Origin of the sequence: Paenalicyclobacillus macrosporangiidus (assembly GCF_900116805.1) — a bacterium.
In the GTDB taxonomy this organism is placed as follows: Bacteria; Bacillota; Bacilli; order Alicyclobacillales; family Alicyclobacillaceae; genus Alicyclobacillus_H; species Alicyclobacillus_H macrosporangiidus.
Window position 1 is genome coordinate 1 of record NZ_FPBV01000013.1, and the last position, 111,270, is coordinate 111,270.

Annotated in this window: 88 protein-coding genes, 1 rRNA gene, 2 pseudogenes, 2 CRISPR repeat arrays and 1 other annotated feature; of the genes and pseudogenes, 77 read left to right on the plus strand and 14 right to left on the minus strand. The window is 64.7% G+C overall.

Features of this window, described 5'->3' with window-relative positions; all coding sequences use genetic code 11:
• The 24 genes from rrf to BM357_RS11565 all read left to right on the plus strand — a co-directional run.
• A 5S ribosomal RNA gene (gene rrf, locus BM357_RS11450) occupies window positions 1–94 on the plus strand; the annotation flags it as partial.
• 973 nt (window positions 95–1,067) lie between these two features.
• Window positions 1,068–1,835, plus strand: coding sequence for a DeoR/GlpR family DNA-binding transcription regulator (locus BM357_RS19885; protein ID WP_074953278.1), 768 nt, complete (start codon window positions 1,068–1,070; stop codon window positions 1,833–1,835).
• Between the two features lie 14 nt (window positions 1,836–1,849).
• Window positions 1,850–3,268 carry a four-carbon acid sugar kinase family protein gene (locus BM357_RS11460; protein ID WP_139234687.1) on the plus strand — a complete coding sequence of 473 codons (1,419 nt, stop codon included), beginning with the start codon at window positions 1,850–1,852 and terminating at the stop codon, window positions 3,266–3,268.
• An 18-nt stretch (window positions 3,269–3,286) separates the two neighbouring features.
• Complete coding sequence (gene pdxA, locus BM357_RS11465) at window positions 3,287–4,333, plus strand: 4-hydroxythreonine-4-phosphate dehydrogenase PdxA (protein WP_245783966.1); 1,047 nt, start codon at window positions 3,287–3,289, stop codon at window positions 4,331–4,333.
• The gene (locus BM357_RS11470; RefSeq protein ID WP_074953283.1) at window positions 4,330–5,301 is read left to right on the plus strand and encodes a 2-keto-3-deoxygluconate permease; all 972 of its coding nucleotides are present in this window, start codon (window positions 4,330–4,332) and stop codon (window positions 5,299–5,301) included. Before pdxA ends, BM357_RS11470 begins: the two co-directional genes overlap by 4 nt.
• A 394-nt stretch (window positions 5,302–5,695) precedes the next feature.
• Window positions 5,696–6,823 (plus strand): glutamate 5-kinase, encoded by a 1,128-nt coding sequence (proB, locus tag BM357_RS11475; protein WP_074953498.1) that lies wholly within the window; start codon window positions 5,696–5,698, stop codon window positions 6,821–6,823.
• An 18-nt stretch (window positions 6,824–6,841) separates the two neighbouring features.
• Window positions 6,842–8,131, plus strand: a complete 1,290-nt coding sequence (locus tag BM357_RS11480; protein ID WP_074953286.1) for a glutamate-5-semialdehyde dehydrogenase — start codon at window positions 6,842–6,844, stop codon at window positions 8,129–8,131.
• Window positions 8,132–8,144: 13 nt separating this feature from the next.
• A complete protein-coding gene (gene menC, locus BM357_RS11485) occupies window positions 8,145–9,269 on the plus strand; it encodes an o-succinylbenzoate synthase (RefSeq protein ID WP_074953289.1) in 1,125 nt (374 codons plus the stop codon).
• Between the two features lie 340 nt (window positions 9,270–9,609).
• On the plus strand, window positions 9,610–10,035 hold the full coding sequence (locus BM357_RS11490) for an NfeD family protein (RefSeq protein WP_074953292.1): 426 nt from the start codon (window positions 9,610–9,612) through the stop codon (window positions 10,033–10,035).
• A 2-nt stretch (window positions 10,036–10,037) separates the two neighbouring features.
• Window positions 10,038–11,081, plus strand: coding sequence for an SPFH domain-containing protein (locus tag BM357_RS11495; RefSeq protein WP_074953295.1), 1,044 nt, complete (start codon window positions 10,038–10,040; stop codon window positions 11,079–11,081).
• A 391-nt stretch (window positions 11,082–11,472) separates the two neighbouring features.
• On the plus strand, window positions 11,473–12,141 hold the full coding sequence (locus BM357_RS11500) for a LuxR C-terminal-related transcriptional regulator (RefSeq protein ID WP_139234688.1): 669 nt from the start codon (window positions 11,473–11,475) through the stop codon (window positions 12,139–12,141).
• A gap of 277 nt (window positions 12,142–12,418) precedes the next feature.
• The gene (locus BM357_RS11505) at window positions 12,419–12,850 is read left to right on the plus strand and encodes a response regulator (protein ID WP_074953301.1); all 432 of its coding nucleotides are present in this window, start codon (window positions 12,419–12,421) and stop codon (window positions 12,848–12,850) included.
• 122 nt (window positions 12,851–12,972) lie between these two features.
• Window positions 12,973–13,659 carry a cell division ATP-binding protein FtsE gene (gene ftsE / locus BM357_RS11510; RefSeq protein ID WP_074953304.1) on the plus strand — a complete coding sequence of 229 codons (687 nt, stop codon included), beginning with the start codon at window positions 12,973–12,975 and terminating at the stop codon, window positions 13,657–13,659.
• Window positions 13,649–14,545, plus strand: a complete 897-nt coding sequence (ftsX, locus tag BM357_RS11515; protein WP_074953307.1) for a permease-like cell division protein FtsX — start codon at window positions 13,649–13,651, stop codon at window positions 14,543–14,545. The genes ftsE and ftsX overlap by 11 nt, the downstream gene beginning before the upstream one ends.
• 69 nt (window positions 14,546–14,614) lie before the next feature.
• Entirely contained in the window at window positions 14,615–15,784 is a 1,170-nt protein-coding gene (locus BM357_RS11520; protein ID WP_083430443.1) for a S41 family peptidase, read from the plus strand.
• A 6-nt stretch (window positions 15,785–15,790) separates the two neighbouring features.
• A complete protein-coding gene (locus BM357_RS11525) occupies window positions 15,791–17,137 on the plus strand; it encodes a PDZ domain-containing protein (protein ID WP_139234689.1) in 1,347 nt (448 codons plus the stop codon).
• A 47-nt stretch (window positions 17,138–17,184) separates the two neighbouring features.
• Window positions 17,185–17,988: a flagellar motor protein gene (locus tag BM357_RS11530; protein ID WP_074953316.1), complete on the plus strand. Its 804-nt coding sequence runs from the start codon at window positions 17,185–17,187 to the stop codon at window positions 17,986–17,988.
• A complete protein-coding gene (locus tag BM357_RS11535; protein WP_074953319.1) occupies window positions 17,957–18,844 on the plus strand; it encodes a flagellar motor protein MotB in 888 nt (295 codons plus the stop codon). Before BM357_RS11530 ends, BM357_RS11535 begins: the two co-directional genes overlap by 32 nt.
• A gap of 211 nt (window positions 18,845–19,055) precedes the next feature.
• A complete protein-coding gene (gene uvrB, locus BM357_RS11540; protein ID WP_074953322.1) occupies window positions 19,056–21,050 on the plus strand; it encodes an excinuclease ABC subunit UvrB in 1,995 nt (664 codons plus the stop codon).
• A 103-nt stretch (window positions 21,051–21,153) separates the two neighbouring features.
• Entirely contained in the window at window positions 21,154–24,030 is a 2,877-nt protein-coding gene (uvrA, locus tag BM357_RS11545) for an excinuclease ABC subunit UvrA (protein WP_074953325.1), read from the plus strand.
• Window positions 24,027–25,205, plus strand: coding sequence for a PucR family transcriptional regulator (locus tag BM357_RS19375; RefSeq protein WP_074953329.1), 1,179 nt, complete (start codon window positions 24,027–24,029; stop codon window positions 25,203–25,205). The genes uvrA and BM357_RS19375 overlap by 4 nt, the downstream gene beginning before the upstream one ends.
• A gap of 206 nt (window positions 25,206–25,411) precedes the next feature.
• Complete coding sequence (locus BM357_RS11555; protein ID WP_074953501.1) at window positions 25,412–26,548, plus strand: ABC transporter ATP-binding protein; 1,137 nt, start codon at window positions 25,412–25,414, stop codon at window positions 26,546–26,548.
• On the plus strand, window positions 26,545–27,489 hold the full coding sequence (gene hprK / locus BM357_RS11560) for an HPr(Ser) kinase/phosphatase (protein ID WP_074953333.1): 945 nt from the start codon (window positions 26,545–26,547) through the stop codon (window positions 27,487–27,489). The genes BM357_RS11555 and hprK overlap by 4 nt, the downstream gene beginning before the upstream one ends.
• A 123-nt stretch (window positions 27,490–27,612) precedes the next feature.
• Window positions 27,613–28,986, plus strand: coding sequence for a peptidoglycan DD-metalloendopeptidase family protein (locus BM357_RS11565; RefSeq protein WP_074953336.1), 1,374 nt, complete (start codon window positions 27,613–27,615; stop codon window positions 28,984–28,986).
• Window positions 28,987–29,152: 166 nt separating this feature from the next.
• On the opposite strand, the gene argS is transcribed toward BM357_RS11565, so the two are convergent.
• Entirely contained in the window at window positions 29,153–30,862 is a 1,710-nt protein-coding gene (argS, locus tag BM357_RS11570; RefSeq protein WP_074953338.1) for an arginine--tRNA ligase, read from the minus strand.
• A gap of 212 nt (window positions 30,863–31,074) precedes the next feature.
• Between argS and BM357_RS11575 the strand changes: the two genes are divergently transcribed.
• The 13 genes from BM357_RS11575 (at window position 31,075) to BM357_RS11635 (ending at window position 44,621) form a co-directional block, all read left to right on the plus strand.
• Window positions 31,075–32,802 carry a tetratricopeptide repeat protein gene (locus tag BM357_RS11575; protein WP_074953341.1) on the plus strand — a complete coding sequence of 576 codons (1,728 nt, stop codon included), beginning with the start codon at window positions 31,075–31,077 and terminating at the stop codon, window positions 32,800–32,802.
• Window positions 32,803–33,148: 346 nt separating this feature from the next.
• Window positions 33,149–33,676, plus strand: coding sequence for an NUDIX domain-containing protein (locus tag BM357_RS11580; RefSeq protein WP_074953344.1), 528 nt, complete (start codon window positions 33,149–33,151; stop codon window positions 33,674–33,676).
• Window positions 33,660–34,589 (plus strand): ROK family protein, encoded by a 930-nt coding sequence (locus BM357_RS11585; RefSeq protein ID WP_245783967.1) that lies wholly within the window; start codon window positions 33,660–33,662, stop codon window positions 34,587–34,589. Before BM357_RS11580 ends, BM357_RS11585 begins: the two co-directional genes overlap by 17 nt.
• A 68-nt stretch (window positions 34,590–34,657) precedes the next feature.
• Window positions 34,658–35,524, plus strand: a complete 867-nt coding sequence (rapZ, locus tag BM357_RS11590) for an RNase adapter RapZ (protein WP_139234690.1) — start codon at window positions 34,658–34,660, stop codon at window positions 35,522–35,524.
• Between the two features lie 3 nt (window positions 35,525–35,527).
• Complete coding sequence (locus tag BM357_RS11595) at window positions 35,528–36,694, plus strand: gluconeogenesis factor YvcK family protein (RefSeq protein ID WP_083430446.1); 1,167 nt, start codon at window positions 35,528–35,530, stop codon at window positions 36,692–36,694.
• Window positions 36,695–36,699: 5 nt separating this feature from the next.
• Window positions 36,700–37,629, plus strand: a complete 930-nt coding sequence (whiA, locus tag BM357_RS11600; protein ID WP_074953350.1) for a DNA-binding protein WhiA — start codon at window positions 36,700–36,702, stop codon at window positions 37,627–37,629.
• Between the two features lie 201 nt (window positions 37,630–37,830).
• Window positions 37,831–38,088, plus strand: coding sequence for an HPr family phosphocarrier protein (locus tag BM357_RS11605; RefSeq protein ID WP_074953353.1), 258 nt, complete (start codon window positions 37,831–37,833; stop codon window positions 38,086–38,088).
• A 187-nt stretch (window positions 38,089–38,275) separates the two neighbouring features.
• Entirely contained in the window at window positions 38,276–38,776 is a 501-nt protein-coding gene (locus BM357_RS11610; RefSeq protein ID WP_074953356.1) for a hypothetical protein, read from the plus strand.
• Between the two features lie 72 nt (window positions 38,777–38,848).
• Complete coding sequence (locus BM357_RS11615) at window positions 38,849–39,676, plus strand: formate/nitrite transporter family protein (protein ID WP_083430447.1); 828 nt, start codon at window positions 38,849–38,851, stop codon at window positions 39,674–39,676.
• Between the two features lie 30 nt (window positions 39,677–39,706).
• On the plus strand, window positions 39,707–42,652 hold the full coding sequence (gene fdhF / locus BM357_RS11620) for a formate dehydrogenase subunit alpha (RefSeq protein ID WP_074953358.1): 2,946 nt from the start codon (window positions 39,707–39,709) through the stop codon (window positions 42,650–42,652).
• A gap of 16 nt (window positions 42,653–42,668) precedes the next feature.
• A complete protein-coding gene (locus tag BM357_RS11625; protein WP_074953362.1) occupies window positions 42,669–43,175 on the plus strand; it encodes a helical membrane plugin domain-containing protein in 507 nt (168 codons plus the stop codon).
• A complete protein-coding gene (gene fdhD / locus BM357_RS11630; RefSeq protein ID WP_074953365.1) occupies window positions 43,172–44,002 on the plus strand; it encodes a formate dehydrogenase accessory sulfurtransferase FdhD in 831 nt (276 codons plus the stop codon). Before BM357_RS11625 ends, fdhD begins: the two co-directional genes overlap by 4 nt.
• Before the next feature lie 103 nt (window positions 44,003–44,105).
• Window positions 44,106–44,621: a ribonuclease FAU-1 family protein gene (locus tag BM357_RS11635; protein ID WP_029422642.1), complete on the plus strand. Its 516-nt coding sequence runs from the start codon at window positions 44,106–44,108 to the stop codon at window positions 44,619–44,621.
• Between the two features lie 67 nt (window positions 44,622–44,688).
• Here the strand turns inward: BM357_RS11635 and BM357_RS11640 are convergent, their stop codons facing one another.
• Window positions 44,689–44,907 carry a hypothetical protein gene (locus tag BM357_RS11640; protein ID WP_074953368.1) on the minus strand — a complete coding sequence of 73 codons (219 nt, stop codon included), beginning with the start codon at window positions 44,905–44,907 and terminating at the stop codon, window positions 44,689–44,691.
• A 105-nt stretch (window positions 44,908–45,012) separates the two neighbouring features.
• Here BM357_RS11640 and mutY point away from each other — a divergent pair, with 105 nt between their 5' ends.
• From mutY to BM357_RS11680, 8 genes are all read left to right on the plus strand, one after another.
• The gene (gene mutY / locus BM357_RS11645) at window positions 45,013–46,149 is read left to right on the plus strand and encodes an A/G-specific adenine glycosylase (RefSeq protein WP_083430448.1); all 1,137 of its coding nucleotides are present in this window, start codon (window positions 45,013–45,015) and stop codon (window positions 46,147–46,149) included.
• Window positions 46,150–46,164: 15 nt separating this feature from the next.
• On the plus strand, window positions 46,165–46,809 hold the full coding sequence (locus BM357_RS11650; RefSeq protein ID WP_074953371.1) for a Bax inhibitor-1/YccA family protein: 645 nt from the start codon (window positions 46,165–46,167) through the stop codon (window positions 46,807–46,809).
• A 121-nt stretch (window positions 46,810–46,930) separates the two neighbouring features.
• Window positions 46,931–47,147, plus strand: a binding site (T-box leader).
• Window positions 47,148–47,231: 84 nt separating this feature from the next.
• Window positions 47,232–49,721 (plus strand): leucine--tRNA ligase, encoded by a 2,490-nt coding sequence (gene leuS / locus BM357_RS11655; RefSeq protein ID WP_245783972.1) that lies wholly within the window; start codon window positions 47,232–47,234, stop codon window positions 49,719–49,721.
• Window positions 49,722–49,912: 191 nt separating this feature from the next.
• Complete coding sequence (locus BM357_RS11660) at window positions 49,913–50,641, plus strand: FadR/GntR family transcriptional regulator (protein ID WP_245783968.1); 729 nt, start codon at window positions 49,913–49,915, stop codon at window positions 50,639–50,641.
• A 108-nt stretch (window positions 50,642–50,749) separates the two neighbouring features.
• The gene (locus BM357_RS11665) at window positions 50,750–51,175 is read left to right on the plus strand and encodes a hypothetical protein (RefSeq protein ID WP_074953374.1); all 426 of its coding nucleotides are present in this window, start codon (window positions 50,750–50,752) and stop codon (window positions 51,173–51,175) included.
• Between the two features lie 216 nt (window positions 51,176–51,391).
• Window positions 51,392–51,577, plus strand: coding sequence for a hypothetical protein (locus BM357_RS11670; protein ID WP_139234691.1), 186 nt, complete (start codon window positions 51,392–51,394; stop codon window positions 51,575–51,577).
• Window positions 51,578–51,663: 86 nt separating this feature from the next.
• Window positions 51,664–52,815, plus strand: a complete 1,152-nt coding sequence (gene ytvI / locus BM357_RS11675) for a sporulation integral membrane protein YtvI (protein ID WP_245783969.1) — start codon at window positions 51,664–51,666, stop codon at window positions 52,813–52,815.
• Window positions 52,812–53,330, plus strand: a complete 519-nt coding sequence (locus tag BM357_RS11680) for a DUF402 domain-containing protein (RefSeq protein WP_074953381.1) — start codon at window positions 52,812–52,814, stop codon at window positions 53,328–53,330. The genes ytvI and BM357_RS11680 overlap by 4 nt, the downstream gene beginning before the upstream one ends.
• Here BM357_RS11680 and BM357_RS11685 read toward each other — a convergent pair.
• A complete protein-coding gene (locus BM357_RS11685) occupies window positions 53,275–53,853 on the minus strand; it encodes an RsfA family transcriptional regulator (protein ID WP_083430451.1) in 579 nt (192 codons plus the stop codon). The two genes, BM357_RS11680 and BM357_RS11685, sit on opposite strands and share 56 nt — an antisense overlap.
• Before the next feature lie 252 nt (window positions 53,854–54,105).
• On the opposite strand from BM357_RS11685, the gene BM357_RS11690 reads away from it, so the two are divergent.
• Entirely contained in the window at window positions 54,106–56,376 is a 2,271-nt protein-coding gene (locus BM357_RS11690; RefSeq protein WP_074953384.1) for a DEAD/DEAH box helicase, read from the plus strand.
• Window positions 56,377–56,391: 15 nt separating this feature from the next.
• Entirely contained in the window at window positions 56,392–57,870 is a 1,479-nt protein-coding gene (locus tag BM357_RS11695; RefSeq protein ID WP_074953387.1) for a ribonuclease H-like domain-containing protein, read from the plus strand.
• Here the strand turns inward: BM357_RS11695 and BM357_RS11700 are convergent.
• A complete protein-coding gene (locus tag BM357_RS11700; RefSeq protein ID WP_074953390.1) occupies window positions 57,779–61,372 on the minus strand; it encodes an efflux RND transporter permease subunit in 3,594 nt (1,197 codons plus the stop codon). The two genes, BM357_RS11695 and BM357_RS11700, sit on opposite strands and share 92 nt — an antisense overlap.
• Window positions 61,373–61,656: 284 nt before the next feature.
• On the opposite strand from BM357_RS11700, the gene BM357_RS11705 reads away from it, so the two are divergent.
• The 4 genes from BM357_RS11705 to nth are packed head-to-tail and all read left to right on the plus strand — an operon-like array spanning window position 61,657 to window position 65,087.
• Window positions 61,657–62,295 carry a DUF1054 domain-containing protein gene (locus tag BM357_RS11705; protein ID WP_074953393.1) on the plus strand — a complete coding sequence of 213 codons (639 nt, stop codon included), beginning with the start codon at window positions 61,657–61,659 and terminating at the stop codon, window positions 62,293–62,295.
• On the plus strand, window positions 62,292–62,867 hold the full coding sequence (locus BM357_RS11710) for an HDIG domain-containing metalloprotein (protein WP_074953396.1): 576 nt from the start codon (window positions 62,292–62,294) through the stop codon (window positions 62,865–62,867). The genes BM357_RS11705 and BM357_RS11710 overlap by 4 nt, the downstream gene beginning before the upstream one ends.
• A gap of 25 nt (window positions 62,868–62,892) precedes the next feature.
• Window positions 62,893–64,383 carry a bifunctional metallophosphatase/5'-nucleotidase gene (locus BM357_RS11715; RefSeq protein WP_245783973.1) on the plus strand — a complete coding sequence of 497 codons (1,491 nt, stop codon included), beginning with the start codon at window positions 62,893–62,895 and terminating at the stop codon, window positions 64,381–64,383.
• Complete coding sequence (gene nth / locus BM357_RS11720) at window positions 64,380–65,087, plus strand: endonuclease III (protein WP_074953399.1); 708 nt, start codon at window positions 64,380–64,382, stop codon at window positions 65,085–65,087. The genes BM357_RS11715 and nth overlap by 4 nt, the downstream gene beginning before the upstream one ends.
• A 7-nt stretch (window positions 65,088–65,094) precedes the next feature.
• Here nth and BM357_RS11725 read toward each other — a convergent pair whose 3' ends face one another.
• On the minus strand, window positions 65,095–65,397 hold the full coding sequence (locus BM357_RS11725) for a DUF2614 family zinc ribbon-containing protein (protein ID WP_074953402.1): 303 nt from the start codon (window positions 65,395–65,397) through the stop codon (window positions 65,095–65,097).
• 128 nt (window positions 65,398–65,525) lie between these two features.
• Here BM357_RS11725 and BM357_RS11730 point away from each other — a divergent pair, with 128 nt between their 5' ends.
• On the plus strand, window positions 65,526–66,134 hold the full coding sequence (locus tag BM357_RS11730) for a DUF2140 family protein (protein WP_074953405.1): 609 nt from the start codon (window positions 65,526–65,528) through the stop codon (window positions 66,132–66,134).
• Between the two features lie 43 nt (window positions 66,135–66,177).
• Here the strand turns inward: BM357_RS11730 and BM357_RS11735 are convergent, their stop codons facing one another.
• The gene (locus BM357_RS11735; protein WP_074953409.1) at window positions 66,178–67,014 is read right to left on the minus strand and encodes a hypothetical protein; all 837 of its coding nucleotides are present in this window, start codon (window positions 67,012–67,014) and stop codon (window positions 66,178–66,180) included.
• Window positions 67,015–67,149: 135 nt separating this feature from the next.
• Between BM357_RS11735 and BM357_RS11740 the strand changes: the two genes are divergently transcribed.
• From BM357_RS11740 to queG, 5 genes are read left to right on the plus strand one after another with little or no spacing between them, the layout of a single operon-like run.
• The gene (locus BM357_RS11740) at window positions 67,150–69,225 is read left to right on the plus strand and encodes a spore germination protein (RefSeq protein WP_074953411.1); all 2,076 of its coding nucleotides are present in this window, start codon (window positions 67,150–67,152) and stop codon (window positions 69,223–69,225) included.
• Complete coding sequence (locus BM357_RS11745; RefSeq protein WP_083430453.1) at window positions 69,225–70,337, plus strand: GerAB/ArcD/ProY family transporter; 1,113 nt, start codon at window positions 69,225–69,227, stop codon at window positions 70,335–70,337. Before BM357_RS11740 ends, BM357_RS11745 begins: the two co-directional genes overlap by 1 nt.
• Window positions 70,330–70,509 carry a hypothetical protein gene (locus BM357_RS11750; RefSeq protein WP_074953414.1) on the plus strand — a complete coding sequence of 60 codons (180 nt, stop codon included), beginning with the start codon at window positions 70,330–70,332 and terminating at the stop codon, window positions 70,507–70,509. Before BM357_RS11745 ends, BM357_RS11750 begins: the two co-directional genes overlap by 8 nt.
• A gap of 45 nt (window positions 70,510–70,554) precedes the next feature.
• Window positions 70,555–71,007 (plus strand): ribonuclease HI, encoded by a 453-nt coding sequence (gene rnhA, locus BM357_RS11755; protein ID WP_074953417.1) that lies wholly within the window; start codon window positions 70,555–70,557, stop codon window positions 71,005–71,007.
• Complete coding sequence (gene queG / locus BM357_RS11760; protein ID WP_074953420.1) at window positions 71,004–72,140, plus strand: tRNA epoxyqueuosine(34) reductase QueG; 1,137 nt, start codon at window positions 71,004–71,006, stop codon at window positions 72,138–72,140. Before rnhA ends, queG begins: the two co-directional genes overlap by 4 nt.
• On the opposite strand, the gene BM357_RS11765 is transcribed toward queG, so the two are convergent.
• Together BM357_RS11765 and BM357_RS11770 are read right to left on the minus strand one after the other, a co-directional pair.
• Window positions 72,126–73,541, minus strand: a complete 1,416-nt coding sequence (locus BM357_RS11765) for a phosphotransferase (RefSeq protein ID WP_074953423.1) — start codon at window positions 73,539–73,541, stop codon at window positions 72,126–72,128. The genes queG and BM357_RS11765 overlap by 15 nt on opposite strands.
• A 252-nt stretch (window positions 73,542–73,793) precedes the next feature.
• Window positions 73,794–74,885: an isocitrate/isopropylmalate family dehydrogenase gene (locus tag BM357_RS11770; protein ID WP_074953426.1), complete on the minus strand. Its 1,092-nt coding sequence runs from the start codon at window positions 74,883–74,885 to the stop codon at window positions 73,794–73,796.
• 275 nt (window positions 74,886–75,160) lie between these two features.
• Here BM357_RS11770 and BM357_RS11775 point away from each other — a divergent pair, with 275 nt between their 5' ends.
• The 3 genes from BM357_RS11775 to BM357_RS11785 are packed head-to-tail and all read left to right on the plus strand — an operon-like array spanning window position 75,161 to window position 77,458.
• Complete coding sequence (locus BM357_RS11775) at window positions 75,161–76,183, plus strand: amidase domain-containing protein (RefSeq protein ID WP_074953429.1); 1,023 nt, start codon at window positions 75,161–75,163, stop codon at window positions 76,181–76,183.
• 35 nt (window positions 76,184–76,218) lie between these two features.
• Window positions 76,219–76,683: a tRNA (uridine(34)/cytosine(34)/5-carboxymethylaminomethyluridine(34)-2'-O)-methyltransferase TrmL gene (trmL, locus tag BM357_RS11780; RefSeq protein ID WP_074953432.1), complete on the plus strand. Its 465-nt coding sequence runs from the start codon at window positions 76,219–76,221 to the stop codon at window positions 76,681–76,683.
• A 16-nt stretch (window positions 76,684–76,699) separates the two neighbouring features.
• On the plus strand, window positions 76,700–77,458 hold the full coding sequence (locus tag BM357_RS11785; protein ID WP_245783970.1) for an HAD family hydrolase: 759 nt from the start codon (window positions 76,700–76,702) through the stop codon (window positions 77,456–77,458).
• A 199-nt stretch (window positions 77,459–77,657) separates the two neighbouring features.
• Here the strand turns inward: BM357_RS11785 and lpdA are convergent, their stop codons facing one another.
• Genes lpdA through pdhA form a run of 4 tightly spaced genes read right to left on the minus strand, consistent with a single transcriptional unit; the run spans window position 77,658 to window position 82,559 of the window.
• A complete protein-coding gene (gene lpdA / locus BM357_RS11790) occupies window positions 77,658–79,064 on the minus strand; it encodes a dihydrolipoyl dehydrogenase (RefSeq protein ID WP_074953438.1) in 1,407 nt (468 codons plus the stop codon).
• Between the two features lie 4 nt (window positions 79,065–79,068).
• Window positions 79,069–80,478, minus strand: a complete 1,410-nt coding sequence (locus tag BM357_RS11795; RefSeq protein ID WP_074953442.1) for a dihydrolipoamide acetyltransferase family protein — start codon at window positions 80,476–80,478, stop codon at window positions 79,069–79,071.
• Between the two features lie 18 nt (window positions 80,479–80,496).
• On the minus strand, window positions 80,497–81,477 hold the full coding sequence (locus BM357_RS11800; RefSeq protein WP_074953445.1) for an alpha-ketoacid dehydrogenase subunit beta: 981 nt from the start codon (window positions 81,475–81,477) through the stop codon (window positions 80,497–80,499).
• 2 nt (window positions 81,478–81,479) lie between these two features.
• On the minus strand, window positions 81,480–82,559 hold the full coding sequence (gene pdhA, locus BM357_RS11805) for a pyruvate dehydrogenase (acetyl-transferring) E1 component subunit alpha (RefSeq protein ID WP_074953448.1): 1,080 nt from the start codon (window positions 82,557–82,559) through the stop codon (window positions 81,480–81,482).
• A 231-nt stretch (window positions 82,560–82,790) separates the two neighbouring features.
• Between pdhA and BM357_RS11810 the strand changes: the two genes are divergently transcribed.
• From BM357_RS11810 to BM357_RS11820, 3 genes and pseudogenes are all read left to right on the plus strand, one after another.
• On the plus strand, window positions 82,791–83,534 hold the full coding sequence (locus BM357_RS11810) for an alpha/beta hydrolase (RefSeq protein WP_074953451.1): 744 nt from the start codon (window positions 82,791–82,793) through the stop codon (window positions 83,532–83,534).
• Between the two features lie 289 nt (window positions 83,535–83,823).
• Window positions 83,824–85,722, plus strand: coding sequence for a PrkA family serine protein kinase (locus BM357_RS11815; protein WP_074953454.1), 1,899 nt, complete (start codon window positions 83,824–83,826; stop codon window positions 85,720–85,722).
• Between the two features lie 80 nt (window positions 85,723–85,802).
• A pseudogene (locus BM357_RS11820) lies at window positions 85,803–86,468 on the plus strand (DUF444 family protein); the annotation flags it as partial.
• A gap of 122 nt (window positions 86,469–86,590) precedes the next feature.
• Here the strand turns inward: BM357_RS11820 and BM357_RS11825 are convergent.
• Window positions 86,591–87,901: an MFS transporter gene (locus tag BM357_RS11825; RefSeq protein WP_074953461.1), complete on the minus strand. Its 1,311-nt coding sequence runs from the start codon at window positions 87,899–87,901 to the stop codon at window positions 86,591–86,593.
• A gap of 159 nt (window positions 87,902–88,060) precedes the next feature.
• Here BM357_RS11825 and BM357_RS11830 point away from each other — a divergent pair, with 159 nt between their 5' ends.
• From BM357_RS11830 to cas2, 14 genes and pseudogenes are all read left to right on the plus strand, one after another.
• Window positions 88,061–88,423 (plus strand): hypothetical protein, encoded by a 363-nt coding sequence (locus BM357_RS11830; protein ID WP_074953464.1) that lies wholly within the window; start codon window positions 88,061–88,063, stop codon window positions 88,421–88,423.
• Window positions 88,420–90,090, plus strand: coding sequence for a recombinase family protein (locus BM357_RS11835; RefSeq protein ID WP_074953467.1), 1,671 nt, complete (start codon window positions 88,420–88,422; stop codon window positions 90,088–90,090). Before BM357_RS11830 ends, BM357_RS11835 begins: the two co-directional genes overlap by 4 nt.
• A gap of 54 nt (window positions 90,091–90,144) precedes the next feature.
• A pseudogene (locus BM357_RS11840) lies at window positions 90,145–90,660 on the plus strand (DUF444 family protein); the annotation flags it as partial.
• A complete protein-coding gene (locus BM357_RS11845) occupies window positions 90,657–92,207 on the plus strand; it encodes a SpoVR family protein (protein WP_083430456.1) in 1,551 nt (516 codons plus the stop codon). The pseudogene BM357_RS11840 and the gene BM357_RS11845, both read left to right, overlap by 4 nt.
• 53 nt (window positions 92,208–92,260) lie before the next feature.
• On the plus strand, window positions 92,261–92,554 hold the full coding sequence (locus BM357_RS19380; protein WP_139234693.1) for a hypothetical protein: 294 nt from the start codon (window positions 92,261–92,263) through the stop codon (window positions 92,552–92,554).
• Window positions 92,555–92,667: 113 nt separating this feature from the next.
• Window positions 92,668–92,901 carry an AbrB/MazE/SpoVT family DNA-binding domain-containing protein gene (locus tag BM357_RS11850; protein WP_342741625.1) on the plus strand — a complete coding sequence of 78 codons (234 nt, stop codon included), beginning with the start codon at window positions 92,668–92,670 and terminating at the stop codon, window positions 92,899–92,901.
• Window positions 92,902–93,186: 285 nt separating this feature from the next.
• Window positions 93,187–97,987: a CRISPR direct-repeat array (repeat unit 30 nt; unit sequence GTTTGTAGGGTACCTATGAGGATTGGAAAC).
• A 619-nt stretch (window positions 97,988–98,606) separates the two neighbouring features.
• On the plus strand, window positions 98,607–99,431 hold the full coding sequence (gene cas6 / locus BM357_RS11855) for a CRISPR-associated endoribonuclease Cas6 (protein WP_139234694.1): 825 nt from the start codon (window positions 98,607–98,609) through the stop codon (window positions 99,429–99,431).
• On the plus strand, window positions 99,400–101,520 hold the full coding sequence (locus BM357_RS11860; protein ID WP_074953474.1) for a TM1802 family CRISPR-associated protein: 2,121 nt from the start codon (window positions 99,400–99,402) through the stop codon (window positions 101,518–101,520). Before cas6 ends, BM357_RS11860 begins: the two co-directional genes overlap by 32 nt.
• 106 nt (window positions 101,521–101,626) lie before the next feature.
• The gene (locus BM357_RS11865) at window positions 101,627–102,586 is read left to right on the plus strand and encodes a CRISPR-associated protein (protein ID WP_074953536.1); all 960 of its coding nucleotides are present in this window, start codon (window positions 101,627–101,629) and stop codon (window positions 102,584–102,586) included.
• Between the two features lie 11 nt (window positions 102,587–102,597).
• Window positions 102,598–103,326 carry a CRISPR-associated protein Cas5 gene (gene cas5, locus BM357_RS11870; RefSeq protein ID WP_074953477.1) on the plus strand — a complete coding sequence of 243 codons (729 nt, stop codon included), beginning with the start codon at window positions 102,598–102,600 and terminating at the stop codon, window positions 103,324–103,326.
• Window positions 103,323–105,836, plus strand: coding sequence for a CRISPR-associated endonuclease Cas3'' (locus tag BM357_RS11875; protein WP_281245592.1), 2,514 nt, complete (start codon window positions 103,323–103,325; stop codon window positions 105,834–105,836). Before cas5 ends, BM357_RS11875 begins: the two co-directional genes overlap by 4 nt.
• A 53-nt stretch (window positions 105,837–105,889) precedes the next feature.
• A complete protein-coding gene (cas4, locus tag BM357_RS11880) occupies window positions 105,890–106,393 on the plus strand; it encodes a CRISPR-associated protein Cas4 (protein WP_074953483.1) in 504 nt (167 codons plus the stop codon).
• A 57-nt stretch (window positions 106,394–106,450) separates the two neighbouring features.
• The gene (gene cas1b, locus BM357_RS11885; protein ID WP_074953486.1) at window positions 106,451–107,446 is read left to right on the plus strand and encodes a type I-B CRISPR-associated endonuclease Cas1b; all 996 of its coding nucleotides are present in this window, start codon (window positions 106,451–106,453) and stop codon (window positions 107,444–107,446) included.
• 68 nt (window positions 107,447–107,514) lie between these two features.
• Window positions 107,515–107,778 (plus strand): CRISPR-associated endonuclease Cas2, encoded by a 264-nt coding sequence (gene cas2 / locus BM357_RS11890; RefSeq protein WP_074953489.1) that lies wholly within the window; start codon window positions 107,515–107,517, stop codon window positions 107,776–107,778.
• 257 nt (window positions 107,779–108,035) lie between these two features.
• A CRISPR array of direct repeats spans window positions 108,036–110,153; the repeat unit is 30 nt; unit sequence GTTTGTAGGGTACCTATGAGGATTGGAAAC.
• 211 nt (window positions 110,154–110,364) lie between these two features.
• On the opposite strand, the gene BM357_RS11895 is transcribed toward cas2, so the two are convergent.
• A partial coding sequence (locus BM357_RS11895; protein WP_083430461.1) for an IS256 family transposase occupies window positions 110,365–111,270 on the minus strand: 906 nt, incomplete at its 5' end.

A 111,270-nucleotide genomic window follows, 5' to 3' on the forward strand; every position in this document is an offset into this window, starting at 1 on the left:
AACACGCGTACCCATCCCGAACACGACCGTTAAGCCCTCCAGCGCCGATGATACTAGGGGCGGGAGCCCCTGGGAAAGCAGGACGCCGCCAGGCGGGAGAGAGAAGGCCCGGAATGCACGGTAAGGTGCAGACCGGGCCTTTTGCTGTTGTGTGGAGTGGAGCTGCGTGTGCCGTAGGAGGCTGGCTTGTCAGCGGCATGGCCCCGTGCGCGGAGTCGGAAATGGGGTGTGAATGGGTGGTCAATGGGGGCGAATGGGTTGTGAATGGGTGATGAATGGGGGAATGGGGTGAGGAGACTGCCTGTCCGTCGAGGTGTAACAGCAGGAATGCACTTATAGTCCCGGGGTTGGAATGGATAGCGACGGCATTGCATTTATCGTGGAGGCCTGGGGCGGAGTTCGTGACGGAATGGCATGTAAGCGGGCGGATGGGCAGCCAAGACGGGGTGGACATGGAGCGATTAAAGTAACGAAACAGCATTATGGCATCTGCGGGGTGTGAGTTAAGACCGAAACGTACACTACGGTGCCGGCACCCGAGCGAGATAAGGCGGAAAATGATTTTAGAGGTCGACACTGGGCAGCGCACCCCCCTGGAACCGGCGGGTACCGGCCAGACACCGGCCAGCACCGTCCGGCGAGCCTGGCGAACCAGGCGTGGTCGTAGCCTCGTACAGTACCTTGGAGTCAGCGCCTGCCCATCCGTTGCTCGTGAAGTGGAGCCGCCATCGTGGCCCGATCACGCGTCTACCTAATTCCACCCAGACCGTCGTTCATCTGTCCATGTCGCCCGTCCCCTCGTCTCCTGTCCGGTCATCCCCGCGCCTCATCCCGTCCTCTGAAGCCGATCGCCATTCCGCCTTCGCATGCCCGCAACGCCCGCACACAACACCCGCATACAGCGCCCGCTCCCAACACCCGCCCGCACCGTCCTCCTCACGCCGCCTTCATCCCGCCCACCACATGCCGGCTCATCATACGGATTGACAAAGCGGTTACATTATAGTATTCCTAACTCAGAATACGTTTTCCGAAAACGAATTCTGTCTGTATGGGAGGTGATGAGCATGGTTACGATAAAGGACGTTGCGGCAAGGGCGGGCGTCTCCCCGGCGACCGTATCGCGGGTGTTGAACGGGGTGCCGACGGTGGACATGGAGATCGCGGCCCGCGTGCGCCAGGCGGCCAGTGAGCTGGACTATCACCCCAATGAGGCGGGGCGGAATCTGCGAATGCGGATTGACAGCACATTCGGCCCCGAATTCGCGGTGCGCTCCCGAGAGCACCTCGCGGCAAAGCGGAAGATCGCGGAGCGGGCGGCGTTGTTGGTCTCCAGCAACGACACCATTGGACTCGATTCCGGATCCACAGTCTCGATGATGTGCCCGTATCTGCCTTCCGGCGTATTGATTTACACCAATTCGCTGGCGGTCTTGCAACCGGCGGCGCGCCGGGGGATCGCCGTGAACCTCGCACCGGGGCGCTACGTGCCCGAGATGGCCGCGGTGTTCGGAAGCGACACGGACGCGTATTTTCGCGAGCGGCGGCTGCAGCGATACTTCCTGTCGTCCGCGAAAGTGGACGTGCGCCGCGGGTTGTACAACTTCAATCCGCTCACCACGACCGTGAAATTGGCCGCGATGGAGCGGGCTGACATGTCCATTCTCTTGGTCCACCACGAGAAATTCTGCGACGCCGGCTTGGATGCGTATGCCCCATTGACGCGCGTGGACCTGCTCATCACCGACTATATCCCGGCGCCGTACCGGGATGTGGTGCTCGCCAGCGGGGTTCCCGTCATCGAGGTGCAGCCACAGGCCGGAGACGGCGCGTGAAAGGCGGCTTTTTGATGCATTCCTGTCATCCCACGGACAGCGGGACGGCGGAACGTCCGCGTCCGCTGGACACAGACCGACACCTTCTCCCTGGCGTCTGCATTCTGGCGGACGATCTCACTGGCGCCGCAGACGCCGCAAATTATTTCCGGACTGGATTGTACCGGGTGCGGGTGAGCCTGAACCCGGACGCCCCTTGGGATCCCGCGCTGGGTCCTCACGTCGTCCAGGTGGCCGATACCGAATCGCGCGCCGCAGAGCCCGAAGAGGCATGGCGGCGGGTGGCGCGGGCGGCAGGCGGACTGAAAGACCTCGGCAGTCGTCTCGGCACCGCGGCCGGAGCCCTGCACGTGTACAAAAAGGTGGACTCCACACTGCGGGGACATCTGGGGATTGAGTTGGAGGCGGCTCTGGAGGCGCTCGGCCGCCGCATCGCCGTGTTTGCTCCATCGTTTCCCGCCAATGGCCGGCAGGTGGTGGGCGGCCGCCTGTCCGTGCACGGGACACCCGTGCACCAGACCGCATTCGCGCAGGATCCCCGGAATCCCATTGAGTCGGACCGGGTGGCCGACGTGATTGCCCAAGGGACTCAGCTTCCTGTCGACGAACTTCCGCTGTCCGTCCTCCGGTCGGGGCCGGCGGCCGCCGCCTCCTGGTTGGACGCGCTCGGCCCCGGCACGCGCGTGGTCGTGGCCGACGCCGAAACGGAGGACGATCTCGCGGTCATCGCGGACGCGTTTGCGGCGCGGGAGGACGTGCTCCTGTGCGGATCCGCTGGCTTGGCGAAGCAGCTGCCGCGGCACTGGCTCGCGAAGCCCGACGCGGAAACCGACGCCAGCGCGGATCGGAGCAGGCAGGACGACGCGGCCGGTACGGCACAGGCGCACGACCCGTGCGACCGGGTGCTGGTGCTGGTGGGCAGCGCCAATCCGGCGGCGCACCGGCAGCTCGAGGTCCTGGCCCAGCAGGCTGGCATCCGAGTGACGGAGCTCGACCCGGTTCAACTCGCCCATCCGCAGACGACCGCAGAAGAACTCGCCCGGGCGACGCAGGACCTCGTCCAATCCACCGCAGCGCGCGAACGGGAGGGCTCGGCGGGGCCCGTGTTGGCCGCGGCGGCATTGGGCACGCGCCGTCCCGCCGGTGCGAGCGGCCGCCGGTTCGAGGACGATCTCGCCGCCGCCGCGAAGATTTGGTTTGAGCGCGCGGCTGGACAGGCCATCGGCTTCGTCGCCACCGGCGGCGACACCGCCCTCGCCCTGTGCCGCGCCATCGGCGTGCATGCCATCTGGCCCGAGGGGGAGGTGGCTCCCGGGATCCCGTGGAACACCATCGAGACGCCCCGAGGGCGCGCCCTGTTGGTCACCAAGGCTGGCGGATTTGGGACTGAGGACGCGTTGTGGCGAGCGGTGCAATTCTTGACATCATACTGATTGTGGAGTTGACGGACTGTGAGCAAACCGATTGTGGCTGTGACCATGGGCGATCCCGCAGGCATCGGGCCCGAGATCACGCTGCTGGCGGTCCAGGCGCCGGAGGTCCGGGACCGGGTGAAGTTGGTGGTCATCGGGGATCTGGAACGGCTCCGGGAGGCATCCCGCATCCTCGCGTCCGCCGGACGTTGGAAGGGGGCGGCGCCCGAGCTGAGGGCCATCGAGCGGCTGGAGGACGCCAGGTTTGAAGACGGGGTCATTGATGTGCTCGACTTGCACAACGTGCCCGCGGGGCTGCCCTGGGGGCAGGTCACCCGGGAGGCCGGCCGGGCCGCTTTTGAGTACGTGGCAAAGGCGGTCGATCTCGCCGTGAACCGCACGGCCGACGCCATCGCCACCGCCCCCATCAACAAGGAGGCGTGGAAACTCGCCGGGGTCAAGTATCCCGGACACACCGAGGCGTTGGCGGAGCTGTCCGGATCGCCGAGCTCGGCGATGATGCTCGTCAACGGCCGGCTGCGCGTGGTGCACGTGACCACCCACGTCAGCCTGCGGCAGGCCATCGAACTGGCGACGACGGAACGGGTGCTGGAGCGCATCCGCTTGACCCACCGTTCGCTGGAGCAGTTTGGCCTGCGCAATCCCCGGATTGCCGTCGCCGGTCTGAATCCGCACGCTGGAGAAGGGGGGCTGTTCGGCGACGAGGACGAGCGCCAGATCCGGCCCGCGGTGGAGCAGGCCCGGGCGGAAGGCGTGGATTGCACGGGCCCGCTGCCGCCCGACTCCGTGTACGCCAGGGCGGCAGGAGGCGAGTTTGATGCCGTCATCGCCATGTATCACGACCAGGGCCACATCGCCATCAAGATGCTCGGCTTCGACACGGGCATCAACGTGACGCTCGGGCTTCCGATTCTGCGCACGTCGGTGGATCACGGCACCGCCTTTGACATCGCTGGCAAAGGTGTCGCGAGAGAGAAGAGCATGATTGCATCCATTCTGGTCGCGGCCGATTTCTTGTCGGGGGACGCGTCCGAACACAACGCACAGCAGGAGGAGACCGTATGAAACGCGCCATCGACAAAATCCCCGGCGGGATGATGATCATCCCGCTGCTCATCGGGGCTGTGCTCCGCACTCTGTTCCCGCATCTTGCGGACGATCCGGTGTTCAAGAGCTCGTTCACGGGCGGCCTGTTCACCGGCGCGTCGGCCCTGTTGGCGGCCTTTTACATCTGCCTGGGCAGCACCATCCAATTGCGCGACACCGGTTACATCTTGCGCAAAGGCGTTGCGCTCTGGGCCGGCAAGGTTGTGACCGCTGCCATCATCGGATTTCTCATCAAATGGCTGGCGCCGGACCAGAACCACCTGGTGCTCGGCCTGTCTGCCCTCGCCATCGTGGCCGCCTTCTCCGACACCAACGGCGGTCTCTACATGGCCCTGATGGGCCAGCTCGGGAAGCGGCGGGAGGACGTGGCCGCCTACTCCATCATGTCCTTGGAGTCGGGGCCGTTCTTCACCATGCTGATCCTCGGCGTCACCGGCCTGGCGTCCTTCCCGCTCCTGGCCTTCGTGTACGCTATCCTGCCGCTGATCATCGGCATGGTGCTCGGCAATCTGGACGACGAGATGCGCAAGTTCCTGAGCAAGGCCCAGGACGTGCTCATCCCCATGTTCGCACTGGCCCTCGGCTTTGGTATCAACCTCGCGAACGTGCTCAAGGCCGGCCTGTCCGGCATCGTGCTCGGCCTGCTGGTCGTCGTGGTGACAGGCGCGGTGTTGGTGCTGCTGGATCGCCTGACGGGCGGCAACGGCTTGGCGGGCATCGCAGCGGCTTCCACCGCGGGCAACGCCGCGGCTGTTCCGATGGCGGTGGCCGCCGCGTACGCCGGGTACAAGGGAGTGGCCGCGACGGCGACGGTGCAGGTCGCTGCGTCCGTGATCGTCACCGCCATCCTGGTGCCCATCCTCACCGCGTGGTACGCGCGGCGGGTGAACGGGCGGGCGGATTCGGGTCACGCCCCGGTGGCCTGACGCGGGAAGCGGTCCGCCGGCCCATGAGGCCGGGACCTGCCCGTTGACACCCCGTGACGGTCGGGGTATACCTACGGTATAGGAACAATCGGCCTGGCGGCAGCCGGGTGCATACGAGCGATGACAGATCCAGTAGATCCGTGGCACCGACAGAGAGCATGGGTGATGCGCTGAGAGCCCGTGCGGGAACGTGCGGATCGAAACCGAGTCTGGAGCTTTCCGTGATAAAGCGGAACGGGTGCCGGCCGTTACAACGGCGAGAGCGGGTGCCCCGTGTCCATGCCGTGGCGCGGTCCGGCACCAAGGAAGGTGGTACCGCGAGCCCTTTCGCCCTTCTGGCGAGAGGGCTTTTCTGTTGGTGACCGCCAAAGTCCGCGGGACGGAGGGGGAAGTCATGCGCGCGGCGAAGATGGTGGTGAAAATTGGATCGAGCAGCCTCACCGACGCCTCTGGAAAGGTCGACGAGCATCGATTGGCCCGGCTCGTCGGTGAGGTGCATCGCGTCCGGGAGGCGGGATGGCAGGTGGTCCTCGTCTCCTCCGGTGCGGTGGCGGCCGGGGTGGGGCGGCTAGGCTGGCGGCGGGCGCATCTGACGATGCCGGAGAAGCAGGCCGCCGCCGCCGTCGGCCAGGGGCTGCTCATCGGGATGTACGAGACCGTGTTCGCCCGTTTCGGCGTCCCGGTCGGGCAGGTGCTGTTGAGCCGCGCCGACATTCAGTCGCGGCGACGCTTCATCCACATCCGCAACACGCTGACCACCCTGCTGGCGCGGGGCGTGGTGCCGATTGTGAACGAGAACGACACCGTCGCCGTGGAGGAGATCCGCTTCGGCGACAACGACACCCTCGCCGCCCTGGTGGCGCTGGTGGTGGAGGCGGACCGGCTGGTGCTGTTGACCGACACCGACGGGTTGTACACCGCCGATCCGCGGACGCATGCCGACGCTCGGCGGATCGATCACGTTCGCGAATGGACCCCCGACCTGGAACGGATGGCGGGCGGCAGCGGCAGCGCCGTCGGGACCGGCGGCATGCGAACGAAGCTCGCCGCGGCGCGCATCGCCGTGGAGGCGGGCATCCCCGCCCTGGTGGCTGCGAGCGGCGCGGAGGATATCTTGTTGCGCGCCGCGCGCGGGGAACCGGTGGGGACCTGGTTTCACCCGCAACCGTCGCGCCTGCCGGCGAAAAAGCTCTGGATGGCGCACGGGACGAAGGTCGAAGGGGCGCTGATCCTCGACGACGGGGCCGTCCGTGCCATCACCGAACAGGCGGCGAGTCTACTGTTTCCCGGCGTGGCCGCCGTGGAAGGCGAGTTCCGCGAGGGCGCGGTGGTCGCTTGCAAGACGATGGAGGGCCGCGTGATCGCCAAGGGCATGGTGCACCTGTCCTCTGGGGACCTGCGGGTGCTCCTGGAACGGCGCGCGGCCGGCCGGCCGGTGCACGTGGACCATGAGGTGGTGCACCGCGACCAACTGGTGTTGACGGACGCGGACGCGGTGGCGAAGGTCACCACGGGACACTGACGAAGGAGGGGATGGGTCATGGCGCTGTCGGCGGAACAGGTGGATGCGATTCTTCGTCAGGCCCGGGCGGCCAAGGTGGCCAGCCGGGCGCTGGCCGTCCTGGGACCGGACCGGCGCAACGAGGCGCTTCGCGCCATCATGGACGCGCTGTGGGCGGACCGGGCCGCCATTCTCGCGGCCAACACGGAGGACGTGGCGAGCGCGCGGGCCGCGGGGGAAGCGGCGAGCCGGGTGGACCGGCTCATCCTCAACGAGCGGCGGATGGAGCAGATGATGGAGTCGCTGCGGCAGGTGATGGAGCTGCCCGATCCGGTGGGCCACGTGGACGCCGCGTGGACGCGGCCGGGCGGCCTGCGCATCGAGCGGGTGCGGGTGCCCTTCGGCGTCATCGCCATCATCTACGAGTCGCGTCCGAACGTGACGGTCGACGCGGCGGCGCTCGCCCTGAAGACGGGCAACGCGGTGGTGCTCCGCGGCGGGAAGGAGGCCCTGCGTTCGAACGCCGCGCTGGTGGCGGCCATGCAGGCGGGCCTCGCCCGGGCGGGGATGCCGGAGAAGGCGGTGCAACTGGTGACCGCCACCGACCGGGACTCCGTGGACGTCGTCATTCGCGCCAAGGGTCTGGTGGATCTCGCCATCCCCCGCGGCGGCGCGGGGCTCATCGCGCGGGTGGTGGAGCGGGCGCTGGTGCCGGTCATCGAGACGGGCGTCGGCAACTGCCATGTGTACGTGGACCGCGCGGCCGATCTGGACATGGCGGAGGCGATTGTCATCAACGCCAAAGTGCAGCGCCCGTCGGTGTGCAACGCGGCGGAGACCCTGCTCGTGCACCAGGCGGTGGCGGAGGCATTCCTGCCGCGCGTGGCGCGGGCGCTGGCCGAGCGGGGCGTGGAGATTCGGGCGTGTCCGCGGACGCTGGCGGTACTCGGGGCCGCGGGCGGCCGCATGGAACGGGTCGTCCCGGCCGCGGAGGCGGATTGGGACACGGAGTACCTGGACCTCATCCTGGCAGTGCGCGTGGTGGACAGCCTCGACGAGGCCATCGCCCACATCGAGCGCCACGGCACGCGCCACTCGGAGGCGATTGTGACGGACGATCCGGCGGCGGCCGAGGCGTTCCTGGCGAGGGTGGATGCGGCGGCTGTGTACCACAACGCGTCGACGCGCTTCACGGACGGGTTTGAGTTCGGTTTCGGGGCGGAGATGGGCATCTCCACGCAGAAACTGCACGCGCGCGGGCCGATGGGACTGCCCGAGCTGACGACGTACAAGTACGTGGTGCGCGGGACGGGGCAGGTGCGGGGGTGAAGGAGGAGACGAGATGAAGTTGCAATCGGTGCGGTTGCGCTGGCTGAAGATGCGGATGCGCGAGCCGTTCGAGACGTCCTTCGGGCGCGAGCAGGACAAGGACGTCGTGGTGGTGGAGGTCCGGTCGCGCGCGGGCGCGGCGGGGTTCGCCGAGTGCGTGGCGATGTCGGACCCGCTGTACAACGAGGAGACGGCCGACACCGCCTGGCTGATGTTGAAAAAGTACTTCGTACCGCGGGTGCTCGCGTTGTCCTTCCAGTCCCTGGAGGACGTCCGGGCGGTCAGCCGGGCCCTGGCACCTTTCAAGGGGAACCGGATGGCGAAGGCGGCCATCGAGATGGCGGTGTGGGACGCCTGGGCCAACGAAAGCGGGCAGCCCCTGCCGGGGCTCCTTGGCGGCGTGCGCGACGAGATCCCGGTCGGGATCAGCGTCGGCATCCAGCCCGACATCCCGACCCTGTTGAAGAAGATTGAAGGGTACGTCGCGCAGGGGTTCGCGCGCGTCAAGGTCAAGGTCAAGCCCGGCTGGGACCTGGAGCCGCTGGCGGCCATCCGGCGGGCGTTCCCGGACCTGCCGCTGATGGCCGACGCGAACAGCGCCTATCGCCTGGCGGACGCCGACCACCTGCGCCGCTTCGACGCGTTCGGCCTGACCATGATAGAGCAGCCGCTCGCGTACGACGACCTGTTGGACCACGCCACCCTCCAACGCCAACTGCAGACGCCCATCTGCCTGGACGAGAGCATCCACACCGCGGAGGACGCGCGCAAGGCCATCGAGGCGGGCGCCTGCCGCGTGATCAACATCAAGGTCGGGCGTGTCGGCGGCTTCGCGGAGGCCGTCGCCATCCACGACGTGGCGCGGGCGCACGGCGTCCCGGTGTGGTGCGGCGGCATGCTCGAAACGGGCATCGGGCGCCTGCACAACATCGCCCTGACGGCGCTCCCCGGGTTCACCCTGCCGGGGGACACGGCGCCGAGCGCCCGCTACTTCGATGAGGATGTCATCGATCCGCCGGTCGAGTTCCTCCGCCCGGGGGTTCTGGCGGTCCCGCCCTTGGCCGGGGTGGCGGAGCGGGTCCGGCGGGACCGGCTGGCGAAGTGGTCGGTCGCCGAAGAGGAGATTGGCGGAGATTGAGCGAGCCTGAAGGAGAGCGATGCAGGTGGAGCCGTTCGCCCGGCGGCGCGGTTCCAGGGCCGCCTGAATCCTCTTCGGGCCACGGCTGCTGGCTGTGGTCAGTCTGGTAAAAATATGCGAAGATGAGATTGACGGCGCGGCAGGGCACGGCCTCGCGGCCGGGCAGAATCCCCGGGTCGGGCTCCGGGGCGGGAGCGCGTGACCGGCGGCAGGCAGGCCGCGCCGGAATCCACATCCGAAAGGGGCCTGGTTCCCAGTGGGGCCTGCTGCCCAGTGGGCAGCGTTCAGGCCGGCGACAGCCCGGGGACCGCACAGGCCCGCGGAGCGAGGAGGGGATGGCGTGGCCTGGTGGATTTGGCTGATTGTCGCGTTTGCCATCGGGATCGTCGAGGTCGCCACCTTCACGTTCGTGTTGTTGTGGATCGCGCTGGGCGCGTTTGTGACGGCCATCCTGTCGCCGCTCATCGGAAGCGTCTGGGGACAACTGCTGTTGTTCGCGGTGGTGAGCGCGGTGCTGCTGGTGGCCACGCGCCCGCTCGTCCGCCGGTGGCGGCAGCGCCGGACGTACCCGGAGCGGCGCGAGGCGATGATCGACAAGCGCGGCGTGGTGGTCAAAGAAGCCCAGCCGGGGGCGTTCGCCATGGTGCGGGTACAGGGTGAGCTGTGGAGCGCCAGGTCCGGGCATCCCCTGCGCAGGGGACAGGCGGTTGTGGTGCGTGATGCCACCGCCACGGTCCTCACCGTCGAACCGGCAGAGGAGGAGTAGCGATGGTTGGAACCATTGTCGTCGTCGTCCTGGTCGTCCTGGTCATCCTGGTCATCCTGCGCGGCATCCGCATCATCCCGCAGCAGCGGGTGGCGATTGTCGAGCGGCTCGGTAAGTACCAGGCCACGCTTCACCCGGGCGTGAACCTGATCATTCCGTTCATCGACCGGGTGGTGCGGGTGATTGACCTGCGCACGCAGCAGGTGGTGGTCCCGCCGCAGATGGTGATCACGAAGGACAACGTCCAGATTCAGATCGACACGGTGTTCTTTTACACGGTGACCGATCCGAAAATGGCCACGTACAACATCGCCAACGTGGTGCAGGGCATCCAGAACATCACGGCGGCGAACATCCGCCAGGTCGTCGGCCACATGGAGCTGGACGAGACGCTGGCGGGCCGGGACAAGATCAGCCTGGCGCTGCGGTCGGCGCTCGACGAGGTGACGGAGTCGTGGGGCGTGCGGATTGACCGCGTCGAGATTGTCGACATCAAACCGCCGAAAGAGATCCAAGACGCGATGGAAAAGCAGATGAAGGCAGAGCGCGAGAAGCGCGCCAGCATCCTGCAGGCGGAGGGCGAGCGGCAGGCGGCCATCCTCAAGGCGGAGGGCGAGAAGCAGAGCCTCATCCTGATTGCCGAAGGCGAGCGGGAGTCGAAGATCCGCCAGGCCGAGGGCTTGCGGCAGGCGCAGCAGCTGGAGGCGGAGGGCCGCGCGGCGGCCATCCGGCTGGTGGCGGAGGCGGAGAAAAACCGCATCGAGATGTTGCGGGCGGCGCAGCTCGATCCGAACGTGCTCACGTACCAGTCGTTCGAGGCCCTGCAGGGGGTGGCGAACGGCCAAGCGACGACGCTCATCGTGCCGTCGGAGGCCATCGGCGTGCTCGGTGCGCTGGCGTCGTTGAAGACGGCCCTGCAGGTGCGGGAGCCGGAAACCGCCGCGGCGCAGGAAGGGGCGGCCCTGGACGGCCTGGCGGGGCCGGGTCTGGAGCGGCCTGGCGGCAGGCCGGCGGGATCGCCCGATGACGGCGGTTGGCATGGCTGACGGGCACCAGGCGGCCGGTGGGGCGAAAGCCGCCGGCCGCCCGGCCACGGCCTGGCGGAGACGAATTCCCGGCTCGCCGCGGGCCACTCCCGTTGCGTATCCCCCATGGATTCACCACTTCACGACGATTCTCCCCGTGCACTGGCTCCTCATTCCCCCTGTTTCATACGCCCATTTTCACTTTTGCTCGGATTCGATAAGATAGCCGTTGGGCGGGGCGGCCCGTCCAGGGACCGCCGAGACCCGGGACGAATCGGGCGGACGAGATGCGCGATCGGCGGCGGACATACCGGATGGCGGCGCATCGAATCCGTTGGAAGAAGAGCCGGGCGGCCTCTGCCGGACAAGCCCGCCCGGCGCCGACGAATCGAGTGCGGAAGGACAGAAGGACATGCCGACCGTTCGCGTCTTCACCCTCATGGCCCAGCCGCTCTTGCAGCGGGGGCTGCAGATCCTCATCGACACGCAACCGGAGTACGTCTACGCCGGCTCGTTCACGCACCCCGACGAGGTCCTCCGACAGATGACGCCGGCCCAGCCCGGCGAGGTCAACGTCTTGATGTTGGATTTCGATCCCGCGGCTGAATCGTACCGGCCGTTCTTCAGCCGCCTGCGCAAGATTGATCCGGACCTGCGTATCCTGTTCCTGCTCCACCTGCGCACCACCGAATCGGATGTGGTGCGCGCGCTGCGGACGGGGGCCAACGGATATCTGCTGCAGTCGGTCAGCGAAGAGGGCTTGCTGCGGGCGCTCGGCGCCATCGCCCAGGGGCGCTCGTATCTCCAGCCGCACGTGACGCCGATGGTGCTCGCGGAGTTGCGCAAACCGCTCTACCCCATGCGCGAGTGGGACGCGCATGTCGAATTGGCGGAACGGGAGCGCATGTTGTTGCAACTCGCGGCCGACGGGCTGAGCAACACGCAGATCGCCGACGTCCTCGGCCTGGCGGAGAAGACGGTGCGCAACATGTGGTCCGCGTTGTTCGCCAAGATCGGCATCAACGACCGCACCCAGGCTGTGCTGTGGGCTATCCGCACCGGCAATGCCCAACTGCGCTGATCCTTTCCTTTTCCCGTGCCGCTCTCTCATCCGCGCCGGGACAAAAGTCCCCCTTCCCTCAGGACAAAATTCCCTGTCGCCGTCAGAAAGGCCCGTCTATGATGAAGCCAAAACGGGGAGGGGAATGCAGGATGGGGCACGGCTTGTGCAGCCTCTTCAACGGGATGGCGAGTCCCATCCACGGCGACTCGGGCTGATCCGGTTACCCTGTCCTACCTGTGGGCGCGGCACATGGGTAGGACATTTTGGATCCCGGGGATGAAACGGGGGCGATTCGATGGCAGAGCGGGTACGGGTGATGATTGTCGACGATTCCGCCGAGACGCGCCAGTGCATTCGGATGCTGTTGGCGATGGCGGAGGACATCGAGGTGGTGGCCGAGGCGGAGAACGGCGCCGAAGCCTTGAAGAAGCTGGCGGTGATGGCGCCGGACGTGGTGCTGATGGACATCAACATGCCGGTGCTCAACGGGGTCGAGGCGACGGAGCGGATCTGCCGGCAATACCCGGCAGTGTCGGTCATCGTGCTGTCGGTCCAAAACGACGTCGAATACGTGCGCCGCTGCCTGCGGGCGGGCGCCCGCCACTATCTGTTCAAACCGGTCACGGCGGAAATGCTGGTGCAGACCGTCCGCTCGCTGAACGGGCGGGAACGGGACCGGCACGAACGTCCGCGGGCGTCGGACGTGGAACAAACCTGGCGATGTTGAAGCCCCTGCCGGGCGCATCAAATTGGAAACAGGATTTTGCCGAAAGACGTCGAAGTGGTTCCCAGACTCGCTTCGACGTTTTCGCGTGTCTGGGAGAACCTTTTGAAGGAGTGCCGGCCTCGATGATCGAAATGCAGGATGTCTGGAAGCAGTATCCCAACGGGACGTGGGCACTCAACGGGATCTCGGTCCGCATCGGCAAAGGCGAGTTCGTCTATGTGGTGGGTCCGAGCGGCGCGGGAAAGTCGACGTTCATCAAGCTGATGTACCGCGAGGAGCGGCCCACGAAGGGGCATCTGTTCGTCAACGGATTCAACATCGAACGGTTGAAGGACCGCAAGGTGCCGTTGCTGCGCCGTCACATCGGAGTCGTGTTTCAGGATTTCAAACTGCTCCCGAACCTGACCGCGGCGGAGAACGTGGCCTTCGCGCTGGAGGTCATCGGCACGCCGAAGAAGTACATCCGGCGGCGCGTCAAGGACGCCTTGGAATGGGTGGGTTTGGCCGACAAAGCCGACCTGCGTCCGGCACAGCTCTCGGGCGGTGAGCAGCAGCGGATCGCGGTGGCGCGCGCCATCGTCAACAATCCGCAGCTGATCATCGCCGACGAGCCAACCGGAAACCTGGATCCCGACACCTCGTGGGGGATCATGAAGCTGTTTCAGCGCATCAACGACCGCGGCACGACCATTGTGATGGCGACGCACAACCGCGAGATCGTGAACACGCTGCGCAAGCGGGTCATCGCCATCGAAGCGGGGTGCATCGTGCGGGACGAAGACAAAGGAATGTATGGGTATGACGATTAGAATGATGGGCAGACACCTGCGCGAGGGGTTCAAGAACCTCCTGCGCAACGGATGGATGACGTTTGCGTCGGTCAGCGCGGTGGCCATCACGCTCCTGATCCTCGGCGTCACGTTGGTGATCGCGTTGAATGCGGAACAGATGTCGAACTATGTGCAGGGGCAGTTGGAGGTCAGCGCGTTTCTGAAGGATGACGTTTCGGATGCCCAGGCGCGGCAGATCACCCGGCAGATCTCCGCGATGCCCGGGGTCAAGTCGGCGGAGTACATCTCGAAAGAACAGGGATTCCAACAGCTCAAGCAGGAGCTCGGCTCGCAGTACCAGGACATTTTGGGCGGGCTGTCGCAGAAAAACACGCTCCCGGCGAAGGTGGTCGTCAAAGCGGACGATCCCCGCCAGACGCTCGCCATCGGCCAGCGGATCGCCCAGTTGCCCGGCGTGGAGAAGGTGAATGACGGCAAGGAAGTGGTGGACAAGCTGTTCCGCTTCCTCGACCTGGTGCGTAACATCGGCCTGGCGTTCGTCGTCGGGTTGGTCATTACGGCGATGTTTCTGATTTCCAACACCATCCGGATCACGATTTTCTCCAGGCGGCGGGAGATTGAGATCATGAAATTGGTCGGCGCGACCGACTGGTTCATCCGCTGGCCGTTCCTGACGGAGGGCTTGTTGATTGGCCTGATTGGCGCCCTCATCCCGTTCGTCGTCATCGTATTCGGCTACCGGACGCTGTACGAGCGGTTCGACGGGTCCTTCCTGGCCTTGGCGTTTCCGCTGATCTCCGCCGATCGGCTGGCGGGCACGCTGGCGGAGGTGCTGTTCGGGCTCGGGCTGTTCATCGGCCTGTGGGGCGGCATCGTGTCCATCCGCCGCTTCCTGCGCATCTGACCGCCCGGTTTGGGACGTTTGCGGCCCGGCGGGCAGCGGCCGCGCAGCCGGGAGATTGGGGCTGGAGACATGGAGAGGCACACAACTTCCTTCCGCGTCGTGGCGGGCGCGGTTTTGGCCGGCGCATTGGCGGGGGTGGCGGCGACCCTGGTCGTCCTCAAGGGGATGGGGGTGCCGTTCGACGCCTCGCTGCGCGACGCGTCGTTTCGCAAATTTTACACGGCGTATGAGGACCTGCGGGATCGCTATTATCGGTCGTTGACGGATCAGACGCTGCTCGACGGTGCCGTGCAGGGGATGGCCAACGCCACGGGAGACCCGTTCACGGCATACTTTCCGCCGGCGGACGCGAAGAGCTTCCAGAACATGCTCCAAGGCGCGTACGTCGGCATCGGGGCGTCGGTGGAGAAATCCGGGAAGGACACGGTGATTGTCAGCGTGCAGCACGGCTCTCCGGCGGAACAGGGCGGGCTGCGGGCACACGACGTGATTGTCAAGGTCAACGGGCAGGACGTCACCGGATGGGCGCTGGACAAAGTGAGCCAAGCCATCCTGGGCCCGGAGGGCACGCAGGTGACCCTCACCCTCCGCCGGCCCAGCGAGAACAACCGGACGTGGGACGTCAAGCTGACCCGGCGCAAGGTCTCCCAGCAGACGGTGTTCACCCAGATGATGGCGGACAACGTCGGGTACCTGGGGGTCGTGGTGGTCTCGGAACACACGTCCACCGAGGTGGCGCAGGCGCTGGCGGACCTGCGCAAGCAGGGGGCCCGGTCCATCATCGTCGACCTGCGCGGCAATCCCGGCGGCTATCTGGACCAGGCGGTCGACATCGCCAGCGATTTCATTGCCAAGGGCAAGGTGGTCGTCAAGACGGAGGACCGCCAGGGGCATCAGCAGGTGCTCACGTCCAAGGGGCCGGGGCTCGACCTGCCGGTGGTCGTCCTTATGGACCAGAACACCGCCAGCGCCGCCGAAATCCTGGCGGCTGCGCTGCACGATGACAACGGGGCCCCGCTGGTGGGCACGCGCTCGTTCGGGAAAGGGACGGTTCAAGACACCCAGTCGTTCCCGGACGGCAGCGCGCTGAAATACACCGTCGGGAAATGGTTGACACCGGACGGCGCCTGGATTCACGGCAAGGGGCTGCAGCCCACGGACCCGGTGGACGGTGCGGACGCCCAGCTGAAGAAGGCCCAGTCGGTCGCCCAACAACTGCAGCGAGCGGAAGGGAAGTGAGCCATGGTGGACGGCTTCACGGCGGGCCAGATCCTCCGCGCCCTGTGGCCGGGGCTGGCGCGGCTCCTGGTCAATCCTCTGCTGTACGCGGGGGCGGCGCTGGTGATCTGGGACGTGTGGCGCAACGCGCGGCACGAGCGCGCCTTTTTCGGCGTGCGGGTGACGCGCAGAAGGGCTCACCTCCTGCTGTTGGCCGGCCTGTCGTTGGCGGCGGGATGCCTGATGAGCGTGTGGAACGCGGTCCTCGGCGCACGGGCGGCGCCGGGGGAAGTGTGGGCCGTGACCGCCGCGGCGCTGCTGCTCGGGTTGATTCGCGTCCGCTGGTTGTCGCCCCTTTACGGCGCGGCGGTGTGTGCGGCGGCGTCGGCGGTGGCCGGCGCCGTCGGGGCGGGCTCGCCGGGCCCCGTCGCCTCCGGCGCACCCGGAGGGCATCCGGGCCCGGGCGTACCGTGGGGGGAAGCCCTGGGGACCGCCTGGGCCGCCGTCGCCGGATTCGACGCCGCCCGGTGGGCTGTCCTGTTGGCGGGGGCCATGCTGTGCGAGGCGCTGCTGTTGGCGCTTTTCCGCACGCGCTGGCTGCGCCCGGTGTACGTCCTGTCGAAGCGCGGGCGCGCCATCGGCGCCTTCGCGATTCACCTGGCGTTCGTGGCGCCGGTGTGGATCCCGATGGCGGGCGGCATGCCGGGCAACGGCGGTCTTCCCGGCGCACTCGGCGCAGGCTTCACGGCGCTGCCCGTGCTTCTCGGGTTTGGCGGCCTGTACGCAGGGCTGTCGACGCGCCGGGTGTTGACGGTGGTGTGCCTGCGGGATCTGGCCGTGGCAGCGGTCCTCGGCGCGGGCGCGTTCGCCGCCCTGCAGACGGGGCCCGTCTGGGCGGACGCCGCGCTGTGGGCGGGTGCGCTGGGCGCGGAGGCGGTGCGCCTGTGGCTCGACCGGGCCGAGGGCGCGAGCGACCCCCATTACGCGCCCGCCCTCGACGGGGTCCGCGTCTTGGCGACGCTCCCCGGGTCGCTCGCCAGGGCGATGGGGCTGGCGCCGGGCGAGGTGATCACGCACGTCAATCAGGTCCCGGTGCATACCGGGTACGACCTGCACTTCGCGTTTGAGCAAAACCCGGCGTACGCCAAGCTGCGTGTGGTCGACCGGCGCGGGGAGGCGCGGCTGGTCGGGAAGCCGGTGTACGACGGGGAACGGGTCAAACTGGGCCTGTTGTTGGTGCCGGACGATCCGAATCAACCGTGCTACCGCCCGATACCGGGCGGGCTGTTGCAGACGGTCGGCCTCCGCTTGGCGGCGGGCGATCGCGGGGGGCAGGTACCCGCTGATGAGGCCAGCGGCAGTCTGACCTCATAACGCATGAGACCGCCGGGTGACCGGCGGCTGGGGAGGGTGGAAGACCGGTGGATCTGGCGACGATTGCCGGTATCGCCGCCGCGGTGGCGAGCCTGGTGTTGGGATTCACCTTCGACGGAGGCAGCGTGACCGCGTTGCTCCAACCGACGGCGGCGCTGATTGTTCTGGGCGGGACGTTGGGCGCCACGCTGACCTCGGTGTCGCTGCGCGACTTCTTCGGGATCATCCGGTACATCGGGGTGTCGATGCGCAACCGGCAGCGGTCTCCGTTGGACGTCATCGACACGCTCGTCGAGCTGGCCGCGACGGCGCGCCGGGAGGGCATCCTGGCGCTCGAAGACCGGGCCGCGGATGCCAGCGATCCGTTTCTGCAGAAGGGCATCCAGCTGGTGGTCGACGGGGTCGATCCGGAGCTGGTCAAGAACATGCTGGAGATTGAGCTGGCGTACATCGAGGAGCGGCACGAGTCGGCCGCGCGCATCTTCGAGCTGGCCGGCGGTTTTGCCCCGACCATGGGCATCATCGGCACCGTGATGGGCTTGGTGCACGTGCTCAGCGACCTCAGCAACGTCGACGCGCTCGGCCCGCAGATTGCCACGGCGTTCACCGCGACGCTGTACGGCGTGGCGACGGCCAACGTGTTCTGGCTCCCGATTGCCAACAAGCTGCGCCGGCAACACCAGGCGGAGCGGCTGATCTACGAGATCGTCATGGAAGGCGTCTTGTCCATCCAGGCCGGGGAGAATCCGAAGATCCTGGATCAGAAGCTGCGTGCCTTCCTGGCGCCGTCCGTACGGCAGCACAACCCGGAGAAAGCGGGTGACGCAGGCGTTGAGACGGCCAAGGCATAAATCCCACGGCGCGAGCGGCAACCACGAGCGGTGGCTCATCACGTACTCGGACCTGATCACGCTGCTCATGATCTTTTTTGTGATCATGTATGCCATGTCCAAGCTGGACGTGGCGAAGTTCATGACGCTGCAGCAGTCGCTGGCGGCGGCATTGCATCAGGATCGCGAGATTCCTTTGAAGAATCTGGGCAAGACGGGCCTGGTCGTCCCCGCCAATCCGGCCGACACGGGGGATAAGGCGCATACAGGGTCGTCGGATTTGCCGCACGACCAACAGCTCGACAACCTGTACAATGAGATGAAGGCGTACATCGAGCAGCACCACCTGCAGGACAAGGTGAGCGTCGCCAACGAACCGCGCGGGGTGCGCATCACGCTCCGGGACGTGGTGCTGTTCGACACCGGGCAGGCGGTCATCAAGCCGCAGGCGCAAGAACTGCTGAAGGGCCTGGTGCCGTTCCTGCAGAAGCTCGGGAACGCGATTGTCGTGGAAGGATACACGGACAACCAGCCCATCTCCACCCCGCAGTTTCCGTCCAACTGGGAACTCTCGGCCGCCCGCGCCATCGGGGTCGTGCACTTCTTGGCCGCATCTGGCGTGCAGCCGGATCGCCTGAGCGGAGTGGGGTACGGGGAGTATCACCCGGTGGCGCCCAACGACACGGAGGCGCACCGGCAGATGAACCGGCGCGTCAACATCGTCATCCTGCGTCCGGACGCGAATGCCACAGTGGACACGTCCGGCGCCTCCAACGCGGCAAACGCCTCCAACACGACAGGCGCCAACGCGACCCGTGCCTCCAACGCGGCGGGAGCCGGGCCGGCGGCGGGGAACGGGTCATCCGCCGGGAAATGACCCGCACCGGCCGGCCTCTCGTCCTCCCGCCGTTCTTCCTCCCCGCAACAGAGAACATTTGTTCCCGTTTTTGTTTTTATGGTAAGATAAAACGGACATCATGATGCTGTGCGCGGCGTGGCGTGCGTGCGCTGGTGGGCACCCGCACCCCGTCCTGGACCCGTGCCGCGGCGCCGGGATCCCGAGACACAGCGAACGAGGGGCGATCCGCATGTCTGCGAAGGATGGCCGTTTTGAGCTGGTTTCCGAGTATGAGCCCAAAGGGGATCAACCGCAGGCCATCGCAGAGCTGGTGGATGGCCTGCAAAAGGGTCTGCGTCATCAGACCCTGCTGGGGGTGACGGGATCGGGCAAGACGTTCACAATGGCGAACGTGATCGCCCGCATCAACCGGCCGACCCTGGTGATTGCACACAACAAGACGCTGGCCGCCCAGCTGGCGGCGGAGTTCAAAGAGTTCTTTCCGCACAACGCGGTCGAATACTTCGTGAGTTACTACGACTACTATCAGCCGGAGGCGTACATCCCGTCGACGGACACGTTCATTGAGAAGGACGCCAAGATCAACGACGAGATTGACAAACTGCGCCACTCGGCGACCGCGTCGCTGCTGGAGCGGCGGGACGTGATTGTGGTCGCGAGCGTGTCGGCCATCTACGGCCTCGGCTCGCCGGACGAATACCGCGATCACGTGCTGTCGCTGCGGCCGGGCATGGTGAAGAGCCGCGACGACATCCTGCGCCGGCTGGTCGACATGCAGTACGAGCGCAACGACATCAACTTCACCCGAGGGACGTTCCGCGTGCGCGGCGACACCATCGAGATCTTCCCGGCCTCGCGCGGGGAGCAGGCGATTCGCGTGGAGCTGTTCGGCGACGAAATCGACCGGGTGACCGAAATCGACGTGCTCACCGGCGAGATCCTTGGCGTGCGCGAGCACGTCGGCATCTACCCGGCCTCCCACTACGTCACCTCGCGCGAACGGCTGGAGCGGGCCATTGCGCGCATCAAGGAGGAGCTGGCGCAGCGGCTGGCGGAGCTGCGCGCCCAGAACAAGCTTCTGGAGGCGCAGCGCCTGGAGCAGCGGACCCTGTACGACATCGAGATGATGCAGGAGATGGGGTTCTGCTCCGGCATTGAGAACTACTCCCGCCACCTGGAGGGACGGGCGGCCGGGGAGCCGCCGCACACCCTGCTGGACTACTTCCCGGACGACTTCGTCACGTTCATCGACGAGTCGCACGTCACCCTGCCCCAGATCCGGGGCATGTACGGCGGCGACCGGTCGCGCAAGGAGACGTTGATTGAGTACGGCTTCCGCCTGCCCTCTGCGGCGGACAACCGGCCGCTGACGTTCGAGGAGTTCGAGCAGCGCATCGGCCAGGTGGTGTACGTGTCGGCCACGCCGGGACCGTACGAGATCGAACACGAGGAGAAACGGGTGGAGCAGATCATCCGGCCGACGGGCCTGCTCGATCCGGAGGTCGTCGTGCGGCCCATCCAGGGCCAGATAGACGATCTCGTCGGCGAGATCAACCTGCGCATCCGCCGCGGCGAGCGGGTGCTGGTGACGACGCTGACCAAGAAGATGGCGGAGGACCTGACGGACTACCTGAAGGAACTGGGCATCAAGGTGCGCTACCTGCACTCGGACATCAAGACCATCGAGCGCATGGTGATCTTGCGCGAGCTCCGGCTTGGGGTGTTCGACGTGCTGGTGGGCATCAACCTCTTGCGCGAGGGGTTGGACCTGCCGGAGGTGTCCCTCGTCGCCATCCTCGATGCGGACAAGGAGGGCTTCCTGCGCGCCGAGCGCTCCCTCATCCAGACCATCGGGCGCGCGGCCCGCAACGCCAACGGCATGGTGATCATGTATGCCGACCAGATCACGGAGTCGATGCGGATCGCCATCGAGGAGACGCAGCGGCGCCGACGCAAGCAGATGGCGTACAACGAGGCGCACGGCATCACGCCGCAGACGGTGCAGAAGGCGGTGCGGGACGTCATCGAGGCGACCAAGGCGGCGGAGACCAAATCGGACTACGTGTCGGTGGCGGAACGGGCCAAGGAGATGTCCGCCAAGGAGCGGAGGCAACTCATCGCCAAGCTCGAGGCGGAGATGAAGGCGGCGGCCAAGGAGCTGCAGTTCGAGCGCGCCGCCGAGCTGCGCGATCTGATCATCGAACTGTCCGAGCGCGCCGGATGAGGGCGCCGTCCGGGTCAGAGAGGTCACATCAATACTGGAAACCGCGGACCGGGCGGATGGAGCCGCCGGCCGGTGCGCGGGTGATGGGCAGGTGAGGTAGGCGATGAGTCGGGACGCCATCGTGATCAAGGGCGCGCGCGCCCACAACTTGAAGAACATCGACGTTACCATCCCCCGAAACCAATTCGTCGTCCTGACGGGATTGAGCGGGTCTGGCAAGTCATCGTTGGCCTTCGACACCATTTACGCGGAAGGGCAGCGCCGGTACGTGGAATCGCTGTCCGCCTATGCCCGGCAGTTCCTGGGGCAGATGGACAAGCCGGACGTCGACAGCATCGAAGGGTTGTCACCGGCCATCTCCATCGACCAGAAGACGACCAGCCGCAACCCGCGCTCCACGGTGGGAACGGTGACGGAAATCTACGACTATCTGCGCCTTCTGTTCGCGCGCGTCGGACACCCGTACTGCCCGAAGTGCGGCATTCCCATCACCTCGCAGACGGTGGAGCAAATGGTGGATCGCGTGTTGGAGTACCCGGAGGGCACGCGCCTGCAGGTGCTGGCACCGGTGGTGCGCGGGCGGAAAGGCGAGCACCAGAAGCTGTTCGAGGACATCCGCAAGATGGGCTACGTCCGGGTGCGGGTGGACGGCGAGGTGCGCGAGGTGGCCGAGCCCATCCCGCTGGAGAAGAACAAGAAGCACAACATCGAGGTCGTGGTGGACCGCATCATCGTCCGCCCGGACGTGGCGACCCGGTTGGCGGATTCCCTCGAGACGGCGCTCGGCCTGGCGGGCGGGTTGGTGTTGATTGAGGTGATGGGCCGGGAGGAGCTGTTGTTCAGCCAGAACAACGCCTGCCCCAACTGCGGCTTCAGCGTCGGGGAACTGGCGCCGCGGATGTTCTCGTTCAACAGCCCGTTCGGGGCATGCGAGTCGTGCAGCGGCCTGGGCGTGCACATGGAGGTGGACCCGGACCTGGTGATCCCCGACCGCAGCCTGAGCTTGGAGGAAGGGGCCATCGCGCCATGGCTCGGATCGACCTCGACGTACTACCCGCAGCTGTTGGCAGCGGCCTGCAAGTCGTTCGGCATCCCGATGGACGTGCCCGTGGCGGAGATCCCGGAGGAGCAGTTGCACCGCCTGTTGTACGGCGACGGGGCGCGCATCCGGTTCACCTTCGAGAACGAATTCGGCCAGGTCAAGACCACCGAGATCCTGTACGAGGGCGTCATCCCGAATCTGGAGCGGCGGTACCGCGAGACGACGTCGGACTCCATCCGCGAATTCATCGAGGGCTTCATGACCGCGCACCCGTGCGCGGCGTGCAAAGGCCGGCGGCTGCGGCCGGAAAGCCTGGCGGTGCGCGTCGGCGGGAAGAACATCGCCGAGGTCACGGAGCTCTCGGTGACGGAGGCGCTCGCGTTCTTCGGGAATCTGAAACTGAGCGAGAAGGAGTTCGCCATCGCCCGCCTGATCCTGCGGGAGATTGAGGCGCGGCTCGGCTTCCTGCGGGATGTGGGGCTGGAGTACCTCACGCTGGCCCGTTCGGCCGGGACCCTGTCGGGCGGGGAGGCGCAGCGGATCCGGCTCGCGACGCAGCTCGGATCGAGTCTGACCGGGGTGCTGTACATCCTCGACGAGCCGAGCATCGGCCTGCACCAGCGGGACAACGAGCGGCTCATCCGGACGCTGGAGCACATGCGCGATTTGGGCAACACCCTGATTGTGGTGGAGCACGACGAGGACACGATGCTGGCGGCCGATTACATCATCGACATGGGCCCGGGGGCGGGCATGCACGGCGGCACGGTGGTCAGCGCGGGGACGCCGGAGGAGATCATGGCGGACGAGCGCTCGCTGACCGGACAATACCTCTCGGGGCGGCGGTTCATCCCGGTGCCGGAGAAGCGCCGGCAACCGGACGGGCGCTTCCTGCGCGTCGTGCGCGCGACCGAGAACAACCTGAAGGGGATCACGGTGGACGTCCCCATCGGCCTGTTCACGTGCGTGACCGGCGTGTCCGGCTCGGGCAAGTCGACGCTGGTGAACGAGGTGGTGTACAAGACCTTGGCGCGCGACCTGAACCGGGCCCGCGTGCGGCCGGGCGCGTGCGAGGCCATCCTCGGGTTGGAGCACCTGGACAAGGTGGTGGATATTGATCAATCCCCCATCGGCCGCACGCCGCGCTCCAATCCCGCGACGTACACCGGGGTGTTCGACGACATCCGCGATTTGTTCGCCAGCACCAACGAGGCGAAGATGCGCGGTTACCGGAAGGGCCGCTTCAGCTTCAACGTGCGCGGCGGCCGCTGCGAGGCCTGCCGGGGCGACGGCATCATCAAGATTGAGATGCATTTTCTGCCCGACGTGTACGTGCCGTGCGAGGTGTGCAAGGGCAAGCGGTATAACCGCGAGACCCTCGAGGTCAAGTACAAGGGCAAGAGCATTGCCGACGTGCTCGACATGACGGTGGACGACGCGCTGGAGTTCTTTGAAAACATCCCGCGCATCGCGCGCAAGCTGCAGACCCTGGCGGACGTGGGCCTCGGCTACATGAAGCTGGGCCAACCGGCGACCACCCTGTCCGGTGGGGAGGCGCAGCGCGTGAAACTGGCCTCCGAGCTGCACCGGCGGAGCAACGGACGCACGCTGTACATCCTGGATGAGCCGACCACCGGCCTGCACGTGGCGGACATCGAGAAGCTGCTGGTGGTGCTGCACCGGTTGGTCGACAACGGCGACACGGTGCTCGTCATCGAGCACAACCTGGATGTCATCAAGACGGCGGACTACCTGATTGACCTCGGTCCGGAGGGCGGTGCCGGCGGCGGCCAGGTGGTGGCGACCGGCACCCCCGAGGAGGTGGCGCGGGTGAAGAAGTCGCACACCGGGCGGTTCCTCGGGCCGATTCTCGAGCGCGATCGCGCCCGTGCGCGGGGACGGCAGACGGCGGCGGAGCCGGCCCGGCGCACGGTATGAAACCGGACGCCTGGTGGGAGGCGCCGCTGCGCGCCTGGGCGCCGGTGCTCGGGTACGAGTGGCGGTGGCACGGGATCGCCTTGGAGGGCGACAGCGCCGATCCCGCCGGCGGTCCCGGGGTCGGTGGCGGCCCTGGGGCGTGGCCCGCGCGCCCGGTCGGGCAGTGGCGGCGCCAGGAGGACGAATGGCGGCTGTCGCTGGGGTGGGCCGGGGAGGTGGCCTTCCCCGGTTGGGCGGGCGATGCCGCGGCCCGCTCGGCTCTCGCGTGGACGTTGCGCCAAGCCCACGCCGTCCGGCGGCAGACCTGGCGGGAGGCCGTCTGCGCTTGGGCGGCTCGTGTGTTGGACCGCGCGGCGCGCCACACGGAGCCCGAATCGGATGCCGGGGCGCGGCCGACGCCCGGCGCGGGGCACGGTCCGTGGCCCAGTGCAGCCGATCCCGTGGTGCCCGAGGCGTTGTCGTGGCCGGACGAGGAGATCCCATTCCCGGCTTGCCTCGCCTGTTTGCGGACGGACGGGGATACCGGCCGGGCGGCCGCCCGGGATGTGTTGACGGAGCTGGTGCGAGACCAGGTGATTGGCTGGATCGCCGCGGATCCGGGATGGGCCGCCCTGCTCGTCATCCCGCTCGACGGGCGGGAAACGAAGTCCGGGCCCGAAGAGGCGAGGCGGTGGCTGCGCCAGCGCCTGAACAGCCTGCTCGACGTCCTCGCCGCCGACGCCTGGGTGCCGGCCCGGGTGGCGGCCGGTGCCTGGATGGACGGGCCGCAGCACTGGCACTGGGGAATGACCACGCTGGCCGCTGCGGTCGAGGTGCAGGACCGGTGGCGACAGGCCCTGGTGTACACCTGGGGGGAAGACCCCGTCGGTCACCTCTTGCAGCAGGTGGGGGGCGCGGCCCGGTCGGCCTTTCTGGCGGCGGCGTCGCAGCGTGCCCCCGACGGAGTCCTGACGCTGAGCCGGGAGATGGTGGAGACGCTCGAAGGCATGGTGTCGGCCAATCTGAACGTCAGCGAGGCGTCGCGGCTCCTGTACTTGCATCGGAACACCCTGATGAACCGCATCGAGCGGATCCGGCAGCAGACGGGATACGACGTGCGCACGTTTCAGGATGCCCTGGTGTTGTGGCTGGCCAGCCGCCTCCAGGCCTCGGCGCCGGATGCGCCGCGGCGCTGAACAACCTGCACAGGCGGCGGCACAAAGCAGGTGCAGTCTGCACGTCCCGCGCCGGCGCTCGCCGTTGGTAGACTGGAGTCAGAACATCGCGGAGCGAACGGCTTCACGGGACGGCGCGGTCCGTCCGCGTCGGTGGCGCCCCCGCTTGGGGCACGCGGGAGGCTCGTTTGCGCCGGCGATGAAATCGCTTTGTGGGGGATGGCGGCGTGGCTCGCGTACAGCTTCAGCACGTGTGGAAGAAGTACAGCAACGATTTCGTGGCGGTCAAGGATTTCAACTTGGACATCCAGGACAAGGAGTTCGTCGTGTTCGTCGGTCCGTCCGGGTGCGGGAAGACGACGACGCTGCGGATGATCGCGGGGCTCGAGGACATCACCTCCGGCGACCTCTACATTGGAGACCGGCGGGTCAACGACGTCGCGCCGAAGGACCGCGACATCGCCATGGTGTTCCAGAACTACGCCCTGTATCCGCACATGACCGTGTATCAGAACATGGCGTTCGGCCTGAAGTTGCGCAAGATGCCGAAGGCGGAGATCGATCAACGCGTCCGCGCGGCGGCGAAGATCCTGGACATCGAGCACCTGCTTGACCGAAAGCCCAAGGCGCTCTCCGGCGGCCAGCGCCAGCGCGTGGCCTTGGGGCGTGCGATTGTCCGCGAGCCGGCGGTGTTCCTGATGGACGAGCCGCTGTCCAACCTGGACGCCAAGCTGCGCGTGCAGATGCGGGCCGAGATCCGCAAGCTGCACCAACGTATCCAGACGACGGTGATCTACGTCACCCACGACCAGACGGAGGCCATGACCATGGGGGATCGGATCGTGGTCATGCGGGACGGCGTGATTCAACAGGAGGCCACGCCCCAGGAGGTGTACAATCACCCCAAGAACATGTTCGTCGCGGGCTTCATCGGTTCACCGGCCATGAACTTCATTCGCGGCGAGCTGGCGGAGGAGGGCGGCAGCATCTACTTCCGCACGGCCGGCATCTCCATCCGCCTGCCGGAAGGCCGCTATGCGGCGCTGCGTCAGGCCGGGGTGGTCGGCCGACCGGTGGTGTTGGGGGTGCGCCCGGAAGACCTGCACTCCGATGAATTGACCCTGGAGACGTACCCGGACGCCGTGGTCAACGCGCGGGTGGAGGTCGTCGAGCACATGGGGTCGGAGCTGTACCTGCACGTGGACGCGTCCGGGCAGCCGCTGGTCGCGCGTGTCAGCGCCCGGCACGAGATGCATCCCGGCACCCCGCTGCGGCTGGCGATGGACCTGAACAAGATCCACATTTTCAATCAGGAGACCGAGGAGGCTGTGCCGTTCGCCGCAGAGCCGGCGACTGTGAAATGAGCACACCACGCGCTGTACCTGTCCATGAATTGGTGCGGGGGCTGGGGCTGACGGTGTTCAATCCGGATGCCAACCTGAACCGCCCCATCACGACGGTCGACATCAACCGGCCGGGCTTGGCCCTGGCCGGTTACCTCCGTTATCACGCGGCCGAGCGGATTCAATTGCTCGGCCGGACCGAACTGTCCTTTTTGCGCGGCATGGACAGCCGCGAACAGGCCCTCCGGGTGTTCGCGTTCTGCTCCTATGAACAGACGCCGTGCGTCGTCGTCACCCGCGGCGAGGCGCCGCCGGAGTCGCTGCTGCGGGAGGCGTCCAGCCGCGGGCTGCCCGTGCTGGGCACGACGCATGTGACCACGCGTGCGGCGTCCGTCATCTCGACCTTCTTGGAGGAGCGGCTCGCCCCGGAGACCTTGGTGCACGGGGTGTTGGTCGACGTCTACGGCATCGGGATCCTCATCACCGGATCGAGCGGTATCGGCAAGAGCGAGACGGCGTTGGAGTTGATCAAGCGCGGCCACCGGCTGGTGGCGGACGACGCCGTGATCATCCGGCAGGTGTCGGACAACACGCTGGTCGGCAGCGCGCCCGCGTTGCTGCAATACCTGCTCGAGATCCGCGGGCTCGGCGTCTTGAACGCGATGACCCTGTTCGGGGCGGGGGCGGTCCGCACCCACAAGAAGCTGGCGATGGTGGTCCACCTGGAGGCGTGGCGGGACGACGTGGCGTACGACCGCCTGGGCATCGACGAGCAGACGGTGCGCATCCTCGACACCGAACTGCCGTCGTTGACCATTCCGGTTCGGCCCGGCCGCAACCTGGCCGTGATCATCGAGGTGGCGGCGATGAACCACCGCCTGAAGCGCATCGGATTCAACGCGGCGCAGCAGTTCTCGGAACAGCTCGCCGACGCGATAGAGGAGCAGATGGACCCCGATTGAAGCCGATCTGTGCCGTGTTTTGATGAATTTCGTGTCAAATCCGCGAACGAGGCAGGATTCTGGCGTTCTTTGTCGAATTAGCCCCCTCGGCCGAAGTCTGGGCCGACGGGGGAGGGGTTGTTTGTGAGGCTGACATCCGCCAACCCGGTTGGGGGGTTGGCACCTGCCAGCGAAGAGGCCGGTTGGAGACAGAAACTCGGCGCACGGACGAAGGAACAGTGGTCGGAGTGGAAGGCGTACTGGAAGGATCAGTGGCAGCGGGTTTCGCATCCCCGTCTGGCCTTGGCGTCGGCAGCGGGCGCGGCGCTGTTGCTCGGTGGTTCGTATGCGGCGTTGGCGCACATCGAAACCACCCAGGCATGGGCGCGGGTATACACGGACGGGACGTATGTCGGCATGGTTCCCAATGAACCGGACACAACTCAGGCCATGCAGCGGATTGCCCTTGGGTACCATGTGGACGTACGTTTTGCACCGGTCCATACACATGTGGCGGCGGGATACGATTGGCAGACGGTGGCATCCATGCCCACCGACGCAGTGGCCATCGCGTTGAACGGGAAGCCGTTGGTGTATACCCGGACCGCGGCGGACGCGAATCAGGTTTTGGAAACGGTTCGCACAGCGCTGACGCCGGCGAAGCTGCCGGCGGGAGCCCGTGCGCATTTCGTCGGCGACGTAGCGGTGGTGCCGGTGGAGACCGCCATCTCCAACATCCTGTCTCCCGAGGCGGCGGTGGGCGTGCTCTTGCACCGCGGCGGCAACCGGCTGTCCGGGCGCGGGGAGAACTCGTTGCTCCAGACGGCGGACGCCGTGCAAACCGGGGCGAAGGCAGTGTCCGGGGAAGATGCGGCGGCTCCGTTGCTCCAGGTGGAGACCGAAGAGGTGGTCACCAAGACCGTCACCGTCCCGTACACCACGCGTTACGTCGATGACAACCAAATGGCCAAAGGCCAGGTCAAGGTCGTCACGCCGGGCAAACCGGGGGTGGCGAAGGAGCAGGTCCGCGACCGGTATGTCAACGGCAAACTGGTGAGCAGCGAGGTCGTCAGTAAACAGGTGGTCCAAGCGCCGCAGCAGGCGGTCGCCAAGCGGGGGACAAACAGCGGCGTCGCCGACGGGAACTGGATCTGGCCCTCGCCCTCTTACGTCATCACTTCGGGATTTGGATACCGGAGTCTGGGTGGAGGAGAGTTTCACCCGGGCGTCGACATCGGCTGCCCTGTCGGCACCCCTGTGTACGCCACCAACAACGGCACGGTCGAGGACGCCGGCTGGAACAGCGGCGGCTACGGGATCTGGGTGAAGATCGACAACGGCAACGGGATTGAGACCGTGTTCGGCCATCTGTCGCGTACGGCCGTGCATCCGGGACAACGCGTCGCCAAGGGGCAGGTCATTGGCTACTCGGGCGCGACGGGCAACGTCACCGGCCCGCACCTGCACTACGAGGTGCGCATCGGCGGCCGGGCGGTGAACCCGCGTCCCTACATGTGACGGCCGGGTCAGGCGGGCGCCACACCCATCGGTCCGTGTGACGCCGTGTCCCGCAGAGGGGACAGCCGGCCGAATGGAACCACACAGAGAGGCACAGGGGAACATCCCTGTGCCTCCTTCGCATCTGCACATCCTGGGAGCGTCCCCGGAGGTCCGGGGACGCCGCTCACATCGCCTCCGGCGCCTCGAGGCCGAGCAGGTACAGGCCGTGGGCCAGCACCCGCCGGGTGGCGTCCGTCAGGGCGAGGCGGAAGGCGCGCAGGTCGTCCTCCGCCCCGAGGATGGGGGCATCGTGGTAGAAGCGGTTGAAGGCGTGGCACACGTCGAGGACGTGGCGGGCCATGACCGACGGATCGAACCCGTCGACGGCCCGCTCCAGGGACTCGTTGGACTGGGCCAACTGGTGCACCAACTGCCACTCGCTGTCTGCCAACGCCTCGTCCGCCAACACCGGCGGGGAGGTCACCGGCACCCCTTCGGCTTCCGCCCGGCGCAGGACGCTGCAGGCGCGGGCGTGCGTGTACTGGACGTACGGCCCCGTCTCGCCGTCGAAGTTGAGGACGTCCTCCCAGCGGAAGTCGACGTCGTGCAGGCGGTTGTTCTTGAGGTCGTTGAACACCACCGCCCCGATGCCGACCGTCTCCGCGACCCGGTCTTTGTCCGGGAGGCCCGGGTTTTTCTCCTCGATGATGGCCCGCGCCTCCTGCACCGCGCGCTCCAGCACCTCCTCCAGATACACCACTTTGCCGCGGCGGGTGGAGAGGCGCTCGCCGTTGTACTTCATCATGCCGAACGCGATGTGGTGGCAGTGCGCCGCCCAGTCGCGTCCCATCAGCTCGAGGACCTTGAACACCTGGGCGAAGTGCAGTTTCTGCTCCGCGCCGACCACGTAGATGAGGTCGGTCGCCCCCAGCACATCGTGCCGGTACAGCGCCGCCGCCAGGTCGCGCGTGGCGTAGATGGTGGCTCCGTCCGACTTGCGGATGATGCAGGGGGGCATGTTCCAGGCGGAGAGATCCACCACCTCGGCGCCCTCGCTCTCCGTGAGCAGCCCGCGCTGGCGCAGCTCGTCGACGACGGCGTCCATCTTGTCGTTGTAGAAGCTCTCGCCGAGGTAATGGTCAAACCGCACGCCGAGCCGCCGGTAGGTCTGCTCGAACGCCTTCAGGCTCTCGGCGATGAACCACTTCCACAGGCGGGTGGCCTCCTCGTCCCCGTCCTCCAGGCGCTTGAACCAAGCCCGCGCTTCGTCCTCCAACTCCGGCTTGTCCTTCGCCTCCTCGTGGAAACGCACGTACAGCCGGAACAGCTCCTTGACCGGGTCGCGGCGCACCGTCTCCTCGTCGCCCCACTTCAGGTAGGCGACGATGTTCTTCCCGAACTGGGTCCCCCAGTCGCCCAGGTGGTTGATGCCCACGACCTCGAATCCGTCCGCGGCGAGCAGGCGGCAGATGGACTGGCCGATCATCGTTGAGCGCAGGTGGCCGACGCCGAAGGGCTTCGCGATGTTCGGCGACGAGTAGTCGACCGCCGCCCGCCTGCCCGTGTGGCGGCGGCGCGAGAAGAGGGCCGCGACGTCGCGCTGCGCCTGGTCGATCACGCCGGCGGCCACCGGCCCGCGCCGCAGCGTCACATTGACGTACCCGCCCGCCACGTCCACCCGCGCGAACAGGCCCGACTGCCGCAGCACCTCCGCCGCGTCGGCCGCGATGGCCGGCGGGGCCTTGCGCAGCGTCTTCGCGAAGCGGAAGCAGGGCAGCGCCAGATCGCCCAACCGCGGGTCGGGCGGGTATTCTATCGCCATCCACACGTCGTCTGCCGCGACGCCGAGCCGGTCCGCCACCAGGCTGGCAATGCTCTGCTTTTGCTCGTACATGACTTCACCTCGACAATTGCAATACCAGGTCCGAATTCAATTATTATAGCACGCACGCGAAATCGGGTGAACTTCATCCCCTGCATCCGCTGTGATATACTTTCAGTACCTTTGGATGTGGGGCATGCCGCTTCGCTCCTGCGCGACAGCGAGCCGCTTCGCGGCAAGCCCCCCACCCTTCTGCGGTACGTAGTGGTGAGGGAGGTGCTCACATGGATCGAAATACCCAGACAGGCTCGCGCGGGGCACGCCCGGGCAACGTCATCCCGTTGCGCCAGGACGCGGCGTTTTTCTTCGAACGCGGGGTTCGCTACCTTGAGCGCAACGACCTCCGGCGCGCGCTCAAGGCGTTCCGCCGGACCGTCGAGGTGGAGCCTGACAATCCGGTCAATTACTGCAACCTGGCGGGCGTCCTGTCCGAACTTGGCGATTTCGAGGCGTCCAACGAGGTGCTGCTGCACGTCTTGCAGAACTTGGACCCGTCCATGGCCGAGTGCCAGTTTTACCTCGCCAACAACTACGCCAACATGGGGGACTACGAAACCGCGGAGGAGTACGTGCTGCGCTATCTGGACGCCGACCCCGACGGCGAGTACGCGCAGGAAGCGGTGGAGATGCTCGACATCCTGATGGACGAATTCGGCGGCGGCAAGGCGTACGCCCGCTGGCAGGCGGAACAGCGGCGCAAGGAGCGGGCCAGCGCGAAACGGGACGGCCGTCACCTGCTCGAAGAGGGACAGTTCGAGGCCGCCGTGGAGTGGCTGGAGCGCGTCACCCAGCAGGATCCGGGGAACACCGCGGCGCTGAACAACCTGTCGCTCGCCTACTATTACACCGGCCAGTATGACCAGGCGGTCGCCCTGGCGGAGCGCGTGCTCGCGGAGCATCCGAAAAACGTGCACGCCCTCTGCAACTTGACCGTGTTCTGCGCGCATCTCGGCCCGCGAGACCAGTATGAGGCGTGCGTGGCCAAACTGCGCAAGCTGTTTCCGATGCATTACGATCACGCGGCTAAAGTGGGGACGACCCTCGGCCTGGTGGGGGACCACCGCGCCGCGTACGAGGTGTTCGCCAAATTGGTGAAGTTGGCGGGGGACCCGGATCCGGCGATGATCCACGCGCTCGCCGCGGCGGCGGCCAACTGCGGCCAGTACGGCGTCGCCCGGCGCTGGTGGCGGGTGCTCAGCCAACGGTCGGGCATGGCGGAGGTGGCGGAGCACTACCTGAAGGCGCTCGATCGCGCCGAGCGCAGCGGGCAACGTTTCATGCGCGTCAGCTACCAGTACGAATTGCCGATTGAGGCGCAGTTCGCGAAGATGAAAGCGCGCCTGGAGTCGGGGGACCTGGCGGCGTGGCGGCAGGATCCGCTGCTGCGCGCGTCCCTGTACTGGGGATTGCGGCACGGGGCGGCCGAGACCCAGCGGGCCGTCATCCGCATCCTGGCCATCATCGCCGACCAGGACGCGGAGAAGGCGCTGCGCGCCTATCTGCGCCGCCAGGACATCGCGCCGCCGCAGCAGGCCGCCGCGCTGCACGCCCTGCAGCGGATGGGCGCGCGCGGGCGGGTGGAGCTGTGGCGGGACGGGGAATGGGTGTCGCTGCGGATGAGCGAGGTCCCCAAGGACGTGATCCTCGCGGTCGATCCCGTTTGGCGCCAAGTCCTCGAACGGGTGACCGAGTGGCTGCGGAACCACCGCAAGGCCCGGTACGTGGCGGAGGCGCGGCGGGTCTGGGTCGGATATCTGCGGCACGCGTTCCAACGCACGGACCGGGCCGTGGGCAAGCCGGAGGTGTGGATGGCCGCGCTGCTGTACGCGGTGTTGAAACGGCACAACGAACCGGTGCGCCAGAAGGACGTGGCCCAGTGGTTCCACGTCTCGGTGTCCGCTTTGAGCAAGGCGGCGGGGAAATTGAGCTGTTACTTCGTGACGATGCCGTGAGGAGGACGCGCGTTCGGCGGTTTCCCGAGCGGGATCGGGTGGCGGCGCAGTTGCTCCACTGTGCCGAGGCGCGCCAGGAAGCGGTGGAATGTCACACGATCTTAACCCGGGTGTAACACAAATGAAACACCCGGGTTGTATGATGAAGATGCATCACATTTGACCCCCTTTTCAATATACACTCGCTTCCGGCGCCGGACTGGCGCCAACTTTTTTTATCCATCCGGGAATGGTATGCTACCGGTGGAGCCGGCCGGATACACCGGCGGGCGCAAGGTTTTTTCTTCTTTTCATCACGCGGCCGTTCGGGATGTCACCGGACACGGCTGCGGCGAGGTGACCTGTCGTGCTCATCATCGTGAATTGCTTCGCGCAGATCGGCGGCAGGGTGGTCATGCTCCAGAAGCCGCGCCGAGGCTGGTGGGTGCTTCCGGGCGGCAAGGTGGAGCCATTCGAGGCTTGGCCGGAGGCGGCGCGCCGGGAGATGTGGGAGGAGGCCGGGCTGCGGGTGGACGGGTTGCGGCTGCGCGGTGTGCACTTGCTGCGCGAGCTGGGCCCGGACGGGGAGCAGCATCGCCTGATTGCCCAGTTTTCCGCCGATTCCGCCGAGGGGCAGTTGCGGGAGGTCTGCACAGAGGGGACGCTCGCCCTGATCCCGCCGGAGGACCTGGCCCGTCTGCCGATGGACGAGGGCGACCGGGTGATGATCCGGCACACCCTGTGGGCGTGCCGAAATGGAGCGGACACGGTGTTTTTCGGAAACTTCACATACACAGCGGATCGGGACCTGTTGGATTGGCGCATGCAGCCGGATGTGCAGGGGAGCGCCATCCCGGTGGAGGGGAGGCGCGGCGAAGATGTGGTTCGGCGTTGACATCGGGGGCACCAGCGTGAAGGCGGCCATCGTCGATGACGGGGGCCGGCTGGTGGCGCAGCAGGCCATTCCGACGGAGGCCGGGCGGGGCCCGGCGGACCTGTGTCTGCGCCTGCGCGAGACCCTGCGCGGGATGGCGGACGCCTGCGGAATGGACCCGGGGGTCATTCGCGGCGCCGGCGTGGGCGTGCCGGCGTTTCTCGATCTGGCGCGCGGCGTCGTGGTCGAGGCCATCAACTTGGGGTGGCGCGAGGTGCCGCTGGCGGAACTGTTGGCGGATGTGCTCGGCATGCCGGTGTCGGTGGACAACGACGCGAACCTGGCGGCGCTCGGGGAGGCCTGGGCGGGCGCCGGGGCCGGGGCGCACACGGTGTTGTGCACCACCGTCGGCACGGGCGTCGGCGGGGGCGTGGTCATTGGCGGCCGGCTGCACCACGGGGCCAACGGGATGGCCGGCGAGATCGGCCACATGCGCGTGGTGCGCGAGGGCGGGCTGCTGTGCAACTGTGGTCAGACCGGCTGCCTGGAGACCGTGGCATCGGCGACGGCCATCGTCCGGGAGGCGCGGGAGCGGCAGGCGGCGGGCATGCTGCCGCCGGACGAACGGATTGACGGGGCGGCGGACGTGGCGAGGCTGGCCCGGGATCACGAGGCGGCCCGGCGGGTCCTGGAGACAGCCGGCCGCTGGCTCGGCTTTGGCCTGGCGCAGGCGGCCGTCGTGCTCAATCCGGACGTCATCGTCATCGGCGGGGGCGTTTCGAAGGCGGGCGATCTGCTGCTGGAGCCGGCGCGAGCCGCATTCACCGAATCCGCCCAGCGTCTGGTGGCCGAGGCCACCTTGCTCCGCTTGGCGAAACTGGGCAACGGCGCCGGGGTGGTCGGCGCCGCCCGCCTGGCGATGCAGCGCGCCTGACGCGCTGGAGAAGGGGCCAGGTCCCCCGCGGGGACCGCATCGGCCCGTGAAGCGAGGGGGGAAGGGGCGTGAAGGAGCCGATTCGGGTCATCGTCATCACGGGCATGTCGGGCGCGGGCAAGACGGTGGCCATGCAGGCCTTGGAAGACTTCGGCTTCTTTTGCGTCGACAATCTGCCGCCCGCCTTGATCCCGAAATTCGTCGAATTGGTGGGCCAGGCCAGCGGCCAGGTGCGCCGCGTGGCGCTGGCCTGCGATCTGCGCGGGGGCGAGCTGTTCCAACCGTTCACCGATACGGTCCGGCAGTTGCGGGCGAATCCGGACGTGCGGCTGACCGTGCTCTTTCTGGACGCGGACGACGCGACGCTGGTGCGCCGGTTCAAGGAGACCCGCCGCCGCCACCCGTTCGTCGACGGGGCGCGGCTGCTGGACGGCATTCAGGCGGAGCGGACCGCGTTGGAACAGGTTCGGCGGGAAGCCGACCAGGTGATGGACACGACGCACTGGAAACCGGCGCAGCTCAAACGCGAGATGGCGCGCCTGTTCGCGGACCCGAGAGGGGGTCTCCCTGTCCACATCATCTCGTTCGGCTTCAAGTACGGCATCCCCATCGACGCGGATCTGGTGTTCGACGTGCGCTTCTTGCCCAATCCGCATTACGTCGAATCCTTGCGCCCGTACACCGGGGAGGACGCACCGGTGTACGAGTACGTCATGGAACAGCCGGCGACCCAGGAGTTCCTCAGCCGCTTGGAGGATATGGTCGATTTCCTGATCCCTCAGTTCACCAAGGAAGGCAAGAGCCATCTGGTCATCGGCATCGGCTGCACGGGCGGCAAGCACCGCTCGGTGGCCATCAGCAGACATCTGTACGAACACATCCGGAATCGCACGGATGCGCATCTGACTCACCGCGACTGCGGCCGGGAGGGCTGAACGGTGCGGCACTGGTGGTTGTGGGCGTGGACCATCGGCTGTTTCGGCTGCGGCATGCTCGCCGGCGCCCTGGTCATCGTCCGCTGGAGCGGGCAGGCGTTGGCCCTGGCGGCGGTGGTGCTCGCCATCGCGGTGCTCCTGCTGGCCTACGGGTGGTGGCGGGAGCTGCGCGCGGCCCGGCGGCGGTTGGAACAACAGCGGCGGCGGCCGCGCATCGTCGCCATCGGCGGCGGCACGGGCCTGTCGGTGGTGCTGCGGGGGTTGAAGGAGTTTGACGTGGACCTGACGGCGGTGGTCACCGTCGCGGACGACGGCGGCAGTTCGGGACGCCTCCGCACCGATTTGGCAATCCCGCCGCCGGGCGACATCCGCAACTGCCTGGTCGCCATGGCGGACACGGAGCCCCTGCTGGAGCGCCTCCTGCAGTTTCGCTTTCCCGCCGGTCAAGGGCTCGCGGGCCACAGTTTCGGCAACCTGTTCCTCGCGGCGATGACGCACATCATGGGCGATTTCGTGTCTGCCATCCGGGAGACCAGCCGTGTGCTGGCGGTCCGGGGGCGGGTGTTGCCGGCGGTCCGCGAGGACGTGGTGCTGCGGGCCGTGTTGGCCGACGGGAGCGTGGTGGAGGGGGAGTCGAACATCCCGCAGGCAGGCGGACGGATTGAACGGGTGGAGCTGGTGCCGCCCAATCCCGAGCCGCTGCCGGAGGTGGTGTCGGCCATCCGGGAGGCGGACGCCATCGTCATCGGACCGGGCAGCCTGTACACCAGCGTGCTGCCGAACCTCCTGGTCCCGGGGCTGGCGGAGGCCGTGGCGGACAGCCGCGCGAAGAAGATCTACGTGTGCAACGTCATGACCCAGCCGGGAGAGACGGACGGATACACGGCGTCCCAGCACGTCGACGTGATCTACCGCCACATCGGCCGGCCGCTGTTCGATTACATCCTCGTCAACGCGGCATCGCTGCCGCCGGAAGCGCTCGAGAAGTACCAGGCGCAAGGGGCGTACCCGGTGCTGGTGGACATCGAGGCCTTGTACCGGCAAGGGCTGCGGGTGATTGCGCGCAACTTCGTCCACTTTGCCACCTACGCCCGGCACGACAGCCGGTTGATTGCGGAGCAGATTGTGAGCCTCATCGGCTATGAGCGGCTGAACGCCGCCCGGGGGTGAGACCGTTGTCATTCGCGGCCCAGACGAAGAAGGAGTTGACGTTGATCCAGGAGGCGCCGTGCTGCCGGCGCGCGGAACTGCAGGCGATGGTGCTGCTCAACGGCGCCGGCAGCCCGGGCGACGGCCGCACCGGTCTGACCGTGCAGACGGAGAACGTGGCGACGGCCCGGCGCATCTACACCCTCTTGCGGGAGCTGTTTGACCTGCATCCGGAGGTGTTGGTGCGGAAAAAGATGCGGCTCAAGAAGAACAACGTCTATGCGGTGCGGGTGCCGGCGGGCGCGGAGGCGGTGTGGAGGAGCCTCGGCTTGGCGCCCGGCGACGCCGGAGGGTTCAGCCTGGCCGAGCCGGGGCGGCCGCGCGCCTGTTGCCGCAGGGCCTTTTTGCGGGGGGCGTTCTTGGCCGCGGGATCGGTCAACGATCCGGGCAGCCCCTCTTATCATCTGGAGATCAGCTGTCAGACACCCGAGCAGGCGAACGTCATCCGGCGGCGGATGAACGAGTACGGGCTGCACGCCAAAGTCATCGCCCGCAAGCGGGGATACGTGGTCTATCTCAAGGAAGGCGAGAAGATTGTCGAGTTTCTCAGCGTCATCGGCGCCCATCAGGCGCTGCTGAAGTTCGAGGACGTACGCATCATGAAGGGGATGCGCAACCAGGTCAACCGCCTGGTCAACTGCGAGACGGCCAACATGAACAAGACCATCACGGCCGCGGTCCGCCAGCTGGACGCCATCCGCCTCATTGACGAGCGGATGGGGTTGGAGCATCTGCCCGACAAACTCCGCGAGGCGGCCCAGCTGCGGCTGCAGTATCCGGAGACGAACCTGCAGGAACTGGCGCAGCGGATGGGCCACCGGGTCACCAAGTCGGGCCTCAATCACCGCTTCCGCAAGCTGCAGGAGATCGCGGACCGCCTGCGGGCGGGGGAGTGACCCTTCTCCGCACGCGGGCGTTCCACGCACCGCGCGCCGAGAGGGGTGCAGGGGACCTGCGGATGGGCTGCGGAGGTCCGTGATCCTCGCGAGCGGCCGGATTCCCATATTGGACCGCGGGGGCGGACATGGTATACTTTCCCCAACCAGGGTGGTGTCCACGGGGTGTCCCGGGACCGCGGCGGAGAGGAGGCGCTTTCGATGGTGGAGCGGAAGATGGTGGTTCGGCTGCGCACAGGTCTGTTGGCGCGTCCGGCCGCCCTCTTTGTGCAAGAGGCCAATCGGTTTTCCAGCGAGATCTACGTCGAGAAGGACGGCAAGTCGGTCAACGCCAAGAGCATCATGGGCATCATGTCGCTGGCCATCGCCAACGGCCAGGAGATTGTCATCAAGGCGGAAGGATCGGACGCGGAACAGGCCGTCGACAAGCTGAGTGAGATGATCTCCAAGGAGAGTTGACGAAGCGCGCCCCACGGCAGGGGGTGCGCATGGACATTCCGGGGCCCCGGCAGACGCGGTGGCGTGCCTGCCGGGGCCGTGTGTCTCGACCCGCCCGGGACCTGGAGACAGGCCGCCGGGCGGGTTCTTTGTCCGGCGGACGTTTCATACCTCTGTAGGGAGAGGATGGCCGAGGGGGGCGTCCGCCGTGAGCAGCCGTTTTCGCCCGCGCACCCGGGCCCGTCTGCGCCGGGGGTGGCTTGTGCTCGCCGTGCTGGGCGCGGCGGCCCTGTTTGAACTGTATCGGATCCTGCTGCCGCTGACCTCTGCCAATCCGCTCTATCACGAGGTGACCATCGGGGAGCCGGTGATCGGGGAGTGGCGGTACGGCGGGCAGGACGAAGAGGGGTACCTGAAGTTCTACAACGGCGGGCAGACCGTCCTGTTGCCGCCGACCGAACGATTGTTTGACGCGGACGGGCGATTTGTCGTGATTGAGGGGCACACGCCGAGCTCTCTAACGTACGCCAGACCGGTGGCCGCCGTGCCGTTGTCGTGGATTGCTGCGGGCCTCGGGGCGATGGCGTTGCCGGGGGGCTGGATCTGGCTGAGGCTGCGTGCGCGCCGCAAGCGTCTGCGCGTCCGCCGGCCGAAGCGTCTGGGCACACGTGTCCAGGCCCGGAACAGATTGCCTACCCGGCGGATGTGATCTATATTACATATGGCGCCAATGTTCTAATTTATTTAAAATTTGGCGCGGATTCTTGGGGGAGGCGATGCTATGGCGGCCGCAAACTTTTTGTCCCCGGCCGAAATCGCGCGTCTGGCGGCTCAGGCGGGGGAAGAGAAGACAAAGTACGGGATCGGCAAACTGTTGATCCTCGGTTTTCTCGCTGGCGCGTTCATCGCTTTGGGGGCACTGTTCGACATTCGGGTGACCGCAGGGCTCCCGGACCAGTGGGGGACGTTGAAGTCGCTTATCGGCGGGGCGGTCTTCCCGATTGGTCTGATGTTTGTCGTGATTGCGGGCGGGGAGCTGTTGACGGGCAACATGATGACGGTGCCCATGGCGCTGCACGAGCGGCGCATCGGCATCGGCGGCCTGGTGTACAACTGGCTCTGGGTGACCATCGGCAATCTCGTCGGGTCGTTGTTCGTGGCGTACGGCTTCGGGGTCTTGGCCAAGATGCTCACGGCCGCGCCGTACGACAAGGCCACCATCGCCATCGCGGTATCGAAAGCCAGTCTCCCGTTCTTCGCCACCATCATGTCGGCCATCGGATGCAACTGGTTGGTGTGCCTGGCGGTGTGGTTGGCGCTCGGCGCGCGGGACATCGTGGGCAAGATCTTCGGCATCTGGTTTCCCATCATGGGATTCGTCGCCATCGGGTTTCAGCACGTGGTGGCCAACATGTTCTTCCTGCCCGCGGGGATCTTCGTCGGCGCCCATGTGACGTGGGGCCAGACCATCGTGGAGTGGATCGGCGCGTTCATCGGCAACGCCATCGGCGGTTGGTTGTTCGTCGCGACGGCCTACTGGTACACCCTGCTGAGGGTGCCGGGCAAGCCGGTCTCCGTGCCGACGGCAGCGGAGACGAGCCGCACCTGAGCCCGCAACGACGGGAGAGGGGGAAGGGGTATGGAAGTGAAAGCGCTTGAGCAAACCGTGGAGATCGAGATCGACGGCAGGGCCGTGCAGGCCCGGGAAGGCGATCTCCTGCTGTCCGCCATCCTCCAGGAGGAAGCGGGCTTCCCGCACGTGTGCTACCATCCGGCGCTCGGGCCCATAGAGACCTGCGACACGTGTCTGGCGGAGGTGGACGGCCGGTTGGTGCGCACCTGTGCGACCCCGGTGCAGGCAGGCATGCGGGTGCGCACGAAGGCGGTGGCGGCGCGGCGGGCCCGCAAGGAGGCGATGGACCGCCTGCTGCGCAATCACGAGCTGTACTGCACAGTGTGCGACAACAACAACGGCAACTGCACCCTGCACAACACGGCGGTGCGGATGGAGATTGAGCACCAGGCGTACCCGTTCGAGCCCAAACCGTACCCGGTGGACGATTCCAACCCGTTTTACCGGTACGATCCGGACCAGTGCATCCTCTGCGGCCGCTGCGTGGAGGCGTGCCAGAACTTGCAGGTCAGCGAGGTCCTGTCCATCGACTGGGAGCGGGAGCGCCCGCGCGTCATCTGGGACGACGACGTGCCCATCAACGAGTCGTCGTGCGTCTCCTGCGGCCATTGCGTCACCGTCTGCCCGTGCAACGCCCTGATGGAGAAGTCGATGTTGGGCGAGGCGGGATACCTCACCGGGATCGACCGGCCGGTGCTCGACCGGCTGATCTCCGTCACGAAGAAAGTGGAGACGAGTTACACGCAGGTGTTCGCCCTGTCGGAGGTGGAGGCGGAACTGCGCGAGGCGCGCATCCAGAAGACGAAGACGGTGTGCACGTACTGCGGCGTCGGATGCGCGTTCGACGTGTGGACGAAAGGGCGCAAGATCCTCAAGATTGAGCCGCGGATGGAGGCTCCGGTCAATCAAATCTCCACCTGCGTCAAGGGCAAGTTCGGCTGGGATTGGGTGAACAGCCCGGACCGCATCCTGCAACCGTTGATCCGGCGCGGCGACGCTTTCGAGCCGGTGTCGTGGGACGAGGCGCTCGACTACGTCGCCCGCCGGCTCCGGGAGATCCGTTTGCGCGACGGAGACGACGCCCTGGCGTTCATCGCCTCCTCCAAGTGCACCAATGAGGAAAATTACTTGATGCAAAAACTGGCGCGGGCGGTCATGCACACGAACAACATCGACAACTGCTCCCGGTACTGCCAGGCGCCGGCGACGGAGGCCTTGCGCCGGACCATGGGTTATGGCGGGGACTCGGGCTCCATCCGCGATATCGAGCAGGCGGATCTGGTCATCATCGTCGGGGCCAACACGGCGGAGTCCCATCCGGTGCTCGCCACGCGCATCCGGCGGGCGCACAAGAAACGCGGGCAGAAATTGATTGTCGCGGACCTGCGCCGCAATGACATGGCGCGGCGGGCCGACCTCCATCTGCATCCGCGGCCCGGTACGGACCTGGTGTGGTTGAGTGCGGTGACCAAGTACATCCTGGATCAGGGGCGCGCCGACGAGGCGTTCATCCGGCAGCGGGTGAACGGGTTCGACGCGTACGTGGCGTCCTTGGAGAAGTTCACACTCGAGTACGCCGAGGAAGTGACTGGCATCCCGAAGGACGCATTGATCCGCGCCGCCGAGATGGTGATGGACGCCAAGTCCGTCTGCATCTGCTGGGCGATGGGCGTGACGCAGCAGTTGGGCGGGGCGGACACGAGCACCGCCATCTGCAACCTGCTGTTGATCACCGGGAACGTCGGCCGGCCCGGCACGGGCGCGTATCCGCTGCGCGGGCACAACAACGTCCAGGGTGCGGGTGACTTCGGCTGCGCCCCGGCCTTCTTCCCCGGCTACGAGCGGGTGGCCGATCCGGCGGTGCGCGAGAAGTGGGAGCGCGCCTGGGGCGTTTCGCTGCCGACGAACCCGGGCCTGGACAACCACCAGATGATCGACGCCATCCACGACGGGCGGCTCAAGGCCATGTACCTGGTGGGCGAGGACATCGCGGTGGTCGACTCGAACGCCAACTACGTCCAGGCGGCCCTGGAGAAACTGGAGTTCTTCGTGGTGCAGGAGGTCTTCTTCACGAAGACGGCCCAGTACGCCGACGTCATCTTGCCGGCGTGTCCGAGCCTGGAGAAGGAGGGGACGTTCACCAACACCGAGCGGCGCATCCAACGCCTCTACCGCGCGCTCGATCCGCTCGGCGACACCCGCCCCGACTGGCAGGTGATCCAGGACCTGGCCAATCGCCTGGGGGCCAACTGGAACTACCGGTCGCCGCAGGAGATCTTTGAGGAGGCCTGCGGCATCACGGAACTGATGAAGGGCGCGGCCTACGCGCCGCTGGAAGGGTACGGGAGCCTGCAGTGGCCTGTGCGGGCGGACGGGACGGACACGCCGCTGCTGTACACCGACGGATTCCCGCTGCCGGACGGCAAGGCCAGGCTGTACCCGGTCGACTGGACGCCCACCCTGGCGTTGCCGCCGGAGTACGACATCCACCTGAACAATGGCCGCATGCTGGAGCATTTCCACGAGGGGAACCTCACCTACCGTGTGCCGGGCATCCGGCAGAAGGTGCCGGACGCGTGGGTGGAGATCTCCCGGGAACTGGCGACCGAGCGGGGGATTCAGGACGGCGACTGGGTGCGCGTTGTCTCGCCCTATGGCGCGGTGAAGCTGCGCGCGACCGTGACCGACCGGGTGTCGGGCAAGGAGATCTACATCCCGATGAATTCGGTCGAGGCTGCGGTGAATCTGTTGACCAGCTCGGCGGCCGACAAGGACACGCACACCCCCGCGTTCAAGGACATGAAGGTCCGTCTGGAGCCCGTCGGCAACCAGGGGCGGCCGCCCATTGCGCGGGGCAACTTCCGCCTCGGCAGGCCTCGGCCGCTCCCGGGCGTGCAGGTGGAGAAAAAGTGGGCTCGTCCGGATTATCAGCCGTTGGTTGGCCAACCTTAACCTGGGGGGCGGGGAGATGGCAAAACCGGTGACCACGTGGATTCGTCCCGAGCCCACGGAGGCGGATCTGCAGAGCGAACGATTGGAAGGATTGCTGCACGCGGCGGCGGACCACGCGGACGCGGTGGAAGAAGGGCTTCGCCTGCTGCAGGCGATGCACGACCGGGAGGTGTTGCAGCTGCTCACGGCGCTGTTCGTACGGGGCGACCGGGTGCTCGGCATCCTGGCCGAGCAACTCGATGGCCCGGGCACCGCGACGGGTCTTCGCAACCTCTCCCTGGCCGTGTCGTCGCTGGGGCAGTTGGATTCGGATGCGCTGGCGCGGGTGCTGGGCGGTGTGGCGGGCGGACTGGAGGCGGCCGCCCACGCCGCCGCCGCGGCCAGGCCGGCGGGGGTGTTTGAGTTGCTCCGTCAGTTGAAGGACCCGGACGTGGCGGCCGGGCTGGCCGCAGGATTGGCGCTGCTGAAGGCGGTGGGGCGCGCGCTGCGGAATCCGGCGCAGGGGCCGGGAGAAACGGGATGAGCACGGCATCTCCTGGGGCGGGCGAAGGCCTGCCCCTGCACACGCGGCGCCGGATCCTGCATTACGACGGCGGGGACTTCTCGGTGCGAGAGGACGAAGTGGCCACAGAGTACGCGTTGACGGTGTTCGTCAATGATCAGGAGATGGCCACCGTCGTCTGTACACCCGAGTACATGGAGGACCTGGTCATCGGGTTCCTCGCTTCGGAAGGCGTCATCCGCCATATGGGCCAGGTGCAGGACCTGGTCATCAGCCGTTTCCGCGGCACGGCGCGGGTGCGCACCTCGACGGACGTCAATTTCAACCAGGCGTTTTACAACAAGCGGTACATCGCCTCTTGCTGTGGCAAGGGGCGGCAGATGTTCTACTACTACAACGACGCCCATACGGCCAAGCGCGTGGACGATCCGGTGCGCATCCAACCCTCTCAGGTCGTCACGCTCATGCGCGAATTGGAAGCCTCGGCGAGCCTGTGGCACGTGACCGGAGGGGTGCACGCCGCCGGCCTCTGCACCCCGGAGCGCCTGGAGCTCTCCCGCGTGGACATCGGGCGGCACAACGCGCTCGACAAGCTGTACGGCCACGTGTTCCGATCCGGACGGGATGTGGCCGGCCATGTCGTCGCGTTCAGCGGCCGGTTGTCGTCGGAGGTCCTGCTCAAGGTGGCCAAGATGGGGGCGGGCATCGTGATCGCCAAATCGGCGCCCACCGCCCTCGCCCTCGACATCGCGGAAACGCTGAACATCACCACCATCGGTTTTGCCCGGGGTCAGGGATTCCACGTGTACACGCACCCGTGGCGCGTCGGGGGGCACCCGGGGACATGAACGTCGGCGTCCCCGTTCCCCTTCCTTGTTTCCCCTGTCGTGGTCGTGGTACGCTAGAGAGCGGACCTTACGTTCACGCTCGCAGGAGGGAAGGGCGAGGGGCATGACGTTGCGACCAGGCCGGGTTCAGAGACTGCACAAACGGGAGGACCGCGGCATCGACCGCAGCGACGAACCGTTCACCTACGACCGGTTGGTTCGCCGTCCCGGGTGCATCACGATGCGGCGTCCGGCGCTCGAGAAGGGGTACACGCACCAGTTGCGCGAGATCTACCCGGCTTGGGGCATCGGCGTGAGCACCTGCCTGAACCACGGTGCACCGGTGAAACACCCGCGGCTGCGGTTCGATCACTATGTCGATCTGGTCAAAGTGTGGGAGGACCAGGACTACATCTACGTCGAGGATATGTACGTGGACGTCCTGATCTACGAGCGGTCCTACTATCATGTCATCGACCTGGAGGAGTTCGGCGCTGCCGTGGCAGCGCGGCACCTGAGTACGGCCGAGGCGAAACGGGTGTTGGAGAATACCCAGCGGTTTGTCGACGCGATGAAGCGGAGCAAATTGTCGTATGCCGTCTGGAAGCAGAAGTACGGGGCGAACCGGCGCCACCTGTGACATGGGAAAGGGAGGCGTCCGGCGCCGCCTCCCCCGCTGACGTGTGGCACACCCGGATGGGGTGTCATCATTCCTCGAGACTATCCATGACCTCCCGCGCCGTCTCCGCGGCGGCCGCGCTCATGTTCCCGCTGACGCCGAGGCGGCTGCGCCGAACGGCTTCCCACAGCGCGATGCCGACGCTCGCACCGACGACCATCGCGGTCACGGTGTTCATCCCGTTGCGGCGTCTGGGCATCACGCGATGGCGCACGCGTTCAGCCATCCCGTCGACGAGTTCCCACATGGCCAGCACCTCCCGTCTGCTAGTGTGTCCATCCCGAAGGCCGTGCACTCCACCCGGTTTATGGCCCCGGGACCGAGGAAAAGATGATCCACAGGAGCGTGAAACATGCTCGAACCGGTTTTGCCGGCGCCCTTGGCCGGCATGGCAAAGGGATGGCCGTTCTCTCATATCCTGTCCATGTGGTACGAACGCCATCACCGCCGTCTGCCATGGCGGGAGACGCAGGATCCGTACCGCATCTGGGTCAGTGAGACGATGCTGCAGCAGACCCGCGTGGAGACGGTCATCCCGTACTATCATGCGTTTCTCGAACGGTTTCCGGACATCCGCGCGCTGGCCGCCGCCTCCGAGGAGGAAGTCCTCAAGCTGTGGCAAGGATTGGGTTACTACAGCCGCGCCCGCAACCTGCACCGTGCGGCAAAACAGGTCGCCGAGCGGTACGGCGGCCAAATCCCGGAGCAAGTCGAACGGTTTCGCACGCTGCCGGGCGTCGGGCCGTACACGGCGGGCGCGGTGTTCAGCATCGCGTTCAATCAACCCGTGCCGGCGGTGGATGGCAACGTGCTCCGCGTGTGGGCGCGTCTGCACAACGTGCACAAGCCGGTGGATCTCCCCGAGGTGCGCCGGACCGTCGAGCGCCAGGTCGGCGCCTGGCTTCAGGAAGCTCAACCCGCCGTATTGACGCAGGCCCTCATGGAGTTGGGGGCGGTCGTCTGTACCCCGCGATCGCCCCGTTGCACCGAGTGTCCGGTCCGGGACGGCTGTGCGGCCCACCGGGCGGGTACGGCGGAGGCGCTGCCCAAGCGCGTACCGAAACGGCCGCGAAAGAAGGTGACGGTGCTCGCCCTGTGGTGCGAGACGGAGGCGGGGGTGGTGGTGGAACAGCGCCCGCGCGATGGACTGCTGGGAGGGCTGTGGCAGCTTCCGGCCGTCGAATGGGAGGAGGAAGACGCCTCGGCCGACCGTTCGGTCCCGCAAGAGGCCCTCATCCGGCACTTGCACAGCGTGTTTCCGGTCGCGGACGAAATCTCCCCTGCATTCGTCGAGGTGGCGCAGGAGCGACACATCTTCACGCACCTCGAGTGGTCGGTGCGCCTGTTTCGGCCGGCGGAAGCGATCCCGGCAGCCGCGGTGGATGCGGAGAAATACCGCGTGGTCCCGCGGGAGGTGTTGGGGGAGTTGCCGTGGCCGCGCGTCTATGAAAAATTGGTGTGGAGGGCGTTGCATGCGACGCTATCGTGAAAGGGTGTGGGTGAGATGCAGACGTACGTGATGACGCGCAACCACGTGATGAGCCGCGTGTTTTTCGGTTTGTTTCTAAGCCTTTTGACGGGGTCGGCCGGCGTGTACGCGGGGAGCTACATGCCGCCGGCGGTCAGCGGCATCTTACTGCTGGTGGGATTGGTGATGCTCGTGGCCGCCATGTTCATTCAGCGCAGGCGCGCCGTGGGCATGCCGTTCGTCCTGGCGTTCACCTTCGTGTTCGGAGCTGCGCTGTGGCAGCCCATCAACTTTTACCTGGTGAACATCGGACCGGCGCCCGTCGTCAAGGCGCTGGCCGTGAGTGCCGCGGCGTTTTTGGTCGCGGCGGCGGTGGCGTCGCGGTCGAGCTTCGACTTCACGTTCCTCGGCGGCTTTCTGTTCATCGGGCTGCTGGCGCTCTTGATCATGGGGCTGGTCTCCCTGTTCCTGCCGTTCTCCAGCACGATGGGGCTGGTGTACTCGGTCCTCGGGATCGCGGTGTTCGTCGGGTATGTGCTGTTCGACGTCAACCGCATGGTCCACCTGGGGCTGTCCGATGAGATGGTCCCGTGGGTGGTCCTGTCCCTGTACGTGGACTTCGTCAACCTGTTCCTGTTCGTGCTGCGGCTGTTCGGCATCCTGCAGTCCGACCGGCGGTGACCCCGGCGGGGGCACACCGCGGGGGCACGCCGGACGAGGGCGTGCCCCTTGCCGCTTCCGGCGGCACGTTCTATAATAATCAACAATCGAATTGACAAGCGGATCATGGGATGCGATCCGGTGAAAACCGATGATGGAAAGCAGTAGCGGCGGCCGCCCGTGCAGAGAGCCGGTGGCGGGTGCGAACCGGACGGACCGGCGCCGTGAACTCGTTTCTGAGGTGCCCGCGGGAAGCCGTCACCGTACCGCGGGCCGCGGCCCGCGTTATCGGCTGGAGTGGGCCCTCGTCAGGAGGGTCAAGTTGGGTGGTACCGCGGGATGCGCCTCTCGTCCTAACCTGGACGGGAGGCGTTTGGATTTTACCGGAGGAAATGGAGGCAGGGACGTTGACAACGAGGCAGCAGGTCACGACGCACAACCACCTGGACGAGGCGGCGGGCGCGGGACGCGCGCAGCCGGAGTACCGCCCGCATGAGCTGGAGCGGAAATGGCGGCGCCGCTGGGAGGAGACGCGGGCGCACAAGGTGGACGAGAACAGCCCGCGGCCGAAGTATTATTGCCTGGACATGTTCCCGTACCCGTCGGGCAGCGGCCTGCACGTCGGGCACTGGCGGGGTTACACCATCTCCGACGTGTGGAGCCGGTACAAGACCTTGCAGGGATACAATGTGCTGCATCCGATGGGGTGGGACGCCTTTGGGCTGCCGGCGGAGAACGCGGCCATCAAGCTGGGCATCCACCCGGCGGTGTCGACCGCCAACAACATCGCCAACTTCAAGCGCCAGCTCCAGGAGATCGGCGCCATGTACGACTGGGATCGCGAGATCAACACCAGCGATCCGGAGTACTACAAATGGACCCAGTTCTTCTTCGTGAAGATGTTCGAGCGGGGCCTGGCCTACCGCAAGAAGATGCCCATCAACTGGTGCCCGAGCTGCAAGACGGGACTGGCGAACGAAGAGGTGATTGACGGCACGTGCGAGCGCTGCGGGTCCGAGGTCACCAAGAAAGAGATGAACCAGTGGATGCTGCGCATCACGGCCTACGCCGACCGGCTGCTCGAGGATCTCAAGGACCTGGATTGGCCGGACAAGGTCAAGCGCATGCAGGCCAACTGGATCGGCCGCAGCGAGGGGGCGCGCATCCGCTTCGCCGTGCACGGGGTGGAGGGCGCCGAGATTGAGGTGTTCACCACCCGGCCGGACACGCTGTACGGGGCGACGTACATGGTGCTGGCGCCCGAGCACCCGTTGGTGGAGCGGATCACTACGCCCGACCGGCGGGAGGCGGTGGAGGCGTACGTCCGCGAGACGTTGAAGAAGTCGTCGGTGGCGCGCCAGATTGTGGACAAGACGAAGACAGGCGAGTTCACGGGCGCGTATGCGGTGCATCCGTTGACGGGAGAGAAGATCCCCATCTGGATTGCGGACTACGTGCTCATGGACTACGGCACGGGCGCCATCATGGCGGTGCCGGCCCACGACGAGCGGGACTACGAGTTCGCCGTGGCGTTCGGTCTCCCGATTGTGCAGGTCGTCGCGCCGGCGGAAGGGGATGCGGAGGCGAGCGGATCGAACCCGGCGGAAGGGGCGGACGGACGCCCCGCCCTGTACACGGGACCGGGCCGGCTGGTCAACTCGGGGCCGTTCGACGGCATGGACAACGAGGCAGCGAAGAAGGCCATCGTCGACCTGCTGAAGGAGCGCGGCATTGGCGAGGCGGCGGTGACGTACCGGATGCGCGACTGGGTGTTCGCGCGCCAGCGCTACTGGGGCGAGCCCATCCCCATCATTTACTGCGACCGCTGCGGCACGCTGCCGGTGCCGGTCGAGCAGTTGCCGGTGCGGCTGCCGGACGTGGAGCGGTACGAGCCCACGGGGACGGGCGAGTCGCCGCTGGCGGCCATCGAGTCGTTCGTGAACACCACGTGCCCGAAATGCGGCGGTCCGGCGCGGCGGGAGACGGACACCATGCCGCAGTGGGCGGGATCGAGTTGGTACTTTTTGCGGTACCCGGATCCGCACAACGACCGGGAGCCGTTCTCGCGCGAAAAGGCGAACGCCTGGCTGCCGGTCGACATGTACATCGGCGGCGTGGAACACGCGGTGCTGCATCTGCTGTACGCGCGCTTTTTCACGAAGGTGATCCACGACCTCGGGCTGATTGACTTCGACGAGCCGTTCCAGCACCTGTTCAACCAGGGGATGCTGACCTTGGGCGGCGCGAAGATGAGCAAGTCCAAGGGCAACGTGGTCAACCCGGACGACATCATCGCCGAGCACGGCGTGGATGCGCTGCGCATGTACGAGCTGTTCGTCGGCCCGCCGGAGGACGATGCGGAGTGGAGCACCAACGGCCTGGAGGGGGTCAGCCGGTTCCTCGGCCGCCTGTACCGTCTGGTGATGACTCACGTGGACGCCCCGTGTCCCACCCGGCCGGCGCTGGAGAAACTGCGTCACCGCTTCATCGCGTCGCTGACGGAGCGGATGGAGAGCTTCCGGTTGAACACGGCCGTCAGCGCGTTCATGGAGTATGTGAACCAGTTGAGCGAGGAGGCCAAGGACGGGTTGGACCGCGCCACGCTGGAGACCCTGGCCGTGACCATCGCCCCCTTCGCCCCGCATCTGGGCGAAGAGCTGTGGGAACGGCTGGGCCATCAGGAATCGGTGTTCACCGCCCGGTGGCCGGAATATGACGAGAAGTGGTTGAAGGACGACGAGGTGGAGATTGCGGTGCAGGTCAACGGACGCGTGCGCGCCCGCGTGGTGGTGCCTGCGGACGCCTCCCAGGACCAGGTTTTGGCGGCCGCGCGCGCGCTGCCGGAGTTGGCCGAGTGGATCCATGGCAAGCAGGTGGTCAAGGAGATCTACGTGCCCGGCCGCCTGGTCAACATCGTCGTCAAAGGTTCCTGAACCGGCGGAGGGATGCAGCCGAACGGGCGGGGGCGGTCGCGGAGACGCCCCCGCCCGTCGTCGTCGGCCCTCCGGGACGCGGAACAGGCCGATTCGGTATCCCTCGCGTCCGGGCCTGCCTCCGAACCTGGCGCGGAGCGCAGGATTTCGCCGGTCTCCCGCCGAACTTGACTGGCGTGGAGGTGGCCAGGGTGGCCGAGCAGCGAAGGACGCTGGAGCTGAAGTTGTACCACCGCATCGCGAACGCCATCCGAAGCCAGATTGAACAGGGCTTGTTGAGGCCCGGCGACAGGTTGCCGCCGTTGGGAGCGTTGGCGGAGCAGTTCGGGTGCAGCCGGGCCACCGTGCGGGAGGCGCTGAGCGCGTTGCGCGGACAGGGGTTGATAGAGTTCCGCCACGGGGACGGCACGTTCGTGCGCACGGCTTCCGTCGAGATGTGGATGGAGCCGCTGGATGCCGCCGTCCTGTTGTCGCTCAGCGACGCGCGGCAATTGGTGGAACTGCAGACGGTGGTGCTGGCAGGTGCCGCGGCGGCGGCCGCCGAACGGTCGGAGGCGCAGCGCCTGGCGGGCTTGGCCCAGGCCCTGTTCCGGCTCGAGTGCGCGCTTGCGGATGAAGAAGAGGCGGTGGCGGCCGAATTGGCCTTTCACGTGTGCCTCGCCGCATGCGCCGACAACGTGTTGCTGGAGAACGTCGTGCGCGTCCTGCAGGAGGGGTTGCGCAGCGTCATCCGGCTGGCCAACCGGGATCGCGGCCCGGGGACTTCCTTCTGCCGGGCGCTGTACGACGCGGTGGCCGCCGGGGATCCGAGACGGGCCCGGGAGGAGGCATTCCGATACGGACAGGCCCTGGCCGCCAGCCTGGAGCGCCTGCGCGGGACCGGTGTTCCGTCCGGCTCTCCCGCTGCCGAATCCCGATGATGTCTTTCGCATCCTGTGGCCATGCCCCGGTGCATCCCTCTAGCCACTTCCGGGGTGCCGGTGTATAATGTGGATGTAAGCGCTATCATGTTCGGGTGGTGACCGCCTGTGATGGCGAAGATCTTGATTGCGGCATTCGGTGAGGAGTCACGCATGTATGTCGCCAGGAGCAAGCAGCGCGGGCTCGAAGTGCGCGTGCTCGACTGCTTTGACGAATACCGCCTGCGTTTGGTCCGGTGGTTTGGCGAGGACGTGTTGAAGGTGCAGGGCCACCGGGCGGACGTTCGCCGCGCGGTGGCGGACGAGGGGTTTGACGCCGCCCTGGTCCACGATCCGGGGGATTTGGTGCGCACGGCGCTGATTGTGCAGGCGCTGCATGACGCCGGCGTGCCGAATGTCCTGGTGGTGACGCACGACGCGCAGCGCCGGGCCATCTACAGCCGCTGCGGGGCGCATCGGGTATTGCTGGCGTTCCACCCGGAACAGGCCTGGCAGGTGGTGAGCCGGGAGCTGCCGAGTTTCGTCAGCGCCTGAACCAGCACGGTCGCATTTGAGGCGGATCACGCCGCGTCCCGGGCGTCCTGGCACCCAGGCCGGCGCATTCAGATGAAACCGGAAAATCGGAGAACCTGCCCGCCGGAACGAGGCGGCTTGTTTTTTGTGGTATCATCCTGTTGTGGAACCTTTGGCACACTGAGCGGCCGGAGGCGGGCGTCTGCCGCTTCCGGACCGCCGATGGGAGCGGTGCGAGTGTCTCGGACAGCGAAGGTCGCGTACTTCTTTCTCGCGATCGCGACCATGGCCTGTTTTGCCGCCGGAAGCGCCTCTCTGGCGTCGGAACGGGGCGCATGGGCGGCCGCGTGGTTCGTGTTGGCCGTCGCGCTGGCGGCGGCTGGGTTTGTCGCCAAACGGCGCATCCTCAAACGGCCTCGGTGAAATCTCCGCGCGGATGCGGCGCTGAACGCGCTGCAGCGGAGGATCCTCCACGCTCACCGGCTGGACGGAAAGGGCGGGACTCAAAGGTGGCGTCACCGCGCCAACAAGCGTTGATGAAACGGTACCTGTGGCGGCTCGTCGAAGTCGTCTCCCTGCTTTGCCTGGTCAGCATCACGGTCTTGTTGTTCGTCTGGCTGATGCCGTACATCCTCCCGTTCGTCACGGGGGCATTTTTCGCCATCCTGCTGTGGCCGTTGGTGCGCTGGCTGGAGGGCCGCGGCATGCCGCGGACGCTGGCGGTCTCGGTGGTGATGGCGGGCATCGTCCTCCTGTTCGTCGCCCTCTCCATCTACGTCGTGGTGCAGGTCGCCCGGGAGGCGGCGTTGTGGTCCTCGAGCGTCCCCATGTATTTCAACGAGGTGCAGGCGTGGCTGGCCCGGCAGATTGAACTCGGACGGGCTTGGTATGGCCAGTTGCCGCCCAGCGTCACCAACCAGATTGAATCCGCCGCGTCGGAAGCGGTCACGTCGGTGGAAACGTTCTTCTCCGGTCTGGCCAGTTGGGTGATTGACTCGGTGACCAAGCTGCCGGAGTCGCTGTTCGTCACCGCCGTGGCGCTGATTGCCACGTTTTTCATGCTCGTCAACCGGGAACGGATGGTCCGCGGATTCCTGCGCCTGCTGCCGCCGGGGTGGGGGGACAAGGTCCAGGTCGTGGCGGGCGACATGATGCGCGCGTTTCTCGGCAGCCTGCGCGTGCAGGTGGTGCTGATGCTGATGTCCGCGGTGCTCGGCGTGATCGGCATGTGGATCGCGGGCATCAAATACGCGGTCATCCTCGGTATCCTGTTCGGCATCACCGGCCTGGTGCCCGTCGTCGGGTCGGCCATCATGACCGTGCCGTGGATGCTCGGCGCCCTGCTGATTGGCGACGTGGCGTTGGCCCTCAAGGTACTGGTGATCCAGCTCGCCATCTCGCTCATCCGCCACCTGGTGGAACCCAAGATCCTCGCCGATTCTGTCGGGCTCGACACCCTGTCCACGCTGTTCGCCCTGTATGTGGGGATGAAGCTGATGGGCGTGTTGGGCCTGTTCCTCGGCCCAATTGTGTTGATTGGGATCAAATCGCTGCTGCGCATCCGCCTGTTGGTCGACTTTCTGCCGATCCCGGAGGTGGAGAAGGAACCGGCCCAGGAACCGGACCCGGCGCCGGGCGGGAAGGGGGAGCCTTCGCGGTGAAGCTCGTCAGCCTGCGGGGGAACGGCCTCCCGCACCGCACTTGGACACGCGCGGAGGAGACGGCGGAGCCGTGGGTGTTCCGGATCCCGCCCGGGGCGTCCGTCCTGGAGGCGGATGGGCGTTCGTGGTCGAGCGGGTATCCTGTGGTGGCGCTCTTTTGGCCGGATCGGTACTACCAGGTGTTCCGGCTGTGCAAACCGGAGGGGACCGAATATTACTGCAACGTGATCACACCTCCGGTGTACGACGCCGCGGCGCGGACCGTCCGGTTTCACGACCTGGACCTGGACGTGTACGTGGATGCCTCCGGCGTGAGGCTGCTCGACGCCGACCAGTTCGAAGCCCGCCGCCCGGAATACCCGTCCGCTTGGATCGAGGCCGCCCTGGCGGCGGCCGAAGAGTTGACCCGACTGGCGCAAAACCGGCAAGGTCCGTTCGCTTCGCTTACCGAACGGGCCCTCACTCCGTCGCCTTGTTGGCGTCGGCTTCCAACAGCTTGCGCGCCCGCTCCATGATGGCGAACAAGGTCCGGGAATCCTCCGCCAACTGTTCGGGAGTCAGGGGTCCGTTCTCCAGGGCCGGCTGCCGTTGGAGCAGGGCCTCCAGTTCCTGCACGCGCTGCTCCAGTTGGCCCTTCTCCTGCTCCAGTTGCGCCACCTGCCGGCGCAGGTGCTGGTACTGCTCGTCATACGTCTGTAAGAAGAGAATGACTTCCCGCATGGACGAGGAGGATGTCGCCGTCACCGCGTGACTGCGGCCCGCCGATGAGCCGCCGGTGCGCGTCGAAGCCGATTTCTGCGCGGCTTTGCGCTCCTGTTTCGCGGCTTCTATCTCCTCACGGCGGTGTTTGCGCAGCACACCGTTCCAGCGGTACCCGCACGCCGCCGCGGTCCGGCCGAGTTCGGCGGCCGCTTGATCGAACGCGCGCAGCTGCGTGCTGCCGGTGCGAATGTGCTGCAGGACAATCGCCGCCAGTCGTTCGTCATCCTCTGGCGTCCATGCATCGGAACGGGTGATCCACTTCTCTGCGCTGGTCAAGGAAATTCCTCCCTTATCTCGGTACTATACTTTATGTCCAGCGTGTACGAGATTCATACGGCCACGCGGGTTAGCATTCTCAGGATCATCCTATGAGCGACCTGCGGGAACGTGACCTCGCTGCCGAAAAAATCGTAGGGATCGGCTCGGCCCGGAGCCCTAGGGGGCTCCGGCTTCAGGCTGGATCCGGCGAACAGGAGTTCGCCCGTCTGCGGAGAATCATTTGATAGCGAAGGGGGGAGCAGGCAGTCTATGAACCTCGCCACACTGCTCGACGAGTGGCGCCGGACACCGGAGATGATGCGAAACGTCGCCCACTGGCACGTGGAACCTGCGCGCATCGCGCGGTTTCGCGCCGTACCGGACTGGGTGCACGCGGACCTGCGCGCCGCGCTGCAAGCCCGGGGCATCCGGCAACTGTACGCGCACCAGGCGGAGGCGTTGGAGGCGGTCCACGCCGGCCGGCACACGATGGTCGTCACCCCCACCGCCAGCGGGAAGACGCTGTGCTACAACCTGCCGGTCATCGACACCATCCTGAAGGACCCTGCGGCGCGTGCCTTGTACCTGTTCCCCACCAAGGCCCTGTCCCAGGACCAGGTGGCAGAACTCCACGAGCTGTGCGGGCATCTGCCTTCGCCGGTGCAGTCGTTCACGTACGACGGCGACACGCCGCTGCATGCGCGCCAGCGCATCCGGGAGGCGGGGCACATCGTCGTCACCAATCCCGACATGCTGCACGCCGCCATCCTGCCGCACCACACCAAGTGGCTGCGGTTGTTCGAGAACCTGCGCTTCATCGTGATTGACGAGGCGCACATCTATCGCGGGGTCTTCGGCAGCCACGTGGCCAACGTGCTGCGGCGTCTGCGCCGCATCTGCCGGCATTACGGGAGTCGCCCCGTCTTCATCCTCTGTTCGGCCACCATCGCCAATCCGGGGGAACTCGCCGCCGAGCTGACCGGGGAGGAGGTGGCGGTGGTGGACCAATCGGGCGCGCCCCAGGGGGAGCGCCACACGGTCTTCTATAACCCGCCCCTCGTCCAGCCGGAGCTCGGTCTTCGCCGGTCCTCGCTGCTCGAAGCGCGCCGGTTCGGGACCCGCCTGGTGCGGGAAGGCATTTCGACCATCGCCTTCGTCAAGACCCGCACCCAGGTGGAGCTGCTGGCCACCTACTGGAAGTCGGATGTGCCGGAGCGGCTGCGCGATCGCGTCTTTGGCTACCGAGGCGGGTATCTGCCGAACGAACGGCGGCGAATTGAGCGGGGGTTGCGCGACGGCGAAATCCTCGGGGTGGTCAGCACCAACGCGTTGGAACTCGGGGTCGACATCGGCAGCCTGGAGGCGTCCATCACCGTCGGGTACCCGGGCACCATCGCCTCGTTCCGCCAGCAGAGCGGCCGCGCGGGGCGTCGTCATGGGGTGTCGTTGGCGCTGTTCATCGCGAACGCCTCCGCCATTGACCAGTACATGGTCCAGCACCCGGAGCACATCCTCGAGGGGGTGCCGGAGGCAGCGCGGCTGTACCCGGAAAACCTGCTCATCCTCACCGACCACCTCAAGTGTGCGGCGTACGAGCTGCCCTTTGCGCCCGAGGAGCGGTTCGGGGTGGAGACGACGGGCGAGCTGCTGGAATACCTGGCCCACCACCGCGTCCTGCACCAGGGCCGCGACGGGCGGTACTTCTGGATGTCCGACGCCTTGCCGAGCCATAGCGTCTCGTTGCGCAGCGCGGCACAGGACAACGTGGTGATCATCGACCAGACGGCCGCGCGGCCGCAGGTCATCGGCGAGACGGACCGCTTCAGCGCGCTGACGACACTGCACGAGGAGGCCATCTACCTGCATCAATCGCGGCCCTACCAGGTCGAGCGGTTGGACCTCGAAAACGGCAAGGCGTACGTTCGCCAGGTGGATGTGGATTACTACACGGACGCCGAGCTGGCGGTGCGGTTGCAGGTGCTCGACGTGCTGGCGGACAAGCCGGCCGGCGCCGCGGCCCGGCACCACACGGGCGAGCTGATGGTCAATGCGGTGCCGACCCTGTTCAAGAAGATCAAATTCGACACGCACGAGAACCTCGGCTGGGGCAAGATCCACTTGCCCGAAGCGGAGCTGCATACCGTCGGCTACTGGTGCCGGTGGGACAAGCGGAGCATCCCGTGGGACAACGAGCGGTGGGAGACGGCCCTGATGGGTCTCGCGCATGTCCTGCGCCACGCCGCCGCCCTGCACTGCATGTGCGCCATCGGCGACCTGCACTGGGCGGCCGAGGTGCGCGATCCGCTGGACGGCCAGCCGACGCTCTATCTGTACGACGCTTATCCGGGCGGCGTCGGCCTGGCGGAGCGGGTGTTCCGCGACGCGGATCCGGTTCTTTCCATCGCCCGCGCCATGGTGGCCGACTGCCCGTGCGAGGCCGGCTGCCCGTCGTGCATCGGGCCGGGGCGCGGCGACCGCGCGGCGAAGGCCCTGGTGCTGCGCCTCATTGACGAAACCCGCACCGCCGAGGCGTCCGATTGAACGGAGGGGGAGCGGATGGCGAGATCCCTGTTGGAGCGCTTGGCGGCTTTGGAGCGATCCGTCGGACGCCGCCCGGAGGCCACGCCGGACGGGGCGGACGGCGGAGATGCGGCGGGATCACAGGCCGCAGATGGCGGCGCTGCGACCCCCGGGGAGGCGGCAACGGGGACGGCCCCTCGTCCAGGCGGAGACATCGTCCGTGAATCGGCTGCGCCGCCGGGGGCCGGGACGGCGCCCGCGGCGGGCGCCACGGGGGCGGCGTCCTCGGAGGGCCTGTGGGCGCTCGGATTTCGCCCGGTGGATCCCTCCGGGGGCGTCTGGTACCGGACCTTGCGCTACGACCTGCTGACCGTGCACGGCCGGCGACAGTTCGCCGACCTGGCGCGGTGCGATCTGTCCGCGGCGGCGCGCGCCCTCGGTGTGGACGAGCTGCCGGCGGAGCGGTTGCGCTTCTACGACACGGAGACCACCGGCCTCGGGCAGGGGGCGGGAAACGTCCCCTTCCTGCATGCCGTCGCCCGCATCGAGGGCGACGAGCTGGCCGTGCATCAGTACTTCTTGGCCGATCACACCGGTGAACCCGACCTGCTCACGGCGCTCACCGCCGATCACTTCGCGCCCGGGAGCGTGGTGGTGACCTTCAATGGCAAGTCGTTCGACTGGCCGCTCCTGCAGGCGCGGCTCGCCCTCTGGCGGCTGCCCCGGGTGGCGGCCGCGCACGCGGACCTCATCCATGCCAGCCGCCGCCTGTGGCGCAGACGCCTCGGCCGGGTCGCCCTGGCCGAGGTGGAAGCCGGGGTGCTCGGCATTCACCGCTCGGGCGATCTCCCGGGCCGCGAGGCGCCTGCGCGCTACTTCGCGTGGCTGGAGGATGGCAGGGCGGACTGGGTGGAACCGGTGTTCGAGCACAATGCCGCCGACGTCTGCAGCCTCGCGGTCCTGCTGGTGGTCGTGGCCGACCTGTTGGCGGGGCGCGAGCCGGCGCGTGGGGCAGAGGAGTGGCTGGCGCTCGCCCGTTGGTATGACGCGTGGCAGGCGTACGATCTCGCCGCCCGCTGCTACACGGGAGCGGCCGCGAGCCCGGACGCCGGTTACGAGGCCCGGTGGCTGAAAAGCCTGTTTCACAAGCGGCACGGGGAATGGGCGGAGGCGGTGGGCATCTGGACGCAGCTCGCGGAGGCGTATCCGCACGCGGTCCCGCCTCTGGTGGAACTGGCGAAGCACTACGAGCACCGCGCCGGCGACTTGGAGGCGGCGGCCCGCTGGGCGTGGGAGGCGTGGGCGCGCGCGTCGGCGCTGGCCCGAGTGGCGGATGAAGAGGCGGCGCGGTGGCGCGAGGTGGCGGATCACCTGCGCCACCGGATCGACCGCATCCTCCGCCGTCAGGCGGCCGCCGCGCGCGTCAGCCGAAGTTCGGGCGCATCGCCAGGGACTCCTGCCGCCGCGCCCGCCGGTGCAGGATCTCGTACACCACGGGCACAACCACGAGGGTGAGCGCCGTGGAGCTGAGAAGCCCGCCGATGACCACCACCGCCAATCCCTGGGAGATCAACGCCCCCTCGGCAAAGCCGAGTGCCAGCGGGATGAGGGCGCAGATGGTGGCGATGGCCGTCATCAGGATGGGCCGCAGGCGCGTGGTGCCCGCTTCGAGCAGGGCTTCCCGCACGCCGAGGCCCTGCCGGCGCTGGCGTTCCACGCGATCCACCAGAACAATGGCGTTGGTCACGACGATGCCCATCAGCATCAGGATGCCGATGAGGGACGAGACACTGACCGGCTGTCGGGCGATGACGGTCCCCGCGAAGGCGCCGATGAGCGCCACCGGCATGGAGAACAGGATGGCGAACGGCGCGGTCCATTCGCCGAACGACACCAGCATCACGAGGTACACGAGGCCCGCCGCGATGAGGGTGGCCTGCACCAACTGGCGGAAGCTCTCGTTCTGTTCCTGGGCGTCTCCGCCCAGTTGGATGTCGACATCCGCCGGCAGCCCCAGCGACTGAATGCGCTGCATCGCCAGCTTCGTGGTGCGCCCGGTGTCCTGGTCGGTGAAGTCCCCGGTGACCTCGGCGAACCCGGCCCCATTGCGGTGCAGCACCGTCACCGGCGCCTGGACCTCGTGAACGGTGGCGACGTCGGACAGGGCCACGCGCTGGCCGGTCGGCGTCTCCAGCTGGAACGAGCGGATGTCCTCCAGCTTCTGAGGGGCGTGCGAGCCCTGCAGTGTCAGCACGACGTTGTACGTTCGGCCGTCGAGGGTCGCCTGTCCGGCGTCCTCCCCGGCGAGCGCGGCGCGCACCTGCGAGGCGATGGCGTAGGCGGTCAGCCCGTACGGCGCGGCCTTGGCCGGGTCGGGTTGGATGTTCACCTGCGGTTGGGTGCGCGCCAGGTTGTTCTGGACGTTGGCGAGCCCCGGGAGGCCGCCCAGTGCGCTGGTGATGGCAGCCGCGGCCTGGGCGATGTGGTCCGGGTTCGGACCGGTGACGACGACGCCGAACGATCCGCTGGCGCCGCCCAGGATGAGCTCCTTCACCTGAATGTCGGCGGGCGGCGCGATGGCCTTCAACTTATCCCGCAGCTGGGCGACGAACGCGGGCACGTCCGTGTCCGGCTTCAGCTCGAGGAAGAAGCTGGCGGTGTTGGTGCCGCGCACGCTTCCGTCCGAGTCCGTCTGTCCGGCGTCGGAACCGACCTGCGTGTTCATCTGCTGCACGGTGTCTCCGAACGAGCGCACCACCTGTTCCACCTGGCGCGCTTTCGCATCGGTGGCGTCCCGCGGCGTGCCGACGGGCATCTCCACCTGGATGGTGGCGAATTTCTCCCGGGATTCCGGGATGAAGGTGCTGCCCGCCAAGGGCAGAATCAGCACCGAGCCTGCGAAGGCCGCCGCCGTGACGGTCAGCACCGCGGCCTTGTGGTTGAGGCATGCGTTCAGGAAGCGCTGATAGGTGCGCTGCCACGGCCGGAGGGCGCGCTGGCCGCCGGTGAATCCCGCCTGCGCCGGCACCGCAGAGGACCTTTCCAAGGCGGTCTCCTCCGTCCGGTCCTGCGCTCCTTCTGCCCCCTGACCGTCCGCCTCGCGCGCGCCCGGGGCCCTCAGCACCAGCAGCCAGGCCAAGAGCGGCACCACCGTCAACGCGACCAACAGCGAACTGGCCAGCGCGCAGACCACCGTGAGCGCGAAGGGCAAGAAGATCTTGCCGACGATCCCGCTGACAAACCCGAGCGGCAGGAACACGGCGATGGTGGTGATGGTGGAGGCGGTGATAGCCGCCCCCACCTCGCGCGTGGCGGCGAGGGCGAGTGCCTTGCCTTCACCGCGGCGCTGTCGCCAGTGGCGGTGGATGTTTTCAATCACGACGATGCTGTCGTCCACGACCCGGCCGGTGGCGACGGCCATGCCGCCGAGGGTCATGATGTTCAGCGTGATGTCCAGCCGATGCAGGAGGATGATGGCGCACATCAGGGACAGCGGTATGGACACCACGGCGATGACCGTCGTCCGCCAGTTGCGCAGGAACAGCAGGATGACGGCGGCGGCAAACAGGGCCCCGAGCACCGCCTCGCGCAACATGCCGCCGATGGACGAACGGATCATGGTGGACGAGTCGAACAGGGGCACGATGTGCACGCCTGCGGGCAGCCGCTTGGCCAGTTCCGCCAACTGCGCGTTGACGCCGTCGGCCATCTGGACGGTGTTGGCGTCCTCCGCTTTGAGGACGCTGACCATCACACTGGGCTGGCCGTTGGTCCGGTTGATGGCGCCGTCACGGGGCGGCGCCAGCGTCACGTCGGCGATGTCCCCGAGGCGCACGGAATCGAGGGACGAAGGGCCGGACGTGTTCTTGACCGCCGGCGGTGCCGCAGGGACGCTGGGGGCGGCGGACGGCGGCGGCGAACCGGCGGAGGCCGGCGGAAGCTGCCCCTGCAGGGACTTCAGGCGCTGGTTGAGCGCGTCCTGTTCCCGCTGAAGCGCCTGCAGGGCCGCGGTCAACTCGGCCACGCGCTGCGGGTCCTGGGAGCCCGGTGGACGGGCCTGCTCTTGGGCGAGCGCCAATTGGGTGCCCCAGATCTGACCCTGGATCTGCTGAAGGGCGGCGAGGAGCTGCGTCTCGCCCTGCACCACCGCGAGCCCTTGGCCGACCTGTCCCAGGCCCTGCGCCACCTGACCCACCGCTTGGCCGACCTGACCGACGGCCTGCCCCATCTGGCCGATGCTTTCGCCGATGGCCGACAGCCCGGCGGAGGGATCGGCCGGCAGGGGGATGCGGATGTTGCGGATGTCGTCCAGGCTTCGCACAGCCCCCGCCATCTGGACCGCTTGCACTTGGCCGCTCAGGGTGGCGGTACCCAGCGGCATCGTCACATTGGACGCCTGGATGGCCTGCAGGACCTGTTCCAGGGTCAGGTGGTGCTGCCGCAGCTTGTCCTGGGACACCTGGATGCGCACCTCATCCGGCGCGCCGCCCGCCGTCTGGACGGAGGCGACGCCGGGAACGCCTTGCAGGGCGGGGACGATGACATCGTGAACGGCGTCGCGCAGGGCGCGGTCGTCCTGCCGGTCCGACGCCACGGTGAAGTACACGACCGGCTGCGCGTTGAAAGAGAACTTCTGCACGGTGGGGGTCATCGTCCCGTCAGGGAGTTTCATCTGCTGGAGCGCCTCGTGCACCTTCTGCTGGACGTCATCCAGATTGGAGTTGAGATTCAGCTCCAGCTCCACCTCGGACACGTTCTGCATGGAGACGGAGGTGACGTTTTTGACGTCCCCCAGTCCGCGCAGGGCGTCTTCTATCGGTTGGCTGACATGGTCCGCCACTTCCTCGGGCGATGCACCCGGATAGGGGGTGATGACCGCGATCACCGGCAGGGCGATGTCCGGCATCAGCTCTTCGTTGAGCCGCAGGGCGGACAGGATCCCTCCGGCGATCACGAGCACGGCCAACAACAACACAGCGACAGGATTGCGCAGGGAAAAACGGGTCAGCGCTTGCATCACGGGCCTCCTCCAGGGTGAACCGGATCGAACCCATTCTAACCCTGTCCTGGGTCCGGGACAAGATGTTTAGCGAGTAAAACAGTTGCGAGGCGCGCCTCCCTTGGGCCGTCCTCGCCGGTGGACGGCCGGGTCATCCCGGGGAGTTGTCTATTGGATTGCGAAAACCGGTACAATGAAAGGCGGAGACCCGAACGGCTCCCCCCGGATGGGGGAACGGCGCTTGGAAAGGAGGCGAAGGCCCGGCCGCCGGCTCGCCGCGGCGAGGCAGGGTCCGGAGGGATATGGAGTTTGTTGGATTCACGGACGAGGATTTCGCGGTCTTCGAGGTGCCCGGGCTGGAGGCGCGCATGGATGCCCTCAAGCGCACCCTGCGGCCGAAGCTGGAGCAGTTGGGGCGGGACTTCGCGGCGTTTCTCAGCGACCTGCTCGAAGAGCCCATGTACGCGCATGTGGCGAAGCACGCCCGTCGCACGGTGAATCCGCCCGAGGACAGCTGGGTGGCGTTCGCCGCGGATCGGCGCGGATACAAGAAGCACCCGCATTTCCAAATCGGCGTGTGGCGCACGCACGCATTCGCCACCTTCGGGCTGATCAGCGAGTCGCCCCATCGCGCCCGCTTCGCGGCGCAACTGCGCGCGCACGCGGCCGAGGTGGTGGCAGCAATACCCGGGCACTTCGTGTGGATTCCGGATCACACGGATCCGCACGCCATCCCGGCCGCCACGGTGGACGAGGCGGGCCTGTTGCGGCTGGCGGACCGGCTCGACACGCGCCAGGGCGAGTTGCTCACGGGCGTGACCTTTGCCCGGGCGCAGACGGTGGCGATGGGACCCGCGGCCTTTGCGGACGCGGTGAAAGAGGCGTTTCGAGCTTTGAAACCGTTGTATCCATTGATCCAGACGGAGGTGTTTCAGGCGTGAAGACGCGCGAGGAAGCGTTGGCGTTGCTGCACGAGTACACCCAGAGCGAGTCCCTGCGCAGGCACGCGTACGCCGTCGAGGCGGCGATGCGGGCCTACGCGGAGAAATTCGGGGAAGACGTGGAGAAATGGGGCATCACGGGGCTCCTCCACGACTTCGACTACGAGCGCTATCCCGGCATGCCGCACGAGCACACCATCGTCGGAGCACGCATCCTGCGGGAGCTCGGTTATCCGGAGGACGTGATCTACGCGATTCAGGCGCATGCGGACTACAACCACCTGCCCCGCAACACCCGGATGGCGCAGGCGCTGTACGCCTGCGACGAGCTGTGCGGGTTCATCATGGCGGTGGCGATGGTGCGGCCGACGCGAAATATCGCGGACGTCGAGGTCAAGAGCGTGAAGAAGAAGCTCAAGGACAAGGCGTTCGCGAAGGGCGTCAACCGCGAGGACGTGTACCGCGGCGCCGAGGAACTGGGCGTCGACCTGGACGAACACATCCGCTTTGTCACGGAGGCGCTGACACGCGTCGCGTCCGCGCTGGGGCTGGACGGCGCCGAGAGCGCATAAACTGGGGGAGAAGCCGGCCGTGGCCATGCGGGCGGGGCGAGGTGAGCCGGTGCGGATCCATCTGCTGCACACCAACGATGTGCACAGCCAGCTCGAAAATTTCATGCGCGCGGGCGCCGCGCTGCGCCGGCTGCGCGACGAGGCCAGGGCCAGCGGCGAGTGGGTGCTGACCTTCGACGTCGGGGACGTATTGGACCGGGTGCGGCCGGAGACCGAGGCCACCCGTGGCCTGGTCAACGCTGCCCTGATGGACGCGCTCGGCTACGATGGGTGGGTGTTCGGCAACAACGAGGGGCTGACCATCCCGGTGGCAGAGTGGCCCCGGCTGGTGTCGCGCAGCGGCACCATCGCGTTCGGCACCAACATCCGGGCCATCGGCGGAGCGCCGTTGCCGTTCTTGCGCGACTGGCAGATTTACGACTGCGGCGGCGTCCGGCTCGGCGTGTTCGGATTGACCCCCGACTACCGCACCTCTTACCAGCGCCTCGGCGTCGATGTGCATGCGCCCCACCGCGCCGCGCGGCGGGCCGTCGAGGCGCTGCGGGCGGCCGGATGCGACGTCGTCGTCCTGTTGTCCCACCTCGGCCTCGGGGCGGACCGCCGGTTGGCGGAACAGGTCCCGGGGGTGGACGTGATCCTCGGCGGGCACACCCACCATTTCATGGAGGGCGCGGAACAGATCGGGGACACGTACATTTTTCAACCCGGGAAGCATGCGTTGGTGTTCGGCCACACCGTGATTGACTACGATCCCCGCGTGCGCCGCGTCCGGGCGGTCCGTGGAGAGCCCGTCCCTGTCCATCCGCACGATCCGCTCGACACCGCCATGCTCTCCGCCTACCGCGGCTACCTGCCGGACGTGGAGGCGGAGCTGGACCGCATGGTGGCCCGGCTGCCCGCCCGGCTCCCGGTCGCCTTTGACCGCGAATCCCCGTTCGCCAACCTGCTGGTCGACGCCCTGTTCGACCGCTATCCGTGCGATATCGGCATCATGATGAGCGGCGCCCTGACCGCGAGCCTGCTGCCGGGGCCGGTGCGCGTCAAGCACATGCTCGGGGCCTGCTCCACGCCGACCCGTCCCGTGAGCCTGACGCTCACGGGGGAGGACATCCGCCATCTCTTGGCGCAATCGGTGCAGCCCGAGGTCTATCACCGGCCGGGGTTCGGATTCGGGTTTCGCGGAGGCGTGGTGGGATGGCTGGCCCTGGCCAACGCGGACGTGACATTGTCCCATGCCCCCGGATCTGAGAGAATGAGGATAGAGGAGATCCGGGTGGGCGGAGAACCCATCCAGTCCGGCCGGGATTACCGCGTCATCACCTGCGAGTATCTGTGGCTCTCGCCCGTCTTCGACGTGTTCCGGCGGGCGCGGGATGCGGAGATCCAGGTGCCGTTGGCGCGGGAGGTGCTGCTCGAGCGCATCGGGGATCCGCGCCTCCAGCGCCAGGCGTTCCGGCCCCGCTGGCAGGTGGTGCCCGGGCCGGACAGTTCCGGGGAAAGCGAGGTTCAGGGATGAATCGCCTGTTGTCGCGCGCCGACACGCGCCGCATGCTGGTCAAGCTGGAGGAAGCCTATCCGGACGCGAAGTGCGCGCTCAACTTCAGCAATCCGTTTGAACTGCTGATTGCCACCATGTTGTCTGCGCAGAGCACCGATGCCCGCGTCAACCAGGTGACCGCGCGGCTGTTTCAAAAATACAAGACGCCGGAGGATTACGCGCGCCTCACGCCGGAGATACTGCAAGAAGACATCAAAGAATTGGGGTTGTTCCGGGCCAAGGCGGAGCACATCATCGCCGCGAGCCGGATGCTTTTGGAGAAGTACAACGGGCAGGTGCCCGCCTCTCAGGAGGAACTGGTCAAGTTGCCCGGCGTCGGGCGCAAGACCGCCAACGTCGTCGTCTCCAACGCGTTCGGGATCCCGGCCATCGCGGTGGACACGCACGTGCAGCGGGTCGCGAACCGCATCGGGATCGCCAACAGCATGAACCCGGAGATGACAGAGCGTCAATTGTGCCAGCGCATCCCGCAGAAGCTGTGGTCGCAGGCTCACCACTGGTTGATCCACCACGGCCGGAAGGTGTGCTCGGCGCGCAAGCCGAAGTGCGACATTTGCCCTGTCTCGTCCTTCTGCAGGTTCTACCAGGCTATGCAGAAAGAAGAGAAGCTTCGCGCGGCCGTCTTCGGCGAGGAACAGCGGAAAAAACGCCACGGCGGCTGAGGCGGGTTCACTTCACGTACGGTTCGTAGCCGCCGCCCGGAACCCGGCGCATCGGCTGGCGGCAGTGGCGGCAGGCGTCATACGCGCCCGTCAGCCGGGTGACCCGGCCGCAACGCGGGCACTCCGCCTCGTGGACCGTGGGGTTCACGGGGCCGAACCGGAAGTACACCAGAATGCCGGCGAGGACGCCCAGTCCGCCGATGACCATCAGATACGGGATCCAGGCGCGGTGATAGACGCCGCTGTACATGACGAAAAAGCCACCGAACATCATCACGAGCGCCCAATTGCGCCACTTGTCCACGTTCATCGACGGCTCACCTGCCTGACGTCCCGCCCGGCGCGCAGGCCGGCGGCGGATGTGCGTACGCCATCATGGTAGCGCACCGGGCGGCGGGTGTCCAATCCCCTCATCCGGCGACGAAGGAGGTGGCGGTCGTGTGGAAACGGGCGTTCATCGCCCTGCTCTCGGTGAACCTGGCCGTGTTGGCCTTGTTGGGTCTGTGGTGGGGGTCCCTGCCGAAGGCCGGATCGGTGCCCGCGCCGGTGCCGGCGGCGGGAGAGAAAGCCGCCACGTTCCAGTTGGCGCTGGATCAGGACGCCATCAACACCTACCTGGAATACGCTGTCTCCGAGCAGCCCGACCTGAAGGCCGTCTTGGCGTACGCCCGCGTGCAGTTCGACGACCGTTGGCGCGTACAGCTCGGCTTCAAGTTGCAGGATCGGGTCGTTCCGGCCGACGTCGTGTTCACCCCCTCCATCTCGGGGGGAGACGTCACCCTGCACATGGAGTCCGCCACCGTCGGCGCCCTCCCATCCATCCCGGTGCCCGAGAGCGCCCTGTTTTTCGTGTTCAAACATCTCCCGTGGCCGAACTGGATTGGGGTCGACGCCGAGCACGCGGATCTCCAACTCCACCTGTCCCAGCGCCCGCAGCGGCCGTACGGCGTGCAGGTGATAGGGTACGATCCCGCGCAAAAGCTGCTCACCCTCCGCGTCTCCATCCTCCCGAAATCCCTGCTCTCCGCCAAAGGCGGCACGGGATGAAACGCGAAAGCCCGCCCAGCGTGATCGTGAACGCCAGGGTGGGTCAGCGGACGGGCCCGTGCAGCGGGGTGCGTTCGTCCGCGGGCGTGCCGAGCACTCCGAAATTCGGCGACGCGGACGGGTGGTTGGCATCCACGCCCCGGCCATTCGGCCAGATGAGGGCGACGCGGCGGTGGAATTCGCTCATGAACCGGCGCATGTCTCCGCCCGCCTCCACGTATTCCGCATAGCCTCTCAGCAGGGCGGCCGACGCCGTGTCCGTCGTGATGAGCACCGTCTGCACATCCGGGAGAGCTCGCTGAACACGCTGCCGGACCTCCATCTGTTTGGCGGGGCTCATCATGCCGCTGCGATCCCGCGGCCGAAAGTCGCGCGTGTCCGCGCGCGGACCCGGATCCTGCAGCGCCCGGATGAAGTCGTCCGGGGTGTGGCGGGCCAACGCCTCCGGGGTGTCAAACGCCTTCGGAAAGCGGTACCGCGTGCGGGGGGCGTTTGCCCGGTTCGGATCCGCAGTCTCCTGGTGATCCGGAAAGGCACCGACGTACGCCTTGCGCCCCTCCTGTAACACGACCGCCCATTTCAGTCCCTGCACCTGTTCCACAGACCTGGCCACCTCCGGCCGGGAGCGCAGATCCGTGTAGCGCGTCGTCGCCTGGCCCGGCGGGGTCACCGTGCGCCCGGCGGCCGCATCGGCGGCCGGGGTTTGCCCTGGCAGGGTGACTCGCCCAGCCGCGGCCCCCGTGCCGGCCGAGGTGCCCGTGCCCGTCGCGGTTCCCGTGCCGGCCGGAGCTTGCCGCGCCGTGCAGCCCGCGGCCAGCAGGCATGCCGCCATCACCCCCGCGGTGATCCCCGTGTATGCCCAGCGGGATGAAATCCTCATGTCTCTCTCCTCCAACGCAGGTCGTCCATCCTAGTTTGACCAGCGCGCAGGAAACCTATGTTTTGAGCGGCCGCGGCATAAAGGGAGGCGCCCGGTTGCAAGCTACCTCCGAAGTGTGGCGAGGGGGGATGGTCTGTGAACGTGCCCGCATGGCTGGCACGCCTGTTCACCATCGACGACGGAGTGGTGGAGGAGCCGTTCTCCCTTCTCGAAGATCGCCCCGGCCAAGCGCAGGCCGGCGCGGACACGGGGGCGGCGGACGGCGCGGGCGAGCGAAACGCGGAGACAGACAAGGGCGGCCAGGGCCGCGATGGCGAATCGGCGGGCGGCGCCGCGCCGGACGCAGGCGACCGCGCTGCCCGTGCAGATTCTCCTGGGCAGGCGGATTCCGCCCGGGAAGCCGGGGCAGAGCCGGGAGAGGTCGAGGTCATCAGGCCCATCCCGCTCGAAGCGTACATCCGTCAGTCCGCCCAGGCCTCCCCGGAGAAGTCTCCCGAGGCCGGCCTCGAGGACAAGGTCCCCGCCGAGATCGGCCGGGTCCGCAAGGCGGTCGAACAACTGTTTCACGCCGATGTCAACAAGGACATCGTGATCCGCGAATTCATCATCCAGGCGGAGTCCCGCGGGCAGGCGAAGGACGGGAAGCCTGCGGAATCCCAGGTGCCCGCGGAGCCCCGGGGTCATGCGGTGGCCGGGGGGCCAGCGGCGTCGCAGGAGCCCACGCAGGACGGAAGCCCTGCGGCGGGCGGGGGGAAGAAACCCTGGCGGGCGCTGGCGGTGTTCGTCGACGGCCTGGTCGACAAGATGACCATCAACACGCACATCCTGCAGCCGCTCATGCTGTTGACGGCCATCGCGGATGAGCCGGTGGAACGCCGGCTACAGACGGTGTCGGAGGCCCTGTTGCCCGGCAACCAGGTGACGAAGTTTGAGGACTGGAAGGACATCGTACCCGGTATTTTGTCCGGATGCACGGCGGTGTTCGTCGATGGATCGCCCGGGGCGCTGATTGTCGAGACGCGCGGCTGGGAGCATCGCACGGTAGGCCTCGCGCAGACGGAGACCGTGGTGCGCGGGCCGCACGAAGGGTTCACCGAGAGCTTTCGCGCCAACACTGGCCTGGTGCGGGCGGAGCTGCGTTGCAAAGACCTGATCACAGAGATGATGCACGTCGGCAGGCTGGCCCCGACCGACGTGGCCTTGATGTACGTCCAAGGGGTGGTCAACCCCAAGCTGGTCGACGAGGTCAAGCGCCGCATCCAGGCCATCGACGTGGACTACCTGCCGGACAGCGGGTTGCTCGAGCAGTTCATCGAAGACAATCCGCGCCTGGTGGTGCCGAACACGCTGACCACGGAGCGCCCCGACCGGATCGCCCACATGCTGATGGAGGGCCACGTCGCCATCTTCGTCGGGAACAGCCCGTTCGCCATCGCGGTGCCGGTGGTGTTTTGGCAGTTGGTGCACTCGCCGGAGGACGCCTATCTCCGTTTTCCGTTCGGATCGTTCCTGCGCCTCCTGCGCTGGCTGGCCCTCAGCCTGGCGCTCCTGACGCCGGCGTTGTACGTGTCCATCACGAACTATCACCCGGAGATGATCCCGACCGACCTGATGCTCGCCATCGCCGGCAGCCGGGAGCAGGTGCCGTTCCCGGTGATCACGGAGATCCTGATGATGGAGTTCTCCATCGAGCTCATCCGGGAGGCCGGCATCCGCATCCCGTCCGTGATCGGCCCGACCATCGGGATCGTGGGCGCCTTGATCATCGGCCAGGCGGCGGTGCAGGCGGGAATCGTGAGTCCCTTGTTGGTTATCGTGATTGCGGTGACCGCGCTCGCGTCATTCGCCATCCCCAACTACAACCTGGCCTTCGGGGTACGCACCATGCGGTTCGTCTTTCTGGCGGCGGCGGCGGTGTTCGGGTTCTACGGGTTGACGCTGGCGCTGTGTTGGGCGGCGGCGCGCCTAGCGGTACAGAAGTCCTTCGGCGTACCGATGCTCAGCCCCGTGGCTCCGCGCATGGACACCTCGAAGGACGTCTTCCTGCGCGGGCCGGCGTTCGTGATGAACCAACGGCCGGTGTTCCTGCAGACGCAGAAGGCCTGGCGGGAGCAGCCGGCCTCCCGGCCGTGGAGCAAGGCCACCATGCCGAACGCCTTGCGCCGGTTCGGGGATTCGGTTCGCTCGCCGCGGAAAGGGGGAAAACATTAGTGCCGAGGGTGCAAGAGAAGGCGCACGTAGGCGCAAAGGAACTGACCGCGATGACGACCGTCCTCGTGGCGATACACGTGTTTCTCGACTACCCAGCCTACGTGTCCAAGTACGGGCTGGAGGCGGCGTGGATGGAGCCGGTCGTCTCCGGCGTCGCGGCGCTGATCTTGTTTCTGTGCGCCGAGACGATGCTCCGCCGGTATTTTCCGAATGACAGCATCGTCGAGGTGGTCCGGGGAACGCTCGGCCCCTGGGTCGCCGCATGCATCGCCCTGGTGTTCGCCGCCTATCTCATCCTCATCACGGCCAGCATCATGCGCGAGTTCATGGAGAACGTCATCACGTCGGTCCTCCCGGCGACGCCCATCCTGGTGGTGGGCGGGCTGTTCATCCTGACCGTGGGGTACATGGTCCACACCGGGCTGGAGGGCATCGCGCGCGTCTCCACGATGGCCTGGCCTGTCCTGGTCCTCGGCGTGCTCGCCCTGTGCCTGTTGACCATCAACTACTGGCATCCCTACTTCCTCGTGCCGTTCTGGGGCAAGGGACCCCGCCAGGTCCTGCTCGGCAGCGCCAACTCCGCCGCCATCTTCCTCAACGTGCTGTTGCTGTGCGTGGTCTACCCGCACGCGCACAACCCGCGCGATCTGCGAAGGGTCGGTGTCATCAGCACGGTCCAGACGGTCATCCTCTTGACCGGTTTCGTCCTGTGCTACCACATGGTGTTTGCCCCCGAGGAGACCACAAAACTGGCATCGCCCATGTACGCGGTCGCCCGGCTCATTCACATCGGCCACTTCATCCAACGCCTGGAGAGCGTGTTCGTGTTCATGTGGGTGAGCGCCGCCGTGGTGAAGTTGGCCATCACGCTGTGGTCCGCCGCCTACCTGTTGGCCGCCGGATTCGGGTGGCCCACGTACCGGCCGCTCTTGCCCGCCCTGTGCCTGCTGTGCTTGGCCATCAGCCTGCTGCCGCACGACGTGGCCTCCGCGTTCGATCTGCACGGAGACGTGCTGATGCGTTGGGGCTGGGTCATCGCTTTCGCGGCGCCGCTCTTGCTCTTGGGGGCCGGCATCCTGCGCAGACGAAGGGAGCGCGCACGCCGTGCTTAGCTTTGTCCTGTTGCTCATCGTGCCGCTTTGGATGCTGTTCTACACGGTGCAGTTCGGCCGCTGGCTGCGCCGGCGGGAGGGGCAGAACGTGATGGTCTGGCCGGTGTACGGCATCGGCGCCGTCTCCTTCGGCCTCTCGGTGTACGTGCTGTGGCGGATGTTTCTGTCCTAGCGGAGCGGGCGGGAACGGTATAATGGGGCAGAAGGAGTGGAAGCCATGACCCCGCCGAAACCCATCACCAAAGAGGTGACCATCTACACGGACGGCGCTTGCTCCGGGAACCCGGGTGCGGGCGGGTGGGCGGCTGTCCTGCAGTACCGCGACACCGTCAAGGAGATCTCCGGTGGCGATCCGCACACCACCAACCAACGGATGGAGCTCACCGCGGCCTACGAGGCGCTGCGCCGCTTGAAGGAACCCTGCCGCGTCACCCTGTACAGCGACTCGGCCTACCTCATCAACTGCTTTCGCCAGAAGTGGTACCTGTCCTGGCGGCGCAACGGCTGGAAGAACAGCAAGGGCGAACCCGTGCAAAACCGCGACCTGTGGGAAAAGCTCCTGACCGAAGTGGAACGGCACCAGGTGCGCTTCGAGAAGGTGCGCGGGCACGCGGGGGTCACCTGGAACGAGCGCTGCGACCAACTGGCCCGGGCGGCGGTACCGAAGTGAGCGAACTGTCTCTCGAGACCCTGCGGGCGCTCGGACGGGAGGCCGGCCTCGATGCCGTCGGCGCCACCACGGCCGACCCGTTCCCCGAGATGGCGCCTCGCCTCGAAGCCTACGCAGCGCGCGGGCGAACCGGCTTTGAACACGACCAGGTGGAAAACCGGATTGACCCGAGGAGGTGGATGCCGGAAGCTCGGTCCCTGGTGGCCGCCGCCATGGCGTACCTCACGCCGGAGGGCCGGCAGTTGGCGCGCCGGCACCCGCGGGACCCCAGGCGCGGCGTGGTGAGCGTGTATTCCTACGGCGAGGACTACCACAACGTGCTCGCGAAGCGGCTTCGTCGCTTGGCGGAGTTGATGGGGGCTGAGGTGGGGCGGCCCGTCCGCTACCGGATCGCCGTCGACACCTCGCCGCTGGTGGACCGGCGTGTGGCGGAGCGGGCGGGCATCGGCTGGGTGGGCAAGAACTGCATGTTGTACAGCGCGGAGCACGGGTCGTTCGTCTTCCTCGGCACCCTGTTGACGGATGTCGAGGTGGAGCCCGCACAGGCGATGGTGCCGCCGAAGTGCGGCGCCTGCACCCGTTGCCTGGAGGCCTGCCCGACGGGGGCGCTGATGGGCCCCGGGGTGATTGATGCCCGCCGCTGCCTGTCGTACATCACGCAGATGAAAGGCATCATTCCGCGCGAGTTCCGCATTCCGATGGGACGCCGCGTGTGGGGGTGCGACACCTGCCAGTGGGCGTGCCCGGAGAACCGGGCGACGGGCGGGGCGAGCCACGCCGAGTACCGCCCCGCGGAGGAATTGGCGTTTCCGGACCTGCTGGAGATCCTGTCCTGGAGCAATCGGACCTTCGAACACCGTCTGGGCCACACGGCGGCCGCCTGGCGGGGGCTTCGGACGTGGCAGCGCAACGCGCTCATCGCCCTGGGCAACTGCCGGGACGAGGCGGCGGTGCCGTACATCGTGCCGTTCCTTCGCCATGATCGCCGGGAGCTGCGGGCCAGCGCGGCCTGGGCCCTGTGGCGCATCGGCGGAGAGGCGGCCCGCCAGGCGGTGGCGGCCGCATACGCGGCCGAGACAGACCCCGAGGTCAAAGCGGAGATGGCCTGGGCGGCGTCTTCACGGGACGCGTAGCTGGAGCTGGTTTTCGTACGCCTCCAGGAACGCCTGGCGGCGCGGTTCCTGTTCGGCAAACGCGCGCAGCTCATCGAGCTGTGCGGGATCGCGGAACAGCCGGTAGCGGGTGTACGCGACTCGCCAGGCCCGGTAGGGGAACACGAGCAAGCCGTGAATCAAGAGATATTCCTCCGCGCTCAGGGGGCGAACCTGATGATACGCGGAGAAGCACGTGTAGGCGGCCTCGTGCCGCCAGTTTTGCGCCTGCAGCACGCGCCGCAGCAGGTGCCCCAGGTCGAGGACGCGCGGGGCGTAGGTCGCCAGATCGAGGTCGAGCAGCACCACGCGTTTTCCGGGGGTGAACACCAGATTGGACGGGATCACGTCCAGATGGCACACACCCGGCAACTCCGCGTCCTCTTTCAGGAACGCCTGGCACGGCGAGCTCTCCAGGATGCGCAGGCTTCGCTCCGCGTCCTTGCGCAGCTGCGGGGCCAGCCGGAGGAGGGTTTCGTCAAAACCGTCCTGGGACCGTGCCGCCTCGGCCCGAACCAGCAGCGTCCGCAGATCTTCCGCGCGGCGGCGGGTCAGGTCGGCCACGTCGAATGCCCAGGCGGGGCTCTCCCGGTCTGGTTCAAAGCCGCGGGAGGACTCGTGCAGGCGGGCGAGCGCGGCCGCAGCCGCTTCCACCTGGGGCAGAGACGAGAAATTCACAGGGTTGCCCGCCACCCAGCGGGTGGCGTAATAGACCGCCTGGCCGCGTTGGACGAACGGATCGCCCGATTTCGTCAGGGCGTAGGCGGGGACCGCGTCAAAGCCGTCCGCGTTCAGGTGCTGCGTCAGTTCGTGCATGAATCGCACCCGATCCGGCGGGATGTCCGTGCGCTTCAGTGCGAAGACCCCGCGTTTCGTGCGCACCCTGACGACACCGGCCCCCACCTCCGCGGACTGCACGGTCCAGCCGTAGGCCTTGGCTACCGCGGGGGGGATGCGTGCGCTCCGGAAGGCGTGCTGCCAACGCCCGCTCCGCTCCACCAGAGGACCTGCCGGAAGGTCATCCGCCGCCGCTCGGGCCGATGGCGCGGACCCGTGGGCCGCGGGCACCACATCCTGACGGGGCTTCGGGGTCCATCCCCTGGCCTCCTTGGACGCGCCGGCCACAGGGGAGGAACCGCTTGCCGCTGCACGGTGTGGCACCCGCGGGACATCGCGCACCCGGCTGGCGGGCCGGGAAGTGGCCGCGGAGGACGCGGGCGTGCCCGGGCTTGTGGTTGCGGCTTTTTCCCCGGTGTCCCCGGGCGATCCGCCGCTCTGCGGATGCTGATGCAGGTATTGGAGGAAGTACGGGGGTCTGAGCAACTCCTTGACCAAATCCGCCATCCACGGCGGCAACGGCCGGGTTCGCATCCGCCTGATCACGCTCGGCACCTCCCCCCAATCCGTCTGTGCCCAGCGTATTCGGCGGCGTGCGGGCGGGTATGGGCGAAAGCCCAGAGGAAGACGGCGGCCTGGGGGAGGGTGAGGGGACGGTGAGGGGACGGTACCGCTGCACGAAGCGCTCTCGCGAATCGTTCCGCGGTACCGTCCCCTCACCAACGCTTGGATGTTGCGGTGGCCCGTGCCGAATGGCTGAGCTTTTGCACCTCGTCAGGCAGAGTGCTGCTCACGCACTTACCGGCCGGCGTCGCCGAGTGTGCTCCAGACCTCCAGCTTTGTGCGGACGCGGCGGATGACCTCGTCGGTGAATTCGGTGGTGGTCGTTCCACCGCCGAGATCGGCCGTGCGAACGCCGCTCATCACGGCCTCCAGCGTTGCTTCGTAGATGGCGCGGGACGCCTGCTGGTACGGTTTGTCCGGGTGGTGGGCCAACAGCGCCGCGCCGGCCAGGATCATCGCCATCGGGTTGGCGACGTTCTTGCCGAAGAGCGTGGGTGCCGTGCCGTGAGGGGCCTCCGCCATGATGACCTTCGGTTGCCACTGTTCGTCCAGGGCCAGCAGGATGGACTCGGAGCCGGCGATGGACCCGAACATCTGCAGCACCAGGTCGGACAGGCAGTCGCCGTCCCGGTTGAGGGCGGGGATGACCAGCGCCTCGCCGGCTTTGACCAGCAGCAGCGCATACGTGGCGTCAATCAACTGCGGTTCGTACGGAACGCCGGGATAGCGCTTGCTGGCCGCGTCGAGCTCTTCCTTAAACATGCCTTCATAGACCGGGCTGACGGTGAACTTCGGGCCGCCGAACACCTTCGCCCCGATTCGCTGTGCGTATTGGAAGGCGTATTCGGCCACACCGCGGCACACCTTGCGGGAGATGCGCTCGGTGCGGAAGGCCACCTCGTCCCCGTCCGCCGTCTCGCGCCACTCCTTGGCGCCGTACGCGTCATCGACCGCCATACGGACGACGGAGATGGGCGCGAACACGCCGACCGGCGGCGCAATGCCCGGGATTCGCCGGCCCGTCCGGACGATGACGGTCCCGTCGATCTCCTTGCGCAGGATGGCATTCGGGCTGCCCACGTCCCCCGCGGTCTCCGGGGTGATGGTCGCGGCCTTCAGGCCGTACCGGTGCTCCACCATGGCACGGGCTGCGTCGTACACCACCTGGTTGTTCGTCCTGCGCCGGTTCTCCAAACTCAGATCAAACCGCAGAAAGTCCAGCGGCGCGCCAATCACGGCCGGATCGAGGACGCGCAAGGCCTCCAGCAACAACTCCTGCCCGGTCTGATCTCCTTCCATCACGACAATGGTCGGATGCGTCGACATGGTCTCACCTCGCCTGTGTGCACAAAACATCCTGTGTGATGACTGCCCGTACAGTATCTCACCCATGCGCGCCCTTGACCCGGGCGCCGCGTTCCGTCGTGTAGTGTAACACACGGGGAGATCGGCCGCCAGGAACCCCCTGATTTTCGGTCAAGTGCGTATTCGCGGGCAATTCCAGTGTTTCCCGAAACGGCGCCTGTCACGCCCCCGTTGTCACCACGGGGCCCGGATTCATACCATGACACAGACGGATGCACAGACGGGGGGCGGGCAGGATGAACGAATGGACGGATGCCGTGCGCCGGTACTTCGACCAACGCAACCAGGCCTGGGTGTCACAGCGCCTCGATCCCGTGCGGGAGGCGGCCGCCGCGGACGCACATCCCGCCTGGTGGGCGGACGTGCGCGCCGGGTTTGAGCGCATGCACTACGCCGTCCGCCGCCGGGGCAGCCGGCTGCTCCGGGCGCACACGCGCATCCGGCTGCACCCGTTGCAGGGGCCGGGAGACGGCGCCGGCACGGGGGAGATGATCACCGTGCGGATCGACGAGCGGATCACCTGGGTGTACCAGGACGGGCCCGGCTTCGGGGTGGAGTCGCGCACCGTGGAGCACCGGCAGCGGTGGGTGCGCCGGGGCGGACGCTGGTGCCTGGACCAGGCGTGGGAAGCGGACGAGCGCATCGGGCTGCATCCCGGGGCGGGGGCCAGGGGATTGGCCGCGACCGGATCGGAGACCGCCCAGGGCGGGCTTCGCGATTGGCCCGAGTTTCACACGTCCCGCGCGTGCACCCGGTTCGACCGCGTTCGCGCCCAGCGCTACGCCGACCTGTGGTGGAACGGGTACCACCCGGGCTTCGTGCGCCTGGAGGACGACTGCACCAACTTCGCGTCCCAGTGCCTGTTCGCCGGGCGGTTGCCGATGCGCGCCAGCGGAACGCGCGCGGCAGGATGGTGGTATCGTTTTCCGTCCGGGGGAAGGCCCGCTCAGTGGAGTTTCAGTTGGACCACCTCCCACGCCCTGTACCTGTACCTGGTGAACCAAGCGGGCGCGCGCGAGGTGGCGGACCCGCGGGAGCTGCGCGTCGGGGACGTGATCTTCTACGATTGGGCGGGCAACGGGAGGTTTCACCACAGTACCATCGTCACCGATTTCAACCACCAGGGCGATCCGCTGGTCAACGCCCACACCACGCCGAGTTTTCACCGCCATTTTCGCTACCTCGACAGCCGGGCCTGGACGCCGCGGACCCGCTACGCCTTCGTCCGCATGCCGGACGAATTCTGCCCGGACATGTGATACACTACCAGACGGGAGGAGGGGCGGAAAGCGGCGTGTTCCACATCGTGCTGGTTGAACCGGAGATCCCTGCGAACACGGGGAACATCTCGCGTACGTGCGCGGCGACCGGCTGCGTCTTGCATCTGGTGCGCCCGCTCGGTTTTTCCACGGATGACAAATACCTCAAGCGAGCCGGGCTCGACTATTGGCACCTCCTCGACATTCGGTACCACGACTCCATCCAGGAGGTTTGGGACAAGCACCCGGACGGCCGGTTTTTCTACCTGTCCACCAAAGGGCGCAGCGCCTACACGGAGGTGCGGTATCAACCCGGGGACTTTCTCGTCTTCGGCAAGGAGACCCGGGGGCTGCCCGATTGGGTGTTGGCCCGCGACCCGGAGCATGTGCTGCGCATCCCCATCCGTGCCGAAGCCCGGTCGTTGAACCTGTCCAACTCCGTGGCCATCGTCGTGTTTGAGGCGTTTCGCCAGCTCGGGTTCCCGGGACTGCGCGTGTGAGAGAGGGGGAGGCATGGTGACGCGTCTGCGTGCGCTGTTGTTCGATCTCGATGGCACCTTACTGCCGTTCCATCACGAACGGTTCATGAAGGGGTATTTTCAAAAGCTGGTCCCCGCGGTGGCCGAGGTCGTGGATCCCGAGCGGATCGTCGGCCAGATCTGGCAGGCCACCGAAGCGATGATCGGCAACGAGGAGCCGGCGCTGACCAACGAGGAGGCCTTCCGGCGCGCCTTTTTCACCGCCACCGGATACCCGGAGGCGCCGGTGTGGGAACGCTTTACGTGGTTCTACGAAACGGTCTTCCCGGAACTCGCCGCGCTGACCGAACCCACACCGGTGGCTCGGGAGATCTGTCAAACCGCGCTGGACAAGGGGTACCTGGTGGTACTGGCGACCAATCCCATCTTCCCGGATGCCGCCGTACGCCACCGCATGCGCTGGGCCGGCATCGACGACATCCCCTTCGCCCTCGTCACCACCATGGAGCACATGCACTACTGCAAACCGAACCCGAAGTATTACGTGGAGATCCTGGAGCGCCTCGATCTCGCTCCGTACGAGTGTATGATGATTGGGAACGACGTTCAGGAGGACGGGGTGGCGGGGCAACTCGGCATGGAGACGTTCCTCGTGACCGATTGCCTGATTGACCGCGGGGTGGGGCATCTGGAGTTCACGCACCGGGGAACGCTGGAGGACGTGCTCCGCTTTGTCCAGGGGCTGCCCGTGCGCCCGGAGACCGGACGGCGTGCGAACACCGTCCCGGACCACTGACTGGACGACCGGGGGCCGACAGCTCCCGAACCGGCCGCGGGTGAAGCATCACCGTCTGCGACCCAGGCGTGTGTCTGTCGGAACGGGAAAGGGGACGCCGGCTTTTGCCGGACGCCCCCTTTTTGATTCCCGTCCGCGGCGTTCGCCACAGGCCGGCGGGTGAAGGCGGTCCCGGGTACGGGCCGCCTCTGGCCACGCCTCACCGCGCGACGATGTGAATCGGCGATCCGAGCGCGACGTCGGCTGCCTCCATCACCATCTCCCCGAGGGTCGGATGGGCGTGGATGGTCAGCGCGATGTCCTCGAGGGTGGCGCTCATCTCGATGGCGAGCCCCAGTTCGGCAATCAGGTTGGACGCCTCCGCGCCCGTCACCTGCGCGCCGACGAGAAGCCCGCTCTGCTTGTCTGCAATCAGCTTCACGAAGCCGTCCGCGCCGAGCGACACGGCCCGGCCGTTGGCCGCGTACGGGAAGCGGCCCACCGCAATCTCGCCGTACTGCTGCTTCGCTTCCTCTTCCGACAGGCCGACGGTGGCGATCTCCGGATCGGAGAACACGACCGCCGGGATGCAGCGGTAGTCGACCGCGCTGTTGTGGCCCGCGATGACCTCGGCCGCCACCTTGCCTTCGTACGACGCCTTGTGCGCCAGCGCCGGCCCGGGCACGATGTCGCCGATGGCGAAGATGTGCGGGTTGCTGGTGCGGCCCTGGTGGTCCACCTGGACCATGCCCTTTTCCGTCAGCTGCACGCCCGCCGCATCCAGGCTGAGCTCGTCCGTGTTCGGCCGCCGGCCTACGGTGACCAGCACGTACTCGGCGGTGACGCGCTTCTCCTCGTCGCCCACCTTGAACGTCAGGGTGATCCCGTTCTCCGTCTCCTCGACGCCTTGCGCAAAGGCGTTGGTGTGGATGTCCACGTTGTATTTCTTGAGGTTGCGCACCACCATGCGCGTCAGCTGGGCGTCGAACGTCGGCAGGATGGATCCGGTGCCCTCGACGATGGTCACCTTGGATCCGAACTTCGCGTACGTCTGCCCGAGCTCAATCCCGATGTAGCCGCCGCCGACGACAATCAGGCTCTCCGGCACGTGATCGAGCGCCAACGCCTCGGTCGAGGAGAGCACCCGCTTGCCGTAGGGCAGGGCCTTCAGTTCAATCGGGCGCGATCCGGTGGCGAGAATGCAGTCCTTGAACCGGAACCGCTGCCCCTCATATTCGCTGAGCACGCGCACCTCGTTCGGGCCGGTGAAGAACACCTCGCCCTGCACGACGCGCACCTTGTTGCCCTTGAGCAGCGTCTTGACGCCGCCGGTCATCTTGTCGACGACCGACTGCTTCCACTCCTGCACCTTGGCGAAATCGAGCGTCGCCGTCGACGTGATGCCCGGAATGGGCGACGACTTCGCGGCCTCGTACTGATGTGCGGCGGTGATCAGCGCTTTGGACGGGATGCAGCCCCGGTTCAGGCACACGCCGCCCAGTTCCGCCTTATCGACAATGGTGACCGACTTGCCCAATTGGGCGGCGCGGATGGCGGCCACGTAGCCGCCTGGGCCGGCGCCGACCACGAGGACATCGATGTCTTCCGAGAACTCTCCGACGACCACGGGCCTACACCTCCATCAAAAGTAGACGCGGATTTTCCAACAGGCGTTTCAATTCGTTGATGAACCGCTGCGCGAGTGCGCCGTCAATCATTCGGTGATCAAAGCTCAGCGACAAGGCCATCATGTGCGCCCCCACCACCTGGCCGTCCTTCATGATGGGCCGCTCGGTGATACGCCCGACGCCGAGGATGGCCAGTTCCGGATAGTTGATGATGGGGGTGAAGAACATCCCGCCGGCCGAGCCGATGTTTGTGATGGAGATGGTGCTTCCCTTCATCTCCGCCGGGCCCAGCTTGTTGGACCGCGCCCGCGCCGCCAGATCCTCGATCTCGCTGGCGATGGTCCACATGTTCTTCCGGTCGGCGTTCCGCACCACCGGCACCACCAGGCCCCGCTCCGTGTCGGTCGCGATGCCGATGTGGTAGTAGTGCTTGATCACCAACTCCTGGCGCTCCTCGTCGTAGGTGGCGTTGAGCGTCGGGAACTGGCGCAGGGCGGCGACCATGGCCTTGACGATGAACGGCAGGTAGGTCACCTTCACGCCACGTTCGGCCGCGATGGGCTTGAGCTCCTGGCGCAGCGCGACCAGCTCGGTGACGTTCGCCTCGTCCATGACCGTGACGTGCGGCGCCGTGTACTTCGACTTGGCCATCGCCTGCGCGATGATCTTGCGGATGGTCGGCAACGGCACGCGTTCTTCCAACGCGGCCTCGCCGGCATCGGCCCCTGCGGCACCGATGGACTTCGCCGCGCCCGCCGCGGCATCCTCCTCGGCCTTGGCCCCTGCCGCTGCGGCGCCAGCCGCTTGCGCCGGCACGCCACCCTGGCGGTGGAACGTCTCCACGTCTTCGCGGGTGATCTTCCCGTTCGGGCCGGTGCCGGGCACCTGGGTGATGTCGATCCCAAGCTCCCGCGCCAACTTGCGCACACCCGGCGTCGCGAGCACCTCGCGGGCGTGGGACAATCCCGAAGCCGCTGCCTGGGCCGATCCGGCCGCTGCGGTGGCGGCGCCTGCGGACGGCGCCGGCGCTGCGGTCGCACCGCCGCTCGCGCCCGCGCCGGCCGGGACCGGCGAGCGGGCGGTGTCGACGTTCGCCGTCGCCGATTCCAGGCCCGCCTGTTCGACCGCCGCCGTCTTCACGTCCGCCGCGGTGGCGGAGACGTTGCCTTCACCGGCCACTTCGAAGGTGATGATGACGTCGCCCACGGTCGCGGTGGCGCCCGCCTCCACGAGGATGTTCAGCACCTTGCCGTCGACCGGGCTCGGGAGCTCCACGACGGCCTTGTCGTTTTCGACCTCGGCGAGGACGTCGTCCTCTTTCACTTCATCCCCTGGCTTGACCAGCCATTTTTCAATTCGGCCCTCGTGCAACCCTTCGCCGAGTTCCGGAAACCGAAATTCGTACACTGCCAACCCGTCTCACCTCCGCACTCAAACCGTGAGGGCCTTGTTCATGCCCGCCAGCACCCGCTGCGGCGTCGGGATCCACTCGTCCTCAATCTGGGCGAACGGATAGACCGTATCCGGGGGCGTCACGCGCAGGACCGGCCCCTCCAGGTGGTAGATGGCGTGTTCGTTGATCTGGGCGATGATCTCCGCCGCGGCGCCCGCCTGGCGTTGCGCCTCCTGGACGACCACCGCGCGATGCGTTTTTTTGATAGACGCGACGATGGTGTCAATGTCGATGGGGTTGATGGTTCTCAGGTCGATGACCTCCGCCTGAACGCCCTTCGAGTTGGCCAACTCTTCCGCCGCCCGGAGCGCCGTGTGCACCATCGCGCCGTAGGCGATGACGGTCAGGTCCTTGCCCTCGCGGACCACCTTGGCCTGATCCAGCGGCACGGTGTACGCCTCCTCAGGCACCTCCATGCGCATCGAACGATACAGCTTCATGTGCTCGAGGAAGATCACCGGGTCGTTGTCGCGGATGGCGGAGATGAGCAGCCCCTTGGCGTCGTACGGGTTGGACGGGATGACGACGCGCACGCCCGGGGTCTGGACGAACAGGCCCTCCAGGCTGTCGGCGTGCATCTCGGGCGTCTTCACGCCGCCGCCGAACGGCGAGCGGAACACCACCGGGCAGTGAAAACGCGAGTTCGTCCGGTAACGCAGGCGCGACGCCTGGCCGGCGATCTGGTCCATCACCTCAAACACGAAACCGAAGAATTGGATCTCGGCTACCGGCCGGAATCCTTGAATGGCCAGGCCGACCGCCAGGCCGCCGATGCCCGACTCGGCGAGCGGCGTGTCGAACACGCGCTCGGCGCCGTACTTGGCCTGAAGGCCGTCCGTGGCCCGGAACACGCCGCCGTTCTTGCCGACGTCCTCCCCGAACACCAGCACGTTCGGATCGCGGCCCAGCTCCAGATCGAGCGCGTTGTTGATGGCCTGGATCATGGTCATCTGTGCCATGGTCACGCCTCCTCCTTGCCGGTGAATTCTTCACGCTGCCGTCTCAGCGACGGGGGCAGGACCTCGAACATGCTGTCGATGAGCCCGGGGATGGTCATCTTCGGATACTCGTCGGCCTTTTTCACGGCCGCGTTGAACTCCTCCTTGGCTTGTTCCACCGTCCGCTCCTCGTCCGCCTCCGACCACAGGCCCTTGGCCTCGAGGAACTTGCGGAACCGCACCAGCGGGTCCTTGCGTTCCCACTCGTTCTCCAGTTCCTTCGTCCGGTAGCGGGTCGGGTCGTCTCCGCTCATCGTGTGCGGGCCGAAGCGGAACGTCAGCGTTTCAATCAACGTCGGGCCATCGCCGGCGCGTGCGCGATCGACCGCCTCTTTCGTCGCCGCGTACACGGCCAGGATGTCATTGCCGTCCACCTGAATGCCCGGGATGCCGGCGGCGATGGCCTTCTGCGCCAGGGTCTCGGCGGCCGTCTGCAGCCGGACCGGGACGGAGATGGCGAACTGGTTGTTCTGCACGATGAACACGGCCGGGACGTGGAACGCTCCCGCGAAGTTGATGCCTTCGTAGAAGTCCCCCTGGGAGGTGCCGCCGTCCCCCGTGTAGGTGATGGCGATGCGCTTCTCGCCGCGCAGCTTGAACGCCAGCGCGACGCCCGCGGTCTCCACGTACTGGGCACCGATGATGATCTGCGGGAAGAGCGCGTTGACGTCCTTCGGCATCTCCATCCCGTGCTGGTGTCCCCGGGAGAACAGGATCCATTGGTACAGCGGCCATCCGTGGAACACCAGTTGCGGTACGTCGCGGTAGCCGGGGAGGATGAAGTCCTCCTTCGTGGTGGCGTACTCGCTGCCGATCATCGACGCTTCCTGCCCGGCGACCGGCGCGTAGAACCCGAGGCGTCCCTGGCGGGACAGGCGGATGGCGCGTTGGTCGATGATGCGGAAATACACCATGCGCCGCATCAGCTCGCGCAGTTGGTCATCGGACAGCTTCGGCATCAGGTCGGGGTTGACGACCTTGCCGTCCTCGTCCAGCACCTGATAATAAGGAACCAATTTGGTCGGTTCCAGCACTGTGCTCATGTTCTCACCTCGTTTATGAGCTCAACCGGGGCCGGAGGTCCTGCCAACGGGTGTCGGGCGGTCTTGCACTGGACACCGCCGCTCGGTTGATACAGTAACCTAATTCATTATAATACACATGCCTGGATAGTTGAACATACCAATCAAGATTCCGCACTCGGCTGTTATATAATGATGATGATCAATTCTGTAACAGGTGCGCCGGACGGCCCCCGTGGAAAGGAGACGGAAATGAGCCACCACGACCCCACCCGCAGGACCATCGAGACACACACCTTATACAGTGCCCATTTGCACGAGGATCGAACCCTCAAAGTGTACCTTCCGCCCGGGTATGATCCGGCCAACCGCTATCCCCTGTTGTACTGCCACGACGGGTTGGAATTCTTCACACACGGCCGGATTGCCACCATCGCGAACCGCATGTTGGAGGCCGGTGAAATCCAGCCGCTGGTCATCGTCGGCATCGCCGTCAACAAAGCCCGGCGAAATGATGACTACGGCCCGGACGGCGCGCGTCGCGAGGCTTACACGCGCTTCGTCCTGGAGGAGTGCATGCCTTTCATCGAGGATCGGTACGCCGCCGGCGGACGGCCCGCGATGCGATTCATGGCCGGCGTCTCGCTCGGCGCCGCCATCAGCCTGTCCATCCACCTGGATCACCCGGTCGAGTTTCGCCGCCTGCTGTTGTTCTCAGGCGCATTTTATCGTCCGCTGTTGGAGCGGGTCGAGGCGGCCGAGGACCTCAGCGGGCTGGAGGCGTTCATGGTGGTGGGGACGGAGGAGACGGCGGTCGAGACGAATGCGGGAGCGCGCGACTTCCTGGCCCTGAACCGGGAAATGCGGACACGGCTCGAGCGCGCCGGAGCCAACGTCACCTACCAGGAGGACGAAGGGCGTCATATCTGGGGATTTTGGCAGCGCAAGATGCCGGAGGCGTTGGCCTGGCTGCAGGCCGCGCGGATGGGCGGGTGACCCCATGACGCCCGGAATGGGCGGAGGAGCAGGACATCCTGCGCGCCGGTTGCATACGTTGAAGTACACCCGCGGCGGGCGCGCAAAGACGCGATTCAGTTATCTAAATATTTGTACACATGGGCCGTCAAGTCTGGGAATTTGGCCAAGAACATCGGGAATATAGTCAACTAATAGGCTCTCTATTTCGGGTTTTTCACTCCGCTCTGCGCGGCGAGTGCGTTTGGCTGTACCGGACGTGAACCGCGGCGTCCATGGGCGAGGCCGGAAGTAGAAGGGGGATGTCGACATGAACTTCCTGGAACGTCTCAACGCTTACCGTGCCGAGGAGGAGAGTCTGCGGTGGGAAGGTACGTTCGTGGATTATCTGCGCATCGTCCGTGAAAACCCCGATGTGGCCAAGACAGCGCACGCCAGGATCTATGACATGATTGCCGATGCGGGTATCGAGATTGACGAGGGTGGCCGGCGGCATTACAAGTTTTTCGAATCGGAAATCTTCGGCCTCGACGCGGCGTTGGAACGGCTCGTGGAGGAATACTTTCACGCCGCCGCCCGCCGGTTGGAGGTGCGCAAGCGCATCCTGCTCCTCATGGGGCCCGTCAGCGGCGGCAAATCGACCATCGTCACCATGCTCAAGCGCGGACTGGAGCGCTACACCCGCACGCCGGAGGGCGCTCTCTACGCCATTCAGGGTTGCCCGATGCACGAGGAACCACTGCACCTCATCCCGGCCGAACTGCGGCCGGAGTTCGAGCGCGAGTTCGGGGTCAAGATTGAAGGAAACCTGTGCCCGGCCTGCAGCCAGCGGCTCGAGCTGGAGTACGGTGGCGACATCCGCCGGGTCCCGGTGGAGCGCGTGGTGCTCAGCGAGGAGCGCCGCGTCGGCATTGGCACCTTCAGCCCGTCAGATCCCAAGTCGCAGGACATCGCCGACCTGACCGGCAGCATCGATTTTGCCACCATCACCGAGTACGGATCCGAGTCCGATCCGCGGGCGTACCGGTTCGACGGCGAATTGAACAAGGCCAACCGCGGCTTGATGGAATTCCAAGAGATGTTGAAGTGCGACGAGAAGTTCCTGTGGCACCTGCTGAGCCTGACCCAGGAAGGGAACTTCAAGGCGGGCCGGTTTGCGCTCATCTCGGCAGACGAGATGATCATCGCCCACACCAATGAAGCCGAGTACCGTTCCTTCATCTCGAACAAAAAGAACGAAGCCCTGCAATCCCGGATGATTGTCATGCCGGTCCCCTACAACCTGCGGGTGGACGATGAGATCAAAATCTACGAGAAGCTCATCAAGCAGAGCGATCTGCGCGACATCCACATCGCGCCGCACGCCCTGCGCACCGCGGCCATCTTCTCCATCCTGACACGTCTCAAGGAGTCGAAAAGACAGGGCGTCGACCTGCTGAAGAAGCTGCGCGCGTACAACGGCGAGGCGGTCGAGGGATTGAAGGACACGGACCTCAAGGAACTGCACCATGAATACCCGGACGAAGGGATGTCGGGGCTGGATCCGCGCTACGTGATCAACCGCATCTCGACGGCGCTCATCCGCCGCGACACGCAGTGCATCAACGCCCTCGACGTCCTGCGGGCGCTCAAGGACGGGCTGGATCAGCACGCCTCCATCACCAAGGAGGAGAAGGAGCGGCTGCTCAACTTCATCGCGATTGCCCGCAAGGAGTACGACGAGATGGCCAAGACGGAGGTTCAGAAGGCGTTCGTCTACTCGTTCGAGGAGTCGGCGAAGACCCTGCTCGAGAACTATCTCGACAACGTCGAGGCCTACTGCAGTTGGCAGAAGCTGAAGGACCCGCTGACGGGGGAGGAGGTGGATCCCGACGAGAAGCTGATGCGCTCCATCGAGGAGCAGATCGGCATCTCGGAGAACGCGAAAAAGGCGTTCCGGGAGGAGATCCTCATCCGCATCTCCGCCTACGCGCGGCGCGGGAAGAAGTTCGACTACCGCTCGCATGATCGGTTGCGCGAAGCGATTGAGAAGAAGCTGTTCGCCGATCTGAAGGACGTGGTCAAGATCACGACCTCCAGCAAGACGCCCGACGAGCAACAGCTGAAGAAGGTCAATGAGGTCACGGCCCGTCTGATTGACGAGCATGGATACTGCCCCGTGTGCGCCAATGAGCTGTTGCGCTACACCGGCAGCCTGCTCAACCGCTGACGGGGACGACGAAGGAGTCGGGGGACAGGCGGCGTCGCACGGTGGTTGCCATCACAAACCAGCGCGAGGAGGGAAGCCGGATGGCAGACGTGCAATTCAGCTTGCAGCGGGAGGATTGGTCACTGCACCGCAAGGGACAGCAGGATCAGGAGCGGCACCGGGAGAAAGTCAAGCAGGCCATCAAGGAGAACCTCGCCGATCTCGTCAGCGACGAGAGCATCATCCTCAGCGACGGGCGCCAGATTGTCAAGATTCCAATCCGTTCCTTGGAGGAGTACCGGATTCGCTACAATTTCAACAAGAGCCGCCACGCCGGGACCGGAGACGGGGACACCCAGGTGGGCGACGTCATCGCCCAGGGCAAACCGGGCCAGGCCGGCCAAGGGCCCGGCCAAGGCCAGGGCGCGGGGGACGCGCCGGGCGTCGATTACTACGAGGCGGACGTCACGCTGGAGGACATCCAGGAGATGCTGTTCGCCGAGCTGGAGCTGCCCAATCTGGCGCCGAAACAGCCGGAGCGCGTGGTCGTCACGAACTTCGACTACCGGGATGTGCGCAAAAAGGGCCTGACGAACAACATCGACAAGAAACGCACCCTGCTCGAGACCATCCGCCGGACGCAGCTGCACGGCGCCGGCGTCCCGCGCATCTCGCCGGACGACCTGCGCTTTAAGACCTGGGAGGACGTCGAGAAGCCGGATTCGAGCGCGGTCGTGCTGGCCATCATGGATACGAGCGGATCGATGGATGTGACACCGTTGAGGAAAATGGGAAAGGCCGCCGAGGATCACCTCGACAGCCTTGGTGGGGATGACACGCGGGGCTTTGGACAAGCCCCGCATCGAGCGCGCCGCACCGGGCGGCGGGCTCAGTGGAACAGCTGGGCTTGCCCGGCGGTCGCACCCGCCACCGGTTTGCCGGAGACCTTGGACGGCAGGGTCAAGGTCAGCAGGAAGCCGAGAAGCAGGAACACCGCCAACCCGTAGATGCCCGCGTTCGTCCCGGCGATGCTGGTCAGCAGGCCGACGATGTAAGGGCCGAGGAAACCGCCCAGGTTGCCCAACGCATTGATGACACCGCGCGCCCCGCCGGCGACCTCAGGCGTGAACAGCAGCGGCGGAATCGTCCAGAACGTCGGGGATGCCGCCTGCAGGAACACGCCGCATCCGACCAGGAAGGCGAACGACACCCAGATCTGATTCTTGGTCCACACGGACAACAGCAGGCAGATGGCGAAGCCGATGAGCGGCAGGCCGGTGTACAGTTTGCGGTTGTTGCTCTTGTCGGAACGCGCCGCGAAAATGTACAGGCCGACGGCCGTGCCGATGTACGGGATGGCGCTCAACCAACCGACGCTGCCCATGCCCATATGCGTCAGCGACTTGAGGATGGTCGGCAGCCAGAGGGAAAACCCATAGATGCCGGTCTGATAGCAGAAGTAGATCAGAATCAATTTCCATATGTTGCCGTTCGTCAGCAGGTTGCCCATCGACACGGGACCCGCCTGCTCTTGGCGAACCGCCTCCTCTTCCTGGTGCAGCTTGCCTTCGATGTACTGAAGCTCCGCCTGGGAGATCCACTTGGCGTCCCGCGGGCGGTCGCTCATCATCGGCAGCCAGATGGCGATGAGCGCCAGCGACAGCAGGCCTTCGACGATGAACACGCCGCGCCAGTCCCAGATGGTCAGAATCCAGCCCGACAGCGGTCCGGTGATGATATTCGCGACCGCGATGTTCATGATAAAGAACGCGTTCGCGCGCCCGCGCTCTTCGTTCGGGAACCAGTGCGCGATGATGACGAGGATGGCCGGCCACACGCCGCCCTCCGCGACGCCGAGCAGGAATCGCATCACCAGCAGCTGCCCCGCGGAGTGGACGAATCCGGTCAAGGTCGCGATGGTGCCCCAACCTACAATCGTCCAGGCGATGAACTTCTTCGCGCTCCCCCGTTCGGCAATCAGGCCGCCCGGAACCTGCAACACCATATAACCGATGAAGAAAATGCCGCCTGCCAATCCCGCGAACGTGGCCGTCAGGCCCAGTTCCTTGTCCATTCCGCCGGCGATCGCGAAACCGATGTTGGTCCGATCCATGAATGCGACGATGTACACGAGAATCGTCGGCGGAATGATATGGAGCCAGCGCCCGCCCGGGATCTTCTGAACCGCGTTTGTGCTCACGTTCTCCCCTCGCTGTTCCTACCAAAGATGTCTCGACGCGCATTCATTTTAATCGCTTTCATAGATGCTTTGCAATACGTTTTCAAAAAACGTTTTCACAGCGGCTCCGGCCATAGGACATCCCGTGACACGCATAGGGTGGTGAGGGAGGTGAGGAGCGTGCACATGGACATCCGGTTGGAGGACATGTTGGACGAGATTCCGGTTCGCGCGGCCGGTGGCGCACCGCCCGTGACGGCGTGGATCCGGCAGGAGGCGGCCCGTGCCCTGCAGCAGCGGCTGGGCCATCCGGTGAACGTGGAGGTGGGCGCCGAGGTCCGTCCCGCGCCCGATCCCGGTGCCTGTGCCGGTGCCGATCCCGGTTGCGGCCACCCGCGGTTGGACAGGGCGAGACGCGCCCGCGGCGGGGGCGAAGTGGGCCGAACGGGACTTCCCGTCGATGCGGGCGGCGGGCGTGCAGCGCGCGAGACGGTGCCCTCGGAGAAGGCGAACTCGTCGGGCCTCACGGGAGGGATCCGGTGAAGGTCTGCGCGGTGTACGCGCGCGTCAGCACCGACATGCAGGCGGAGAGCCTGGAGAACCAGGTCGATTACGCCAAGGAGTACATCCGCCGCCTGGGCGAAGCGTATGTGGTGGACGACGAGTGCGTGTACACCGATCTGGATCAGAGCGGCTATTACACCCGTTTCGTCCAGCGCCCGGCCATTCAGCGGGCGCTCGAAGACGCGCGGGCCGGGCGGTTCGAGGTCATCGTGTTCAAGGAGATCAGCCGCATCAGCCGCGATCCGGCGGAGCACATCGAGATCGTCAGCCGCTTCCAGATGCACGGCGTGCGCGTCATCGCCATCAACGACAACCTGGACAGCGCCCGGCCGGAGACGCTGGATCTGCTCGGCATCCACTCCGTCATGTCGGAGATGGAGAGCAAGCGCATCAGCTCCCGCGTCTCTTCCGGCAAGAAGTCGATGGCGCGGCGCGGCCACTGGGTGGGCGAGGCGCCCATCGGGTACCGCCTGAACCCGGACACGCAGAGGTTGGAGGTGGATCCGGTGCACGCCCCCACCGTGATCGACATCTTCCGCCTCTTCACGGAGGAAGGGTACGGCGCGCTGCGCATCGCGCAGTGGCTGAACGAGCGCGGCCGCTGGACGAAAAACGGCCGCCCCTGGTCGCGCGTGACGGTCCGGCGCGTGCTGCAGAACCCGGCCTACGCCGGGGACACGGTGTACGGGCGCACCCGCAACGCCCTGCGGCGCATCTTTGACGATCGCGGTTACACCAAAATCCGCACCAAACACCGCGTGCCCGAGGCGGATTGGGTGGTGGTCCGGGGGACACATCCGGCGCTGGTTGAACGGGCGGTATTCCAGCGCGCCCAGGCCCGGTTCCACAGCGATGGCCGCGCCGACCCACCTGGGCAGGGAAGTGGCGTTGGGTGGGGCAGCGGCAGCGCGTGCGGGAGCGCAGGGTGGGCCAGCGGCAGGCGGTGGGGGCGCCATCCCCTGACGGGGATCCTGCGCTGCGGCCGGTGCGGATCGGGCATGGTGTGCCAGGCGCAGCGGCGAAACGGGAAGGAGTACCGCTACTACGCCTGCAGCCGGGCGTTTCGCTTCGGCCGATCCGCGTGCAGCCAGCCGAATCTCAACGCGGCGGACGCGGAAGCCGCGGTGTGGCGCATGCTCGGGTTTCTCCTGTCCCCGTACCGGGACGTGCCCATCAAGGTGTGCGTGAAGTACCGGGGCGGCGACCCGCAGGCGAAGGCCCGGCGACTTCAGGCGGAGCGCCGGCGGATTGAACAGGCATTGGAACGGCTGTATCTCGATGACGCGGTGCCGGCGGGCGTCGCGGAGTCGCTGAAGCGGCGCTGGATGGCGCAGATGGTGCGGCTGGACGAGGAGTTGGCGGGACTGGCCGAGATGGCGGCCGTCGCCGCGCGCGACGCGGAGGCGGGCGACGGTGGGACGGGCCACGGCGAGGCGAACGACGGCGAGGCGGGCCGCGGCCAGGCGCGCGACCACCCGCCCTGGCCGCAACGGGTCCGCGACGTGCTGCCGCTTTGGGACCCGCCCGGGGCCGTGCCGCGGGAGGAGATGCGCCGGCTTTTGCACGGCCTGGTGGCCGGGGTGACGGTGGACGGCATCCGCGTGACGGACGTGGCGCTGTGGTACCAGTGGCGTCCGGAGGCGTGACGCGGGGGGCGTGCAGCTGCTGGGGCAGGGAAGCGAGGAACCGTATTCACACCGGATACCTCCATCTCCATGGGGCTGTTCGAGAAATACTGCGCGCGCACGTTCTTCTTCTGGATGGCCAGGTTCTTGCGCACCAGGTACGAGTCGGTCCAGATCCGCTACATCGCGCACCACACGGAGGCGCGCGAGGTGAGCGAAGAGCACTTTTTCACAAAAGGAGAGAGCGGTGGCACCATCTGTTCGTCGGCGTATGAGTTTGCGTTGCGGATGATCGATCGCGAATATCCGACGGATCGCTTCAACCTGTACCCGATCCACTTCTCCGACGGAGACAATCTGACGTCCGACAACGAGAAGTGCGTGAAGTTCGTGCGGGAACTGTGCGAGCGGTCGCAGATGTTCGGATACGCAGAGGTCAATCAATACAATCGTTCCTCGACCCTGATGACCGCCTACAGCAAACTGAATCACCCGCGTTTCCGCAGCTACGTCATCCGCGAGAAGGCGGCGGTCTACGGCGCGCTCAGGCACTTCTTCTCGAATCCGCAGAGCGGGGTGAAGCCGGCATGAACGCGGCCGAGATGAAGGAACTGGAACGCAGCATCGATCAGATGATGGACATCGCCCGGGGATTCGGGCTCGATTTTTATCCGATGCGGTTCGAGGTCTGCCCGGCGGACATTCTCTACACATTTGGGGCTTACGGGATGCCGACGCGCTTCCACCATTGGTCGTTTGGAAAGACTTACCATAAAATGAAAGTGGAGTATGACCTGGGCCTCAGCCGCATCTACGAGCTGGTCATCAACTCGAACCCGTGCTACGCGTTTTTGCTCGACGGCAACACCCTCCTGCAGAACAAGACGGTGTGCGCGCACGTGCTGGCGCACTGCGACTTTTTTAAGAACAACGTCTGGTTCTCGCGCACCTCGCGCGACATGGTGGAGCGGATGGCGGCCAATGCGGATCGGATTCGCGCGTACGAGCTGGAGTACGGGCGCCAGCGCGTCGAGGAGTTCCTCGACGCGGCAATGGCGCTGCAGGAGCACGTCGACGCATCGCCGCAGACGGAGCGGATGCGGCGCCAACAGACCCGCCGCGCGTCCGCAGGTGTACGCGGCGGCGAGCAGGAGAGATCACAGGCTTCGACGCCGTACGACGACCTGTGGTCGCTCGACGCGCGCGTGGACGGTTCGGGCGCCGGCTCAGGTGCGGGGACCGGCGGCGCGGGGGGTTCCGGCGGTGTGGCGGGATCGACCGGATCGGGTGGCGCAAGTGGCACGGGCGGCTCGGGCGGGGCCTTGGGCGCCCGTTCGGGCGGGATGTCGGTGCGGCGCATTCCGGAGCAGCCGGAGAAGGACCTGGTGCTGTTTTTACTCCAGCACAGCCATGTGTTGGAGGAGTGGGAGCGGGATATTTTGTCGCTGCTGCGGGAGGAGATGTTGTACTTCTGGCCGCAGCTGGAGACAAAGATCATGAATGAGGGCTGGGCGACCTACTGGCATCTGCGCATCATGCGGGAGATGGATCTGACGGATGCCGAGGCGGTGGAGTTCGCAAAGATGCACGCGGGGGTGGTGCTGCCCTCGCGGATGAGCATCAACCCGTATCACCTGGGCCTGGCCATTTGGGAGGACATCGAGCGGCGCTGGAACGAGCCGACCGATGAGGAGCGGGAGCGGTTCGGGCGAGAACCGGGCCAGGGCCGGGCGAAGATCTTCGAGGTGCGGGAACTGGAGAACGACATTTCGTTCCTGCGCAACTACCTGACGAAAGATCTGGTGGAGGAGCTCGACCTGTACCTGTATCAGAAGGTGGGCAACGAGTGGCGGGTGGTGGAGACGGACTGGGAGAAGGTGCGGGACCACATCTGCATGTCCCGGGTCAACGGGGGCATCCCGGTACTCCACGTGGAGGACGGGGACTACAACCGCAACGGTGAGCTGTTCATCCGCCACGCGTACGAAGGGGTGGAGTTGGACCTGAAGCACCTCGAGAAGACGCTGCCGTACATGTACCGGATGTGGGGGCGGCAGGTGCACCTGCAGACGGTAGTGGAGGGCCGCGACGTGGTGTTCACGTACGACGGGGCGAGGACGCAGCGGAGGTTTGTGTAGTGGGTGTGGGTGTGGTAGGGCGTTGGCAGAAGCGATGAACAGGTGAGCCGGCCGTGCACATGTGGTGCGCGGCTTTTGTTGTGGGTGAGAAGGGAGATGGGGCGGTTTCATCTGCACTGGGAAGCGGCATTGCGTCCCTCGATGCCGTGGCACAGAACGGCTCCAATGCCATCTTCAATTCGTTATCGAATGTATTTGAAAAACGGTGTGGCTGTGGTACAAACCTGACCGAATTGCACATTGGAAAGGTGAAGATGGACCGGGACCGATGGCTGAGTCGTCGGACCATCACAATGTTGCAACAGGGAGGCGATGCGCTCATTTCTGAGCATGAATGGGACACGTAGACACGATTGGCTAAAGGAGTTATGGCGGAAATGGCGAAACAAGTTGTAAGCCCAGATTCAAATGGTGAGATGGGAGGAACCGTTCGGTGAAAGCCACTGGTGTTGCACGACAGGTGGACCCGTTGGGGCGGATTGTATTGCCGATGGAGTTGCGTAAGACCCTTGGGATTCGTCCGAAGGACGGTATGGAGATTTTCACGGACGGGGACAGAATCATTTTACGTAAGTATGAGCGGGGCTGCATCTTTTGCGCCGAAGCGGAGGATGTCCAGGAGTTCCGCGGGAAGATGATTTGTCCGGCGTGTCGGGAGGAGCTTGCAGCCAAGGCTCACGTGGGCGTGAGATAAGAGGAGGGCCTGCCGGGGAGGCGGGCTTTTTGTTTTTTGTCTTGGATGGTATGAAGTGGCGATCCTCCACCTGCCTTAAGGACGGCAGGCTTGTCGTGGATGTCGTCGATCGACTTGAGTGCAAAAAGTCCGGGGGATCGACGACAATGGCAGGTGAAGGTAGTGGTCATGCGGCTGCGAACAAGTGCGTATTTGACCGACAAGTGGCCATAAGCGTGTTGACACCTTCCCGTTTTTGGGATATTCGATAAATGGATGTCGTCAGGTGGGGCGCGGCGAAAATGGGTTTGTAGGGTACCTATGAGGATTGGAAACGCGTTCCTCCTGCAGCTGCTCCGCCGTGGTTCGAAGTTTGTAGGGTACCTATGAGGATTGGAAACTCATGACAAACGGGCGTCACTTGGACGCCCGTTCCTCAGTTTGTAGGGTACCTATGAGGATTGGAAACCGCTTCGGCCGCTCCGGTGCCTTCTGCTGTCCCGCTGGGTTTGTAGGGTACCTATGAGGATTGGAAACCGGATGATGTTCGCGAATCGCAACAAACGGCCTGAGTTTGTAGGGTACCTATGAGGATTGGAAACCTGCTCTACGACTTGCACCATATCCACTACCCCCTTACAGTTTGTAGGGTACCTATGAGGATTGGAAACTAGTGCAGTCGTTCCCCGCGCGTGGGGCGCTCTGCCTTGTTTGTAGGGTACCTATGAGGATTGGAAACAGTGCCCCGCATGGGCGCAAGAATGGAGGCAACCAAGTTTGTAGGGTACCTATGAGGATTGGAAACACTGGTGTCTACCACGGCCCAGTTAATGTCAAATCGTTTGTAGGGTACCTATGAGGATTGGAAACAGGATATGGCCCAAGAATTTGATGGGTCATGTTTCGTTTGTAGGGTACCTATGAGGATTGGAAACCGTTGCCGACCGTGATTTCTAATAGACTCTTAGATTGTTTGTAGGGTACCTATGAGGATTGGAAACTAATAGCCGAACAGCATCAGCATCGGGTCGTGGATCATGATGTTTGTAGGGTACCTATGAGGATTGGAAACACGAGATCGCCCCGACACTGCCGCAGGACCTCATTGTGTTTGTAGGGTACCTATGAGGATTGGAAACACCTCTGATTCGAGCGTCATCGAGTAGGACTTGGGGAAGAGTTTGTAGGGTACCTATGAGGATTGGAAACTACCCGCGCTGTGCAGCGGTGCCGCGCTCACGGTCGTTTGTAGGGTACCTATGAGGATTGGAAACTCCCGTTTAACTGCCACGACTGCCTGCCGCTTGGCTCTGGTTTGTAGGGTACCTATGAGGATTGGAAACCCACGGTGTCTGTGGATAAACAAGCGCTGTAGGGGGTGGCAAGTTTGTAGGGTACCTATGAGGATTGGAAACTCCGAGATGAATGCGGCAATCTGCTCTCCCTGCTCCGTTTGTAGGGTACCTATGAGGATTGGAAACCAGGATCACGAGGTCGATCAGGTCGTCGGCGTCGTGAGTTTGTAGGGTACCTATGAGGATTGGAAACTGAAGTACGTGGCCAACTCAACGGCGCCGGACCAGGCTGTTTGTAGGGTACCTATGAGGATTGGAAACAGGTTCGCGATCTCGACCGCGTGCTGCGCCACTGTGTTTGTAGGGTACCTATGAGGATTGGAAACGCCAGAAAATGAGCGCCGTCGTATTCGGCGGCATATACTTGTTTGTAGGGTACCTATGAGGATTGGAAACAGTCCGTGACCTGGAACGCCTCGAACGTCCGATTCCGTTTGTAGGGTACCTATGAGGATTGGAAACTCGCGCTCCTCCATGGAGGTAAGTCGGGGTGCATCCTGTTTGTAGGGTACCTATGAGGATTGGAAACTTGATGTCTCGAAGCCCATCGACTGGACTCCTATGAGTTTGTAGGGTACCTATGAGGATTGGAAACTGGAACACCCTCACCGCCCCGTCCGACCCAACTGACTCGTTTGTAGGGTACCTATGAGGATTGGAACCCCCGTCAAAGTCCAGTATTGACGCGGATTTTTATGCGTTTGTAGGGTACCTATGAGGATTGGAAACGCTTTCTGATGCTGATTATACATGCCTTGCGTGATAAGTTTGTAGGGTACCTATGAGGATTGGAAACCGGAACGCCAGCGCGCCGCGGCGATCATCACCGGTCGGTTTGTAGGGTACCTATGAGGATTGGAAACAAAGGTATCCCCAAGTTGGGAATACCCTGATGGCCGTGTTTGTAGGGTACCTATGAGGATTGGAAACAGCGCGGTTGGTATGGGCACGAAGGGTCGGCCCTAGTTTGTAGGGTACCTATGAGGATTGGAAACATGCGTCCAGTCGATGATCTGCACGCTCCAGCCAGCGTTTGTAGGGTACCTATGAGGATTGGAAACTCAAGGTACATGCGCTTTGGATGCCCTGCGCGGCTCCGTTTGTAGGGTACCTATGAGGATTGGAAACCATAACATCATATAGGAGCAGTGTAGTCATTCGTCGTTTGTAGGGTACCTATGAGGATTGGAAACCGGAACGCCAGCGCGCCGCGGCGATCATCACCGGTCGGTTTGTAGGGTACCTATGAGGATTGGAAACTCCAATCCGCGAGTTCCTGGTCGAACACCGCCATCGTTTGTAGGGTACCTATGAGGATTGGAAACTCGTCCATCGCGACTCTGATCGGCCTGGGGATCGCCATCAGTTTGTAGGGTACCTATGAGGATTGGAAACCGCTTTGTCCACGCGATACCTACCCAACCAGCCACAACACGTTTGTAGGGTACCTATGAGGATTGGAAACGACAGCCTTCCCCTGGCCTCCGGCACGTCCGATTGGGTTTGTAGGGTACCTATGAGGATTGGAAACGCCAGTTCGATCTGCGTATGCTCGCACCGGGGATGCGTTTGTAGGGTACCTATGAGGATTGGAAACTCCCACCCCAGGAGCGCCGCTGCCTCGGCCACACCGTTTGTAGGGTACCTATGAGGATTGGAAACGCCTTCATGACAGCCGCGACGGTCGGATCCTGACTCGTTTGTAGGGTACCTATGAGGATTGGAAACAGGGTTCGGGCAGCCTGCCCCCGGTCTTCAGCACCGGGTTTGTAGGGTACCTATGAGGATTGGAAACTGTCCACCAGCGCCGTGATCTCCACCCGCAGCAGGGCGTTTGTAGGGTACCTATGAGGATTGGAAACTCAACGGTCATCGAAGCGTCAATCTGGGCGTCGAACATCAGGTTTGTAGGGTACCTATGAGGATTGGAAACTAGTCGGTAAGGCTCACATTGATGGTCGCGTTGGCCGAACGTTTGTAGGGTACCTATGAGGATTGGAAACCTACGAGGGCGAGTTCATCGGCTACGACCCCGATGAGTTTGTAGGGTACCTATGAGGATTGGAAACCAGTTAGGATGATCTCCAGACGGGTGCCCACCCCCAGTTTGTAGGGTACCTATGAGGATTGGAAACAGGCCGCGACGGGGGAACCGTACGAACGCTTCAGAAAGTTTGTAGGGTACCTATGAGGATTGGAAACATCTCCAGGATCGTCCTGCGTCCATTCATGAACTGGTCAGTTTGTAGGGTACCTATGAGGATTGGAAACGCGTCCTGTACGACGCGGCCGCTGCCATCCAGCGTCGCAAGTTTGTAGGGTACCTATGAGGATTGGAAACGAGCTTCTACCGGCGGGCGGCTGGGCGAGGCAAGATGTTTGTAGGGTACCTATGAGGATTGGAAACTAGAGAAGCGCGGATATCCGAGGAGGAGAGGAGAGCGTTTGTAGGGTACCTATGAGGATTGGAAACTAAGCGAAACCGAGCGAAAAGGAGAGGTTGAAGGATGAGTTTGTAGGGTACCTATGAGGATTGGAAACCAAAACATCGAAAAAGTGACCGAGAACGAGGAAGCGCTAGTTTGTAGGGTACCTATGAGGATTGGAAACCGTCTTCTGCCCCGCGATGTCAGCGACCGGGAGCGAACGTTTGTAGGGTACCTATGAGGATTGGAAACTAGAAGATAACGTGTTTCGCCTCATTCAGGGTTAGGCCGGTTTGTAGGGTACCTATGAGGATTGGAAACCGCAAGATCCAGCGTCTGCACTCTTCCTCATACTCGCCGTTTGTAGGGTACCTATGAGGATTGGAAACTTCGGCAACATGCCGGGCGTGGATGTCCAGGTCAAATCCGTTTGTAGGGTACCTATGAGGATTGGAAACTTCAAGGCCAACGGCCAGCTGAAAGACATGGCCGAGTTTGTAGGGTACCTATGAGGATTGGAAACACAGCGATTTGACCGGCGGCAAAAACTAGGACGCCAGTTTGTAGGGTACCTATGAGGATTGGAAACCCGGGCGATGCGGTACTGGATGGAGGACCGGACACTGTTTGTAGGGTACCTATGAGGATTGGAAACAACCATGAAAGGATGGTAGTTGGTTTCGTTGGCACAACAGTTTGTAGGGTACCTATGAGGATTGGAAACCAGACCTCGACCACAGCCTCACCCGTACTCGTCACACGGTTTGTAGGGTACCTATGAGGATTGGAAACCTGGTATAGCTCCAGGCTCCACGTCAGCCCGTACCGTTTGTAGGGTACCTATGAGGATTGGAAACCGCAAAAGCGGCACTCACGAAGGATGGTTTGCCATGTTTGTAGGGTACCTATGAGGATTGGAAACTCGTAAGTGCGGCTGGCGCAAGCCTTGCGGCTGGCCTGGGGTTTGTAGGGTACCTATGAGGATTGGAAACGAGTACCCTTTTCGTTCGTACTCGCGGGCGACCAGGTTTGTAGGGTACCTATGAGGATTGGAAACGACGGATAGGATACATATACCATACGGAGGACGGCGTTTGTAGGGTACCTATGAGGATTGGAAACAACCACGACTCATGAGTGTCCGTCGCCAGCTTCGACGTTTGTAGGGTACCTATGAGGATTGGAAACCCCCGAAAATCGGCACCGCCAGCGGCATCGTAGCCGGTTTGTAGGGTACCAATGAGGATTGGAAACGGACCGTCGAGCATGATGATCGGCACTGTGCGACGCCGCACCTTTGTGGGGTACCTATGACGATTGGCCCCCCATCTCTCGTCGTGTCGCACCCACACTTCCCGCGGTTGTAGGTTCCACGAGGATTGGAAACTGAAGATTGAACATATCGAGACGTTGCAAAACTATGAACTTGGCAATATCCTGTTTGTAGGGTACCTATGAGGATTGAAAACACCTGGACGGGGTGCGCCGCAACCTGGGCCCATACGTTTGTAGAGTACCTATAAGGATTGGAAACATCCGGATTCTCCCATTTTGTCTTTCGCTCCCACTTCCTGGGGCGTTTGTAGGGGGTGCTGAGGAGTGGAGACGCGAATGTGGAGGGCCGAATCTCGGTGTAGCTGGTATGGGTTTGTGGAGGGCGTGTTGAGATACGTCATGGCGGCCTCGGTGTTCTTTGACATGCTTTGGAGGGAGAGGCAGTCTAGTTCTGGTGCATATGCAGAACGTTGCACTTACGCTGCGGTGGCCCGCTGCAAAAATTTTATTCAAAGTGCGAATGTGCACAGGATAGACAAGCCCCTACAATTTTAGTATGATGACTACATAAATGGTGTTCCAATCCACGTGTTCTTTAGGGCATGGCTTCGCCGATGTGGTTTGGTTCCTTGATGAAATACGTGGTGAGATGGACGGTGGGTGAACGGATGTGCGATTGACGCTGACTTTACGAGCCCTTGGTGGCCGCGAGGAGATCACCGTCCCACTCACGTACAATGAGTTTGTACAGGCAGCCATCTACAACATGCTTCCGCCTGATTTCTCGTCTTTCCTTCACAATACAGGATACATATTCGCGAAGCGAGTTTTCCGTTTCTTCACCTTTTCGAGGCTACTCGGACGGTACGAACTCCTGCGAGATAGAGGATGTATTCGGTTTCGCGGGCCTGTGAGACTCGTGGTGGTTTCTCCTTTGCAGGAGATGGTGGATGCCATTCACGGGAGACTTCTTCGTGAAGGAACATTGCGTCTTGGGGCAGAGGTGCTGGAACTCACCGAAGTGGCTTCCGCGGTGCAAACCGTAGAGGACTCCCGCCTATGGGTACATACCTTGTCTCCGATCACGGTATATTCCACGATGTTGCGTCCAGATGGGCGAAAATACACCGTATATTTCGATCCGCACGAATCGGCTTTCTCGGAGGCGATACGGGAGAACTTGCGGAGAAAGCTGATGGTGGCTCGCGATGCACTGGGCGCCACGGTGGATGTTCCTTTGGATCCGCTGGATTTCGAGATCCTTCCTGTCGGTCGCATGCAGAAATCCGTTGTGACCTACAAAGGTGTCAGCGTACAGGCATTCTCTGGCCGCTTTCAACTCCAGGGGCCACCGGCGATTCTGTCGTGGGCTCTTGAATTTGGATTAGGGAGCAAGAATAGCCAGGGGTTTGGGTGCGTCGAACCACTGCCGCGTGATGTTCGTAGGGAGGGAGGGCGGATACGTGCTCATCGAACAGCTTATCCGCTTGGGTAGGCCGTTTGTGGAAGGGGGCCTGGCACCGGCCCAGATTCTCGATCAGGTATCGGATGTGGGGGAACCAGAGGCAAAGGGGTTCCTGCAGCGGGTCGTCATTGTGGAAGTCGATTTGCCCACCAGCCGGACTGCCGTGGGCCGGAGCGAATGGGTGTTTCGCCGTTTACAGACGCAAGGCAAAAAGACGGTCGAAGTGGTGGAGCCCGACATCGAGCGAGCCAGGACGGCACCATTCGTCATTCCTGCCGGCGGGAATCCTGTGGTGCCGCAGGGACGGTACGGGATTCCTGCATATCTCTTCTATGACAAAAATGCGCAGGCGTTTCGAGAGTCTGTTCAACATGTGGTTCGGTTCTTACAAGGGCGCATGGAACGGACTACATTTTTGAAACGGGATTGGGCTCCTCAGATAGATCTGACGAATGTGGCGGAGCAGATTTACGCCTTCTTTCGCAAGGGCTTCGAAGACGACGGCAAGTGCAATGGGCTTCTGATTCTCGCTTTGGTGGGGCCTGATGCACTGTATCGATACGAGCCTCTCGGGTATGTGCCGCGTCCTGGTGATGAAGGGATTGTCCGGACGAGCGAACTGTACCCGGATCGCGTCATTGTTGCGGATCTTGCCCGCATTGCAGAGCTGTTTTGGGAGTCGAAGATCGCAGAAGGTGAAGAGAAGGGCAGACGCACGGGCACTGGTGCGATGTGTTCCATCTGCAACAAACGCGGCGATGTCATATCCGCATATTCGAAGGCGTGGAACTGGTTCACGACGACGTGGGTGGCGCCTCTGCCGGCGGGGTTGGACGATTCGAACTTGGTGGACGGTGTCGCGCTTTGCACCGACTGTTACCGTGCCCTCACGTATGGAAGTCGACTGTTTGACCGGCTTACCCAGCGCCTCCCGGCGGCGTTGGCCCGGGAAGTGTTTGCTCCAGCGACGAGTGGCTATGCCGTGCATCAAGGCAGGTCCGGTGGCGGGGAGGAGCTTCCAACCGTGTACGGTGGCGTGCTGGCGCTCCCGCTCTTGGATGACGTTTTGGCGGATGAGATGACCCGCCGTGCGTTCGTCCGGAGGTTGTCACGCATGGCATCCGGTTCGACGTATGCCGGCGAGCGGGGGCGTGATTTGCACCTGAAAACCATCACGGGGTTGGAGATGTGGTTACCGGATTTGGACGAGAGCCGGCAGTACGGACTCACGGTTCTGTACTATTCGGGAGATCCGGGACGTGCAGACATACACCTGCGCGGTGTGGTGGATGACGTGATGCCGACCGTGGCAGCGGTTGTCGACGACGTGGTACACGACGTATATGACGCGAGTGTGGCACTCCGTGTGCGCGTCCTCGGGGAAGAGCGTGCGGATCGCATGAAGGAGCTGTTTCGTTCCCTCCCGGCTCTGCTGGCGCGCGCGTATGGACCCTCGCACATCTGGGCGACGCTTGCGGCTGCGTTGCACGGTGAGCCGCTGAGCCGCAAAGCATTCGTACGCCTTGTCGCGTACCGGTTGCGCGATTTGACCGCTCGATACACGCAGCATCTGGGGCATCTGCGCGATGAGGTACTGTTTTTCCTGTACTTCGACCAGTTTCTCGCGCGGTACAGGGAGCGCGTGTCAAGAAAGGGGGAGGTGCGCGTCATGAGGGATTGGCAGACGCTCATCGAGATGTTGGACGCGGCGAAACAACAGCCGCCGGCATTGGAAGGTCACGAAGAACTGGGTTTTGCAGCTGGGTATTTCATGCGCGAATTTGGCAGGCGTTACTATGCGCGAACAGAGAAGGATTTCCTTGAAACGCGCGTCATCACGTTCGGGAATCAGGTGACGCCGGAGGTCATTTTGAAATATGGCCTGTTGCAGGTCAAACCCCAAGCGGCACGCCATCGCATTGGCGTATGGGATTTGGAGCTTCTCCTGGGGAGTGTCATGGCAGGATTTCTGCAGTACAAAGAAGCGCTCGCCAAGCAACCGGACGAATTTCTTGCTGCGTTTTGGGCGGGATATTGTTTGCATCGCCCGGAGAAGGTCCAGGAAGGTGAGAAAGCGTCGAGCGGTGCCGAGGAACGGGATGTCTCACAGACCGGTTGACCGTTACCGCATGACACCGATGGACGGGGATGGCACGCGGATCCAGACCGGTATTTCAACTGAATTCAACTGAATCATACATACCATGGGGAGGAGTATGCACGAGATGGCTGTGCGCAGCGGAGAGTTGCTGTTTGTAAAGAGTGTGAAAGACGGGATCCCGAATCGCGATCCGCTGAATGACAGCGACGCACGTCGCCTGTTTGACGAGGAGGACGGGCGCATCTCCTTGTCCGATGTGAGCATCAAGCGCGACGTGCGCGACTATGTCTTGGCTCGGTATCCGGATGGCGGGCCCGAGAAGAATTGTTTTATCTTCGTCCGCGAAGAAAAGACGGAGGACGGCAAACTGCTGGGACGAGGAAGTCTGGCTGCCGGAATTCAGAGTGCCTCCGGCCGCAGTGGATCCATGGAGACCGTGTTGAAGCAGAGTGCCTTTGATGTTCGCGTGTTTGGGGCCGTCTACAGCGTCGCCAAGCAGTCGTTCCAGGTGACGGGACCGGTTCAGTTTGGATGGGCCCACTCACTCCATCCGGTGGAAACCCGGTACGTGCAAGGCACGGTGGTGATGCCCAGCGCCGACGTCACGAAGAAAAACGACAGTGATGCGTCAGAAGGAAAGCAGCAAGGCACCATCTGGACAACCTATACCTTGCCATTTGCGGTTTTTCTGATGCCAGGCGTGATCAATGCGCAATTGGCCGTCCAGACGGGGATGTCGGAAGCGGACGTGGATCTGCTGCTCGAGGCGTTGTGGAAGGGCACCCAGTATCGGCAGGCACGAGGGCGTGGCCTGCAACAGCCCCTTTTCCTCCTGCATGTGGAATACTCGGATCCCTTCTTCCGCATTGGTTATCTCGACGAGTACGTGCGTCTTCTCCCCGAAAGAGATGTGTGGCGCTCGCCTCATCCTCCCACCTCGGTATCGGAAGTCACTCTCGATGTCACGCGGCTTGCAGAGGTTTTGCAGATGCACCGGGATCGCATTGCACGCGTTCGTGTGTGGGTGCATTCGTCCCTGGCTGTTCGTGGCGAGTTGATTGGAGAAAAGCCGCCGTTGTGGTGAGGAGTTGGGCGATGAATCTGCTCGTCTTCGACTTGCACGGAAGCCTGGCACACTTTCGCAGACCGGATACGACTGCGACCCACGCGTCTTATCCGTTCATCACGCGAACGGCCTTGCGGGGGTTGCTCGCCGCTGTTTTGGGTCTGGATGCGTTCGAAGGAGAGGCGTGGACAGGGATTCAATTGCTGTCTCCGATCCGCACGTCGGTACAAGAGATGTCGATGCTGGGCAAGGGTTTCTTGACCACTGGCCCTGCGATGAATCGTCCCACTGCGATTGAGCTGGTGGTCAACCCCGCCTACCGCATCTATTATCATGGCGTGTGGCAGGATGAGCTGGCGAGTCGCATTCGCGAAGGGCGCAGCCACTACCACACGTATCTGGGGAGCGCGTATTGCCTCACGAAGCCGGTGTATGTGGGCGAGTGGAATGCGCCGGAAGTCGAGCTCGATGGCGACCGCGTCTATGTGACACGCACCGTGTTGCCTACACATGTTGTCGCCAGGATTGTCACGCGCCCATCGGGTGATGGCCTTGAATCGAATGAACGAGGCATTCAGCAGTATGGACGGGTCGGAGGCGTGCACTATGAGTATCTGGGAGAGCGGAAGTTCCGTGGCGCCGTGCACTTGGTGTACGAAAAGCAGGGCAAGCCGATTGCTTTCGTGCCCGAGCGAGAGCCGCTGTCACCACCGGTGCGCTTTGCCATGACGGAAGACGAGGTGATCTGCCTGTGGTGATACCGCTCCATGAGTGCATTGCACGGCCGCCGGAGGGAGAAAGAACATTTCCTCTGCTCTCCCATCTGGAGACGGTCGCGAGTGGAATGGGAAAAGCCGACGGCACGCCTTTTCAGCGGCTCTCGTTTCTGGCGGGATGGATGCACGATGTGGGCAAGGCGCATGCCAAGTGGCAGTGGTATATCCGGGATCCGAGTCAACGGAAAGGACCTCCCCATGCGGTCTATGGGGCGGTCCTGTTCGTATACGTGGCATCACACCTGATGAGGATCTGGCAGTCCGCCGAAGGGGATGAGCAAACGTGGGTCGCCCGGATCCAATGGTTGTGCCGGGACATCATGGACCATCACGGGCGACTTGGGGATCTGACTCCTGATGAACCTCCCTGGTCCGGACGCACACTGGAATGGCATGCCATAGACCTGAAATCCGTGGGCGACCACCTGTGCCGCAAATTTCCGGAGGTGGCGTCTTTGCCTTTCGACGCTGAGGCCGTCGAGCGGTGGGCGGCGGGTTTTCGGCGAAGGTGGTATGCGTGGTACGACGACTGGGCGGGCGCGTATGAAGCCGAGCGGTATCAACGTCCGCTGCGTGCATGGGCCGCCCATTGTCTGCGGGTGGACACGGCCACGCTGATTCGTGCGGATCGCTTTGATGCGGCGGGCATTCAGCCGCGTGCGATGACGAGGGAGGAGGTGGATCAGGCGCTTGCGCGATTGGCGCGCCACGTGGCGCAAACCGTGAGCGCACAACCACAGACGGACGTTCATCGGCTGCGTGATCGCATCGCGCGCGAGGCCCTGCAGCGTTACCAGGAGACACCGGATGCCCCGGCGTATGTGCTGCGCGTCCCGACCGGTTACGGCAAGACGTTGACCGGGCTGCGGATCGCTTTGGAGATCGCGCGTCACCGGGGAGCGGAGCGCATCGTCTATGTGGCACCGTATCTTTCCTTGCTTTCCCAGTCGGCTCAGGTGATTTCGGAGGCGACGGGGCTTGAAGTGATGGTTCACCACGGATTGTCCTTGGCGGACGTGTTTTCTGGAAACACCGGAACAGGCGGAGCCTCTGCGTCCAGTTCATCGCAGGACACCGGCGGGGAGGAAGGGGCCGCGCGTACCTCGAATCGCAACGCGACGGAGGAGGGATCTCCATCCAGAGGCGAGGACGAGCATGCTCTCCTTCTGTTGGAATCTTGGCAGGCCCCCATCGTCGTGACCACGTTCAATCAGTTCTTTCGAGCGCTGTTTCCAGCACGGGCACAGGATACACTTCGGCTGCACGCGTTGCACGGCGCCGTGGTCTTCATCGACGAACCGCAAATTGTGGATCACACGGTGTGGAGTCCCTTTCTCGCGCAGTTGCAGACCGCGATGGATAAAATGGGGGTCGTTTGCGTATTTTCCACCGCCACGTTGCCGCCTCTGGTGCCAGGATTGGACGCGGAGCCCGTGCATCTGGAACCCCCCGGCCTCGTGTATCCTCCTCGATACCAGGTGGTATACGAGGACAAAGTTTGGAATGAGTCGGATCTCATTCATGTCCTGTGTACCAGGGAACGGGATACGCGCAGCCTTGCCGTCATGATGAACACCATCGGGGACGCCGTGCGGGTGTGGGAATCCGTCGATGCAGCTTTGGAAGAGTATTCGGACAGGCCCTGCCTCTATACCCTGCATGGCCTGATGACTCCTCTTCACAAGCGCATGCGGCTGGCCGAAATCCGGCAGACCCTCGACGGGGGAGAACGCGTTTGGGTGGTCACCACACAGGCGTTGGAAGCGGGGGTCGATGTGAGCTTTCATGCCGTCTATCGCGCGCTTCCGATCTTCTCGTCGGTGGTTCAGGCGGCGGGACGTGTCAATCGTCACGGCGAAGGCCCGCACCTTGGCCGAATCTGTGTCTTTCGATTCGCACGCGAAGGAGGGCAGGATACGCGACCCTATGTCTATCGCGACGCCATTTCGCGGGAAGAGACGGATCACAGCATGGCGCGGGTGGCGGGCAGCGATGAGATCGAAATGTATCGCGAGATCGAAGCCTATTTTGAGCGGATATTGCGCAAGCGGGACGGGCAGGCGGCTTTGGAGGCATTGCGCAGGGCGGCTCAGGGTGCGTGGAGCCAGGTGGCGGGATGGGCACCCTTTGCAGACGATGGATGGAGAATTCCGGTCTTTGTCCCGTGGGGAGACGCCGTGTGGAAGTCTGGAGCCGATCCCCGGGTTCAACGCCTGATGCAAGCCTTTTCTCTTGAACGTGCGGAACAGATTTATGAGCGATACCTGGATCTCGCATGGGTGCGGGGGTTATCGATGGTCGAGCGGAAGCGGTTCATGGGGCTGATGCAACAGTTTATCGTCGAAGTGCCTCCGCGGCTTGCGGTTGCCATCACCGCGAACTTTGCGGACGAAGTCGTCATCAAACGCGTGGCCGATATCGGGGCATACGAGGAAGAGGCCGGATTTGGGCGGGTGGCGGTTCACGGGTTGACGGATTTACTGTTCGCATGAGTATCGCACGTGTCGGTGGATCTTTCTCCGTACACGCGTCTGGAGGGAAGTGGATGCAGGAGGATGTGCGAATCGGCGGTACGCTTGTGTGGTATTACACGATCTGCGCACGCGAAGCGTGGCTCATGGCACATCAAATCACGCCCGATGAAGACGACGAGCAAATCGTGATTGGGCGTGTTCTGCACGAGATGCGGCAAGCCCGGGGTTCCAAAGAGGTGGAGATTGGGGCGTCGAAAGTGGATCTCTTGCGTACGGAACGCGGTGTGTTGGTAGTGACAGAGGTCAAAAAGAGCGCCCGGGCGGCCCCCAGTGCCCGAATGCAGATGTTGTACTATCTCAAAGAGCTGAAGGAGCGCGGAATCGAGGCGGTGGGTGAATTGGTCTTTACGGAGGACCGGTCCAAGGAGACGGTGGTACTCACGCCGGAAGATGAAACCCGCATCGACACCTTGGTGCGGGAGCTGCGGGACGTGTTGAACGAACCGGTGCCACCTGCTCCGAAGAGGATTCGGTTTTGTCGCAATTGCGCCTATATGGAGTATTGCTGGGCATAGCGTGAGAACATCCTTGAGGATCTGAGACGGAGTATACATGGGTTGAGGGGATGGCCGGTGTCGAGAAGCGTGTACTTATTCTCGGACGGATGCCTGCGCCGGAAGGACAATACGCTCGTATTCGAGGGCGCAGAAGGGAATCGCTATTTGCCGGTCCAAAACATCCACGAGATCTATCTGTTCGGCAATGTGGAGCTTACCAAGAGTCTCCTGGAATTCTGCGCGCAAAAGGAGATTCTTTTGCACATCTTCAATTCAGAGTACGACTACTACATGGGCACGTTCTACCCCCGTGAGCATCTGAACGCGGGGTATGTCACTGTAAAGCAGGCAGAGCACTATCTGGATCCACATCGGCGGATGCAGCTGGCGCGCAGGTTTGTTGAAGGGGCTGCCAAGAACATGTTGGCCGTCCTTCGCTATTATCACAATCGAGGCAAGGACGTCGCCGACCGCATGGCGCTGATGGAGAACCTCTTGGAACGTGTGGAAGATGTGCTGGAGATCCCGGAGCTCATGGCATTGGAAGGAAACATTCGGGAGCACTACTATCACGCGTTTGACGCCATATTGGAAAATCAGGATTTTGTCTTTGAACGCCGTACCCGCCGGCCTCCTCGGAATGAACTGAACACCCTGATCAGTTTTGGGAACGCCATTTTATACTCGACGGTTCTCCGCGAAGCATACAAAACGCACCTGGATCCGCGGATTGGATATTTACATACTACAAATTTCCACCGCTTCAGCCTGAATTTGGACGTTGCCGAAATTTTTAAGCCATTATTGGTGGATCGCGTCATCTTCACGGTGATTGGCAAGCGCATGATCACGAAGCGGGATTTCGAGGCAAAATTGCAGGGCCTGGCACTGAAAGAGAGCGGCAGGAAAACTTGGATTACGGAGTGGACCAAGCGTCTTGACACGACCATTCGCCACCGCAGCGTTGGGCGAGAAGTGTCATACCGGACGCTGATCCGCATGGAACTGTACAAAGTGGAAAAGCACGTCGTGGAAGGCATCCCGTACAGACCCTTCGTCACGCAGTGGTAGCCGTTGATGTGTAGGCGTGATCGAACACAAGATGCGATGGCCCTGCGCTCTGGTGGTGAGGCGAGCAGATGTTTGTGATATTGGTGTATGACATCGGGGAACGGCGCGTGGCGAGGGTGATGAAGAAATGCCGCGAGTATCTCACCTGGGTTCAGAACTCCGTGTTCGAAGGCGAAATTACCCGCGCCAATCTCTATCGGTTGCGCCGTGAACTGGATCAGATGATTCATCACGACGAAGACTCCGTGATCATCTACATTTTGCGGACCACCCTGTACTCGAAACGAGTGATTCTTGGCCGCGAGAAGGGCGGATTTGACGAGATTTTGTGAAGGGCTTTGTGTTACAGGAATGGATTTGGTGTGCCATGCGGGGCGAAACGCGTGGAACACGGTTCGGCATTGTCGTCGATCCGCTTGAGTGCAAAAAGTCCGGGGGATCGACGACAATTTTCATACGGACACGACAGGGTTTGGAACGCAAGATCAGGCTTGTTTGAGCTTTTTTGCGCCGTTTAACGATTGACAGGTGTGCATTTTGGGTATATCGAAAAATCAGGGGTATTGTTGAATTTGCGCCTCAAAAATGGGTTTGTAGGGTACCTATGAGGATTGGAAACTCGCTCCTGGTCAAGCTGCCGCGCGACAGAAGCAAGTGTTTGTAGGGTACCTATGAGGATTGGAAACCGCGCAGAGCAAGGACAAGCTGGTGCTCGACGATGGTTTGTAGGGTACCTATGAGGATTGGAAACTGGGTTCCCGCGTCCGTGCGATGGACGCAACCGTCACCGTTTGTAGGGTACCTATGAGGATTGGAAACTAAGGAGTCCGAAACATTCGTCGTCGAGGACATTCGTTTGTAGGGTACCTATGAGGATTGGAAACCACATATTCACCACTCTGCATACTTTCCCAAACCATCCCAGTTTGTAGGGTACCTATGAGGATTGGAAACTACGATGAGATCCGCGAAGTAGCAACCGACCCAGAGTTTGTAGGGTACCTATGAGGATTGGAAACAGTGCCCAAGATGGGCGCAAGAATGGAGGCAACCAACACGTTTGTAGGGTACCTATGAGGATTGGAAACCAACGTCTGTCCACCCCCTTGCGTCATCATGGCCTGAGTTTGTAGGGTACCTATGAGGATTGGAAACTCCCGGCGGGGAGGTAAGACGGATGCCAACAGCGGTGCTGGGTTTGTAGGGTACCTATGAGGATTGGAAACTCGTACACTTAGTGTATGATAAAGTCAACAAGGACGTTTGTAGGGTACCTATGAGGATTGGAAACTACGAGGTGGACGGTCAGCGGTACATGGCCATCCCGGTTTGTAGGGTACCTATGAGGATTGGAAACTCCACCTGACGATGTCGCCTGGCATGATCACTGTCCCAGTTTGTAGGGTACCTATGAGGATTGGAAACAATCCCACCAATCCCCAAGTGGTGGAGGTAGATGGACGTTTGTAGGGTACCTATGAGGATTGGAAACCGCAGTCCCAGGTCCAGTTGCATCCGCATCGCCCCCGTTTGTAGGGTACCTATGAGGATTGGAAACAGGCTCTCCTGCGCAGCAAGGACATCCTGTGCCTGCGGGTTTGTAGGGTACCTATGAGGATTGGAAACACCTGCTGGACGCGCAGAATCGATTCAAACAATCGCGTTTGTAGGGTACCTATGAGGATTGGAAACTGGAGCAGAACATGCTGCACGTCGACGGCGATGTGTAGTTTGTAGGGTACCTATGAGGATTGGAAACCCGTCACGAACCCGCCGCCGAGCGGAGATCAACCAAGTTTGTAGGGTACCTATGAGGATTGGAAACAGTTCGTTCGTCGGGTCTGTGGCGGGGGAGTATGGTCTTGTTTGTAGGGTACCTATGAGGATTGGAAACTTCGGTTCGCGTCCTTGGAGACTGGCGAAATGGAATACGTTTGTAGGGTACCTATGAGGATTGGAAACCCCCCCTTCCACAGCGACCGAATATTCGGTCTCCCGTTTGTAGGGTACCTATGAGGATTGGAAACACAAATGAGATCTTAACGTTGGCGGTCCTTGACATCCGTTTGTAGGGTACCTATGAGGATTGGAAACTGGGGGCACCACATTCCAGGCATTCTCTGGGAGAGGCGAGTTTGTAGGGTACCTATGAGGATTGGAAACGAAGTCCGGTCCGGGCAAATGGATCGCGAAGGAGCCCGTTTGTAGGGTACCTATGAGGATTGGAAACATGGCAGCGGTCATCTCCGGCATGTTCACCGTCTTCATGTTTGTAGGGTACCTATGAGGATTGGAAACCCTTTGAGCCAGAGGATGAGTTTTCGCGGTTTATGCGTTTGTAGGGTACCTATGAGGATTGGAAACATGCCAGAAACTCCCAATCCAATTCCGATGACATTCAGTTTGTAGGGTACCTATGAGGATTGGAAACGGGAACTGGATCGATGGAGAGGGGCCAAGGTGGGTGTTTGTTTGTAGGGTACCTATGAGGATTGGAAACGCGAAGCCAAGGAGGCCATGAGAGGAGGTCGGCCGGCATGGTTTGTAGGGTACCTATGAGGATTGGAAACTTTCTGGCAAGCGACACCACGGTACGGCAAAATCTCGGTTTGTAGGGTACCTATGAGGATTGGAAACATACCGCTTGCCGTTCTGGAGCGTGTTGGCGGCCAGGGTGGTTTGTAGGGTACCTATGAGGGGTAGTGTCCCGTCAAGTGGTGTAATTTCACCGTTTGTGTCTAATGTGTGACATCCATGGCTTTGTTCCGTCGCGGGAGTATATCGACCTTCGTCGCTCCGTCAAGGGGTGCTGCGCTCGTCCGGTCGGACGCCCTTGACGTCGCTCCTGCCGGTCGAATTTAGGCGCCTAGGGGACAAAGTCAATGTTTGCGTGTAACATACACGCCACCTCCTCTCAGCTATTTCTGTAGTACGGCGTTCGGTGCCAGCAACGTTCGGTCTGGCTTTAGTTTCGCCATGGACTCCAGACTGAAGTAGCGTCGAGACACCATCCACTCCTCATGTTGCTCCTGCAGAATGGCCCCCATTAGGCGCAACACGGACTCCCGATTAGGGAATATTCCGACCACGTCCATCCGCCGCCTCATCTCTCGGTTCAGGCGTTCCAGCGGGTTGGTTGAGCAGATCTGTCGCCAGTGCTCGCCTGGCAGCGCCATGAACGCCAACACGTCGTCCTCGGCGGCCTGCAGGATCTGCATGGCCTTCGGGAACTTGTCCTCAAGTTGCTTCACCACGTTCCGTAGTTGCGCCCTGGCCGCCTCCTGCGTGGGTTGTGCAAAGATGGTCCGGATTATCGCTGCCACCATCGACTGCTGCTTCTTCGGCACCTGGCTGAGTATGTTCCGGATGGTATGCACCTTGCACCGCTGCCACACGGCCCCCGTCAACACTTCGGATATCGCTTGCCGAAGTCCCAGATGAGCGTCGCTGACCACGAGCCTGACGCCCCGCAGCCCACGCTCCTTCAGGCCTCTGAGAAACTCGGTCCAGAACGCCCCGTCCTCACTGGTTCCTAGGTCGAACCCCAATACCTCACGCTCTCCGGTGTCTGTCACGCCTATGGCCACCACAAACGCCATACTCTGTACATGCCCACCTTCCCGCACCTTCGGAAACGTAGCGTCCAGCCAGATGTACGGGTACTCTCTTTCCAACGGCCTTTCCTTGAACTGAAGGACGGCCTCATCCAACTGCTTGCACAGCCGAGAGACCTCGCTTTTGCTGATACCATCTAACCCCAGTGCTCGTACCAAGTCGTCCACCTTTCGGGTGCTGACCCCGTTGACATACGCCTCCTGTACGAC

Excerpts from the sequence above, each read along its gene's own strand:
- BM357_RS19885 (WP_074953278.1), top strand. The coding sequence starts at position 1,068 with ATGGTTACGATAAAGGACGTTGCGGCAAGGGCGGGCGTCTCCCCGGCG.
- BM357_RS11460 (WP_139234687.1), top strand. The coding sequence starts at position 1,850 with ATGCATTCCTGTCATCCCACGGACAGCGGGACGGCGGAACGTCCGCGT.
- BM357_RS11470 (WP_074953283.1), top strand. The coding sequence starts at position 4,330 with ATGAAACGCGCCATCGACAAAATCCCCGGCGGGATGATGATCATCCCG.
- proB (WP_074953498.1), top strand. The coding sequence starts at position 5,696 with ATGCGCGCGGCGAAGATGGTGGTGAAAATTGGATCGAGCAGCCTCACC.
- BM357_RS11480 (WP_074953286.1), top strand. The coding sequence starts at position 6,842 with ATGGCGCTGTCGGCGGAACAGGTGGATGCGATTCTTCGTCAGGCCCGG.
- menC (WP_074953289.1), top strand. The coding sequence starts at position 8,145 with ATGAAGTTGCAATCGGTGCGGTTGCGCTGGCTGAAGATGCGGATGCGC.
- BM357_RS11495 (WP_074953295.1), top strand. The coding sequence starts at position 10,038 with ATGGTTGGAACCATTGTCGTCGTCGTCCTGGTCGTCCTGGTCATCCTG.
- BM357_RS11500 (WP_139234688.1), top strand. The coding sequence starts at position 11,473 with ATGCCGACCGTTCGCGTCTTCACCCTCATGGCCCAGCCGCTCTTGCAG.
- BM357_RS11505 (WP_074953301.1), top strand. The coding sequence starts at position 12,419 with ATGGCAGAGCGGGTACGGGTGATGATTGTCGACGATTCCGCCGAGACG.
- ftsE (WP_074953304.1), top strand. The coding sequence starts at position 12,973 with ATGATCGAAATGCAGGATGTCTGGAAGCAGTATCCCAACGGGACGTGG.
- ftsX (WP_074953307.1), top strand. The coding sequence starts at position 13,649 with ATGACGATTAGAATGATGGGCAGACACCTGCGCGAGGGGTTCAAGAAC.
- BM357_RS11520 (WP_083430443.1), top strand. The coding sequence starts at position 14,615 with ATGGAGAGGCACACAACTTCCTTCCGCGTCGTGGCGGGCGCGGTTTTG.
- uvrB (WP_074953322.1), top strand. The coding sequence starts at position 19,056 with ATGTCTGCGAAGGATGGCCGTTTTGAGCTGGTTTCCGAGTATGAGCCC.
- uvrA (WP_074953325.1), top strand. The coding sequence starts at position 21,154 with ATGAGTCGGGACGCCATCGTGATCAAGGGCGCGCGCGCCCACAACTTG.
- BM357_RS19375 (WP_074953329.1), top strand. The coding sequence starts at position 24,027 with ATGAAACCGGACGCCTGGTGGGAGGCGCCGCTGCGCGCCTGGGCGCCG.
- hprK (WP_074953333.1), top strand. The coding sequence starts at position 26,545 with ATGAGCACACCACGCGCTGTACCTGTCCATGAATTGGTGCGGGGGCTG.
- argS (WP_074953338.1), bottom strand. The coding sequence starts at position 30,862 with ATGTACGAGCAAAAGCAGAGCATTGCCAGCCTGGTGGCGGACCGGCTC.
- BM357_RS11575 (WP_074953341.1), top strand. The coding sequence starts at position 31,075 with ATGGATCGAAATACCCAGACAGGCTCGCGCGGGGCACGCCCGGGCAAC.
- BM357_RS11585 (WP_245783967.1), top strand. The coding sequence starts at position 33,660 with ATGTGGTTCGGCGTTGACATCGGGGGCACCAGCGTGAAGGCGGCCATC.
- BM357_RS11605 (WP_074953353.1), top strand. The coding sequence starts at position 37,831 with ATGGTGGAGCGGAAGATGGTGGTTCGGCTGCGCACAGGTCTGTTGGCG.
- BM357_RS11615 (WP_083430447.1), top strand. The coding sequence starts at position 38,849 with ATGGCGGCCGCAAACTTTTTGTCCCCGGCCGAAATCGCGCGTCTGGCG.
- fdhF (WP_074953358.1), top strand. The coding sequence starts at position 39,707 with ATGGAAGTGAAAGCGCTTGAGCAAACCGTGGAGATCGAGATCGACGGC.
- BM357_RS11625 (WP_074953362.1), top strand. The coding sequence starts at position 42,669 with ATGGCAAAACCGGTGACCACGTGGATTCGTCCCGAGCCCACGGAGGCG.
- fdhD (WP_074953365.1), top strand. The coding sequence starts at position 43,172 with ATGAGCACGGCATCTCCTGGGGCGGGCGAAGGCCTGCCCCTGCACACG.
- BM357_RS11635 (WP_029422642.1), top strand. The coding sequence starts at position 44,106 with ATGACGTTGCGACCAGGCCGGGTTCAGAGACTGCACAAACGGGAGGAC.
- BM357_RS11640 (WP_074953368.1), bottom strand. The coding sequence starts at position 44,907 with ATGTGGGAACTCGTCGACGGGATGGCTGAACGCGTGCGCCATCGCGTG.
- mutY (WP_083430448.1), top strand. The coding sequence starts at position 45,013 with ATGCTCGAACCGGTTTTGCCGGCGCCCTTGGCCGGCATGGCAAAGGGA.
- BM357_RS11650 (WP_074953371.1), top strand. The coding sequence starts at position 46,165 with ATGCAGACGTACGTGATGACGCGCAACCACGTGATGAGCCGCGTGTTT.
- BM357_RS11690 (WP_074953384.1), top strand. The coding sequence starts at position 54,106 with ATGAACCTCGCCACACTGCTCGACGAGTGGCGCCGGACACCGGAGATG.
- BM357_RS11695 (WP_074953387.1), top strand. The coding sequence starts at position 56,392 with ATGGCGAGATCCCTGTTGGAGCGCTTGGCGGCTTTGGAGCGATCCGTC.
- BM357_RS11700 (WP_074953390.1), bottom strand. The coding sequence starts at position 61,372 with ATGCAAGCGCTGACCCGTTTTTCCCTGCGCAATCCTGTCGCTGTGTTG.
- BM357_RS11705 (WP_074953393.1), top strand. The coding sequence starts at position 61,657 with ATGGAGTTTGTTGGATTCACGGACGAGGATTTCGCGGTCTTCGAGGTG.
- BM357_RS11715 (WP_245783973.1), top strand. The coding sequence starts at position 62,893 with ATGCGGGCGGGGCGAGGTGAGCCGGTGCGGATCCATCTGCTGCACACC.
- nth (WP_074953399.1), top strand. The coding sequence starts at position 64,380 with ATGAATCGCCTGTTGTCGCGCGCCGACACGCGCCGCATGCTGGTCAAG.
- BM357_RS11725 (WP_074953402.1), bottom strand. The coding sequence starts at position 65,397 with ATGAACGTGGACAAGTGGCGCAATTGGGCGCTCGTGATGATGTTCGGT.
- BM357_RS11735 (WP_074953409.1), bottom strand. The coding sequence starts at position 67,014 with ATGAGGATTTCATCCCGCTGGGCATACACGGGGATCACCGCGGGGGTG.
- rnhA (WP_074953417.1), top strand. The coding sequence starts at position 70,555 with ATGACCCCGCCGAAACCCATCACCAAAGAGGTGACCATCTACACGGAC.
- BM357_RS11770 (WP_074953426.1), bottom strand. The coding sequence starts at position 74,885 with ATGTCGACGCATCCGACCATTGTCGTGATGGAAGGAGATCAGACCGGG.
- BM357_RS11775 (WP_074953429.1), top strand. The coding sequence starts at position 75,161 with ATGAACGAATGGACGGATGCCGTGCGCCGGTACTTCGACCAACGCAAC.
- BM357_RS11800 (WP_074953445.1), bottom strand. The coding sequence starts at position 81,477 with ATGGCACAGATGACCATGATCCAGGCCATCAACAACGCGCTCGATCTG.
- pdhA (WP_074953448.1), bottom strand. The coding sequence starts at position 82,559 with ATGAGCACAGTGCTGGAACCGACCAAATTGGTTCCTTATTATCAGGTG.
- BM357_RS11810 (WP_074953451.1), top strand. The coding sequence starts at position 82,791 with ATGAGCCACCACGACCCCACCCGCAGGACCATCGAGACACACACCTTA.
- BM357_RS11815 (WP_074953454.1), top strand. The coding sequence starts at position 83,824 with ATGAACTTCCTGGAACGTCTCAACGCTTACCGTGCCGAGGAGGAGAGT.
- BM357_RS11845 (WP_083430456.1), top strand. The coding sequence starts at position 90,657 with ATGAACGCGGCCGAGATGAAGGAACTGGAACGCAGCATCGATCAGATG.
- BM357_RS11865 (WP_074953536.1), top strand. The coding sequence starts at position 101,627 with ATGGCTGTGCGCAGCGGAGAGTTGCTGTTTGTAAAGAGTGTGAAAGAC.
- cas5 (WP_074953477.1), top strand. The coding sequence starts at position 102,598 with ATGAATCTGCTCGTCTTCGACTTGCACGGAAGCCTGGCACACTTTCGC.
- cas4 (WP_074953483.1), top strand. The coding sequence starts at position 105,890 with ATGCAGGAGGATGTGCGAATCGGCGGTACGCTTGTGTGGTATTACACG.
- cas2 (WP_074953489.1), top strand. The coding sequence starts at position 107,515 with ATGTTTGTGATATTGGTGTATGACATCGGGGAACGGCGCGTGGCGAGG.